Annotated in this window: 95 protein-coding genes, 1 tRNA gene and 1 pseudogene (1 of these 97 only partly in view); 48 read left to right on the plus strand and 49 right to left on the minus strand. The window is 66.7% G+C overall.

The features are described from left to right. The 6 genes from ACT54L_RS15850 to ACT54L_RS15875 all read right to left on the minus strand — a co-directional run. Nucleotides 1-47, minus strand: partial view of a CoA-binding protein gene (locus tag ACT54L_RS15850; RefSeq protein WP_476086596.1) — the beginning only. The gene continues 493 nt to the left of window position 1, outside the view; the window shows 47 of its 540 coding nt (coding positions 1-47); the start codon lies at nt 45-47; its stop codon lies beyond the left edge, outside the window. Nucleotides 48-62: 15 nt separating this feature from the next. Further along, nucleotides 63-842 (minus strand): TatD family hydrolase, encoded by a 780-nt coding sequence (locus tag ACT54L_RS15855; RefSeq protein ID WP_476086597.1) that lies wholly within the window; start codon nt 840-842, stop codon nt 63-65. Between the two features lie 129 nt (nt 843-971). Beyond that, on the minus strand, nt 972-1,850 hold the full coding sequence (locus tag ACT54L_RS15860) for an NAD(P)-dependent oxidoreductase (protein ID WP_476086598.1): 879 nt from the start codon (nt 1,848-1,850) through the stop codon (nt 972-974). 1 nt (nt 1,851) lies between these two features. After that, complete coding sequence (locus tag ACT54L_RS15865; RefSeq protein ID WP_476086599.1) at nt 1,852-2,178, minus strand: putative quinol monooxygenase; 327 nt, start codon at nt 2,176-2,178, stop codon at nt 1,852-1,854. Nucleotides 2,179-2,260: 82 nt separating this feature from the next. Next, a complete protein-coding gene (locus ACT54L_RS15870; RefSeq protein ID WP_476086600.1) occupies nt 2,261-3,622 on the minus strand; it encodes an NAD(P)H-dependent oxidoreductase in 1,362 nt (453 codons plus the stop codon). A 149-nt stretch (nt 3,623-3,771) separates the two neighbouring features. Further along, nucleotides 3,772-4,695 carry a LysR substrate-binding domain-containing protein gene (locus ACT54L_RS15875; RefSeq protein ID WP_476086601.1) on the minus strand — a complete coding sequence of 308 codons (924 nt, stop codon included), beginning with the start codon at nt 4,693-4,695 and terminating at the stop codon, nt 3,772-3,774. A gap of 262 nt (nt 4,696-4,957) precedes the next feature. On the opposite strand from ACT54L_RS15875, the gene ACT54L_RS15880 reads away from it, so the two are divergent. Further along, nucleotides 4,958-6,007, plus strand: a complete 1,050-nt coding sequence (locus ACT54L_RS15880) for a TRAP transporter substrate-binding protein (RefSeq protein WP_476086602.1) — start codon at nt 4,958-4,960, stop codon at nt 6,005-6,007. Then, entirely contained in the window at nt 6,004-7,878 is a 1,875-nt protein-coding gene (locus ACT54L_RS15885; protein ID WP_476086603.1) for a TRAP transporter large permease, read from the plus strand. Before ACT54L_RS15880 ends, ACT54L_RS15885 begins: the two co-directional genes overlap by 4 nt. Before the next feature lie 191 nt (nt 7,879-8,069). Here ACT54L_RS15885 and ACT54L_RS15890 read toward each other — a convergent pair whose 3' ends face one another. Next, nucleotides 8,070-8,828 (minus strand): invasion associated locus B family protein, encoded by a 759-nt coding sequence (locus ACT54L_RS15890; RefSeq protein WP_476086604.1) that lies wholly within the window; start codon nt 8,826-8,828, stop codon nt 8,070-8,072. A 232-nt stretch (nt 8,829-9,060) separates the two neighbouring features. Between ACT54L_RS15890 and ACT54L_RS15895 the strand changes: the two genes are divergently transcribed. Then, the gene (locus ACT54L_RS15895) at nt 9,061-10,887 is read left to right on the plus strand and encodes an extracellular solute-binding protein (RefSeq protein ID WP_476086605.1); all 1,827 of its coding nucleotides are present in this window, start codon (nt 9,061-9,063) and stop codon (nt 10,885-10,887) included. Between the two features lie 6 nt (nt 10,888-10,893). Here the strand turns inward: ACT54L_RS15895 and ACT54L_RS15900 are convergent, their stop codons facing one another. From ACT54L_RS15900 to ACT54L_RS15915, 4 genes are all read right to left on the minus strand, one after another. Then, nucleotides 10,894-12,405 (minus strand): EAL domain-containing protein, encoded by a 1,512-nt coding sequence (locus ACT54L_RS15900; protein WP_476086606.1) that lies wholly within the window; start codon nt 12,403-12,405, stop codon nt 10,894-10,896. Between the two features lie 197 nt (nt 12,406-12,602). Continuing rightward, nucleotides 12,603-16,121 (minus strand): transcription-repair coupling factor, encoded by a 3,519-nt coding sequence (gene mfd / locus ACT54L_RS15905; RefSeq protein ID WP_476086607.1) that lies wholly within the window; start codon nt 16,119-16,121, stop codon nt 12,603-12,605. 90 nt (nt 16,122-16,211) lie between these two features. Beyond that, nucleotides 16,212-16,508 carry an FAD assembly factor SdhE gene (locus ACT54L_RS15910; protein ID WP_274777292.1) on the minus strand — a complete coding sequence of 99 codons (297 nt, stop codon included), beginning with the start codon at nt 16,506-16,508 and terminating at the stop codon, nt 16,212-16,214. A gap of 276 nt (nt 16,509-16,784) precedes the next feature. Beyond that, a complete protein-coding gene (locus ACT54L_RS15915; protein WP_476086608.1) occupies nt 16,785-17,951 on the minus strand; it encodes a M20 aminoacylase family protein in 1,167 nt (388 codons plus the stop codon). 331 nt (nt 17,952-18,282) lie between these two features. Between ACT54L_RS15915 and ACT54L_RS15920 the strand changes: the two genes are divergently transcribed. The 5 genes from ACT54L_RS15920 to ACT54L_RS15940 all read left to right on the plus strand — a co-directional run bounded on the left by ACT54L_RS15920 (nt 18,283) and on the right by ACT54L_RS15940 (nt 23,148). After that, nucleotides 18,283-18,358, plus strand: a tRNA-Lys gene (locus ACT54L_RS15920). Nucleotides 18,359-18,650: 292 nt separating this feature from the next. After that, on the plus strand, nt 18,651-19,580 hold the full coding sequence (locus tag ACT54L_RS15925) for an NAD-dependent epimerase/dehydratase family protein (RefSeq protein WP_476086609.1): 930 nt from the start codon (nt 18,651-18,653) through the stop codon (nt 19,578-19,580). 14 nt (nt 19,581-19,594) lie between these two features. Beyond that, nucleotides 19,595-20,887: an NAD(P)/FAD-dependent oxidoreductase gene (locus tag ACT54L_RS15930; protein WP_476086610.1), complete on the plus strand. Its 1,293-nt coding sequence runs from the start codon at nt 19,595-19,597 to the stop codon at nt 20,885-20,887. Between the two features lie 95 nt (nt 20,888-20,982). Continuing rightward, the gene (locus ACT54L_RS15935; RefSeq protein WP_476086611.1) at nt 20,983-22,524 is read left to right on the plus strand and encodes a hypothetical protein; all 1,542 of its coding nucleotides are present in this window, start codon (nt 20,983-20,985) and stop codon (nt 22,522-22,524) included. A gap of 405 nt (nt 22,525-22,929) precedes the next feature. Beyond that, nucleotides 22,930-23,148 carry a hypothetical protein gene (locus tag ACT54L_RS15940; RefSeq protein WP_209100061.1) on the plus strand — a complete coding sequence of 73 codons (219 nt, stop codon included), beginning with the start codon at nt 22,930-22,932 and terminating at the stop codon, nt 23,146-23,148. Between the two features lie 148 nt (nt 23,149-23,296). Here ACT54L_RS15940 and ACT54L_RS15945 read toward each other — a convergent pair whose 3' ends face one another. Next, the gene (locus ACT54L_RS15945) at nt 23,297-24,562 is read right to left on the minus strand and encodes a D-amino acid dehydrogenase (RefSeq protein ID WP_476086612.1); all 1,266 of its coding nucleotides are present in this window, start codon (nt 24,560-24,562) and stop codon (nt 23,297-23,299) included. Between the two features lie 11 nt (nt 24,563-24,573). After that, nucleotides 24,574-25,728, minus strand: coding sequence for an alanine racemase (alr, locus tag ACT54L_RS15950; RefSeq protein WP_476086613.1), 1,155 nt, complete (start codon nt 25,726-25,728; stop codon nt 24,574-24,576). A gap of 105 nt (nt 25,729-25,833) precedes the next feature. Here alr and ACT54L_RS15955 point away from each other — a divergent pair, with 105 nt between their 5' ends. Next, nucleotides 25,834-26,322 carry an Lrp/AsnC family transcriptional regulator gene (locus tag ACT54L_RS15955; RefSeq protein WP_476086614.1) on the plus strand — a complete coding sequence of 163 codons (489 nt, stop codon included), beginning with the start codon at nt 25,834-25,836 and terminating at the stop codon, nt 26,320-26,322. Between the two features lie 127 nt (nt 26,323-26,449). Here ACT54L_RS15955 and ACT54L_RS15960 read toward each other — a convergent pair whose 3' ends face one another. Then, nucleotides 26,450-26,998 (minus strand): cupin domain-containing protein, encoded by a 549-nt coding sequence (locus ACT54L_RS15960; RefSeq protein ID WP_476086615.1) that lies wholly within the window; start codon nt 26,996-26,998, stop codon nt 26,450-26,452. A gap of 139 nt (nt 26,999-27,137) precedes the next feature. On the opposite strand from ACT54L_RS15960, the gene aptA reads away from it, so the two are divergent. After that, a complete protein-coding gene (gene aptA / locus ACT54L_RS15965) occupies nt 27,138-28,490 on the plus strand; it encodes an omega-aminotransferase AptA (protein ID WP_476086616.1) in 1,353 nt (450 codons plus the stop codon). 15 nt (nt 28,491-28,505) lie between these two features. Here aptA and ACT54L_RS15970 read toward each other — a convergent pair whose 3' ends face one another. Next, nucleotides 28,506-29,657 carry a GGDEF domain-containing protein gene (locus ACT54L_RS15970; protein WP_476086617.1) on the minus strand — a complete coding sequence of 384 codons (1,152 nt, stop codon included), beginning with the start codon at nt 29,655-29,657 and terminating at the stop codon, nt 28,506-28,508. 410 nt (nt 29,658-30,067) lie between these two features. Then, on the minus strand, nt 30,068-30,793 hold the full coding sequence (locus ACT54L_RS15975) for a histidine phosphatase family protein (RefSeq protein WP_476086618.1): 726 nt from the start codon (nt 30,791-30,793) through the stop codon (nt 30,068-30,070). A 236-nt stretch (nt 30,794-31,029) separates the two neighbouring features. On the opposite strand from ACT54L_RS15975, the gene ACT54L_RS15980 reads away from it, so the two are divergent. Further along, on the plus strand, nt 31,030-31,377 hold the full coding sequence (locus ACT54L_RS15980; protein ID WP_476086619.1) for a hypothetical protein: 348 nt from the start codon (nt 31,030-31,032) through the stop codon (nt 31,375-31,377). Between the two features lie 168 nt (nt 31,378-31,545). On the opposite strand, the gene rpsI is transcribed toward ACT54L_RS15980, so the two are convergent. From rpsI to ACT54L_RS16000, 4 genes are all read right to left on the minus strand, one after another. Next, nucleotides 31,546-32,022 (minus strand): 30S ribosomal protein S9, encoded by a 477-nt coding sequence (rpsI, locus tag ACT54L_RS15985; RefSeq protein WP_476086620.1) that lies wholly within the window; start codon nt 32,020-32,022, stop codon nt 31,546-31,548. A gap of 2 nt (nt 32,023-32,024) precedes the next feature. Further along, nucleotides 32,025-32,486, minus strand: coding sequence for a 50S ribosomal protein L13 (gene rplM, locus ACT54L_RS15990; RefSeq protein WP_476086621.1), 462 nt, complete (start codon nt 32,484-32,486; stop codon nt 32,025-32,027). A gap of 202 nt (nt 32,487-32,688) precedes the next feature. After that, nucleotides 32,689-33,273 (minus strand): NAD(P)H-dependent oxidoreductase, encoded by a 585-nt coding sequence (locus ACT54L_RS15995; RefSeq protein ID WP_476086622.1) that lies wholly within the window; start codon nt 33,271-33,273, stop codon nt 32,689-32,691. A 95-nt stretch (nt 33,274-33,368) separates the two neighbouring features. Next, nucleotides 33,369-33,809, minus strand: a complete 441-nt coding sequence (locus tag ACT54L_RS16000; protein WP_476086623.1) for a PaaI family thioesterase — start codon at nt 33,807-33,809, stop codon at nt 33,369-33,371. 86 nt (nt 33,810-33,895) lie between these two features. Here ACT54L_RS16000 and ACT54L_RS16005 point away from each other — a divergent pair, with 86 nt between their 5' ends. Beyond that, on the plus strand, nt 33,896-34,735 hold the full coding sequence (locus ACT54L_RS16005) for an enoyl-CoA hydratase (RefSeq protein WP_476086624.1): 840 nt from the start codon (nt 33,896-33,898) through the stop codon (nt 34,733-34,735). Between the two features lie 103 nt (nt 34,736-34,838). Further along, entirely contained in the window at nt 34,839-36,254 is a 1,416-nt protein-coding gene (locus ACT54L_RS16010) for a hypothetical protein (RefSeq protein ID WP_476086625.1), read from the plus strand. Between the two features lie 44 nt (nt 36,255-36,298). Here the strand turns inward: ACT54L_RS16010 and ACT54L_RS16015 are convergent, their stop codons facing one another. After that, a complete protein-coding gene (locus ACT54L_RS16015; protein WP_476086626.1) occupies nt 36,299-36,511 on the minus strand; it encodes a DUF2842 domain-containing protein in 213 nt (70 codons plus the stop codon). 173 nt (nt 36,512-36,684) lie between these two features. Here ACT54L_RS16015 and ACT54L_RS16020 point away from each other — a divergent pair, with 173 nt between their 5' ends. Beyond that, the gene (locus ACT54L_RS16020) at nt 36,685-37,767 is read left to right on the plus strand and encodes a COX15/CtaA family protein (protein WP_476086627.1); all 1,083 of its coding nucleotides are present in this window, start codon (nt 36,685-36,687) and stop codon (nt 37,765-37,767) included. On the opposite strand, the gene ACT54L_RS16025 is transcribed toward ACT54L_RS16020, so the two are convergent. Both ACT54L_RS16025 and ACT54L_RS16030 read right to left on the minus strand, forming a co-directional pair. Further along, nucleotides 37,748-38,446 carry an LrgB family protein gene (locus tag ACT54L_RS16025; RefSeq protein WP_476086628.1) on the minus strand — a complete coding sequence of 233 codons (699 nt, stop codon included), beginning with the start codon at nt 38,444-38,446 and terminating at the stop codon, nt 37,748-37,750. The two genes, ACT54L_RS16020 and ACT54L_RS16025, sit on opposite strands and share 20 nt — an antisense overlap. Beyond that, nucleotides 38,433-38,834, minus strand: a complete 402-nt coding sequence (locus ACT54L_RS16030; RefSeq protein WP_476086629.1) for a CidA/LrgA family protein — start codon at nt 38,832-38,834, stop codon at nt 38,433-38,435. The genes ACT54L_RS16025 and ACT54L_RS16030 overlap by 14 nt, the downstream gene beginning before the upstream one ends. 115 nt (nt 38,835-38,949) lie before the next feature. On the opposite strand from ACT54L_RS16030, the gene ACT54L_RS16035 reads away from it, so the two are divergent. The 4 genes from ACT54L_RS16035 to ACT54L_RS16050 all read left to right on the plus strand — a co-directional run bounded on the left by ACT54L_RS16035 (nt 38,950) and on the right by ACT54L_RS16050 (nt 43,054). Continuing rightward, nucleotides 38,950-39,837 carry a LysR family transcriptional regulator gene (locus ACT54L_RS16035; protein WP_476086630.1) on the plus strand — a complete coding sequence of 296 codons (888 nt, stop codon included), beginning with the start codon at nt 38,950-38,952 and terminating at the stop codon, nt 39,835-39,837. A 250-nt stretch (nt 39,838-40,087) separates the two neighbouring features. After that, complete coding sequence (locus tag ACT54L_RS16040) at nt 40,088-40,315, plus strand: DUF1127 domain-containing protein (protein ID WP_476086631.1); 228 nt, start codon at nt 40,088-40,090, stop codon at nt 40,313-40,315. Between the two features lie 200 nt (nt 40,316-40,515). Further along, nucleotides 40,516-41,940 carry a methylenetetrahydrofolate--tRNA-(uracil(54)-C(5))-methyltransferase (FADH(2)-oxidizing) TrmFO gene (gene trmFO, locus ACT54L_RS16045; protein ID WP_476086632.1) on the plus strand — a complete coding sequence of 475 codons (1,425 nt, stop codon included), beginning with the start codon at nt 40,516-40,518 and terminating at the stop codon, nt 41,938-41,940. A gap of 10 nt (nt 41,941-41,950) precedes the next feature. Further along, a complete protein-coding gene (locus tag ACT54L_RS16050) occupies nt 41,951-43,054 on the plus strand; it encodes a serine/threonine protein kinase (protein ID WP_476086633.1) in 1,104 nt (367 codons plus the stop codon). Here the strand turns inward: ACT54L_RS16050 and ACT54L_RS16055 are convergent. Genes ACT54L_RS16055 through yajC form a run of 5 tightly spaced genes read right to left on the minus strand, consistent with a single transcriptional unit; the run spans nt 43,035 to nt 47,404 of the window. After that, nucleotides 43,035-43,940, minus strand: coding sequence for a phytoene/squalene synthase family protein (locus tag ACT54L_RS16055; protein ID WP_476086634.1), 906 nt, complete (start codon nt 43,938-43,940; stop codon nt 43,035-43,037). The genes ACT54L_RS16050 and ACT54L_RS16055 overlap by 20 nt on opposite strands. Nucleotides 43,941-43,949: 9 nt before the next feature. Continuing rightward, nucleotides 43,950-44,330, minus strand: coding sequence for an Mth938-like domain-containing protein (locus ACT54L_RS16060; RefSeq protein WP_476086635.1), 381 nt, complete (start codon nt 44,328-44,330; stop codon nt 43,950-43,952). An 11-nt stretch (nt 44,331-44,341) separates the two neighbouring features. After that, on the minus strand, nt 44,342-45,424 hold the full coding sequence (gene secF, locus ACT54L_RS16065) for a protein translocase subunit SecF (RefSeq protein ID WP_476086636.1): 1,083 nt from the start codon (nt 45,422-45,424) through the stop codon (nt 44,342-44,344). A 10-nt stretch (nt 45,425-45,434) separates the two neighbouring features. Further along, the gene (secD, locus tag ACT54L_RS16070) at nt 45,435-47,039 is read right to left on the minus strand and encodes a protein translocase subunit SecD (RefSeq protein WP_476086637.1); all 1,605 of its coding nucleotides are present in this window, start codon (nt 47,037-47,039) and stop codon (nt 45,435-45,437) included. Nucleotides 47,040-47,059: 20 nt separating this feature from the next. Further along, nucleotides 47,060-47,404, minus strand: a complete 345-nt coding sequence (gene yajC, locus ACT54L_RS16075; protein WP_476086638.1) for a preprotein translocase subunit YajC — start codon at nt 47,402-47,404, stop codon at nt 47,060-47,062. Nucleotides 47,405-47,593: 189 nt separating this feature from the next. Here yajC and cobS point away from each other — a divergent pair, with 189 nt between their 5' ends. The 3 genes from cobS (at nt 47,594) to ACT54L_RS16090 (ending at nt 49,041) form a co-directional block, all read left to right on the plus strand. Next, nucleotides 47,594-48,394, plus strand: a complete 801-nt coding sequence (gene cobS / locus ACT54L_RS16080) for an adenosylcobinamide-GDP ribazoletransferase (RefSeq protein WP_476086639.1) — start codon at nt 47,594-47,596, stop codon at nt 48,392-48,394. A 7-nt stretch (nt 48,395-48,401) separates the two neighbouring features. Next, on the plus strand, nt 48,402-48,614 hold the full coding sequence (locus ACT54L_RS16085) for a DUF1289 domain-containing protein (protein ID WP_476086640.1): 213 nt from the start codon (nt 48,402-48,404) through the stop codon (nt 48,612-48,614). Nucleotides 48,615-48,771: 157 nt separating this feature from the next. Further along, on the plus strand, nt 48,772-49,041 hold the full coding sequence (locus tag ACT54L_RS16090) for a hypothetical protein (protein WP_476086641.1): 270 nt from the start codon (nt 48,772-48,774) through the stop codon (nt 49,039-49,041). 7 nt (nt 49,042-49,048) lie between these two features. Here the strand turns inward: ACT54L_RS16090 and ACT54L_RS16095 are convergent, their stop codons facing one another. From ACT54L_RS16095 to ACT54L_RS16115, 5 genes are all read right to left on the minus strand, one after another. Beyond that, a complete protein-coding gene (locus ACT54L_RS16095) occupies nt 49,049-49,882 on the minus strand; it encodes an aldo/keto reductase (protein WP_476086642.1) in 834 nt (277 codons plus the stop codon). Between the two features lie 72 nt (nt 49,883-49,954). After that, nucleotides 49,955-50,668, minus strand: coding sequence for a GntR family transcriptional regulator (locus ACT54L_RS16100; protein ID WP_476086643.1), 714 nt, complete (start codon nt 50,666-50,668; stop codon nt 49,955-49,957). Nucleotides 50,669-50,681: 13 nt separating this feature from the next. Further along, nucleotides 50,682-51,506, minus strand: coding sequence for an ABC transporter permease (locus ACT54L_RS16105; RefSeq protein WP_476086644.1), 825 nt, complete (start codon nt 51,504-51,506; stop codon nt 50,682-50,684). Between the two features lie 8 nt (nt 51,507-51,514). Continuing rightward, a complete protein-coding gene (locus tag ACT54L_RS16110; protein ID WP_476086645.1) occupies nt 51,515-52,375 on the minus strand; it encodes an ABC transporter ATP-binding protein in 861 nt (286 codons plus the stop codon). Between the two features lie 25 nt (nt 52,376-52,400). Then, nucleotides 52,401-53,495 carry an ABC transporter substrate-binding protein gene (locus ACT54L_RS16115; RefSeq protein WP_476086646.1) on the minus strand — a complete coding sequence of 365 codons (1,095 nt, stop codon included), beginning with the start codon at nt 53,493-53,495 and terminating at the stop codon, nt 52,401-52,403. 234 nt (nt 53,496-53,729) lie between these two features. Between ACT54L_RS16115 and ACT54L_RS16120 the strand changes: the two genes are divergently transcribed. The 9 genes from ACT54L_RS16120 (at nt 53,730) to ACT54L_RS16160 (ending at nt 62,337) form a co-directional block, all read left to right on the plus strand. Further along, the gene (locus ACT54L_RS16120) at nt 53,730-54,863 is read left to right on the plus strand and encodes a pyridoxal phosphate-dependent aminotransferase (protein WP_476086647.1); all 1,134 of its coding nucleotides are present in this window, start codon (nt 53,730-53,732) and stop codon (nt 54,861-54,863) included. 38 nt (nt 54,864-54,901) lie between these two features. Then, nucleotides 54,902-55,684 (plus strand): SDR family oxidoreductase, encoded by a 783-nt coding sequence (locus ACT54L_RS16125; protein ID WP_476086648.1) that lies wholly within the window; start codon nt 54,902-54,904, stop codon nt 55,682-55,684. A gap of 11 nt (nt 55,685-55,695) precedes the next feature. Next, complete coding sequence (locus ACT54L_RS16130) at nt 55,696-56,577, plus strand: alpha/beta fold hydrolase (protein ID WP_476086649.1); 882 nt, start codon at nt 55,696-55,698, stop codon at nt 56,575-56,577. 2 nt (nt 56,578-56,579) lie between these two features. Then, nucleotides 56,580-57,824 carry a M20 family metallo-hydrolase gene (locus ACT54L_RS16135; protein WP_476086650.1) on the plus strand — a complete coding sequence of 415 codons (1,245 nt, stop codon included), beginning with the start codon at nt 56,580-56,582 and terminating at the stop codon, nt 57,822-57,824. Between the two features lie 102 nt (nt 57,825-57,926). Further along, the gene (gene nthA, locus ACT54L_RS16140; protein WP_476086651.1) at nt 57,927-58,589 is read left to right on the plus strand and encodes a nitrile hydratase subunit alpha; all 663 of its coding nucleotides are present in this window, start codon (nt 57,927-57,929) and stop codon (nt 58,587-58,589) included. Beyond that, entirely contained in the window at nt 58,586-59,248 is a 663-nt protein-coding gene (gene nthB, locus ACT54L_RS16145) for a nitrile hydratase subunit beta (RefSeq protein WP_476086652.1), read from the plus strand. Before nthA ends, nthB begins: the two co-directional genes overlap by 4 nt. A gap of 1 nt (nt 59,249) precedes the next feature. Then, the gene (locus ACT54L_RS16150; RefSeq protein ID WP_476086695.1) at nt 59,250-59,582 is read left to right on the plus strand and encodes a nitrile hydratase accessory protein; all 333 of its coding nucleotides are present in this window, start codon (nt 59,250-59,252) and stop codon (nt 59,580-59,582) included. 13 nt (nt 59,583-59,595) lie between these two features. After that, nucleotides 59,596-60,600: a GlxA family transcriptional regulator gene (locus ACT54L_RS16155; RefSeq protein WP_476086653.1), complete on the plus strand. Its 1,005-nt coding sequence runs from the start codon at nt 59,596-59,598 to the stop codon at nt 60,598-60,600. A gap of 564 nt (nt 60,601-61,164) precedes the next feature. Continuing rightward, nucleotides 61,165-62,337 carry an MFS transporter gene (locus ACT54L_RS16160; protein WP_476086654.1) on the plus strand — a complete coding sequence of 391 codons (1,173 nt, stop codon included), beginning with the start codon at nt 61,165-61,167 and terminating at the stop codon, nt 62,335-62,337. An 18-nt stretch (nt 62,338-62,355) separates the two neighbouring features. Here the strand turns inward: ACT54L_RS16160 and ACT54L_RS16165 are convergent, their stop codons facing one another. From ACT54L_RS16165 to ACT54L_RS16175, 3 genes are all read right to left on the minus strand, one after another. Continuing rightward, complete coding sequence (locus ACT54L_RS16165) at nt 62,356-63,408, minus strand: GlxA family transcriptional regulator (RefSeq protein WP_476086655.1); 1,053 nt, start codon at nt 63,406-63,408, stop codon at nt 62,356-62,358. A gap of 77 nt (nt 63,409-63,485) precedes the next feature. Beyond that, the gene (locus ACT54L_RS16170) at nt 63,486-64,709 is read right to left on the minus strand and encodes an FAD-dependent oxidoreductase (RefSeq protein WP_476086656.1); all 1,224 of its coding nucleotides are present in this window, start codon (nt 64,707-64,709) and stop codon (nt 63,486-63,488) included. A 9-nt stretch (nt 64,710-64,718) separates the two neighbouring features. Beyond that, a complete protein-coding gene (locus tag ACT54L_RS16175) occupies nt 64,719-65,897 on the minus strand; it encodes an Atu1372/SO_1960 family protein (RefSeq protein WP_476086657.1) in 1,179 nt (392 codons plus the stop codon). A 300-nt stretch (nt 65,898-66,197) separates the two neighbouring features. Between ACT54L_RS16175 and ACT54L_RS16180 the strand changes: the two genes are divergently transcribed. From ACT54L_RS16180 to ACT54L_RS16215, 8 genes are all read left to right on the plus strand, one after another. Continuing rightward, on the plus strand, nt 66,198-67,799 hold the full coding sequence (locus ACT54L_RS16180; protein WP_476086658.1) for an ABC transporter substrate-binding protein: 1,602 nt from the start codon (nt 66,198-66,200) through the stop codon (nt 67,797-67,799). Between the two features lie 81 nt (nt 67,800-67,880). Continuing rightward, the gene (locus tag ACT54L_RS16185; RefSeq protein WP_476086659.1) at nt 67,881-69,359 is read left to right on the plus strand and encodes a M81 family metallopeptidase; all 1,479 of its coding nucleotides are present in this window, start codon (nt 67,881-67,883) and stop codon (nt 69,357-69,359) included. Nucleotides 69,360-69,383: 24 nt separating this feature from the next. Next, nucleotides 69,384-70,325 (plus strand): ABC transporter permease, encoded by a 942-nt coding sequence (locus ACT54L_RS16190; protein WP_476086660.1) that lies wholly within the window; start codon nt 69,384-69,386, stop codon nt 70,323-70,325. A gap of 15 nt (nt 70,326-70,340) precedes the next feature. Then, nucleotides 70,341-71,204, plus strand: coding sequence for an ABC transporter permease (locus ACT54L_RS16195; RefSeq protein WP_476086661.1), 864 nt, complete (start codon nt 70,341-70,343; stop codon nt 71,202-71,204). A gap of 51 nt (nt 71,205-71,255) precedes the next feature. Then, on the plus strand, nt 71,256-73,118 hold the full coding sequence (locus ACT54L_RS16200; protein ID WP_476086662.1) for an ABC transporter ATP-binding protein: 1,863 nt from the start codon (nt 71,256-71,258) through the stop codon (nt 73,116-73,118). A gap of 556 nt (nt 73,119-73,674) precedes the next feature. After that, nucleotides 73,675-74,493: an ABC transporter ATP-binding protein gene (locus ACT54L_RS16205; protein ID WP_476086663.1), complete on the plus strand. Its 819-nt coding sequence runs from the start codon at nt 73,675-73,677 to the stop codon at nt 74,491-74,493. After that, nucleotides 74,493-75,296: an ABC transporter permease gene (locus ACT54L_RS16210; RefSeq protein ID WP_476086664.1), complete on the plus strand. Its 804-nt coding sequence runs from the start codon at nt 74,493-74,495 to the stop codon at nt 75,294-75,296. Before ACT54L_RS16205 ends, ACT54L_RS16210 begins: the two co-directional genes overlap by 1 nt. Before the next feature lie 76 nt (nt 75,297-75,372). Beyond that, the gene (locus ACT54L_RS16215) at nt 75,373-76,416 is read left to right on the plus strand and encodes an ABC transporter substrate-binding protein (protein ID WP_476086665.1); all 1,044 of its coding nucleotides are present in this window, start codon (nt 75,373-75,375) and stop codon (nt 76,414-76,416) included. 170 nt (nt 76,417-76,586) lie between these two features. On the opposite strand, the gene ACT54L_RS16220 is transcribed toward ACT54L_RS16215, so the two are convergent. After that, a complete protein-coding gene (locus ACT54L_RS16220) occupies nt 76,587-77,312 on the minus strand; it encodes a GntR family transcriptional regulator (protein ID WP_476086666.1) in 726 nt (241 codons plus the stop codon). 315 nt (nt 77,313-77,627) lie between these two features. Here ACT54L_RS16220 and ACT54L_RS16225 point away from each other — a divergent pair, with 315 nt between their 5' ends. Continuing rightward, the gene (locus ACT54L_RS16225; RefSeq protein ID WP_476086667.1) at nt 77,628-79,220 is read left to right on the plus strand and encodes a gamma-glutamyltransferase family protein; all 1,593 of its coding nucleotides are present in this window, start codon (nt 77,628-77,630) and stop codon (nt 79,218-79,220) included. 63 nt (nt 79,221-79,283) lie between these two features. Here the strand turns inward: ACT54L_RS16225 and ACT54L_RS16230 are convergent, their stop codons facing one another. Then, complete coding sequence (locus ACT54L_RS16230; protein WP_476086668.1) at nt 79,284-80,690, minus strand: aminotransferase; 1,407 nt, start codon at nt 80,688-80,690, stop codon at nt 79,284-79,286. A gap of 321 nt (nt 80,691-81,011) precedes the next feature. Between ACT54L_RS16230 and ACT54L_RS16235 the strand changes: the two genes are divergently transcribed. After that, a complete protein-coding gene (locus ACT54L_RS16235; RefSeq protein ID WP_476086669.1) occupies nt 81,012-81,731 on the plus strand; it encodes a GntR family transcriptional regulator in 720 nt (239 codons plus the stop codon). A 141-nt stretch (nt 81,732-81,872) separates the two neighbouring features. Here ACT54L_RS16235 and ACT54L_RS16240 read toward each other — a convergent pair whose 3' ends face one another. From ACT54L_RS16240 to ACT54L_RS16255, 4 genes are all read right to left on the minus strand, one after another. Next, complete coding sequence (locus ACT54L_RS16240) at nt 81,873-82,781, minus strand: alpha/beta fold hydrolase (RefSeq protein WP_476086670.1); 909 nt, start codon at nt 82,779-82,781, stop codon at nt 81,873-81,875. Continuing rightward, nucleotides 82,778-83,239 (minus strand): DUF1330 domain-containing protein, encoded by a 462-nt coding sequence (locus ACT54L_RS16245; protein WP_476086671.1) that lies wholly within the window; start codon nt 83,237-83,239, stop codon nt 82,778-82,780. Before ACT54L_RS16245 ends, ACT54L_RS16240 begins: the two co-directional genes overlap by 4 nt. Continuing rightward, the gene (locus tag ACT54L_RS16250; RefSeq protein ID WP_476086672.1) at nt 83,236-83,898 is read right to left on the minus strand and encodes a DUF2239 family protein; all 663 of its coding nucleotides are present in this window, start codon (nt 83,896-83,898) and stop codon (nt 83,236-83,238) included. Before ACT54L_RS16250 ends, ACT54L_RS16245 begins: the two co-directional genes overlap by 4 nt. 190 nt (nt 83,899-84,088) lie before the next feature. Then, a complete protein-coding gene (locus tag ACT54L_RS16255) occupies nt 84,089-84,700 on the minus strand; it encodes a TetR/AcrR family transcriptional regulator (protein ID WP_476086696.1) in 612 nt (203 codons plus the stop codon). A 172-nt stretch (nt 84,701-84,872) separates the two neighbouring features. Between ACT54L_RS16255 and ACT54L_RS16260 the strand changes: the two genes are divergently transcribed. Both ACT54L_RS16260 and ACT54L_RS16265 read left to right on the plus strand, forming a co-directional pair. Next, on the plus strand, nt 84,873-85,271 hold the full coding sequence (locus ACT54L_RS16260; RefSeq protein ID WP_476086673.1) for a RidA family protein: 399 nt from the start codon (nt 84,873-84,875) through the stop codon (nt 85,269-85,271). A gap of 222 nt (nt 85,272-85,493) precedes the next feature. Beyond that, nucleotides 85,494-87,212, plus strand: coding sequence for a dienelactone hydrolase family protein (locus ACT54L_RS16265; protein ID WP_476086674.1), 1,719 nt, complete (start codon nt 85,494-85,496; stop codon nt 87,210-87,212). Nucleotides 87,213-87,295: 83 nt separating this feature from the next. On the opposite strand, the gene ACT54L_RS16270 is transcribed toward ACT54L_RS16265, so the two are convergent. Then, nucleotides 87,296-88,180: a helix-turn-helix domain-containing protein gene (locus tag ACT54L_RS16270; protein WP_476086675.1), complete on the minus strand. Its 885-nt coding sequence runs from the start codon at nt 88,178-88,180 to the stop codon at nt 87,296-87,298. A gap of 282 nt (nt 88,181-88,462) precedes the next feature. Between ACT54L_RS16270 and ACT54L_RS16275 the strand changes: the two genes are divergently transcribed. From ACT54L_RS16275 to ACT54L_RS16300, 6 genes are read left to right on the plus strand one after another with little or no spacing between them, the layout of a single operon-like run. Next, the gene (locus ACT54L_RS16275) at nt 88,463-90,580 is read left to right on the plus strand and encodes a TonB-dependent siderophore receptor (RefSeq protein WP_476086676.1); all 2,118 of its coding nucleotides are present in this window, start codon (nt 88,463-88,465) and stop codon (nt 90,578-90,580) included. After that, complete coding sequence (locus tag ACT54L_RS16280) at nt 90,574-91,371, plus strand: ATP-binding cassette domain-containing protein (RefSeq protein WP_476086677.1); 798 nt, start codon at nt 90,574-90,576, stop codon at nt 91,369-91,371. The genes ACT54L_RS16275 and ACT54L_RS16280 overlap by 7 nt, the downstream gene beginning before the upstream one ends. After that, nucleotides 91,368-92,246, plus strand: coding sequence for an ABC transporter substrate-binding protein (locus tag ACT54L_RS16285; RefSeq protein WP_476086678.1), 879 nt, complete (start codon nt 91,368-91,370; stop codon nt 92,244-92,246). The genes ACT54L_RS16280 and ACT54L_RS16285 overlap by 4 nt, the downstream gene beginning before the upstream one ends. A gap of 1 nt (nt 92,247) precedes the next feature. Then, nucleotides 92,248-94,236 (plus strand): Fe(3+)-hydroxamate ABC transporter permease FhuB, encoded by a 1,989-nt coding sequence (gene fhuB, locus ACT54L_RS16290; RefSeq protein ID WP_476086679.1) that lies wholly within the window; start codon nt 92,248-92,250, stop codon nt 94,234-94,236. Then, nucleotides 94,229-95,302, plus strand: coding sequence for an SIP domain-containing protein (locus ACT54L_RS16295; protein ID WP_476086680.1), 1,074 nt, complete (start codon nt 94,229-94,231; stop codon nt 95,300-95,302). Before fhuB ends, ACT54L_RS16295 begins: the two co-directional genes overlap by 8 nt. A 25-nt stretch (nt 95,303-95,327) precedes the next feature. After that, a complete protein-coding gene (locus ACT54L_RS16300) occupies nt 95,328-97,043 on the plus strand; it encodes an ABC transporter ATP-binding protein (RefSeq protein ID WP_476086697.1) in 1,716 nt (571 codons plus the stop codon). Nucleotides 97,044-97,205: 162 nt separating this feature from the next. On the opposite strand, the gene ACT54L_RS16305 is transcribed toward ACT54L_RS16300, so the two are convergent. The 6 genes and pseudogenes from ACT54L_RS16305 to ACT54L_RS16330 all read right to left on the minus strand — a co-directional run. After that, nucleotides 97,206-98,390 (minus strand): PepSY-associated TM helix domain-containing protein, encoded by a 1,185-nt coding sequence (locus tag ACT54L_RS16305; protein WP_476086681.1) that lies wholly within the window; start codon nt 98,388-98,390, stop codon nt 97,206-97,208. A 17-nt stretch (nt 98,391-98,407) separates the two neighbouring features. Then, nucleotides 98,408-100,855: a TonB-dependent siderophore receptor gene (locus tag ACT54L_RS16310; RefSeq protein ID WP_476086682.1), complete on the minus strand. Its 2,448-nt coding sequence runs from the start codon at nt 100,853-100,855 to the stop codon at nt 98,408-98,410. A gap of 152 nt (nt 100,856-101,007) precedes the next feature. Next, nucleotides 101,008-101,958 carry a FecR family protein gene (locus ACT54L_RS16315; protein WP_476086683.1) on the minus strand — a complete coding sequence of 317 codons (951 nt, stop codon included), beginning with the start codon at nt 101,956-101,958 and terminating at the stop codon, nt 101,008-101,010. A 19-nt stretch (nt 101,959-101,977) separates the two neighbouring features. Continuing rightward, nucleotides 101,978-102,481, minus strand: coding sequence for an RNA polymerase sigma factor (locus tag ACT54L_RS16320; RefSeq protein WP_476086684.1), 504 nt, complete (start codon nt 102,479-102,481; stop codon nt 101,978-101,980). A gap of 285 nt (nt 102,482-102,766) precedes the next feature. After that, nucleotides 102,767-103,033, minus strand: a pseudogene (locus tag ACT54L_RS16325) (IS701 family transposase); the annotation flags it as partial. 30 nt (nt 103,034-103,063) lie between these two features. After that, nucleotides 103,064-103,347: integrase core domain-containing protein (locus ACT54L_RS16330; protein WP_476086685.1), on the minus strand; the 284-nt coding region annotated here is incomplete at its 5' end.

Genomic DNA, 103,347 nt, shown 5'->3' on the forward strand with positions numbered 1-103,347 from the left:
GAGAGGATGTCGCGGATATAGCGGTCGTCATAGCGGTCGTGATTCATGACGCCCTCCTCCTGTCAGGCGCGGCGCGCCTTGCTGAACAAAGTGAAGAAATTGTCCGTGGTGCGGGCCGCCAGCTCTTCCAGGCTCACGCCGCGCGTGGCGGCCAGCACCTTGGCGGTCTCGCGCACGAACGACGGCTCGTTGCGCTTGCCCCGGTGGGGGATGGGCGCAAGGAACGGCGCGTCCGTCTCCACCAGCATGCGATCTTCCGGCACGCTCGCGGCGATCTCCCGCAGGGCGGTGCTGTTCTTGAAGGTCACGACCCCCGAAAAGGAGATGTAGCCGCCGAGCGCCAGCGCCCGCCGGGCCAGATCCGGCCCCGCCGTGAAGCAATGGAGCACGAAGGGAAAGGCGCCCTTGGCGGTTTCCTGTTCCAGAATGTCCGCCACGTCGTCATCCGCCTCGCGGGCATGGATGATGAGCGGCAGGCCGGTATCGCGGGAGGCGGCGATATGGGTGTGGAAGCCGTGGGCCTGCGCCGCGCGGGGGCTGGTGTCGTAGTGATAGTCGAGCCCGACTTCGCCGATGGCCACCACCTTGGGATGGGCGGACAGGGCGATCAGGTCCTGCGCGGTCACATCCGGCTCTTCCGCCGCCTGGTGGGGATGGGTGCCCACGGAGCAGAAGACGTTGTCATAGCGCTCGGCGATGGCGCGGATCTCGTCGAACCGCCGCACGCGGGTGGAAATGGTGAGCAGATGCGAGACCCCCGCCTCCGCGGCCCGCGCGACGATGGCGTCGCGCTCGGCGGCAAAATCGGGGAAGTCCAGATGGCAATGACTGTCGACGAGCATGGGCAACCTTGATGCGGTGGCCCTTCACATAGGCCCTCACGGCGGCGGCGTCGAGGCGGGGACGCCCCTCGCCCCCACCTCCCCCGCAGGTTTCGGTGGCCGGCGCGCGCCAGCCCCCGCGCCGCCCGATCAGGCCGCCACTTGCGCGCCGCTCACGCGGGCCACTTCCCGGATGATGCCGGAATGGTCGAGGTCGCCCTCCCCCTTGTCCACCATGGCGGCGAAGAGGGAATCGGTGAGCTTGAGCATGGGCAGGTCCAGCCCCAACGTCGCCGCATGGGCGAGCGCCGTGGACGTGTCCTTCACCTGGTACTTGGCCGGGCCGCCGGGCACGAAATCGTCGGTGGCCATGCGCAAGGCGTGCTGCTTGAGGATGGTGGAATCGGCAAAGCCGCCCAGCAAGGCCTCGCGCACCTTCAGCGGGTCCGCCCCGCCCTGCCGGGCCAGAACCAGCGCCTCGGCCACCGCCACCAGCGTGGAGGCGACGATGGACTGGTTGATGAGCTTGCACAATTGCCCCGCCCCCGCCGGCCCCACATGCACCGGCCGGCCCATGGCCGCCAGCACCGGGGCCACGCGGGCAAAGGCCTCCGCCGTGCCCCCCGCCATGATGGCAAGGCTCGCGGCCTTCGCGCCCTTCTCGCCGCCGGAGACCGGCGCATCCACATAGAAGATGCCCCGCGCCTCGGCGGCACGGGCCTGGCCCTGGGCGGTTTCCACCGGGATGGAGCTCATGACCACGAGGCTCGATCCCGCCACCATGGAGGCGAGCACGCCCCCTTCGTCCAGCAGCACCGCATCGCAGACCGGGCCGGAGGAGAGCATGACGATGACCATGTCGGCGCCCCGCGCCGCCCCGCCCGCCGTGCCCGCCACCCGCACGCCGGGCAGGCGGGCGGCCTTTTCGGGCGAGCGGTTCCAGGCGGTCACCTCATGGCCGGCAGAGGCGAGGTTGGCGGCCATGGGGCCGCCCATGATGCCGGTGCCGATGAATCCGATGCGCGCCATCTCACGCCCCACCCGCGCCACGGCACGCGCGTTCCAGGAAGCGCACCGGCCGCTCGGCCTCGATCAGCGCGGGAAAGCCGGCGCGGAAGCGGGCGAGATGGGGCGTCTCCAGATGGGCGTCGAAGGCGGCGTGGTTCTCGTAGACCTCATAGAAGAGGACGGTGCCGGGATCGTCCGGCGACACGCACACATCGAAGGTGCTGCATCCCGGCTCGTGCGCGACCGAGCAGGTGGCATCATCCGCCGCCAGCGCCAGGAAGGCGTCGAGATGTTCAAGCTTCACCTTGAATTCGGCGATGACCACGAAGGGGCGTTTCGTTTCGCTCATGATTGCGACCTCTTGACCGGGCCAAAAGAAAAGCCGCCGGCCGCACGAACGGCCGGCGGCAGATATGGAGCGCCGGACGGCCTCAGGCGGCCGAGCGGGACGCCACGGGGCGGGTGGCATCTTCCATGGCGCGGCGCAGGGCCACCACGTCGAGATCGTTCTCGATCTCCACATCGTCGAAGCTGACGATTTGGTCGCGGGCGACCGGGCGTTTCAGCTTCACATTATGGGCAAGGCCGATGGGCAAAGCCCGCAGGCCGAGGCTGCGGCTGGCGGGAATGGCATTGGCCCACACCGCATAGCCGCCCTCGCCGTCCAGCAATTCGCCCGGCTTCAGGTCGCGCTTGGCGGTGGCCACCGCATCGCCCCGGAACTCCTTGGAGCAGCCGGTGGGCTCGTTGCGCAGCACCGCCGACAGCACGGAGATGGAGGTCTCCAGGCCGATCATGTGGAAGGGACGCCACATGGAGCCGTACCAGCCCGAGGGATCGGTGAGCAGGCCATATTGCTTGAAGCAGGCGCGGGTATATTCGCTCGTCGCCTTGAAGGTCACGAACACGCCATAGCGAATGTTGTTGAACACCTCGCGGCCGTCCGGCTCCTGGCTGGCGGCGATGTCCACGAGGCCGGAACGGGCGAGGCGGCCGCCATCGGCCACGGGGCGGAAGACGCGGGCGAGGTCATGCAGGCCCGTGGGCGGGAAGGCGAGGCCGTCATCGGGGCAATCGAGGCCGGTGCCATTGGCCACCGCCGCCATCTCAATGGCCGCCTTGGTGCCGTCGGTGAAGGAATTGTACATCTTGGGGTTGAAATCGCCCTTGGCGACCTCTTCCTCGGTCCAGCCGAAATAGCCCCACACCGTGTCCGGGGTGGAATAGCGATAGCGCGGCTCGAAATTCATGCCCTTGCCGGCGGAGGTGATCTCGAAGCCGCAGGAGCGCGCCCAGTCCACCAGTTCGCAGATGATGGCCGGCTGGTCGCCATAGGCCATGGAATAAACCACGCCGCGCTTGCGGGCCTTCTCGGCCAGAAGGGGGCCGCACAGCACGTCGGCTTCCACGTTCACCATCACCACATGCTTGCCGGCCTCGATGGCGGCGAGCGCATGACGGATGCCCGCGATGGGGTGGCCGGTGGCCTCGATGATGCACTCGACGCCCTCGAAGGCGCACAGCGCGGCGGCATCGTCGAGCACGCAGGTCAGGCCGGTCTTGTAGGCATCGGCCAGGGAGGTGGCGGCATAGCGCTCTTCCGGCCAGCCCACCCGTTCCAGGGAGGCGCGGGCGCGGCTCACATTGAGGTCGGCCACACCCACCACATGCAGGCCCTCAATGCGCTGGGCCTGGGCCAGCACCATGGAGCCGAACTTGCCGGCGCCGATGAGGCCCACGCGCACGGGCTTTCCGCCAGCGGCCCGCTGGGCCAGCAGAGTGTGAAGATTCATGAGGGTCCTCCCAAGACAATCAGCGGGCGTGAAGCGCCTGCGACGTTGCGCGGTCGGTTAGGGCGCCGGGCGCCACCGCGATGACCGCCACGCTAGGAGGGGGCTTTGTGAAGCACCATCTAGAAATCCGACAGGATCGTTTAGCTTCTCTACAAGGATGCAGCCTGGGCGGCGGTCCAGGCCTCCCGCTCGACCCGCCAGGCATCCCGCTCCCGCCGCAGCCAGTCGAAGAAGAGCTTCACCTTGGAATGGCGCAGATGGTCTGGCGGGCAGGTGGCCCATTGGGTGACGAGGGAGACCTCCGGCGGCGAGGCCACCGGGCACACCAGGCGCCCCGTGCTCCATTCCCGCCACATCATGAGATCGCTTTCGAGCGCGATGCCCAACCCACCGGCCGCCGCGTCGATGGCCATGTGGGTGCGGTCGAACAGCAGGCGGCGCGGCCGCTCGGCGGGAAGCACCCCCGCATGGCCGAACCAGCGCGTCCATTGCATCTGCGACTTCACGGAATGGATGAGCCGGTACTGGGTCAGCTCCGTGGGCTTCAGGGAGCTCGCCGCCGCCAGTTCCGGCGCGCAGACCGGATAGAATCGCTCCTCCGCCAGCCCTTCCGCGAACAGGCCCGGCCATTGGCCGGTGCCGTGGCGGATCTCGATGTCCACGTTTTCCTTCTGGAAGGCGGTGGGCTCGTTGGTGCCGTCGAGGCGCAATTCGATGTCCGGATGGGCGTCGATGAAGGAGGCGAGGCGCGGCAGGAGCCATTTGGTGGCAAGGCTCGGGGTTGCCCGCACGGTCAGCGTGGTGATGGAGCGGAAGCCCCGGATGCGCTGGGTGGCCTCCGATATCTGCTCCATCTCGCCCCGGATCATCTCGAAATAGCGCTCGCCCGCTTCGGTCAGCACCACATTGCGCCCGGCCTTGCCGATGAGCGCGGTGCCGAGGCTGATCTCCAGCGCCTGCACCTGCTGGCTGACGGCGGAGGGGGTCACGCCCAATTCCTCGGCGGCGCGGGTGACGCTGCCGGCCCGGGCGACCGCATGGAAGACACCAATGGCACGCAGGGGAAGGTGCATGATTTTTCGTTTAGCTCAGCTAAAGGGACACGCAAGCAATCTGCATTGTCCTACACGAACAAGCTACCTAGTGTCTCCCCATCAAGCAAAGTGACCGGGAAAACCGGCGCGCATGAGGAAACGGAAACAAGGAGAGCGTGCCGCGCCGTCGCGGCCACGACCCCTCCCCTTTTTCACACGACGCGCAGCGCGGGATTCCCGCGCCCGGTCCCAAAGGTATTGTGCCGGCGGCCATGCCCGTGAAGGCACTGGGGAGGACAAGATGAGCATCACCGACAAATCCGCGTCCCTGTCCGGCGTTTCGCGCCGGTCCCTGCTGCTGGGCGCCGCTGCGGCGGCCGCCGCCGTGCCGCTGGTAGCCATCCGCACCCGCCCCGCCCATGCGGCCGAGTTCAGCTTCAAGGTGGCCACCGGCCAGTCGCTGACCCAGCCCATCAATGCGCGCCTGGAACAGGCCTGCGCCCGCATCCAGGAGGCCTCCGGCGGCCGGATGGAGCTGAAATTCTTCCCCGCAAGCCAGTTGGGCTCCGACACCGACCTCATCACCCAGGTGCGCTCGGGCGGCATCGAATTCCTGAACATCGCCGGCTCGGTGATCTCCACCGTGGCGCCCGGCGCGGCCATCACCAATGTGGGCTTCGCCTTCGCCGACTATGACCATGTCTGGCGCGGCGTCGACGGCCCGGTGGGCGACTATGTGAAGGCCCAGGTGGAGAAGGCCGGCCTCGTCATCGCCGCCAAGGCGTCCGACAATTCCTTCCGGCAGATCACCTCCGCCTCCAAGCCCATCCGCACTCCGGCGGACCTGAAGGACTACCGCATCCGCGTGCCGGTCTCGCCCATCTTCACCTCGCTCTTCACCGCGCTGGGCGCCAGCCCCACCTCCATCAATTTCAACGAGCTCTACACCGCCCTCCAGACCAAGCTGGTGGACGGCCAGGAGAACGGCCTCGTCGCCATCGAGGCCGGCAAGCTGTATGAAGTGCAGAAATACGTGGCCGAGACCAACCACATCTGGGACCCCTTCTGGCTGGTGGCCAATCGCCGCGCCATGGCCAAGCTGCCGCCGGACCTCCAGGAGATCGTGCGCCGCGAGTTCGACCGCGCCTCCATGGAGCAGCGGGCCGACGTGCTGCGCCTCACCGGCTCGCTGAAGGACCAGCTCACCGCCCGCGGCCTCGTCTTCGAGGCGGCCGACAAGCCGGCCTTCCGCACGGCCCTCACCCAGGCCGGCTTCTACAAGACCTGGAAGGACAAGTTCGGCCCCGAAGCCTGGAAGGCCCTGGAAGCGGTCACCGGGGAATTGTCATGAGCGCGGTGCTCGACACCCATGCGGTCCCGGCCGCCCCCCATGCGGGGGCGGGTTGGGTGCGGGAGGCCGAGCGCTGGCTCCGGCACCTGGTTGAAATCCCCGCCGCGCTCCTCGTCGCCGCCGAGGTGGTGATCCTGTTCGCGGGCATCTGCGCCCGCACCTTCCATCGTCCCATCATCTGGTCGGACGAACTGGCCTCCATCCTCTTCCTCTGGCTCGGCATGCTCGGCGCGGTGGTGGCGGTGCAGCGGGGCGAGCATATGCGCCTCACCTTCGTGGTGGGCGGCCTGCCCCCGCGTGCCCGCGCCTGGTGCGAGACACTGGCCATCGGCGCCGTCTTCATCCTGTTCGCGCTGCTGCTGCACGCCGCCTTCGATTATCACGAAGACCAGGAATTCGTGGAAATGCCGGCCTTGGGCTGGCCGGGCAGCGTGCGGGCGCTGGCGGTGCCGGTCGCCTTCATCCTGGCGCTCGCCTCCTGCGCCCTGAAGCTCCTGCGGCACAGCTGGCAGGACGTGGCCGGCGTCATCCTGGTGCTGGGCGCCGTCGCCGTGGCCTTCCATCTGGCCGTTCCCATGCTCACCGCCATGGGCAATTGGGCGCTGGTGGTGTTCTTCATCGGCCTGCTCGGCGTGTGCGTGCTGTCCGGCGTGCCCATCGCCTTCTCCTTCGCGCTGGCCACCACCGCCTATCTGCTCACCACCACGTCGACGCCGCTGACCGTCGTCGTGGGCCGCGTGGACGAGGGCATGAGCGGTCTCATCCTGCTGGCCGTGCCGCTCTTCATCCTGCTCGGCCAGTTGGTGGATGTCACCGGCATGGCGAAGGTGATGGTGAGCTTCCTCGCCTCGCTGCTCGGCCATGTGAAGGCGGGCATGTCCTATGTGCTGCTGGGCGCCATGCTGCTGGTGTCCGGCATATCCGGCTCCAAGACGGCGGACATGGCGGCGGTGGCCCCGGTGCTATTCCCGGAAATGCGCAAGCGCGGCATGAAGGATGGCGAACTGCTCTCGCTGCTCGCCGCTTCCGGCGCCATGAGCGAGACCATCCCGCCTTCCATCGTGCTCATCGCCATCGCCTCGGTGACGGGCGTGTCCATCGCGGCCCTGTTCACCGCCGGCATCCTGCCGGCCCTGGTGCTGGCGCTGGTTCTGGCGGTCGTCGCCCGCTATCGGGCCGGCCGCGAGGAAGACCAGGCCCTGCCGCCCCGCGCCTCCCGCGCCGTGGTCCTGAAGACGCTGGCGGTGGCCTTCCCCGCCATCCTCCTGCCCTTCCTCATCCGCACCGCCGTGGTGGAAGGCTTTGCCACCGCCACCGAGGTCTCCACCATCGGCATCGCCTATTCGCTGCTCTTGGGGGTGATCGTCTATCGCGGCGGGCTCTCCTGGCGGGGGCTCATCCCCATGCTGGCGCGCACCGCCTCGCTGTCGGGGGCCATCCTGTTCATCGTCGGCGCGGCCAGCGCCATGGCCTGGGCGCTCACCCAGTCCGGCTTCTCCCATGCCTTGGCGAGCGCCATGGCGGGGGTGCCGGGCGGACAGGCGGGCTTCCTGATCATCTCGCTGATCGCCTTCATGGTGCTGGGCAGCCTGCTGGAAGGCATTCCCGCCATCGTTCTGTTCGGGCCGCTTCTGTTCCCCATCGCCCGGCAGTTCGGCATCCATGAAGTGCACTATTCGATGATCGTGATCCTGGCCATGGGCCTTGGCCTCTTCGCCCCGCCCTTCGGCCTTTGCTATTACGCCGCCTGCATCATCGGGCAGGTGGCGCCGGAAGCGGGCATGCGGCGGATCTGGATCTATCTGGGCGCCCTGTTCGTGGGCCTCCTGGTCCTCACCTTCGTGCCCTGGTTCTCCCTCGTCTTCCTGTGAGGGTCGACCGGACCTGAGGGTCCCCTCCGGGACAAACTGGCGGACGCTGGCGCAAGCCGCGTCCGCCTTTTCTTTTGGTGCAGGCGATGGCCCCAAAACGCAAAAAAGCCGGAGGGGCAAGGCCGCCTCCGGCTTTTCTCGTTCTGTACGCCCGATCCCGCAGGGGACCGGGGCCATTCAGATGCCAGGCCTCACTTGCCGGCGGGCGCGGCGGGAGCAGCGGCGGGCGCGGCGCCCGGCTGGCCGCCCTGGGCAGCGCGCTCTTCCATCTTCTTCTGGGCGAGCTTCTGGAGCTCGTCGGCCAGCTTCTGACGCTCGGCGGCGACCACCTGCGGGTCGGAGGCCGGGCCGTCATAGGCCTTGGCGAAGTCCTTGGCGGGGATCTGGAAGTTCAGCGTACGACCGCCCATCTGCAGCGCCTGGATGGTGATCATCTGGGCCTTCTTGAGCTTGGTCACGAAGTCCGCATTCACGTCCATGCTGGCGAAGCAGCCGTTCGGGAAGCAGATCTCGTACTTCAGCGCGATCGGGGGCTGCTGGTCGATGACCACGCGGGTGCCGGGCTGCACCAGCATGCCGATCGGAACCGAGACGATGAACTTCTTGTTCGGGTCGTCCTGCAGCTCGCGGATGGCGGCGGAGGCGAGCGGCTGCCCGGTCTCGGCGGTGAAGTCCTGCGAGGTCATGCAGATCTGCTTGTTGACCGTCTGCTCGGTGCCGCAGACCTTGGTCCAGGGCGTATTGATGCCGGGAACCACGACGGAGGCGGGGGCCTGCTGCTGCTGGGCCTGCTGGGGAGCGGGCGCGGCGGGCGCGGCCTGGGCGGGGGCGGCGGGCTTGGCCGGCGGCTTGGACTGGTTCTGCGCCTGAGCATGGGCGCCCGTGACGCCGAGCGCGAGCACCACGGCAGCAATGCCGCCCGCGCGGCTCAAGGTAAGGGCTTTTGTCATTCCAGAAACTTTCCCCGTGGTGCATCTCGCCGGAGCAGATACGAGGCGCAACGGCGTGGCTGCACCCTCATAACGCCGGCTGTCTCGGTGTCAAATGAGGCAAGACGGTGGCCCGGCCCCGGACCAGCGCCGCCGCAGGCGCGCCACGTGCTACATTGCGCGCAAATGCGGCCATCGCGGGACAGCGGAGCCGCAATCGTACGGGAAACACATGGGAGGGCCGAGGCAGGGCATGGGTCGGCGCACCGCCTTGGCGGGCATCCTTTTTCTGGCTTTCCTGACGCCCCCGGCCGGGGCCGGCGACGCGCCTCCGATCGCCCCGCCCCAGCTTGAGGAGGCAGGCGAGAGCCATGCCATCGCCATGCATGGCGAACCGGCCTATCCGGCGGGATTTACGCATTTTTCCTATGTAAATCCTGCCGCCCCCAAGGGCGGGCGCCTCACCTTGTCGGCCCCGGGCACCTTCGACAGCCTCAATCCCTTTGTGGTGCGCGGCTCCCCCACCCCGGTGATTCGCACCTATGTGGTGGAGACCTTGATGGCGCGGGGCTATGACGAGCCTTTCACCCTCTATCCCCTCCTCGCCGCCGCGGTAGGTACCGATGCGGCCCGCTCCTTCGTCACTTTCCGCCTCGATCCCCGGGCGCGGTTTTCCGACGGCACGCCCGTCACCACCGCCGACGTGGCCTTTTCCTTCGATCTCCTGAGAAGCAAGGGCCGCCCCAACCACCGCCTCTATTATGGCAAGGTGGCGCGGGTGGAGATGCCGGCGGCCGACCAGATCCGCTTCGTGTTCGAGGCCCCCGACCGGGAATTGCCGCTCATCATGGGCCTCATGCCCGTGCTGCCGCGCCATGCCACCGACCCCGACACATTCGGCGAGGGCGGCCTTTCGCCGCCCCTGGGGTCGGGCCCCTACCGGGTGGAGAGCGTGGCGCCGGGGGCCAGCATCACGCTGGCCCGCAACCCCGCCTATTGGGGAGCGGACCTGCCCGCCAATACGGGGCTCTATAATTTCGACCAGATCCGCATCGACTATTTCCGCGACGCCAATACGGAGTTCGAGGCCTTCCGCCGCCATCTGGTGGATGCCCGCTTCGAGAGCGATCCCACCCGCTGGGAAACGGGATACGATTTTTCCGCCGTCCGTTCCGGCGAGGTGGTCAAGGAGGTCATCCCCACCGGCCTGCCCAAGCCCCATTTCGCGCTGGTCTTCAACACCCGCAGGCCTCTCTTCGCCGATGTGCGGGTGCGCCGGGCGATCCTCGAACTGTTCGATTTTCCCTGGCTCGACCGCACGTTCTATCACGGCCTCTATGTGCGCGCGGTGGGCTATTTCGACGGCTCGGACCTCTCCGCCGTGGGGGTGCCGGCCAATGCCGCCGAGCGCCGGCTGCTCGCCCCCTTCCCCGATGCGGTGCGCCCCGACGTGCTGGACGGCACCTATGCCGGGCCTCCCGCCGACGGATCGGGCCGCGACCGGGCGCGCCTGAAAGCCGCGCTGGCGCTTCTGGAGGACGCCGGCTGGCGGCTGCGGGACGGGCGGCTGGTGGACGGGCAGGACCGGCCCTTCCGGTTCGAGATCATGGTCAATACCCGCGAGCAGGAGCGCCTGTGCATCGCCTTCGCCAGCCAGTTGGCCCGCGCCGGCATGGAGGCGCGGGTGCGGATCGTGGATGCCGTGCAGTTCGACGCCCGCCGCAATGCGTTCGATTTCGACATGGTGCCCTTCAGCTGGGGCCAGTCGCTCTCGCCCGGCAGCGAGCAGGGCTTCTATTTCGGCAGCGCCGCCGCCGACCATGCGGGCAGCCGCAATTACATGGGCATGCGCAGCCCCGCCGCCGACGCGCTGACCGCCGCCTTGGTGGCGGCGGACGACCGGGCGCAACTGGTGGCGGCCGCCCGCGCCCTCGACCGGGTGCTGATCTCCGGCACCTATGACGTGCCGCTGTTTTACGCGCCGGGCCAATGGCTCGCCCGCTGGCGCACCATCCTGCGGCCGGGCACCACCTCGCTTTATGGCACCTTGCCGGAAACCTGGTGGACGAACGCCCGCTGAGCCCCGTCAGGCCGGCTCCAGCGTGTTCTCGCGGCCGAGCTTGTCCAGCACCGTGTCGGCATCCAGCGGGCGGGAGAACAGAAAGCCCTGGGCCTTGTCGATGCCATAGTGCTTGAGACGCTGCACCTGGCGCTCGGTCTCCACCCCCTCGGCGATGACCGACACGCCGAACTCCCGCGCCAGATGCACGATGGAGCCCATGGCGCTGGCCTCGAAGGAGCGGCCCTCGGTCTCCTGGAGGAAGGACTTGTCGACCTTGATATAGTCCACCTTGATGTAATGCAGGCAGGCGAAATTGGAGAAGCCGACGCCGAAATCATCCAGCGCGAACTGGGCGCCGCGACCCCTCAGCTCATTGACCACGCCCTGCACCACGTCGGACGAATAGTCGGTGATTTCCCGTTCGGTCAGTTCGATGATGACGCAGCGCAGGGACTGAGGGGCATCGCCAAAGGCCTCGGTGGCCATGGTCACCATGCGCGGGTCGCCCAGCTGGCTCGGTGGCACATTGATGGACACGTCCAGCGCGCCCTTCACCCGCTGGAACCGGTCCAGATCCTGGGCGGCGCGCGCCATGACCCAGCGCGTGGTCTCGAAAATCAGCGGGCTCTTCTCGATCCAGGGGATGAAGGAGGCCGGTTGGAGCTGGCCATGGGCGGGGTGGTTCCAGCGCAGCAGCGCCTCCACCCCGATCCATTCGCCCGTGGCGATGTCCACGGTGGGCAGATAGACAAGGGAAAAGTCACCCCGCTTCAGGGCCGCCTGGACCTGGCCTTCCACCGACAGACGGTTGCGCAAATGGGCGAGCGGGCCGAACCAGCCCACCGCCCCGAAGGCGGCGAACAGCGCGGCGAAGAGCGCCACCTGACCCGCCCAGGTGCGGGCGATGGCCCATTCCGACACCGCCACCTCCAGCGCCAGCGGCCCCTCGGAGGAGGGCACCGACAGCACCGAACCGGGAAAGAGCGAGGCATGGACGGGGGGCGGGCCGCCCCCCTCCCGGTGGATCACGCGGATGGTTCCCGAGCCCTGCAGGCTCACGATAAGAGGGGTGACAAGGCAGGCGGTGTCGAGGGTGGCATGCGCCCACAGATCACCCGGCCCCTGGGTGGCGATCCGCACCACGCCGGACCGGCCGGCTTCCGCATGGCACGCGCTCAGGGCGGCGTCGGTCTGCACCGGCTTGGAGCTCCAGGCGCACAAGGTCCGGCTGCCGCGCCCGATCTCCACCTGCTCCACCGCCACGGAGCGCAGCATGGCGTCCAGCTGCGGGCCGAGGTCCGCGCCGGCGCAGGTGGCTTCCGATTGCTCCGCGACCACCCGCAGCGCCTGCCGCGAAAAGGCCAGGTTGCGGTCCAGCCAGCGAATGACGCCTTCCGCCTGGCGCTGCACCTCGCCCAGGGCGGTCTCGCGGGCCTCGACATAATGAAGGGCGGCGAAACCCAGATAGAACACCGCGATCAGGATCACATATCCCTGCGCAAGCCGCGTGTCCGAGCGCTTCGCCTGATCTTTCATGGATGTCCCCGCCCCCATACGCCTGCTCAGGGGGCGTGATGGCGCCGCACCCTACCCTGGTCACGTCGAATTGATTTAAGACCGGCTCGCGCCGAGCGCAATCGAACTGTCACAACGTTTCACGCCTGAATGCAAGCAGGAGCTTCAGGGCACGCAAGGTACGACGCTGGGTAAAATTCCGGCGATCCGCCCGTGCCCTACGCCACCTTTTTCTTGTCCACCAGGGCCGCCAGCTTGCGCAGAATGGTGAGCGTGCCCTTGAGGCGCGCCTCGGCGCTCGGCCATTCGCGCAGGAAAACCACCTTGAAGTCGGGCCGCACCTTGGCCTGCGGACCCTCCGCATGGATCATGGCGACGAGGCCCGACGGATCGGCGAACTGGTTCTCGCGGAAGGTCAGCACCACGCCCTTGGGGCCGGCATCCACCTTCTCCACATTGGCGCGGCGGGCAAAGGCCTTGATCTGGGCGAGGCGCAACAGGTGTCCCACCTCCTCGGGCGCGGGACCGAAGCGGTCCACCAGCTCGGCGCCGAAGGCGTCCAGCTCGCTTTCCTGGTCGATGTCCGCGAGGCGGCGATAGAGGGCGAGGCGCACATGCAGGTCCGCCACATAATCCTCGGGAATGAGGACAGGCGTGCCGATGGTGATGTTGGGCGACCACTTGTCGTCGGCAATGTCGGTGATGCCGGCTTTCAGGTGCGCGATCGCCTCCTCCAGCATCTCCTGGTAAAGCTCGTAGCCCACTTCCTTGATATGGCCGGACTGCTCGTCGCCGAGCAGGTTGCCGGCGCCGCGAATGTCCAAATCGTGGCTGGCCAATTGGAAGCCGGCGCCCAGCGTCTCCAGGGATTGCAGCACCTTGAGGCGGCGCTCCGCCTGGGCGGTGATGGGCTTGGCGGCGGGAATGGTGAAGATGGCATAGGCGCGCGCCTTGGCGCGCCCCACCCGGCCCCGCAATTGGTACATCTGGGCGAGGCCGAACATGTCGGCCCGATGGACGATCAGCGTATTGGCATTGGGCACGTCGAGCCCGCTTTCCACGATGGTGGTGGAGAGCAGCACGTCATACTGGCCGTCATAGAAGGCCGACATGATGTCTTCCAGCGCGGTGGCGGACAATTGGCCATGGGCCACCGCCACCTTCACCTCGGGAACCTGCTTCTCAAGGAACTCGCGCACCTCGGCGAGGTCCTCGATGCGCGGCACCACATAGAAGCTCTGGCCGCCGCGATAGCGCTCGCGCAGGAGGGCCTCGCGCACGATCAAAGGATCGAACGGCGTCACGAAGGAGCGCACGGCGAGGCGGTCCACCGGCGGGGTGGCGATGATGGAGAGTTCCCGCACCCCGGTCATGGCCAGTTGCAGGGTGCGCGGGATGGGCGTGGCGGTGAGGGTCAGGACGTGCACCTCGGCCCGCAGCGCCTTCAGACGCTCCTTGTGGGCGACGCCGAAATGCTGCTCCTCGTCCACGATGACGAGGCCGAGATCGCGGAAATGGATGCCCTTGCCCAAGAGCGCATGGGTGCCCACCACGATGTCGATGGTGCCGTCGGAAATGCCGGCCTTGACCGCCGACATCTCCTTGGTGGTGACCATGCGCGAGGCCTGGGCCACGTTCACCGGCAGGCCCTTGAAGCGCTCGGAGAAGGTGCGGAAATGCTGGCGGGCCAGCAAGGTGGTGGGCACCACCACCGCCACCTGCTTGCCGGAAAGGGCCACCGCGAAGGCGGCGCGCAGCGCCACTTCCGTCTTGCCGAAGCCCACGTCGCCGCACACCAGCCGATCCATGGGCCGGCCGGAGGCGAGGTCGTCCAGCACCGATTCGATGGCGGCTTCCTGGTCGTCCGTCTCCTCATAGGGGAAGCGGGCGCGGAATTCGTCGTAGAGGCCCGTGGTGGGCACGAGGCGCGGCGCCTCGGAGAGCTGGCGGGCGGCGGCGATCTTGATGAGCTCACCCGCCATTTCGCGGATGCGCTTCTTCATGCGCGCCTTGCGCGTCTGCCAGCCGGTGCCGCCCAGCTTGTCCAGCTGCGCCTCGGTCTCCTCCGAACCGTAGCGGCTCAGGAGTTCCAGATTCTCCACCGGCAGGAACAGCTTGTCGCCGCCGGAATAATGGATCTCCAGGCAGTCATGGGGCGCGCCCATGGCCTCGATGGCTTTCAGCCCCACGAACCGGCCGATGCCGTGGTCGACATGCACCACGAGGTCGCCGGCGGTGAGCGCGGTCAGCTCCGAGAGCACATCCTGCGGCCGGCGCGCCTTGCGCTTGGGGCGCACCAGGCGATCGCCGAGGATGTCCTGCTCGCCGATAATGGCGAAGTCGTCGGTCTCGAAGCCCGTCTCCAGCCCATAGACCGCCAGCGCCGCCTTGTTCTTCGGCAAGGCCGCCAGGAGATCGAAGCGGGAAATGGGGGTGGTGTCCTTCAGGCCGTGGTCGGCCAGCACGGTCGCGAGGCGGTCGCGCGAGCCTTCCGACCAGGCGGCCAGCACCACCTTCTTGGCCTTCTGCAGCTCGCGCACATAGGCGATGGCGGCATCGAACACATTGGCGTCGGGATCGGCCCGCTCGGCGGCAAAGGAGCGCCCCTGCACGCCGCCAAGATCGATGGTGCGCCCGGCGGGGGGCAGCGCGAAGGGCGAGACGCGCACCAACGGCGCCGCTTTCAGACGGCCCGTCCATTCCGAGCCGGTGAGATAGAGCCGGTCCGGCGGCAGGGGCTTGTAGAGCCCGCCGGAGCCTGGCTGGTTGCCACCCATGGCGAGTTGGTCGCGGCGGGCGGCGTAATAATCGGTGATCTGGGCGATGCGCTCGCCGGCCGCTTCCTCGGTCAGCGGGTCCACCACCAAGGGCGTGTCGTCGAGATAATCGAAGAGGGTGTCGAGGCCCTCATGGAACAGCGGCAGCCAATGCTCCATGCCCGCATGGCGCCGGCCTTCGCTCACCGCCTCATAGAGGGTGTCGCCCTTGGTGTTGGCGCCGAACTCGGCGAGATAGGCCATGCGGAAGCGCCGCATGGTGTCGGTGGTGAGCTGGAATTCGGCCATGGGCACGAACTCCAGCGCCCGCAACTGGCCGGAGGTGCGCTGGGTTTCCGGGTCGAAGGAGCGGATGCTTTCCAGCGTGTCGCCGAAGAAATCGAGGCGAATGGGCTGGGGTACGCCGGGCGGGAACAGGTCGATGAGGCCGCCGCGCACCGCATATTCGCCGGTGTCGCGCACGGTGGGTGTGCGCAGATAGCCGTTGCGCTCGGCCCATTCCACCACGCCTTCCAGCGCGATGGCATTGCCCGGCGCGGCGGAGAGCGACTGGCGCGAGACGAGATCGCGGGAGGGCACGCGCTGCACCGTGGCATTCACCGTGGTGAGCAGCACCGCGGGCGGCCCACCCTTGACGCGGGCAAGGCGCGCCAGCGTGGTCATGCGCCGGGCGACGATGGCACCATTGGGCGAGGCCCGGTCATAGGGCAGGCAATCCCAGGACGGGAAGGAGAGGATTTCCAGCTCCGGCGCGAAGAAGGCCAGGCCCCGCTCCAGCGCCGCCATGCGCTGCCCGTCACGGCACACCACGGTGAGCGCAGGCCAGGGCGCATCCTTGAGCGCCGCCATCTGCCGGGCGAGATCCGCCACCACCAGCCCCTCCATGCCATCGGGCACGCGGGAAAGGGTCAAGGTGGTGCCTTGGGCGATGTCGGCGGCAAGGAGACGGGGACGCTTCACGGAGGGGTCCTGTTCGATCTTTGTTCAGTCTCAGGCGGGCCGGCCTTCAGGCCGGCGGCAAGGGGCGCGCATCCAAGGCGCGCCCGCGCCTCACTCGAAGACGCCGCCATTGGCCAGATGGAAGGCCTTGAGCTTGTTGAAGATGGGCGTATCGAAGTCTGCCGGGGTGGGGCTGGAGCCGCTGATCCAGGAGAAGAGATCGGGGTCCTGCACCTCGATGAGCTCCTCGAACGCTTCCACTTCTTCTTCGGTCAGGCCCTCGATCTCGGCGTCCGCAAAGCGGCCCATGAGGAGGTCCATTTCCCGCGTGCCGCGATGCCAGGCGCGAAAGAGGATACGCCGGCGGCGCACGTCGAGCCCTGCGCTGGATTTCACCGTTCCCGTCATGTGAAGCCTCATGCTGGCGCGGGTTGCCCCGGCAAATGCCGGACCGGCGAGCCCACGGCCCGCCCGGTTCGGCGCTTATAGGAGCAAGTACGCGGCCTTGGCCAGCCTGGACCATGCAGGCGGAGGCGGGGTTCCATGCCGCCCATGCGGGGCGGGCGCCCCGGCCGGCGCGCAGCGCCCTCAGATGAGCGGGCCCCTTGGGCGAGCCGCCCTTAGATGAGCGGGGGCCTCACGTCATCCGCTCTCAGGTGAGCGGGACCTCTCGGCACACCGCTCTCAGGTGAGCGGCATGGCCTTTTCCACCAGCCGCACCCAATAGGAGGCGCCGTGGGGCAGCGCCTCGTCGGCGAAATTATAGCCGGGATGGTGCAGGCCCGCGCTCGGCCCATTGCCGATGAAAATATAGGCGCCGGGGCGCTTCTCCAGCATATAGGCGAAGTCCTCCGCCGCCATGAGCGGGGGGGCGGCCGGGTCCACCTGCATCTCGCCGGCCACGTCGGTGGCGACGTCCTGGGCGAACACCGTCTGGGCGGGATGGTTCATGGTGGTGGGGTAGCCCTCTTTGATCCGCACCGTCACCTTGGCGCCGAAGGCGGTGCCGACGGCCGTGGCGACCTCGGTGACGCGCTCCCGCAGCATCTGGCGGGTGTCGGCGCCGAGGCTGCGCAGCGTCCCGGCGAGCTCCGCGGCGGGCGGCAGCACATTGTCCGCCTCGCCCGCATGGAACTTGGTGATGGACACCACGCCCGAGGCGAGCGGATCGAGATTGCGCGCCACCACCTGCTGCACGGCATTCACGATGGCCGATCCCGTGAGCACCACGTCCACGCCCTCATTGGGCTTGGCCGCATGGGCGCCGCGCCCGTCCACGGTGATGTAGAGATAATCCGCCGAGGCCATGATGGGGCCGGGGCGCATGGCGAAGCGGCCCACGGGGAGGCCCGGCAGATTGTGCATGCCATAGACCTCCTGGATGCCGAAGCGCTCCATGAGGCCGTCCTCGATCATGGCCTTGCCGCCGCCGCCGCCCTCTTCCGCCGGCTGGAACACCAGGATGGCGGTGCCGGAAAAGGCGCGGGTCTCGGCCAGATGCCGCGCCGCGCCCAAGAGCATGGTGGTGTGCCCGTCATGGCCGCAGGCATGCATGCGGCCGGGGGTTAGGGAGGCATAGGGAAGGCCCGTCACCTCGGTCACCGGCAGCGCGTCCATGTCGGCACGCAGGCCGATGACGCGATCCCCCTCGCCCTGCCCGCGAATGACCGCCACGATTCCCGAACGGCCGATGCCCTCCACCACCTCGTCGCAGCCGAATTCCCGGAGCTTCTCGGCGACGAAGGCCGTGGTCTGCGGCAGATCGTAGAGCAGTTCGGGATGGGCGTGCAGGTAGCGGCGCCAGGTGGCCAATTCCTCCGCGGTGTCGGCGAGGCGATTGATGACGGGCATTCAACAACTCCTTAGGCCATTCCCGCGCGACGTGGACACCGGCTCGCGCGACGACACCGCGCGCCGGGGGGGCATCGGTGGCGATCCGACCCGTCCGGGCGGCGGTGCCGGCGCCCCCCGCCCTGCCCGTGTCGCGACCGCCCCCGCCGCAGCCCCCGCCCCGGCCCGCAGGCCGGCGCACGCTCACGGCACCATGGTGCGCGCCCCGGCCCATGCGGGTCAATGCCCTCCGGGCGGTCCTGCCGCAGCGCACACAGGATTGCCCATCCCCACTTCTCCCCGCGCCCCCTCTTGACCCTGGCGCACCGTCCACGTACCACGCGCCCTGAGTGAGCCCGTAGCTCAGCCGGTAGAGCACGTGACTTTTAATCATGGGGTCTCGGGTTCGAATCCCGACGGGCTCACCATTCCGCCCTTCTGCGAAGCCAGTGCCCAGGTTGCAACGCGGGCCAACCCGTGCCGTTTCGGCGCGCAAATTCCCCTTTGCCCGCCGTACGCGAGTGTGGAATACACGGACGTCTTACCAATGGGCAGGATGCAAGGAAGGGAATGTCGCCTAGGGACGCTTCCGGTGGCCAAGCCATCTTGCACGCGGCCGCAGGTGGCCCCTTCCCTTGGGCGCCCTGCTCGCTTGATCTTTCGCCTCACTTGGCCCCCTGGCTCGCTTGGTCGGCCATTGTCAACATGTTGAAAGTCTGAATGCGCAAGATTGTCGTGACCGGCGCCGCCGGCCTGGTGGGACTGAACCTGGTGGCGCGGCTGAAAGACCGCGCGGACCTGACGCTCGTCGGCATCGACAAGCACGCCGCCAATGCGGCGCTGTTCCGCCAGATCTTCCCGGACGTGCCCCTCATCGAGGCGGACCTTGCCCGGCCCGGCGATTGGGAGGCGGCCTTCGCCGGGGCGGATGCGGTGGTCATCAACCAGGCGCAGATCGGCGGCCTCGTGGAGCAGGACTTCATCGCGAACAATGTGGTCGCCACCCGCCACATCCTTGCGGCGATGGCGGCCCATGGGGTGGGTTATTTCGTCGGCATCTCCTCCTCGGTGGTGAATTCCCGGGCCGATGATTTCTACACCCGCTCCAAGACCGCCCAGGAAGAGATCTATCGCACCAGCGGCATCGACCATGTGGTGCTGCGCCCCACCTTGATGTTCGGCTGGTTCGACCGCAAGCATCTGGGCTGGCTGCGCCGCTTCATGGACCGGACGCCGGTCTTTCCCATCCCCGGAGACGGGCGCTATCTGCGCCAGCCGCTCTATGTGGGGGATTTCGTTTCCATCATCGATGCCAGCCTGCGCACCCGCGCCAGCGGCGTGCACGACATATCCGGGCACGAAAAGATCACCTATGGCGACCTCATTGCCCTCATCCACCAGACGGTGAAGCCGCGCGCGCGCCTGGTGCACATCCCCTACGCCCTGTTCTGGGGCCTGCTCTGGCTTTATGCCCGCTTCGACCGGAACCCGCCCTTTACCACCAGCCAGTTGGAGGCCCTGGTCATTCCCGAGGAATTTCCCGTCACCGATTGGCCGGGCACCTTTGGTGTCACGCGAACCCCGTTGCGCCGCGCGCTGGCTGAAACCTATCTGGACCCGGTCTATGGCCGGGTCGCGCTTGCCTTTTGAGGGGGCGCGGCGCCATGGCACAGGTGGTTGTGATCGGGGCCGGCGCCATGGGATTGGCGGCGGCTTGGCAGGCGGTGCGGCTCGGGCATGCGGTGGACGTGATCGAGGCGGACGCCGTGGCCGGAGGGATGGCGGCCCATTTCGACTTTGGCGGCCTGTCCATCGAGCGCTTCTATCATTTCGTCTGCAAGACCGATGATCCCACCTTTGCGCTGATGGCGGAGCTGGGCATCGCCGACGCCATGCGCTGGCGGGACACCACCATGGCCTATCGCATGGGAGGCGCGCTGCACAAATGGGGCGCGCCTCTCGCGCTGCTGGGCTTTCCCCATCTTAGTTTGGTTGAGAAGATCCGCACGGGGTTGCAGATGTTTAGCGCCACCCGGGCGCAGGATTTTGCCGCCATCGAGCATCTCACGTCGCGGCAATGGATCGAGCGAGGGTCCGGCAGGAGTGTCTATGCCAAGCTCTGGCAGCGCCTGCAGGAACTAAAATTCTATGAATATGCCGATCGGGTGTCGGCCTCCTGGATCGCCACGCGCGTGCGGCGCATCGGCCGATCCCGGCGCAACCTCTTTCAGGAACAGCTCGGCTATATCGAGGGGGGATCCCAAACCCTGGTGGACGCGCTGGTGCGTGACTTCACCGCCCGCGGAGGGCGCCTCCACCTGTCGACCCCGGCCGAGCAGGTGCTGGTACAGGAGGGCAAGGTGACCGGCGTTCGAGCAGGCGGGCGGGAGTTTGCAGCGGATGCGGTCATCTCAACGGTGCCGACGCCGCTGGTGAGCAAGCTGGTGCCGGACCTGCCGGACGCCGACAAGGCGAAATACGACGCCATCCCGAACATCGGCGTGGTGTGCCTGCTGTTCAAGCTGAAGCGGTCCGTGACGCCGCATTTCTGGGTCAACATCGTCGAGCCCAACATCGAGATTCCGGGCATCATAGAATTCTCCAACCTGCGTCCACTCCCGCAGACGGTGGTGTATGTGCCCTATTACATGCCGGTGACGCAGCCGAAATGGGCGCTGCCGGACGCAGCGCTCATCGCAGAGGCCTTCGGTTACATCAAGCAGATCAACCCGTCGCTCACCGACGACGACCTACTGGACGCGCGCGCCGGCCGGCTGCGCCACGCCCAGCCGGTGTGCGAGCCGCATTTCGAGCAGATGATCCCCCCTGTCCAGACGGCTATTTCCGGACTGCAGGTGGCGGACACCTGCTATTACTATCCCGAGGATCGCGGCATTGCGGAGAGCATCCGGCTCGGACGGAAAATGGCGCGGGACATCATGCCGTGCGGCACGTGACGCGGCTCTTGAAGGGATAGCACAGACGACTGGACACCCAAACCCTGCCTGTACATGACGACACACTCCCAATCCCCAGTCAGGTGACGGATCAGATGACACTGCCCTCCCCTTCACATCGCTCCCCGACATGGGCAACATACCTTCTGGCCTGTCTTTTACTGCTAGGGTTAGCGTTCTCTTTTGCCGTGCTGGTGATTGGCCTCCAAAATCCGATTTTGGACAATCTGTATTTCCGTCAGACCCAGACAGCCATCTCAGCGTATTGGATCGCTCGGGGCGGCCCTTGGTTTGCCTATCAGACGCCGGTGCTTGGGGCGCCATGGGCCATTCCCTTTGAGTTCCCGCTCTATCAGTTGATTGTCGCAGCCCTTTCCAAGGCATCCATCCAGCTCGATGTGGCCGGGCGGGTGGTAAACTATGCTTTCTTTGTTCTGACCCTTTGGCCTCTTCGGTCTCTGACTCGGACGCTTAAATTAAAAACGTCGACTTTCCTCATTATTGCGACGTTGTTTTTATTCTCCCCTTTGTATGTTTACTGGAGCCGGACGTTTCTCATTGAAAATTGCGCACTGTTCTTCGGCGTATCATGGCTTGCACTTATGGCCAGCTACCTGAAACATCCGCGCTTGCTCCAACTGCTTTTGGCGATCGGCGCGGGCAGCCTCGCTGTTCTCTCGAAATCGACGACATTTCCGGCCTTCCTGATGCTTGGGGGCCTTGGAACCGTCGGGATCCTGATCCGAGGTCTGCGTGCAGGCGACGGGCTGCGCCCCCTGGCCCTCGTCGCAGGCGGCGCCCTTGGCGCGGCGGTTATTCCCTTGGTTGTGGGCTTGGCCTGGGTGGCGTATTCGGACGCCGTCAAATCTGCCAACGAGTTCGGCAAGCTGATCACCTCCCCCGCGCTCGCCGAATGGAACTTTGGCACGCTTGATCAGAAGCTTAGCCTGCAGTTGTGGAAGGATGTGATCCTCGGCCGTGCGATTCCGGACATCCTGGGCTCGCTTTATTTCATGGCACTGATCCCCCTGCTGTTCGCGGTGAGGTCCCGCCGGACGCTGATGTTTGCGGCACTGGCCATGCTGGCCTTTCTGTTCCCGTTCGTGGTCTTCACCAATATTCATATGGTCCACGGCTACTATCAGGTGGCTAATGGCCTGTTCATCCTGATTGCCGTAGGGCTTTGCCTGGGGGCCACTTTCGAGAGGGGACACCCCCGCGCGGCCTTAGCGCTCCTCCTCATATTGGTCGGAGGCCAAGCTTACTTCTTCAACCAGAATTACAAATCACTCGTTACGATGGACCAAAGCAATGGTGCGTTTTACCGCATCGCGATGCTAGCCAAACAAAACACAAGGCCAGACCAGAGCATTATGGTGTTCGGAGATGACTGGTCATCGGCGATCAATTACTACGCTGAACGTAAAGGAATTGCGGTTCCATTCTGGACCCCTACACAACTTTTCAAGCGGATCGAGGCCAACCCCAACGCATTTCTAGGGGATTTCCCACTGGGGGCGATCGTGGCCTGCCGGCTTTCGCCGGTTGAATATTCGCTTCAGCAGGAATTCCTCGCCGATCGTCGCCTGATTGCGGAGGAGGGCGTCTGCCGCATTTATGCGGCGGACCGGAGCTGAGCCGGGCTGAGGCGACACGCGCCACGTGTGCGGCATATATGAGCTCTTCACGTGCGATCTGATCCAGAAGGCCACTTTGATCGTTTAACCCGGCACCGGGATCAAACGCAATGTCGCCGCTGGCCTATATTACCTTGGCGTGTCTCGCCTTCCTGCTCACCGCCGTGGCGGCGTGGTTCATCCTGTCCGTGTGAGGAAGAGGAGGGGTCCGGCGGAGTTTGGAATGCAGGCGCCGGGAGCACAGCCCCGCGCAGGGTCGCCTTGATACATGCGAGATGTCCGACCATCCAAGGTCAGGGGACATGTCGTGATGGATCAGATCGCGCCTCGGGCGGCGGTCCGCCCGCATGGGACCGCAGGAAAGGCCCGGCGCCGCGCCGGCGCCGCGTGCCAAGGGCCACGGCCATGAGCGTGCGCCCCGACTTCCAGACCACCGATCTCCAGATCGTAGACACCGCCTTGTCGGCCCGCCTGCTGCGCGGCATCGCCGAACCGCCGACGCGGCTGGTGATGGACCGGGAGGCCCTGTTCCTGGACCGCAGCCGCCGCTCCCGCCGCCGCAGCCTGGTGCCCGCCCAATGGGAGGCGCCGCACACGCCCTATGTGGGGCGGCTGGAGGAATGAGCGTCACCACCCCAACAGGCTTTTAATGGCGTCAAGTCAATCGGTTGAACGCCAATTCTCACGTCCGCCCTGAACTTGCCGGCCAGATCCCGCCCCGCAGAAAACGGGGCGCCGGGCGCCCCGCCGTCTCGTTCCTCAGGCCCAGTCTTCAGGCGGCCGCCGCGTAGCGGTCCACGGAGAGGTCGGCGGTGTCGATTTCCGCCTGACGGCCGCTCACCAGATCCGCCAGCACGCGGCCGGAGCCGCAAGCCATGGTCCAGCCCAGGGTTCCGTGGCCGGTATTGGTGAAGAGGTTGGCATAGCGGGTGGCGCCGATAATGGGCGTGCCATCGGGCGTCATGGGCCGCAGGCCGGTCCAGAAGGTGGCGCGGGAAATGTCGCCGCCTTCGGGGAACAGGTCGCCCACGGAATAAGCGAGGGTCTGCCGCCGGGCTTCGCGCAGGTTCAGGTCGAAGCCCGCCAGTTCCGCCGTGCCCCCCACCCGGATGCGATCGCCGAGGCGCGTGATGGCCACCTTGTAGGTCTCGTCCATGACGGTGGAGACGGGGGCGGCCTCCGCATGGGTGAGCGGAACGGTGATGGAATAGCCCTTCACCGGATAGATGGGCAGGTCGATGCCCAGCGGAGACAGCAAGGCCGGAGTGTAGCTGCCCATGGCCGCCACATAGGCATCGCCAGTCACCACCTCGCCGGTGGCGAGACGCACGCCGGTGATGCGGCCGCCCTGCGTCTCCAGCCCCGCCACGGTGACGCCATGGCGGAAGGTGACGCCGCGCCCGGCGCAGATGGCGGCGAGGCGCTGGGTGAAGAGGAAGGCATCGCCGGTCTCATCCCCCGGCAGGCGCAGGCCGCCCACGAACTTGTCCCTGACGCGGGCCAGCGCCGGCTCGGCCGCAATGCAGCCCGCGCCGTCCAGCACCTCATAGGGCACCCCATAGGCATCCAACACCGAGGTGTCCTCGCCCACATGGTCCAGCTGCTTCTGAGTGCGGAAGAGCTGCAGCGTGCCCATCTCCCGCTCGTCATAATGGATGCCGGTTTCCTGCCGCAGGGCTTTGAGGGCATCGCGGCTGAACTCGGCCACCCGCACCATGCGCGCCTTGTTGCGCTGGTAGGCCTCGTGGGTGCAATTGGCCAGCATCTTGGCCAGCCACACATAGAGCTTGGGATCGAGGCCCGGCCGCACCACCAGCGGAGAGTGCTGCATCATCAGCCACTTGATGGCCTTGACCGGAATGCCCGGGCCGGCCCAGGGGGCGGAATAGCCGGGCGAGACCTGGCCGGCATTGGCGAACGAGGTTTCGAGCCCCGCGCCCTCCTGGCGGTCCAGCACCACCACCTCATGGCCGGACTTGGCCAGATAGAAAGCGGAGGTCACACCGACGACTCCGCTGCCGAGAACGACGACACGCATGGGAGCCTCCTTCAGGCGGGCAGGTAGCGACGGCAGAAGCGGGAGCCGAGGCCAGTCAGAAGTTCATAACCAATGGTGCCGGCGGCACGGGCGGCGGCGTCCACGTCCTGGTGGGGGCCGATGAGGTCCACCAGCGTGCCGGCGGCGATGGCGCCTTCCGGCAGGGCGCTGGCATCGAGCACGATGCTGTCCATGGACACCCGGCCCACCAGCGGCAGGCGGACATCGCCGAGCCACGCGGCCCCCTGGTTGGAGGCGCTACGCAAGAGGCCGTCGGCATAGCCCACTGCCACGGTGGCCAAGCGGGCCGGGCCGGGCACGCGGGCGGTGTGGCCATAGCCCACCGGGGTGGCGGCGGGCACATGGCGCACCTGCACCACACGGCCCTGGAGGCGCACCACGGGGCGCATGGGGTTTACCGCGCCCGCCTGGGGCGCGATGCCATAGAGCGCCGCGCCGGGGCGCACGAGGTCGAAATGATAGTCGGCGCCGAGGAAGATGCCCGAGGAGGCCGCAAGGCTCGCCCGCACGCCGGGAAAGCGCGCCCGCGCCGCCTCGAAGGCCACGCGCTGGGCGGCATTGGCGGGGTGGGCGGGATCATCGGCACAGGCCAGATGACTCATGACGAGGCGCAGATCGAGGCCGGCAAGGCCCTCGGGGTCCACCAGCAGCGCGTCCAGCTCCTCCGCCGCAAGGCCGAAGCGGGCCATGCCCGTATCCACCTGCAGGATCGCGGGCAGGCGCCGGCCGGCGGCGCGCGCTACTTTCTGCCAGCCCTCGATCTGCTCCAGGCTGTTGAGCACCGGCAGAAGGTCATGGGCCAGGAAGTCGCCCTCCACCCCTTCGGGGCTGCCGTTCAGGACCGCGATGGTGGCTTCGGCCGGCACATGGCGGCGCAGGTCCATGCCCTCTTCCAGATGGGCCACGAAGAAGTGGCGGCATCCGGCATCCGCAAGGACCGGCGCGACGGCGGCAGCGCCCAGCCCATAGGCATCCGCCTTCACCACGCCGGCGCAGAGCGCGCCCGAGGCGGTGGCGGCGAGGCGCCGGTAATTGGCGGCAAGGGCCGCCAGATCGATGGTGAGAAGTGCCCCGGCCCGTCCGGCGCCCATTTCGGCGCCCAATGCCTGCGGGATGGAGCGGGAATCCATTGCGATGAAAGCCATGGGGACCGCCAGAAGCTGGGAGGTTTGTTATGGCTTTACTATAGGCGCAACATCGTGCGAATTTCTCGCCAATCAGGCGCAGGATGTTGCGTGGAGAAGCGGATCATGGATGAGAATTTCGAGGTTCCGCATAATCCACCACGGCCCGTCCTGGACGACATCGATCTGAAGATGATCCAGGTGTTGCGGGTGGACGGGCGCATCCCCAATGCGGACCTCGCCACCGCCGTCGGCCTCTCCCCCTCCGCCTGCCTGCGGCGGCTGCGGCTTCTGGAAAAGCGGGGGGTCATCCGGGGCTATACGGCCCTCATCCAATCCACGGCGGTCGACGAGGGGCTGGTGGTGCTGACCCAGATCACCCTCGACCGGCAGACGGAGGACTATCTCAACCGCTTCGAGGCCGCCGTGCGCCGCTGCCCGGAAATCACCGACTGCTACCTGATGACCGGCCTTGCGGACTATCTGCTGAAGATCGAGGTCAAGAATGCCGCCGACTATGAGCGGCTTCATAAGGAGGTGCTCTCCCGCCTACCGGGCGTGTCGCGCATCCAGTCCTCCTTCGCGATCCGCACCGTGGTGAGCGGCGGCGCGTAGGGTATTTTAATACCTCCATCCTTCTCTCGCACGTGTCGCGCCACCCACGGGCCGGAGGAGGGCGTCCGCTAAGCCGAGAACCGGCCTTCCTCCGCCCTCCTCCGCCCGCGCCAAGCGCGTTTCTCGCTCAAAACGTGGGCGGCGTGCAGGCGCTGATGACCTCACACGCCACCGGCCCCACGCACCGGAATCGGTGGGGCCGCCGGCTCTCGAAATAATAGGCATCCCCCGGGCCCAGGATGCGCCGCTCCTCGTCCACGGTCACCTCCAGCCGGCCCGAAAGCACGATGCCCCCCTCCTCCCCCTCGTGAACCAGCGGCACACGGCCGGTATCGGCTCCCGGCTCGTAGCGTTCTTTGAGGATTTGCAAGGACTTGCCGAACATGCTCTCGCCCACCTGGCGGAACGAGATGGGGCCCTTGCCGATCTCCACCAGTTCCTCCGCGGCGAAGAAGACCTTGCGGGGTGCGTCCGGCTCCAAAGCGAAAAACTCTGATAATCCAATGGGTATGCCGTCCAGGATGCGTTTGAGGGCCCCCACCGACGGGTTCACCGTGTTGGACTCGATCAGCGACACAGAAGAGTTGGTCACCCCCGCCCGCTTGGCCAGAGCCCTCTGGGAGAGCCCGTGCTTCATCCGCACGAAGCGCAGGCGGGCACCGATGTCGAGGCTCATGAGGGGCCGTTCCAGGTGTTTCAGATCCGCACCACTATGCGCCACATCTCCTGTTTTTCAATGGGTTATGCTTCAGAAGAAAAGGACTTGTTGCGCCTCGCGAACAGGGCTTCCCTTGGCCGAGAAGGAGCCCCACCCCATGAACATCGCCACCCCCGCCGCCCTACGCGGCCACAATGCCCCGCTTGATGCCTATTGGATGCCGTTCACCGCGAACCGCCAGTTCAAGGCTGCTCCGCGCCTCCTCAGCGGCGCTCAGGGCATGTACTATACCTCCGTGGACGGACGTCAGATCCTGGACGGCTGCGCGGGTCTGTGGTGCGTGAATGCCGGCCATGGCCGCAAGACCATCGCCGACGCGGTCCAGGCCCAGCTCCTGGAAATGGACTATGCTCCTTCCTTCCAGATGGGCCATCCGCTGGCTTTCGAGTTCGCCCACCGCCTCGCCGCCATCGCCCCGGGCGGGGAAGCCGGCGGCCTCGACCGCGTGTTCTTCACCGGCTCCGGCTCGGAAAGTGTTGATACGGCGCTGAAAATCGCCCTCGCCTATCAGCGCGCCATCGGCCAGTCCACCCGCACCCGGCTCATCGGCCGGGAGCGCGGCTATCATGGGGTGGGCTTTGGCGGCATCTCGGTGGGCGGCATCGTCAACAACCGCCGCGCCTTCGCCCCCCAGCTTCCCGGCGTGGACCATCTGCGCCACACCCATGACCTTGCCCGCAATGCCTTTTCCAAGGGCCAGCCGGAGCATGGCGCGGAACTGGCAGAGGACCTGGAGCGCCTCGTCGCCCTCCATGGCGCCGAAACCATCGCCGCCGTCATCGTCGAGCCCATGGCCGGCTCCACGGGCGTTCTCATTCCGCCGAAGGGCTATCTGGAGAAGCTGCGCGAGATCTGCACTCGCCACGGCATTCTGCTGATTTTCGATGAGGTTATCACTGGTTTCGGTCGCCTCGGCGCGCCGTTTGCCACCGACTATTTCGGCGTGGTGCCGGACCTCGTGACCACCGCCAAGGGCATCACCAACGGCTCCATTCCCATGGGCGCGGTGTTCGCCAGCCGCAAGGTCCACGATGCCATGATGCAGGGCCCGGAGAATGCCATAGAGCTGTTCCACGGCTACACCTATTCCGGCCACCCCGCCGCCTGCGCCGCCGGCCTTGCCACCCTCGACATCTATGAGAGCGAGGGCCTGCTCACCCGCGGGGCGGAGCTGGCAACCCTTTGGGCGGACACGCTTCACGGCCTGCGCGACACCGGCAAGGTGATCGACGTCCGCACCATCGGGCTCGTCGCCGGCGTGGAGCTGGAGGCCCGTCCCGGCGCAGTGGGCAGCCGCGGCTATGACGTGTTCGTGGAATGCTTCAACAAGGGCCTGATGGCCCGGGTCACCGGCGACGTGATCGCCCTCTCCCCGCCGCTGATCGTCAGCGCCGAGCAGATCGGCCAGATCGCCCAGACCCTTTCCGACGCCATCCGCGCAACCGCATGACAGAAGGCGGCCGGGTCAGGTGGCGCTTTTCAGCGCCCCCCTGTCTCGGCCGCCTTGCTTTGCCCGGTAAAGGGCCTGATCCACATCGGCCCGCAGTTCCTCGACGCTCTGAGGATGCGCCGGGTCCCATTGCACGATGCCGATGCTGGCCGTGAACGGCAGAGCGACCCCGTCAAAGACCATCACGTCCTGCCGCAGCGACTGCAGCAACGCATCCACCACCCTCATGCCCTCGCCGATGGTGGTATCGGGGAGGATCAGGCAGAATTCGTCGCCGCCAGTGCGCGCCAGCAGATCCGTCCGCCGGATCCGCTCGGACGCCACCCGGGCGAAATGGCGCAGGCACTGATCTCCCGCTGCATGGCCATAGGCGTCATTGATCTCCTTGAACCGGTCGAGATCAACCATGAGCAGACAGAAGACGCCACCCATCCGTTTGGCATGAAAAACGTCCGCCTGAAGGCGTTCGAGGAAGTAGCGCCGGCTCCCGACCCCGGTGAGGTCATCCGCATCCACGAGGGCGGAAAGGTCGGAGCGCACCTTCTCCATGGTTGCGAGGATGAAGCCGAAGCAGGCGGAAACGCAGCCGAACACCGTGAGCAGCACGCTGACGATGGCGACGGGATGCGACACCTGCTCCGGCAAAATCCGAACCGCGAACGCCACGACGGTCAAGAATGTCATCACATCGCCAAACGCCCCGACCCCCAACGCGATGGCGCACAGGCGAGAGGCGGGTGTGGCCGCCGGGTCCCGTGTCAGGTCCCGCACCATAAGGAGAAAAGGCACCGTTCCTGACAGCGTGTGGAAAAAACGCAGCGCCACCGGGTTGTCGGGAAACAGCGCAAGGCCCAGGGCGATGGCGGCCACCCCTGCGCCAATGCCCCACCAGGGCACGGTGCGATTGTAGAACTGGCGCAAGCCGACCCACAGCAAAGCTGCCCCAACCGCGATCAAAATGTGGGCAGCCGTGGCAATGGCAAAACTGGGGTGGGCGTAATTGTAGGCGATGCCTGCGGCCCCAACGCCTCCGCTCAGGCTGGCGGCAAGCCACGTTCCGGGACCGCGGACCGTGGCGTAGGAGCGCCACACCACCAACCAGGCGACGGAAAACGCGCCGCCTAGGAAGACGATAAAAATATAGACCGTAAACAGATCGAGTTTCATCGTGCCTGGTCGTTCAGCGGCCCAGCTGGGTGGCGCACCACCCCCTTCCCGACCGCCGGGTTATTGCCTTCAAGACACGACCTTGACGCGCCCCAGCTTCAGCCGAAGGCCGCGCTCATCGTTCCTGCCTCCGCACAGACTGGAACTCCGTCCGAACAGCACCCTGATGGGACCCGTGGCCCCGCGTTCTCGGACGTCGCCCCCGCCCGTCACAGAACCCTAGAGTGAACCGACGACGTGGAGAGGAACAAGGGGGGAATTGGTCTTACTCAGGCTCCGGTGCGCAGTTTGGCCCCGCCGTGGCGTCCTATGCCGGCGCCTTGCGTCTCCTAAGGCGGGCACGTATCATGCAAAAGTTGCGCGGATGATTCCATCATCGCAAAGATTGCAGACGCCCGCCCGGGTCCAGATCAGGGCTGACAGCCCGTTTTCGCAGGGTCGAGGCCGTCCGGCGTGTCCCAGTCATTGGCAGGAAGATTGGCATAGCGCCCCTTGAATTCCTGCTTCTTGGTGGTGAGCTTCACCGGCGTGCCGTCGGGCGCCAGGTCGATCAGCCAGAAATAATCGTACGTGTTTTCCGGCCAGGTGCGCGGCACATCCGGCAGGCGGTCGAGGTGCAAGGTCTGGCGCAAAGTCATCCGCCGGCCAGGATTGGCCTTTTCCATCGCCTCATCGGCGATCGCCTGGTGCTCCCAGAAGACGATCACGGTCTTGCCGGTCCAGCGGGGGTCTTCCATGAGGGAGCGTGTCAGCCACACATTGCGATCGGCAATGGCGGTGGGAAAGCCGGCGTGCCAATTGGTGAACCCCTTCACCTCCTCCGGCAGCACGGCGTACAGCACCACCGGTTGCTGCCAGGACACGGCTGTCGGCGCCGCCGTTTCCAGCACGTGCAAGGTCACCGCGAACACCGCCGCCGGCGTTTCTCCCGGTGCCAGCAACGGCTCCGTGGCGTTCGCGCCAAGATATTGATGGGCAATGGCACGGGCCCGCTCCAGTCCGGTCTCGCAGAGCTGATAATCATTCTTCTTCTCGGCGTGCCGCAGCAGGATGATGCGTGACGGGGCCGCCTCGCCAAGAGCCGGCACGAGGGCGGAACACACAAAAGCAAGGCACGCGAGACCAAGACGAAACACGTGGGACGCTCCTTTGCCCCGCCGGCGTTCTCAGGCATCGGGGAATCGCCCAGGCGCCCCCGACGTCAGGCAGGGGCCGACGCTCCCCCCATGCCGAGCGAGCATAAGTCCTGCCCTGGCCGAGGTGAAGGTCCGCACATCGCGCTTTCGGGCCCGCGTTCGCCGGCTCGCTTGCCAAGCCCCGCAGCCTCGCCTATGCGAAGAGGGGCGACGTTCCGGGGGATCGGATGGTGAAGATGAAGTTCTTGCTCGGAAGCACGGCGTTTTGGGCCTTCGGCCTCGCCCTCGCCGCATCCGCGCCCGAGGTCGCCTTGGCCCAGAGTTCGAGCGGCTCGAACATTCCGAAGGTGGATATCCACCCTCACAATCCCAACGTGATCCAGCTGCCGGTGATTCCCCAGGGCAATTATCTGGATCCCGGCCCCGGTGCGCCCATCCGGCCCGACGTGAAGGATGGCGACGACCGGAACGAAGATTATGTCTTCCCGCCCAATCTCGACGGCTTCATGGGCGGCTCGCCGCCCGGCGATCCCACGGCCGATGGCCAGTGGAGCCCCCTGCCGGGCGACACGCCGAGCTTCTGAACAAAAAGGCCCCGGCCGCCTCTGGCGCCGGGGCTTTTTTTGGGGGGGACCTCCGGGCGCCTGGCCGCCATTCGCGGGCTGGCTGTGTCCCCTCGCCGCATGCGCCCCCCAAAAGAAAACGGCGGAGCCCAAGGCCCCGCCGTTCGCAAACCGGATGAACCGGAAAGATCAGCGCTTCGAGAACTGGAAGCTGCGGCGAGCCTTGGCGCGGCCGTACTTCTTGCGCTCGACCACGCGGCTATCGCGGGTCAGGAAGCCGCCCTTCTTGAGCGGGGAGCGCAGCTCAGGCTCATAGAAGGTCAGGGCGCGGGAGATGCCGTGGCGCAGCGCGCCGGCCTGGCCGGAGAGGCCGCCGCCGGAGACCGTGCACACCACGTCATACTGGCCTTCGCGGCCGGCGACCTGGAACGGCTGGTTGATCATCAGGCGCAGCACCGGACGGGCGAAGTACACTTCGACCTCACGGTCATTGACCGTGATCTTGCCCGTGCCGGGACGCACCCACACGCGGGCCACGGCGTCCTTGCGCTTGCCGGTGGCATAGGCGCGGCCGAACTTGTCCAGCTTCTGCACATGGACGGGGGCGTCCTGCACTTCAACCTGGCGGGTGTTCAGGGAATCGAGGGACTGAAGAACCTCGGCCATGTTCAGTTCCTCACATTCTTGCGGTTGAGGCTCGCCACATCGAGCGCCACCGGCTGCTGAGCCTCGTGGGGGTGGCTCGCGCCCTTATAAACGCGCAGGTTGCCCATGATCTTGCGACCCAGCGGGCCACGGGCGAGCATGCGCTCCACGGCCTTCTCGATCACGCGCTCGGGGAAGCGCCCCTCGAGAATGAACTTGGCGCTGCGGTCCTTGATGCCGCCCGGGAAGCCGGTGTGGTGGTGATAGACCTTCTGGTCGCGCTTGCGACCGGTGAAGACCACCTTCTCGGCATTCACCACGACGACATTGTCGCCGCAGTCCACGTGGGGGGTGTAGATGGGCAAGTGCTTGCCCTTGAGGCGCATGGCGATGATGGTGGCGAGGCGTCCGACGACGAGCCCCGTCGCATCGATCACCACCCACTTCTTTTCGATTTCGGCGGGCTTGGCCGAATACGTCTTCATGGATCGGTTTCCGAATGAGGAAGCCGCCGTGCCGGCCAGGAGCAGGCAACAGCGGCAATGGGCGAGGCTTCTAACCCAGGCCCGCCACACCGTCAACCAAACGTCACCGACTTTTATATCGAAAAAACAATAGCTTATAAAAATGGTGCAATAACACCATCAAATAAGACCTACTTTTCCGGTCCAAAGGCGACCTTCGGCCTCACTTCCCCCGCTGCCCCAGGCTGCGCATGGCGTCCAGCCACTTCTGACGCTGCGCGGGAGGAGTGGCATCCACCATTCCGAACAGGGTGTGTCGCACCGGACTCATGCCGACAAAGCCGAGAATGTTGCGCTCCAGCCCCAGAATACCGTGGGCGAAATAATACCAGCGATAGATGGTGGCGGGCATGCCCATGGTCACCACCACCCGCGCCGACCGCCCCTGCATCAGGGTCTGCGGAAAGCCGGGGCCGGAGTAGACGAAGGCAAAGCCTGGCCGCATCAATTGCTCAAGAAAGGCTTTCACAAGCGCCGGCATGGTGCCGAGCCACAAGGGAAACAGCAGGACCACGTGGTTGGCCTCCAGCAGCGCATCGCGCGCCGGAAACAGGGCGGGCGGCATGCCGCCGGTTTCAAAATCCGCCTGTGTCCGCATCAAGGGAAAATCCAGGCTCGCCACCTCCACCCGCGTGACACGATGGCCCGCCTCCACAGCCCCTTGCGCATAGGCATCCGCAAGGGCGTGACACAGGTGGCGGCCATTGGGGTCCGGGTGACCCTGGATGATGAGGATGGATTTACCCATGGAGAGCCTCCGCCTCGAACCCTCCCCCAGCCGCTCGGCAGGAGCATTGATCGAAGTCAGAACACCCGCCCGAACGGATCACCCTCACCCGCCTCTCACCGATCGGGAATGGAATAGGTGGCCACGCAATGGGCCACCAGATCCTCGCTCCCCTCACCGCGGATGCCCACGTCCCCCACCGCCAGGCGCTTGCCAAGCTTGATGAGGCGGGCATCGGCAAAGAGCGCGCCCGGCGGGGGCTTGCGCAGGAAATTGATGGACAGGTTGGTGGTAACGGCCAGCGGGACGAGGCCGATCTGCCCCAGCAGCGCCACGTAAACCGCCACATCCGCCAGCGCCATCATGGCCGGGCCAGAAATGGTGCCGCCGGGCCGTAAATGCTCCTCGCCCGCGTCCAGCCGCACCGTCGCGGTGCGACGTCCCAGCGCCACGGCCGTGAAGGGCCGGCCGGCGCCAAAGGCCTGGGGAAACTCCACCGCCAGGAAGCCTGAGAGGTCTTCCATGCTGACCACTGTTTCCAGTCCGTGCCTGCCCATGACGCTGTCCACCCATCTCGCTTCTCGTTGAAGCCTTGCTTAAAATAGACGTGCCTTTGCGCAAAGCGTCGAACGACGAGGCCGTCATGTCCCCTGCGTCCACCACTGCCACCGTCCCGGCCCACCAGGAGACCGCACAGCCGCCGCTTCTGCGCTCCGATTCCGGCGGCATCGCCACCTTGACGCTGGCCCGTCCCTCCAGCCGCAACTCCCTGTCCGAGGCGATGCTGGAAGCCCTGGCGGAGACCTTGACGGACATCGCCGTCGACGAAAGCGTCCGCGTGGTGGTGCTGAGCGCGCAGGGGCCGGTCTTCTCGGCCGGTCATGACCTTAAGGAAATCCAGGCCCACCGCGCTGACCCGGACAAGGGCCGGGCCTATTACGAGCAGGTGCTGAAGCGCTGCTCGGCGGTGATGACGGCCATTGTCCGCCTACCCCAGCCCGTGATCGCCGCCGTGGAAGGCATGGCCACCGCCGCCGGTTGCCAGCTTGTGGCGAGCTGCGACCTCGCGGTCGCCGGCCAGGCCGCACGCTTCTGCACGCCGGGGGTGAACATCGGCCTGTTCTGCCACACGCCCATGGTGGCCCTGTCGCGGGCCGTCTCGCGCAAGCACGCCATGGAGATGCTGATTCTCGGCGACTGGGTGGAAGCGGACGATGCGTATCGCATGGGGCTCGTGAACCGGGTGGTGGCCGAAGGCGAAGCGGTTGCCGCCGCCACCACGCTGGCGGAGCGGATTGCCTCCAAGTCCAAGGTGCCGGTGAAGCTGGGCAAGGCGGCGTTCTACGCCCAGGCCGAAATGACCCTCGACGATGCCTATGTGTTCGCAGCGGATGTCATGACCACCAATCTCCTGGCTCGGGATGCCGATGAAGGGATCGGAGCCGTGATCGGCAAGCGCCATCCGATCTGGGAGGACCGCTGAGCATCCCGCGGGACGATACCGGCCGTTTACCGAACATAAACCATGACGCGTGCCTTCTGGTGTCTGCTCGGGACGTGTTGCCGAGCAGTGGAGGCGCCGATCCATGGATCAGCAAGCTGCCGTCGAGACCAACCAGGAAGGCACCGCCGCGGACCGCGGCGGCGTGGGACGTGTGTCGCTGGCGTTCGCGTGGCTGGCGTTCGGCCTCCTGGTGCTGGCGCTGCTTCTGCCGCCCCGCTTTAGTGCCTCTGCCCGATTTGGATTCGATGTGGCCGCCCAGCCGCCGGCGGCGAGCGTGAGCGGCGTCATTCAGCTGCTGCAATCTCGGGAACTGGCGGGCGAGGCACTCGGGCTCCTGTCCGAGCGGGACGTGGCCACTTTTGCCCATGCAAGTCTTCCCAAGTGGGTGTCACGGCTCATGGGCAGTGCATCGGACTGGACGCAGAAGGATCGGGCGGCCGCCATTCTATCCTCCAGCGTTCGCGCCATGCCCGTGAATGGCGGGCGCGCCATTGAGTTGACGGTCACGGCCGAGCGCCCCGCCTTGGCGGCGCGGGCCGCCAGCGCCTATGCAGCGGCCTATGCCAGTCTTGACGCCGCGGTGCGCGCGCGGGCCGGCAACCCCGCCGCCATCGAAGCGGCGCCGGCCTTGCGGCTTGAGCGGTCGCCCACCGCGTCCAACGTTCCTGTGCCCCCCTCCCCCGCACAGATGGCTGCCCTGGCCGTCCTCTCCCTGGCCATGGGTCTCTTCACCCTCTGCCTCGGCCGCCGCCCGGTGCCCCGCGGCCCCGTGCCGCCCCGGTCCCTGCCGCGGGAAAGCACGGCGCTGCCCCGCGTGTCCTGGATCGAAGCCGGCTCGGCGGGAGGTCTTGGCACCGTCGAGGCCGCCAACCTGCTCGCACGCCGCCTCACCGACGGAACAGGGACAGCCCGCGCTCGACTGGTGGTGGTCACCTCCGAGCAGCCGGAGGATCGCTCTGCCCCCGTTGCCGTGGCCCTTGCCCGTCGCCTGGCGGAGGGCGACAGCCGCGTTGCCTTGGTGGCGCTGGATGGTGATTCGGGGGAGTTGGCCGCCCTGGTGTCGGACCCCTGGGCGCCCGGGATGAGCGAGATGCTGTTCGGCGTCGCCGGTTTCGGCGAGACCATCCATCGCGACACCAAGTCTCGCGCCCATGTGATCCCCCCGGGCCGCCATGCCCGGGGCGGCGCCGGCGTGGTGAAGGCCGAGCGGCTGAGCCTCATCCTGAACGCCTTGTCGCAGACCTACGATTTCGTGGTGGTGGCAGCGCCGGCCTTTGCCGGGGCCGGGGGCGCGGTGCAATTGTCCACGCTCGATCCGCTCATTGTGTGCATCGAGGAGGACTGCGCCCGGGGCGGTGGCATTGATACGTTCGAGGCGCTGGCTGGCCGGGGCTTCCGCAATGTGGTGATGCTGCGCCTCTCGGCGCCCCCTGCGGACGCGGCCATTCCCGCGCAGGACAGCCTGCCCGTGCCGAGCCTCTCAGCCAGCGCAGCGTGAGGGAATGCCGCAGGTATTCAAAACCTTGGGCGGCAACGCGAATGTCAGGCCTTGCGGTCGGGCCGCTCCATCCAGCGAATCAGGAACGCGGCGGGGATGACCCAGGCCACACCGAGAATGATGTAGCTGACCGTCTGGAGCGCCCAGTGCAGCTCTGTCACCCGCCCTTGGGCGAGGGCCATGGCGACCAGCGCCCAGATCACCATCAGCGCCAGAAGCAGCACCGTTCCAATGAGCTTGCGCAGTCGCTGCGGCATTCTTCACCTTTCCCGCACCACCGCTGAACCGCGCGGCCGACGTCACCGTAGGCGGAACACAGGTCCCCGGCATTGCCCGAAGCGGACGAGGGCCGGTGTTGCGCGGCCCCTCTCCGCTCTATAACGGATCCCGGGGGAGGGCCACACCCGGCGCGGAAAAGGACACGAGACCCATGGCAGCAGGCACGCTCGAACCGATGGACGCCTCCATGCGGCAGGTGCGCATCTGGCTCTATGTGGTGGCGGCCATGATCGTCGCCATGGTGGTGGTGGGCGGCGCCACGCGCCTCACCGAATCCGGCCTGTCCATCACCGAGTGGAAGCCGGTGACCGGCGTCCTGCCGCCCCTCAGCGAAGCCCAGTGGCAGGCCGAGTTCGACAAGTACAAGACCATTCCCCAGTATGAGATCCTCAACAAGGGCATGGGGCTTGAGAGCTTCAAGACCATCTTCTGGTGGGAGTGGGCCCACCGGCTGCTGGGGCGGGTGATCGGCTTCGTCTTCCTTCTGCCTTTCCTTTATTTCGCGATGCGTGGCCTCATCCGGGGCGCCCTGCTCGGCAAGTGCCTCGTCCTGTTCCTGCTCGGCGGCATGCAGGGAGCCATTGGCTGGTGGATGGTGGCCTCCGGGCTGACCGAGCGCACCTCGGTGAGCCAATATCGGCTGGCAGTGCACCTGACCATGGCCTGCATCATCCTCGCTGCGGTGGTCTATGTGGGCCGCAGCCTCACCGCCGCCCGCCTCCAGGCCCTGCCACCCGCCCTGCGGGCGGGGGCCTTCGCTCTCGTCGGCCTGGTGGTGGTGCAGATCTTCGCGGGCGGCGTGGTGGCGGGGCTGGATGCCGGCATGAGCTTCAACACATGGCCGCTGATGGACGGCGCTCTCATTCCCGCCGCCGACAAGCTCGCCTTGCTCTCCCCGGGCTGGCGCAACCTGTTCGAAAACGTGCTCACCGTTCAATTTACCCACCGCATGATCGCCTATGCGCTTTGGCTGAGCGCGCTGCTGCATGCGCTCCATGCCATGCGCACCGGCGGATGGGCGGCGCGGCAGGCGTGGGGACTCTTTGCCCTGGTCAGCGCCCAGGCTCTGCTCGGCATCCTGACGCTGCTGTTCGTGGTGCCGCTCGACCTGGCCTTGGCCCATCAGTTCGGGGCGACAATCGTCCTGATTGCCGCCACTGTGCATGCCTGCGACCTGTCCCGGTCCGCGGTGCCGCAGGCCGGGACGGTGCGGCTCAGTTCAGCGCGAGCATGACCAGCGGGGCGGCGAGCAGATTCACCAGCCCCGCAAGGACCATCACCAAGCCGGCGATGGAACCTTCCTCGCGGCCGAGCTGATTGGCCTTGGCAACGCCCGCCCCATGGGCGCCCATGCCGAACAGGGCGCCCCGCGCCAGCGCGGAGCGCAGCGGAAGCCATTTCAGCATCACCTCGCCCATGGCGGCCCCGCAGACGCCGGTGAGGATCACGAAGACGGCGGTGAGGTCCGGCAGGCCGCCGATCTCGCCCGATACGGCCATGGCGAAGGGCGTCGTCGTGGACCGGGGCATGAGGCTACGCCCCAGTTCATCTGGCACGCCGAGCACATGGGCAAGCGCCCAGGCCGACCCCATGGCAATGGTGCTGCCCGCCAGCACCCCCACGATGAGGATGGGCCAGTGGCGCCGGATGACCGCGCGCTGCTCATAGATGGGCAGGGCGAAGGCAACCGTCGCGGGTCCCATCATGAGAAGCAGCCAATGGGCGCCGCTCATATAGGCGTGGTAGTCCGTCTTCAGGGTCAGCGTCAGCGCCGCCACCATCACGGGCGTGAGGAGCAGCGGCCCAGTCCACCAGCGCGGCCAGCGCTTGTTGATGGCGCGCGCCAGACGATAGAGCGCGATGGTGGCCAGCGGCCAGAAGATGAGCTGGAGCGTCGCGTCATCCCACCGCATGGCGCACCCGCCAGCGATAGAGAAGCTCGACGGTGGCCGCGGTCCCCGCCATGACCATCATGGTGCCGACGAAAATCACCAGGGCGATCTTCAGGCCAAGGGCGCTCAGAAACTCGCCATGGTCGATGACGGCAATGGCAGCGGGGACGAAGAACAAGAGCATCTCGGCCAGAAGCCAATATGCGCCGAGACGGACGGAGGCCGGCTTCACCCAGCCGAATGCGAGCAGCATCAGGAGAAGCGCCATGCCCACCACGCCACCCGGAAGGGGCAGGCCGGTGAGGCGCACGAGCGTATCGGCGGAAAGCCACACGGCGGCGAGAACGACAATCTGGAGCGAGCGCGTGCGGCGAAGCACGGCCCGAGCATGCAAGGCGACGGGGATCATGGCTGAAATCCGGGGAGCGGACCCAGCCGCTCCTTACTTGCCGTCAAATCTACGCTGCATTGCGATATGCGTAAAATGAATTGACAGAATTCACTTCAGTCGCAATTGGAATAGAATGGAACTCAGGACCTTGCGCGCCTTCGTGGAAGTGGTCCGCCAGGGGGGATTCTCCCAGGCGGCCAAGGTGGTGTTCGCCACCCAGTCCACCATCTCCAAAGCGGTCAAGCACCTGGAGGACGAGCTGGGCGTCACGCTGCTGGATCGCGTCGGCCATCGCAGCACGCTCACCGCCGCCGGTGAAATCGTCTATCGCCGGGCCTTGTCCATGCTGGCCGAGCGCGACGACCTGGTGGCGGAGCTGGATGAATTGCGCGGCCTGAAGCGCGGCGTGCTGCGGCTGGGCTTGCCGCCGCTCGGCTCAAGCACGCTGTTTGCGCCTCTGTTCGCCACCTACCGCAGCCGCTATCCGGGCATAGAGATCCGGCTGGCCGAGCATGGCTCCAAGCGGCTGGAAGAAGTGCTGCTGGCCGGCGAGATGGACTTCGCCGCGTCCCTCCTGCCGGTGTCCGACGTCTTTGAGGCGGAGCCGGTGCGCAGCGAACCCCTGGTTGCCCTGCTGCCGCCCGGCCACCCCAACCGCAATGCCCATAGCGTGCGCCTGAACGAGTTGGCGGCCTCCCCCTTCATCCTGTTCGAGAGCGGCTTCGCGCTCAATGCCATCATCCTGGATGCCTGCGACCGCCAGGGCGTGGTGCCAGACATCATCGCACGCAGCGCACAGATCGACTTCATCGTCGCCCTGGTCGCGGCGGGGCTGGGGGTGGGCTTTCTGCCACGGATGATTGCCGAGCAACGTGCGCATGCCGCGGTCGCCCGCGTCCTGCTGGATGAGCCGGGCACGGACTGGAGCATGGCCGTGATCTGGCGGCGCGGTGCCTATCTTTCCGACGCCGCCCGCGCCTGGCTCCAGCTGACCCGCGAAATCTACAGCCCAAAGGGCTGACGCGATCCGCCCTCGCTTTGCCACTGGTTTCAGCAGCGCCCGGCAATTCACCGTTTATCAAGCCTATCGCATAGGCAGGACAATATAATGGGCCGCTCTTTTCGAGGGCAGGCCCGCAGTTTCGGCAGCACAGTGCGGGACCCATTGAAGTTGTTCCGTCCACCCCGGTTGCGACGACATGCCGGTGACTGACTGCATGCGCGCGGCGCATTGCTGCACTGCAAGCTTACCTATTTGTCATGTTGTCGGGATGGCCTATCTCCTTGTCGAAGAAACGCGGCGCTTCAGGAGCGCCCTCGAAAGGAGAATCATCATGTTGCTCTGGGGCTTTCTGGCTCGCCAGATTCGCCGCTGGCACGCTTACAATCGGACTGTGGCTGAGCTGTCTCAGCTGGACGATCGTACACTCGGCGACATCAACGTCATGCGTAGTGAGATCCGCGCTGTTGCCCGGCGCGCCACCCTGCATGTCGTCTGACAACTATCGTTGCGCTTGACGGATCATGGCCCCTGCGGGGGCCATTTTCGTTTGCACTGCAAGAATATCGGTTCTTGAACTGTGAGCGCGCTTGGGGCACACCCCCCGAACGCAGGCGCGTGCCGTCCGATCCATTCTGCAGAGGCTGATCGGGCTCCATTGGCCCCGCACGGCCCGCCGTTTCGGAAGTGAGGACGGGAATGACACAGCCCACGGTGGCCCACGCCCAGCCGGTCCACGTCATTGGTGGCGGCCTGGCAGGCTCGGAGGCTTGCTGGCAAATTGCGAGCCGTGGCGTGCCCGTGGTGCTCCATGAGATGCGCCCCGTGCGGTCCACGGATGCCCATCACACCGACGGCTTGGCGGAATTGGTCTGCTCCAATTCCTTCCGCTCCGATGATCCCGAGGGCAATGCCGTGGGCGTGCTCCATGCGGAGATGCGGCGCGCCGGCTCGCTGATCCTGCGCTGCGCCGACGCCAACCAGGTACCCGCCGGTGGCGCGCTGGCGGTGGATCGGGACGGCTTTTCCCAGGCCGTGACCCATGCCCTTGCCACCCATCCCCTGGTGGAGGTGCGCCGCGAGGAGATGGCCGGGCTGCCGCCGGAAGACTGGGACAATGTCATCATTGCCACCGGCCCCCTCACCTCCGCGCCGCTGGCCGAGGCGATCCTAGCCCTGACCGGGGAAGAGTCGCTGGCCTTCTTCGATGCCATCGCGCCCATCATCCATTTCGATAGCATCGACATGAGCCGGGCCTGGTTTCAGTCCCGCTATGACAAGGCTGGCCCTGGCGGCACAGGGGCGGACTACATTAACTGCCCGCTGGACCAGGACCAGTACAACGCCTTCATTGATGCCCTGCAGGCGGGCGACAAGGCGCCGCTGCGAGACTTCGAGGCCAAGACTCCTTACTTCGACGGCTGCCTGCCCATTGAGGTGATGGCCGAGCGCGGACGCGAGACGCTGCGGTTCGGCCCCATGAAGCCGGTGGGCCTCACCAATCCCCATGCACCGGACGTGCGGCCTTATGCCGTCATCCAGCTGCGCCAGGACAACAAGCTGGGCACGCTCTACAATATGGTGGGCTTCCAGACGAAGCTGCGCCACGGCGAGCAGGTGCGCATCTTCCGTACCATTCCCGGCCTGGAAGGCGCCGAATTTGCGCGGCTGGGCGGCCTGCACCGCAACACCTATCTGAACTCCCCGCGGCTGCTGGACGAAACCTTGCGCCTGAAAGCGGCCCCGCGCCTGCGCTTCGCCGGGCAGATCACCGGTTGCGAGGGCTATGTGGAAAGCGCCGCCGTGGGCCTGCTAGCGGGACGCCTTGCCGCCCAACAGCGCCTTGGCGAAACGCCCACCTTGCCGCCCAACACCACGGCCCACGGCGCCCTGCTCGCCCACATCACCGGCGGCCATATCGAGACCATCGATGCAGGCCCCCGCTCCTTCCAGCCCATGAATGTCAATTTCGGCCTCTTCCCTCCCTTGGAGCAGGCCCCCAAGGGCGAAGGCGGCAAGCGCCTGCGCGGATCGGAGAAGACGCTCGCCAAGAAAAAGGCGCTGGCGGCTCGGGCGCTGGCCCATTGGAGTGCATGGCTCGACATGCACGCGGCGGCAGCTTAAGAGGCGCGTCATGTCCCGTCAGTCCCGTCCCGTTCCGCCACTCGAGCGCCACGCCGATCCGTCCCGCTTCACCGTGGACACGGTGTTGAAGCGCGACGTCTTTTCGACGGTGGAGCGTGGCACCTGGATCGACGCGTCCGGCACCCCCCACGAAGCCGTGCGCCGGCGCTGGGATACCGTGTCGCCGTGGTTTATCCTCATCGCCCGTCGTCTTGCCTCCGGTGAGATCAAGGCGCTGGAGCGCGTGACGCGCACGGGGGTCACCACGCCACTCCTGGCGGTGGGCGAGCGCTTCCTGGTTCGAGGCTGGATCGAGGGCGTGCCGCTCCAGATCGCCCGCCCGCACGGCGACCTGCACTATTTCCGGTCCGCCAAGGCGGCGCTGCGGACCCTGCATCGCGCCGGCTTCGCCCATAACGACCTTGCCAAGCAGCAGAACTGGTTGCGGGGTGCGGATGGCGAAGCCTGGCTCATGGACTTCCAGCTTGCCTTGGGCATCAGCCGCCGCTGGCGTCTGGGGCGGGTGCTGGCCTATGAGGATGTGCGTCATCTCCTCAAGCACAAGCGCACCTACTGCCCCGATGCGCTCACGCCGCGCGAGCGCAAAGTGCTGGCGCACAAGAGCATTTTTGCCCGCATCTGGATGGCCACCGGCAAGAAGGTCTATCGCTTCGTCACCCGGCGCCTGATGTCCTATTCGGATACGGAAGGGCGCGGCCCCCGCGTGACACAGGTCGGACCGCGCATCGCGGCGGCACTGGCCACCTATCCCGGCGTCTCCGAGGTCCATATGTCCGACTTCCAGACCCTGGGCGGGAAGGTCGGCCTCTATGCTTTCGTGGAAGCGGACGGCCCGGTGAGCGGGGAGGCGCTGCGCGCCCATCTGGCCCAAGCCTTGCCGGACCGGCCGCATCTCGACCATCTCCAGGTGGTCAAGCGCCTGCCGCGTGCCGTCGACGGCACAGTGCGCGACGACCTTCTCCTGCTGGTGGCCCGCAACCAGATCGAAATGCTGGATGCTTTGGCGGGAAGTCCGGCCGTTCAGGAAATGGTGGCCGACATCGCCCGCGGACGCCTGAACCTGACTGACCGCATCACGCGGCCGGCGGCCTGACCAGAGGGCGACCAGCTCGGGCGCGCCGTGCTGCGCGCCAAATGGTCCACAGGCGCATCAGCGGCGCGGCTCCCGCCACGGTCTTGAAGGGGTCGCGCACCCGGCCAAGAGCCTTCAGGTCCCCCGGAACCAGGGCGAGCGGCAGAAACACCGGAAGCGCATCACGCGGCACGGAGCCGAGGCACTCAGCTGCGGACCTCACATGACGAGCCGCGACCGCGCGCAGCTCCGTCAACACCTCGTCCAACGCTGCCGAGGGCGCTCCGCCAACAGCCTCGTCCCGGCCGATGCCGTGCGCACGCAGCATGTCCGACGGCAGGTAGCACTGGCCGCGCGCTGCATGGAAGGGGAACGCCCGCATCAGCCCGGTGAGCGCAATGGCCACCCCCGCATGCCCGGCCGCCTCCGCCACGGCCGGCTGCGCGCTGCCGGTGAGAATCTGAGCGCCCAGCTGGATGAGAATTGATGCGGTCTCTCCCGCATAACCCTCCAGGTCGTTCAGGGTCGGCATGGGATCGTCGTAAAGATCGAAGGTCCGCGCATCGATCAGATTGAGCAGAGCCCCGCGCGGCAGGGATTTGGCCTCCAGCGTCGCGCTGATGGCGAGCGCCACCGGATGGCCGGACACATCGCCCCGGCCCAGCCCTTCGATGACCTCGCGCCACCATTGCAGCCGCATTTCGCCCGGCAGCGCTTCGCGCACCACCTCGCGCACGCGGGCGATCTCGAGGCTGAAAGCATAAAGCGCCCAGATGTGAGAGCGCTCGCCCTCGGGCACGAACAGGCTGGCCAGGAATCGATCCCGGTCCTGGGCGCGCAGCAATTCGCCGCAATGGGCGTAGGCTGCGTCCAGGGTCAGAGGCGCTGCGGCATCGGGCTCGGCCATGGCTGGCCGCTACACCGCGATCAAGGCCGCGCCCACGCGCCGGCCTTCATCGAGCAGAACATTATAAGTGGAGGCCGCGGCCGGCGTGGGCATCAGCTCGAAGCGCACGCCCGCGTCCCGCAACACCTGCTTCAGTGGCTCCTTCAGATGGGCCGGGTCCCGTCCCGTGCCGATCAGAAGCAGCTCAACGGCGGCGCCTTCCGCAACCACCACGGCCAGGTCGTCCACCCCGACGTCCGCGAACCGCTCCGGGCGCCAGGCCCTCACGCCCGACGGCAGCGCGGTGATGGATCCCGCATGCGACATGCCAGCGAAGTGGAAGAAGCGGTTTGCATAGCCGTCGATCGTCACCTGCCGGGGCAGAAATGGCGTGTCCGGCCGCTCGACCATGGAACCTCTCCTCAGCCCTTGGGGCGCGGACGCTGGCGTCCCTTGCTGGAACGCCGGGGCGTGGGGGCGGGGTTCCCGGGCGCTGCAGGCGTGCCCTCGGCGGGCGCTTCCGGCGGGACGATTTCCGCTTCCTCCACACCGGTGGCAGCGTCCGCGGCCGGTGCAGGAGCCGCCGCCTTATCCGCATCGGGCACCACCGTCGAGGAGCGCAGGCCCAGATGGATGAGCATGGGCGCGGCCACGAAAATGGTGGAATAGGTGCCGATCACCACACCCACCGTCATGGCCAGCGAGAAGCCGCGCAGCACTTCGCCACCGAAGCAATAGAGCGCAAGGCAGGCGAAGAAGGTGGTCAGCGAGACGATGATGGTACGCGAGAAGGTGGCGTTCACCGCGATGTCGAGCATCTCCGGCAGCGGCATCTTCTTGTAGCGCCGCAGCATTTCGCGGATGCGGTCATACACCACCACGGTGTCATTGAGCGAATAGCCCATGATCGTGAGGATGGCCGCGATGGACGTCAGGTCAAAATCGATCCCCAGGAACGAATAGACCATCAGCGTCACGAACACGTCGTGCGCGGTGGTGGCGATGGCGCCCACCGCAAACTGCCATTCGAAGCGGAACCACAGATAGATCAGAACGGCCACCGCGCCGAGGAGCAGCGCGATAACGGACTGGCGCACCAGCTCACCGGACACGCTCGGTCCCACCGTCTCCACGCGGCGGATGGTGTAGTCGGAGCCGAGGGCGCCGGAAATCTTCGCCACGATGGCTTGCTGGGCGGCATCGTCCGCCCCGGTCTGGCCGACGCGGATCAGCACGTCACGGGGAGAGCCGAATTCCTGGATCTGGACATCGCCGAAATCCAGGTCGCCCAGATATTCGCGCAGGCTGCCAAGGTCGGCCGCCTGCTGCCGGGTCTGCGCTTCCACCAGCGTGCCGCCGCGGAAGTCGATGCCGAGGTTGAAGCCGAAGACAGCAAAGCACAAGACGGCCAGCACCATGATTCCCGCCGAGAACGGGAACGTCATGTGGCGCAGGCGCATGAAGTGGATGTTGGTCTGCGCCGGGATATAGTCGATCAAGGGCATGGGCGGCGCCTCAGATGGGCAGCTTGGCCGGGCGCTGCCACCTCACCCACCACGCGATCATCAGGCGCGTCAGGGTATAGGCGGTGAACACGGTGGTCAGGAGGCCGAGAATATAGGTGACGGCGAAGCCGCGCACGGGACCCGATCCGCCCAGAAGGAACAGGATCGCGCCGGTGGCGAGCGACGTGATGTTGGCATCGAGGATGGTGCCCAAGGCGTGCACAAAGCCCTTGTCGATGGCGGCGATGGCGGAGCGGCCTTCGCGCGCCTCGTCGCGGATGCGCTCGAAGATCACGACGTTTGAGTCCACGGCCATGCCGATGGTCAGCACCACGCCGGCAATACCGGGCAAGGTCAGCGTCGCCCCAAGGATGGATTGCAGGGCGAACATCAAGGTGATGTGCACAGCCAGGGCCACCAGGGCGAACAGACCGAACAGGCCGTACACCGCCAGCATGAAGACGGTGACAAGCCCAGCGGCGACGAAGGCGGCCACCTTGCCGGACTGAATGGAGTCCGCGCCGAGGCTCGGGCCAACGGTGCGCTCTTCAACCACCTTCAGCGGCGCAGGCAGCGCGCCGGCCCGCAGCAGAATGGCGAGGTCATTGGCCTGCTGGACCGTGAAGTTGCCGGAAATCTGGCCCGATCCGCCCAGGATGGGTTCGCGGATCACCGGAGCAGAAATCACCTGATTGTCGAGCACAATGGCGAACGGCCTACCCACCGCGTCCTGGGTGGTGGCGGCAAAGCGCCGGGCGCCGTTGGAATTGAAGCGGAAGGTGACGATGGGCTGGTGCGAATTCTGGTCAAAGCCCGGCTGGGCATCCACCAGGTCCTCACCGGACACGCGCACCTGCTTCTCGATCAGATAAGGCGTCCCATCCGGGCCGCGCAGCACTTCCGAATCCGGCGGCGGGCGGCCTTCCAGAGCCATCTGCGCCGGCATGGACTGATCCACCATGCGGAACGAGAGCTTGGCGGTCTGGCCGAGCAGCGCCTTCAGGCGCTGGGGATCCTGCAGGCCGGGCACCTGCACCAGGATGCGATCTGCGCCCTGGCGCTGGATGTTGGGCTCCACCGTTCCGAGCTGGTCGATACGACGGCGGATGATCTCGATGGACTGGTCGACCGCCGAGCGGATGCGGGCATTGATGCCCGCATCGGTCAGCGACACGATGATGGCGTCGGCGGAGCTGGAGACCGTGAGGTCCATCTCGCCGGTATTGCCACCCATGAGGGCGTTGCTCACCGGGGCGGCGAGCTTGCGCAGCTCGGCCACCGCCTTGTCCGAATCCGCCGGATCGCGCAGCCGCAGCTGCACGATGTTGTCGCGGATCACGAGGCCGGTGTAGCCGATCTTCTGCTCGCGCAGGACTTTGCGGACTTCATCCCGCACCTGCTCGGCCCGCTCCTTGCGAAGCGCCGCCCCATCCACCTCCAGGAGGATGTGCGAGCCGCCCTGAAGGTCGAGGCCGAGCGTGACACGGCTCGACGCCAGCCAATGGGGCAGCACCGCCAGAACGGAGGGGGGGAGGACGTTCGGCAGGGCGAACAGGATGCCAAGGGCCGTGACCGCGAGGATCAGAACCGTCTTGAGCCGGGAAAAGTGCAGCATCGTCTTGCGATCTCAACGCCTCAGGCGGGCGTCTCTTCCTTGGCGGGTTCGGCCTTCGAGCGGACCAGGGAAATCTGCGAGCGAAGCTGGCGGACCTTCACATTCTCAGCGATCTGCAGCTCGACCTCGGCCTCGTCCACGACGCGGGCCACCTTGCCGACGAGACCACCGGTGGTCACGACCACATCGCCCCGACGGAGCGAATTGACCATCTCCTGGTGCGCCTTGGCACGCTTCTGCTGCGGGCGCAGAATCAGGAAGTACATGACCACGAAGATCAGCAGGAAGGGGGCGAGCTGAATGAGCATGTCGGTCCCGCCGCCGGCGGCCGCAGCGCCCTGGGCATAAGCGGGCGTAATGAACATGTGCATCCTCGTTCGTCTTGGAGTAAGGCGCCTCCCCGCAGGTCAGCCGGGGGCACCGAGGCGGCCGGACTATACTGGCGCAGCCGGGGAATGCAAACAAAGGCTGTGCCCTCTCCCCACCCGCTTGACCTTCGGCGCAAATGAGGGTCCCAAGGCATCACGCGGGCGGCTGAACCGGGAACGAGGCGCATGACGAAGCACGGCATCCTCCAGGACCTTCTGGTCGCCCTTCGCTTCTATACGCGCCTTCCCCTGCCTGTGCTGGCGCGGGAAGTGGACCCCCATGCCGCGCCCTCGCTCAAACGCATGGCCTATGCGGTGCCTCTTGCCGGGGCGGTGATCGGTGGTCTTGGCGGCATCGTCCTCGCGCTGGGCCTCCTCCTGAAGCTGCCGGCGCTTCCCGCCGCCGTCCTTGCGGTCACCGCCATGGTGCTGATGACCGGCGCGTTTCACGAGGATGGCCTGGCCGACACGGCCGATGGATTCGGCGGCGGGCGGGACCGCGCCCACCGCCTGGAGATCATGCGGGACAGCCGAATCGGTACCTTCGGGGGTGCTGCGCTCGTCCTGTCGCTCCTCCTGAGGGTCAGCGCCATTGATGCGCTGATTCCGCTCGCCGGCCCGTGGCGGACCATCGCGATCCTGGCCGCCGCAGGCGCCGCGTCCCGTGCGGCGGGCATCGCGCTCCTGGCGATCCTGGAGCCTGCCCGGCCGGATGGGGCTTCGGCCGCGGCTGGGCGCCCGGGGCCCGAGGGACTTTTGGCAGCCGTCCTGTCAGGCGCCCTCCTGGTGGCGCTCCTGCTGGTGCCGACGCTTGGGATTCGCGCAACCTTTGTGGGGCTGTTCGCGCCCATTGCTGCCGTATTCGTGATGTCGCGCCTGTCCCAGTCCAAGATCGGCGGCCAGACCGGCGACGTGGCGGGGGCCACGCAGCAAGTGGCGGAAATCGCCATCCTGCTGGGCCTCATCATGTTCGCTTCGTTCCGCTGAGGGGCCCATGGCTGAGCCGGACATGCCGATCGATACGCCCTGCATCCGGGTCTGCGTGGTGGACCCATTGAGCGGCCTTTGCATCGGGTGCGGGCGCACCTTGCAGGAAATCGGCGCCTGGACCGGAATGTCCCCTCAAAGGCGCAGCGCAGTGATGGCGATCCTCCCCGGCCGCCTGGAGCGCCTGCGCCGGGAACGCCCGGACGCCTTCGAGCATTGACGGGCGTGCGCCCAAGCCGCGGCTTGCCGCCGCGTTTCCGCTTGGAAGGCTTTCAGCGTTTCATGGAAACACTCGAGCACTTCATCTCATTCCCTTTGCGCATTTCCCTTGCGCGAACCGGGTCCCACTTCGCTTGGAAATGCCCTGGGAGATTGACGTGAGCCGGTCCCGCCTTCTTCAAGCGATCTTGATCGGACTGGCCGTCGGCCTTGTCGCGCTGATGCTGCGGCACGACGAAGGCACCATTGCCGGCATGCGACTGGAGTCGTTTGCAAGTCTCCTGTCGCTTGGGGCCCTGGCGGTGGTGATCGGGTCCGGCGTCCTGCGCATGGCCCGCGGGCGCGGCCGGGAGACGCTGACCTCCATTGCCTTCTGGCTGGTGATCGCCCTCTTCCTGGCCCTGGCCTACATGCTATTCAAGACCTGAACCGCCGTCACAGCATCTCCAGCGCCCGCTTGCGGGTAGGCGGGGGAAACTCCGCGTCGATCTCGGCCAGATCCTGTTCCTCCAGAACCAGCTCCGCCGCGGCGACATTGGCCCGGACATGGGCGGCGCGGCTCGCCTTGGGAATGGCAATCACATCCGGCCGCCGCATGACCCAGGCAAGAGCCACCTGGAACGGGTCCACCCCATGGCGGGCTGCCACACGCCCCAAAGCCCCCGATCGCGGCAGGCGCGCCTGCTCGATGGGGCTATAGGCCATGATGGGAATCTGATGGCGGGCCAAGAGGAGGAACAGGTCGAACTCCGGGCCGCGCCGGCCGGGATTATAAAGGACCTGATTGACCGCGCACGCCGCCCCGCCGGCCGCCAGCAATTCATCCATATCGTCCGGGTCGAGATTGCTGACACCCCAGTGCCGGATCTTGCCGGCCGCCTGCAGGGCCTCGAAGCCGGCGATGGTCTCCTCGAAGGGATGGCTGCCGCGCCAATGCAGGAGATAGAGGTCGAGCCGGTCCGTCTTCAGGCGGCGCAGGGAACGCTCGCAGGCCGCAACCACGCCTTTGCGGCTGGCATTGTGGGGATACACCTTGCTCACCAGGAAGGCGCGATCGCGATAGCCGTCCAGCGCCTCGCCCACCAGATCCTCGGTCAGCCCCTCGCCATACATTTCGGCGGTGTCGACGAGGGTGGCGCCCAGTTCTATGCCGAGCCGCAGGGCCTCGATCTCCTCGCGCCGGCGGGCCGCCGTCTCGCCCATGAACCAGGTCCCCTGCCCCAGCGCCGGCACCTTCTCGCCGCCGGGCAGCGTGACGGTTTTGACCATGCGGTTCCTCCTCGAATGCAGGCTCAAAGAAGGCCCTTCGGCCGGAGGCACGTCAAGGCGGAACGCCGTCTCCTACCCCATGTCCTTGATGAGGGAGCCACTTCCCGACGTGCGCAGGAAATGCAGGAGGTCCGAGAGCCCCTCGCCCAGCAGCGTCACATGCGCCCGCATCAATTGCCCCGCCGCAGCACCGTCGCCGCGCATGATGGCGTTCATGACGTTCTCGTGCTCGGGAATGGAGGCGTGCATGCGCCCTGGCTGGTAGGTGGTCGTGCGGCGATAGGGCGAGACCTTCAGCGTCAGGCGGCGCAGCTCCTCCTGGAGAATGGAATTGTGGCTGGCCAGCGCGATGGCCTCGTGAAAGACGAGGTTCGCGGCATAAAAGGCTTCCACATCCTCCGCCGCGGCAGCCTTGGCGCAAGCGTCCTGCGCCGCCTGCATGCGGGCGCGCTGCTCGGGCTGCATCCGCCGGGCTGCCTGCTGGCAGGCGAGCGCCTCCAGCTCGGCGACCACGGAAAAGGCATCCAGCAGGTCGGCCAGCGACAGCTGGGAGACCTGGAGCCCCTGCCGTCCGCGGGACACCACCAGCCCGCTGGCCGCAAGGCGCTGCAGCGCTTCGCGCACCGGCGTGCGGGAGATGTTGAACTGCTCGGCCAATTGCCGCTCGTCCAGGCGATCCCCCGGCTTTCTGATGCCGTTGAGGATCTCCTGCTCCAGCCGGGCGACCACGCCCACCGCAAGCGATCCGGTTTCTTCCTTCGGCGGGGCTCCGTTCAAACGCTCCATGCTGATCAGCGCCTCACCGGCTTTCCACCGAATACAACCTGCTGGTGATCATCTCCGCCAGCGCCACAAGCCCATACAGGAGCAGGCCGCAGATGCAAAGAACCACGATGGCGGCCATGGACACCTCCGTGTCGGCCCGTGCGGTTGCGAAGATGATAAGATAGCCGAGGCCCGCCTGGGCGGTGATGAACTCGCCGATGATGACGCCGATGATGGCCAGCGTGATGGCGATCTTCATGCCGCTGAAGATGTGTGGCAGCGCCATGGGAAAGCGCACCGAGGTGAAGATCTGCCACTCGGTGGCGGTCAGCGAGCGGCACAGGCGCACGATGCCCCGATCCACGCTCTGAAAGCCGGCCGTGGTGGCGATCACAACGGGGAAGAAGGCGATGAAGACCGAAAAGGCGATGCGAGACTGCGTGCCGACCCCGAGCCAGATGATGAAGAGCGGGGCAAGCGCGATCTTCGGGATCAACTGGAAGAAGATGAGGTTGGGATAAAGCGCCTGGTGGGCGGTCGGCGAATAGGTGAGCAGGATGGCGATGGCGACGCCAAGGATCAGGGCGAGCAGAAAGCCGGCCGCCGATTCCAGCGTGGTCGGGATCGCATGCATCAACAGCAGATCATAGCGCTCATAGATATAGTGCGCGATGGAGATGGGCGAAGGCAGGATCACCGCCGGCACCTGCCAGATGGTGACATAGGCCTGCCAGAGCGCCAGGACGAAAAAGGCGAGACCCAGCGGCAGGACGATGCTGCCGAGCCCGCTGGCCGCCGCCGAGCGGCTGGACGCCGCGGGAAGGGCGACGCCGGTCTCCGTTCCGATTGCCTTTGCCATGTTCGCTCTCACTCAATCACGCTTGCGCCGGACGAACCGGCGGGGACGGCCGACGGGGCGGGACCATGGCCGTGGGCGGCCTCGATGGTCAGGCGCAGGTGCCGGCAGACCTGGGAGAATTCCGCCGTCTCCTCGATGTCGAAGCGGCGGGGCCGCGGGAACGGCATCTTCATGTCGAGAATGATGGTGGAGGGCCGCCCGCCCATCACCACCACCCTGTCCGAGAGGAAGGCCGTCTCGCGGATGGAGTGGGTCACGAAGACAACGGTCTTGCGATAGGTCTCCAGGATCTCGGAGAGCGCCACGTTCATCTGGTCGCGGGTGATGGCATCGAGCGCGCTGAAGGGCTCGTCCATCAGGAGGATTTCCGGGTCATGGATCAGCGCCCGGCAGATGGCCACGCGCTGGCGCATGCCGCCGGAGAGCTCGCCCGGCTTCTTATGCTCGAACCCGCTCAAGCCGACCATTTTCAGGAGGCCGTGGGCGCGCTCGCGATACTGCACCATGGGCAGCTTGAGGATGCGGATGGGGAAGAGGACATTGTCCAGCACGCTCTTCCAGGGCAGCAAGGTGGCGTCCTGGAAGATGATGCCGATGTCCCGTCGCGGGGCGGAGATGGGCGCGCCCGCCAGCATGATGGAGCCGCCGGTGGGGCGTTCGAGGCCGGCAATCATCATCAGCAAGGTGGACTTGCCGCAGCCCGAAGGGCCGAGCAGCGAAACGAACTCGCCCCGCGCCACCTCCAGCGAGGCCGAGGCCACCGCATGGATGGGCGTATGTCGGGCGAAATAGGTCTTCTGGACGTCGACGGCCGAGACAATGGGCGGCTCCAGAGCCGCCCCCTGCTCCCGTGTTCCCGAATTCAGCATCGATGGGTGGCCTCGTGCGGGCGCCTCAGGCGCCGATATACTTGCGATAGGGGGCTGCGCTCTTCTCGGCTGCGGCCAGATCCGCGGCCGAGAGCTTCAGCTTGCCAACGAAGTCGTTGGTGAACAGCGTCGCCACATCCGGCTTCTCGGCGCCTGCCCCTGCGGCATACTTCACCACCAGATCGGCCATGGTGGAGACCTTCGCCGGATCGGCCCAGCCAAAGCCATTGTCCTTCACCTCTGGCACCAGGTTGGTGAGATTGGTGAGGCCGAGGCCGATGCGGGCATATTCCTTGCCCGTGGAGGACATGGCCACTTCCGAATTGGCCTTGAGGAAGATGTCCACGGCTTCGTCGAAATTGGTCATGGAGAAGCGGATCGCCTCCATGGCGCCTTGAACGAACGCCTCAACAAGGCCCTTGTCCTGCTGAAGGCGCGCGGGCTGGGTGGTCAGCGACTGGCCATAGAACTGGATGCCCACCTGCGAGAACAGCATGAAGCGCACGTCGGTCCCGAGGGACGCCAGCGACGGCACCGTGCTGGTGGCGAAGGCGGCGATGGCGTCCACCTGCTTTTCCACCAAAGTGCGCTCGCGCACCTTGCTGTCCACCTGCACGATCTGGACCTTGGACAAGTCGAAGCCGGCCTTTTCCGCATAAAGCGGCAGGAAGGGATATTCACCCGAGGACACGCTGGCGCCGAGCTTCTTGCCCTCCAGCTCCTTCGGGGTCTTGATGGGCGAACCCGCGAGCACGCCGATGCCCATCAGGGCGTCGTAATTGATCTGGCCGATGCAAGTGATGGGCAGCTTCTTGGCCGCCTGGACGATGACGGTGGGGGTCGCCGCCATGCCGAAATCGAACGTTCCGGCGCTGACAGCCTGGGCGGCCGAGCCCGAGCCCGATCCACGCGCCACGCTCACATCGAGCCCCAGCTTCTTCCAGAAGCCCTTGTCGCGGGCCACGTAGGCAAACAGGTTCGGTCCTTCCGGAATCCAGGACGTGGTGAAGGAAACCGCCCGCGTGCCCTGCGCAATGGCGGGCATGGCCAGACTGCCGGTCGCACCGGCCGCGAGGGCCGCCCCCAGCCCTTTCAGGGCGCTTCGACGTGAAATCTGCATCCGATGTCCCCTTCTTATGGTGGCCTTCTGGTTGGCCTTTCGCCGAGTGGGGTCAGCATTCCCGCGTTCGATGCCAGGCGCAAGCGCCAGTATGCCAATTTCTCAAATTTGAATTCAATTTGACCAGATTGCCATTTTTTCCGTCCTGCCAGGGCGAATTTTTATGCACAATTCCCGCTTGGAAAGCCAAAAAACACGCTTCATTATGCCAAGCGTCCTTTGGGGTGTACAAATATGCAATCTTTCGAGGTCCGGAACGCCCATTTCGACCGTCTGGTGAACACGCCAGGCCTGCGCTGGATGGGGCAGAACACCAATCACGGCACGCCGCATCCCGCCGTCATTGCGGCGATGGAAAAGTGCATCCGGGATGAGGAATTCCACATCTATGCGCCGCCGGCTGGCCTCGAGGCGCTGCGCCAGGGCGTGGTGGATGATCTCGGCCTTGCCGGCCAGTGCGCCCTGATTTCGGACGGCGCCGTCGCCTCGCTCTACCACATCTGCCACACCCTGCTTTCGCCGGGCGACGAGTTCATCACCACCGACCCCACCTGGAACTGGCCCATGGCTTTTGCCCGCTCCGTGGGCGCCAGCGTCAAGCAGATCCCCATTTATGGCGAGGAATACGGCTACCGCCTCGCGCCCGAGCGCCTGAAGGCGGCCATCACCCCGAAGACCAAGGTCATCTATGTGGTGGATCCCAACAACCCGCTCGGCACGGCCTGCACCGCGCAGGAGATCGCCGAGATTGCGGCCGTGGCACGGGAGGCTGGCGCCCACCTCATCCACGACTGCACCTACCGCCACTTTGCCTATGAGCACCATCTGGCAGCGGCGGTTTATCCCGAGCGCACGCTGACCATCTACAGCTTCTCCAAGTGGCTGGGCCTTGCCGGCATGCGGGTGGGCGCGGTGGTCTCCACACCTGAAATCATCGCGCGTCTCGCCGATGCCCCGCCCAACAATCTCGGCTCCAGCATCCTGTCCCAGCGCGCCGCGCTCGCGGGCCTCGGCATCAAGGCGGAGTGGTTCCCCGGCATCCTCGCCAACCAGCGGGCCAACCAGAAGCTCATCAAGGACGCGGTGGACCGCATCCCCGGCCTCTCCATGCCCGTCTTCCCCTCCAACGGGAATTTCGTGGTGGTGGAATGCGGCGCGGCGGGCATCCGCCCCGATGCGCTCGTGGCCGCCTTCCAGAAGCACGACATCATGATCCGCCAGGGCGCCTACCACACCCCCACCTTCGGCGACCGCTTCATCAAGATCAGCACCACCGTACCCGCCGCCTGGGTGGAAGAATTCGTGGATCTGCTCCCCTCTCTCGTCGAGCAGGTGCGGGGCCAGAACGAAGCCGTGAAACTGTTCTGACCGGCGCATCGGTCACACCTTCAGGAAAGACGTCCAACATGGATCTGAAGCTCAAGGGCAAGACGGTGCTCATCACCGGCGCCTCCCAGGGGATTGGCGAGGGTCTGGCCCGGGCCTTCGCGGAAGAAGGCTGCAATTTGCATGTGGTGGCCCGCTCCGGCGACCGCCTGACGGCGCTGGCGCAGGAGCTCACCGCCGCCCATGGCGTCTCCGTCACCCCGCACGCCCTCGACCTGACTCAGGCCGGCGCCATCGATGGCCTGGTGGAGGCCGTGGGCGACATCGACATCCTCGTGAACAATGCGGGCGTCATCCCCAGCGGCTCGCTGTGGGACGTGGACGAGGCCAAGTGGCGCGCGGGCTGGGAGCTGAAGGTCTTCGGCTATATCAACCTGACCCGGGCCATCTATCCCCGCATGAAGGCGCGGGGCGGCGGCGTCATCATCAACAATATCGGCAATGGCGGCGAGGTGTTCGACCCCGCTTATGTGGCCGGCACCACCGGCAATGCCAGCCTGATGGCCTTCACCCGCGCCATGGGCGGCCATTCGCTCGACGACAATATCCGCGTGGTGGGCGTCAATCCGGGCCCGGTGGATACGGACCGCATCTACAACATGCTCAAGAAGCGCGCCGCCGACTGGCTGGGCGATGCGGACCGCTACAAGGAATTGCAGACCCGCTATCCGCTGGGTCGCCCTGCCCATGTGCATGAGGTCACGGACCTCATCGTGTTCCTGGCCTCCTACCGCTCCGGCTACACGTCGGGCACCATTTTCACCGTCGATGGCGGCATCGCGTCCCGCCGCTCGGTCATCTGAAGGCACACGCCATGGCATTCGCATCCACCAGCGACGGCTACAAGCTGTTCTACGAGGAAACCGGCTCGGGCACGCCCATCATCTTCGTGCACGAGTTCGGCGGCAGTCATTGGAGCTGGGAGCCGCAGCTCAACTTCTTCGCGCGGCGCCACCGTTGCATCACCTTTGCGGCGCGTGGCTATGCGCCCTCGGACATTCCCGCGGATGTGGAGGCCTATTCGCAGGCGCGCGCAGCCGATGACATCATCGACGTGCTGAATGCGGCGGGCATCGAGAAGGCCCATGTGATGGGCCTCTCCATGGGGGGCTTTGCTACCCTCCATGCCGGCCTGCGGCATCCCGGCCGCGTTCTGTCGCTGGTGGCGGCCGGCACGGGCTATGGCGCCGAAAAAGCCCATGAGGACTATTTCAAGGGCATCTCGGAGCAGGTCGCCCATAACTTCGAGACCCGCGGCGCTCCGGACTTCGCCCCCACCTATGCCGAGGGCGCCTCCCGCGTCCAATTCCAGGACAAGGACCCGCGCGGCTGGGCGCTGTTCGCCGAGCGGCTCGGCCGTCACGACGCAAAGGGTGCTGCCAACACCATGCGCGGCGTCCAGATGCGGCGGCCCTCGCTCTATGACCTGGAAGCCGATTTCCGCGCCATGCAGGCGCCGCTCCTGGTCATGACGGGTGACGAAGACGACCACTGCATCCAGCCAGGCGTTTTCCTCAAGAAGGTGGTGCCCCGCTGCGGCCTGGCCGTGCTGCCCAAGTCCGGCCACACGCTCAATCTGGAAGAGCCGGCTTTGTTCAATCACCTGGTGGGCGAGTTCATCGCCCAGGTGGAAGCGGGCCGCTGGGGGCCGCGCGATCCCCGCGCCAACCCCGCCCAGATCATGCGGACCGAATGAGCATGGCGCCCCGCCTTTCTGACCTTGTGGACGGCGATCGCCTCTGGGCACGGCTGATGGCGCTCGCCGCCTTCGGCGCGCGCCCCGACGGCGGCGTGGACCGGCCAGCCCTCTCCGCCACCGAGGCGCAGGCGCGGGCGCAGATCATCGCCTGGGGCCGCGCGATCGGCCTCAAGCCCTATACGGACCAGGCGGCGAACCTGTTCCTGCGCCTTGAGGGGCGCGACGCCAGTCTGCCCCCCGTCCTCGCCGGCTCCCACATCGATTCCCAGCCCACGGGCGGCAAGTTCGACGGCGTCTACGGCGTCCTCGCGGCGCTGGAGGTGGCGGAGGCGGTGGTGAAGCAGGGTGAGGTTCCGCAGCGGCCCATCGAGGTGGTGGCCTGGACCAATGAGGAGGGCTCCCGTTTTGCGCCGGGCATGACCGGATCGGACCTCTTCACCGGCACCAAGGCGCTGGACCACGTGCGCGCCATCCAGGATGCCGACGGCGTGAACGTTGGGAAGGCCATCGACGCCATCCTGGCCGCCGATGATGACGTTCCCGTTCGCCCCTTCGGGCTGCCCCTTGCGGCCTATGTGGAACCCCATATCGAACAGGCTTCAAAGCTGGAGCAGGCCGGCATCCCGGTCGGCATCGTCAGCGGCATCCAGGGCACGCGGCGCTATCGCGTCACCGTCAAGGGCGAAGCCGCCCATGCCGGCACGGCCCTGCGCCGGGATCGCCGCGACGCCCTGATGGCCGCTGTGCGCATGATCGCCGCCATGGACGATGCGGCCCTTGACCCCGACGACACGCTGCTGACCGTGGGCCTGATGCAGGTGACGCCCAACGCGCCTTCCGTCGTACCCGAGGCGGTGCTCTTTTCCATCGACCTGCGCCACCCGGACAATGCCGTGGTGGACCGCATGGACGCGGCCATCCGCCAGATCGTGGAGGAACATAAGGGCCCCTGCACGGCGCAGCTGCGCCAGATCCAGCATTCGCCATCCCTGACCTTCCCACCGGCCATGCGCAGCGTCCTGACGGAAGCAGCCCAGACCTTGGGCATCCCCTGCATGGACGTCTATTCGGCTGCTGGGCATGATGCCCGCCAGCTGCATTATGTCTGCCCGACGGGCATGATTTTCGTGCCCTGCCGGGACGGCATTTCGCACAATCCCGCGGAATGGGCGGAGCCGGACCATCTCACCGCCGGGACGAAGGTGCTGGCGGACACGGTGTGGACATTGGCCACGCAGGGCTGACGCACGCGCCTTTCCATTGCGGAAGTGCCGGCGGCGGGCGATGGTGGCGTCCTGGCGCGGATCGCCGCCGCGATGCCCGACGGGGCCATTGGAGAAGGACGCATGCATCAAGATCCCCACGCGGATCATGCGCATCACGGTCACGACCACGATCATCATCACGATCACGACCATGGCAGCGCGCTGTCCCCCAATGAGCTTCGGGTGCGTGCCCTCGAATCGATCCTGGTGGGTAAGGGTTATGTGGACCCCGCCGCCCTCGACGTCATCATCGAGACCTACGAGACCAAGGTCGGGCCGCGCAACGGCGCGCGGGTGGTGGCACGGGCCTGGGCGGACCCGGACTTTCGTGCGCGGCTGTTGAAGGATGCTACCTCGGCCATTGCCGAGTTCGGCTTCACTGGCCGGCAGGGCGAGCACATGGTGGCGGTGGAGAATACACCCACCGTCCATAATGTCGTCGTCTGCACCCTGTGCTCCTGCTACCCCTGGCCGGTGCTTGGCCTGCCGCCCACCTGGTACAAGAGCCCGGCCTATCGTTCCCGCGTCGTAATCAAGCCCCGCGAGGTCCTGGCGGAATTCGGCGTCACGCTGCCGCCCGAAGTCGAGGTGCGGGTGTGGGATTCCACCGCGGAGACGCGCTATCTGGTGGTGCCCCTGCGGCCGGAAGGAACGGAGGGCCTCAGCGAGGCGGCGCTGGCGAACCTGGTGACGCGCAATTCCATGATCGGGACGGGACTGGCGATCAGCCCGGTGCAGCCATGAACGGGGCGGCGGATCTGGGCGGCATGATGGGTTTCGGCCCGGTGGTGCAGGAGGAAAACGAACCCCTGTTTCACGCCCCCTGGGAACGGCGCCTGTTCGGCCTCACCCTTGCGGCGGGCGCAACCGGGGCCTGGACCATCGATGCCATGCGCTATCTGCGCGAAAGCCTACCGCCGGTGGAGTATCTTAGCTCCTCCTATTACGAGATCTGGATGAAGGGCCTTTCCGCCATGCTGGTGGCGAAGGGCCTTGCCACGCCGACCGAACTGGCAACGGGCGAGATCGCCACTCCGCCCCGTCCTGTTCCCCGTGTCCCGGATGGCGCCGCCATCGCACGCGGGCTGGCCGCCGGCACCAATTATTCTCGCCCCACCGAGGCCGCCCTGCCCTTCAAGGTCGGCGAACGTGTGCGCACCCGGGTGTTCCACCCCGCCGGCCACACCCGCTTGCCCCGCTATGCGCGCGGCAAGACCGGCGTGGTGGAGATGGTGCACGGCGTCTTCGTGTTTCCCGACACCAGCGCCCATGGCCTGGGCGAGGAGCCCCAATGGCTGTTCACCGTTCGCTTTTCCGGCGCGGAGCTTTGGGGGCCGGATGCGGAGCCCGGCACCTCGGTGTCCGTCGATGCGTGGGAGAGCTATCTTGAACCCGTCACCTGACATGCCCGCCCCTTTGTGCTCGGACGGACCGGAGGTGGCGCCTGTCTTCTCCGCGCCCTGGGAGGCGCAGGTGTTTGCCATGGTGGTCTCCCTCCATGCCGCCGGCCTCTTCACCTGGCCGGAATGGGCCGAGCGGCTGGGGGCAGAGGCAGCACGCCGCGATGGCGCCACGGACTATGACGCCTGGCTCGCCGCCCTTGAGGGCTTGGTGGTGGAACGGGCCGTCACCACACCAGAGGCGCTCGTGTCCTGGCAAGCCGCCTGGGATCAGGCTGCCCGCGCAACGCCCCACGGCAAGCCCATTGTGGTGGAGCAGGCGCCGCATCTGGATTGACCGGGGACAGGACATGAGATCCGTCGCATTCATCATGGAAGACGGCTTCCAGGTGATGGGCCTCGCCGCCCTGTCGGCCTTCGAGGTCGCGAACCTTCAGCTGGGCACCCCCGCCTATGCGCTCACAGTCATGTCGGAGCGGGGTGGCGGCATTCTCTCCACCCTCGGCGTGACCATCGACACCGTTCCGCTCGGGGCTTTTCCCGATACCCTGATGGTGCTGGGCGAATTGCAGCCGCGCCCCATCTCCCCCGCCCTCCGGGCCTATGTGGCGGCGGCGGGCGATAAAGCGCGCCGGGTGGCCGGCGTGTGCACCGGCGCCTTTGTCCTGGCGGAAGCGGGCCTGTTGAACGGGCGCTCCGCGACAACCCATTGGGCCCATGCCCGCGCGCTACAAAGCCGCTTTCCAGAGGTGCGGGTGGATGCCGACCGCATCTTCATTCGCGACGGGAACATCTGGACATCCGCCGGCATGTCCTCGGCCATCGATCTTGCGTTGGCGCTGGTGGAAGACGACCATGGTGCGGGCCTTGCCCGCGAGGTGGCGCGGCGCCTTGTCGTCTATCACCGCCGTCCCGGCGGCCAATCGCAATTCTCCGCCCTGCTGGACCTCGAGCCCCGCTCCGACCGCATCAAGCGTGCCCTCGTTCATGCTCGGGAGCATTTGCGCAATCCGCTCACCGTGGAGGAGCTGGCCGGGGCTGCCAGCCTCAGCCCGCGCCAGTTCACTCGCGTGTTCCGGGAGGAAACCGGGCAATCGCCCGCCAAGGCGGTGGAGCGGCTGCGCCTTGAGGCCGCCAAAGCGATGCTGGAGGACGGGCGGCATTCCATGGACATCGTCGCCCGCGACACCGGCTTTGCCGACCGCGACCGCATGCGACGCTCATTCCTGCGGGTTTTCGGCCAACCGCCCCAGACCGTGCGGCGCAGCTTGCGGCTTGCCGAGATGGACCGTGATGAGGATGAGGCGAACGCAAGGCCGCCCGCCCTCGCGCCTGTCGCCGCGTCCGCCGGTTAATTACGGGCCGTTCGCCGCAATCGAGTCGAGCGGCACTCACGGCGCGGGGGATCGGCGCATGAGGCAAAGGCCTGCCATCCGACCGTTTGATTTGCCGGCACATCACTCGCCTTGCCCACGGCGTGGCGGGTTTTGCAGGCCGTCACCTCTCATCTTGTGATGACGCGGTCCGGGCGGAAGCGGGGCGTTCCTTCCGGGGGCGCCTGGCTCCGAAAGCGGCGAACGGAATGGCCGGAATCGCCGTTTCTTTGTCGTTCAGGACATCGGCATTTCGGAGGACACTCCCTCTGAACCGATCAGGTCCTACGGCCTGGTCACACATCGCCTCTCGCCCCGCAACCCTGCTGGCGGCCCTCCGCCTGGCGCGCGCCGGTTGCCCTGCAGGCCCGGTGTCGGCTCCTCCCTGGCGCAGCCGGTCGCGCGGCGCAGGAGACCGGCGCCGCGCGTGAGAGACCGCTCGGAGTTGAAAACATGTCCACCATCCAAAACTGCCTGCCCTCCAGACCGCGGAAGGCGGTGGCTTACGGCCGCCCTACCGGCGCGCCTCCGGCATCCGGTTCGCTGATGCCGCCAGCCTTTCTCGCCCTCGGCACATTCGCCATCGGCACCGAGGGTTTCATGATCGCGCCGCTCTTACCGACCATCGCGGCGGACCTGCAGATGAGCATCTCGGCGACCGCGACCCTCATTGTCGTCTTCACCTTGCTGTTGGCGATCAGTTCACCGGTGTCGACGGTGCTCACCGCGCGCATGCGCCGCCGGGACACCCTCCTGCTGGCCATGGCTCTGTTCGCGGTCGGCAACCTGGTTGCCGCCTGCTCCGCCTCGTTCGCCACGCTGATGATCGGACGTGTCCTGATGGCTGTCGCTGCCGGCCTTTATGTGCCCGGCGCCAATGCGCTGGCCGGGGTCATTGTGCCCGCGAACAAGCGGGGACGGGCGCTCGCCATTGTCAGCGGCGGGATGACCATTGCCATCGCTTTCGGCCTGCCCCTCGGGGCAGTGACCGGACACGCGTTCGGCTGGCGGGCAACCTTCCTGGCCGTGGCGGTCATGGGGGGCATTGCCATGGTCGGCATCGCCTCGGGGGTCAGGTCGGATGCCGGGTCGGGGATTGCTGTCCCGAGCTTGTCCGAGCGCCTCCAGGTGGCGCGGCTAGGCACCGTCGTTCGGCTCCTGGGAATCAGCCTGTTCTGGGCGATCGGGGCTTTCACGGCCTATCCCTCCATTGCCCCTTATCTCATTGCCGTGCTGGACCTCGGGCCCGGCGGAATCAGCGCCACGGTCTCCATGTGGGGAATGGCGGCCGCCCTTGGCGTGTCCGTCGGCGGAACGCTGAATGACCGCCTCGGATCGGACCGCGTGGTTCGGGGCTCGCTTCTGGCCCTTGCAGCCTCCTTCCTTCTGTTGGCGCTCGCAGCCCTCCTCCCCCCGGCGCAGGCCCTCATTCCGGTCTTCGGCGCCATCGGGGTCTGGGGCTTCAGCGTCTGGTCCTTCTTCCCGGCCCAGATGGCGCGCCTGATCTCGGCAGGGCCCGCATCGGCGGCGCCCGTGGCCCTCGCACTCAACACATCCACCATGTATCTCGGCTTTTCCCTGGGTTCGGCCATGGGCGCCGGCATTGTGGGCCTGGGGGTCGTCTGGCCCATCGGCGCTCTCGCCGCCCTAGCGGAAGTCGCGGCCATCGCCCTCGATCGGCGCCGGGCTGCCCAACTGGAGAGGTCGACGTCGGCCTGATCTGGCGACCGGAGGCGCTCAGCCGCCCCGGTGCCGCCAGAGGCTCGGCGACATGCCGTACTTCTTGCGGAAAGACGTCGCCAGGTGAGCGGAGTCGGAAAAGCCGGTCTCGAAAGCGATGGACGTGATCGGCATCGCGCTGTTTTCCAGCAGAAAGCGCACGTAGCGCAGCCGCGTTTCCAGGATGAAGTGCTTCGGGGTCATGCCCAGATGATCCTGAAACAACCGCGCGAACTGGCGGCTCGACAGCCCCACGGACGTGGCCACCAGTTCGGGCGACACGTCGCGGCCCTTGCGGCTCTCGATGAAGACGATCGCCCGCTGCACCCGCGTGTCGCCCACATGGCGGAAGGAGGATGCGCGCTCGCGGTCAAAGGTGTTGAGAGACTTCCGGTCGGTCAGGGAGAGCTGGTGCACCGCCTTGGCGGCGCGATCCGGTCCGCAATGGGTGCGGATGAGCTCGGTCATCAGGGAGAGCACCGAAATGCCGCCCGGCACGGTGGCGCGCCCGTTGTCGATGAGGAAGTCATCCCGCGTCGAGAAGGGGTGCCGCGGGAAGGCGGATTGGAAATCGTCCCCGTGATAGGGATGAATGGCCGCCTTGCGGCCCACCAGAAGCCCCTCCTCCGCCAGGATGAAGGCCCCGGTGCAGATGCCTACCACCGTCACGCCGGCGGAGGCGGCCACCCTGAGATAGTCCCGATGCGTGGACGGCGCGGCGCGCAGATGCGGCAAGAGCCCCCCAATGACCACCACATAGTCAAAGTCGGTGGGATTGATATAGGGAGCGTCCACCTGGACCCTTATGCCGCAACTGGCGATGGCCGCATCGCCCGGCTTGCCCATGATCGACCACCGGCAATGCAACGGGCGGGAATTGTCGCCGAAGTCCGCCGCGTGCCGCAGCGGCTCGACCACACCCGTAAGCGACATCAGCGGGAATGTGGGCCAAAGCAGGATGCCCACGGAAAGATCAGGCTTGCGGTCCCGGGCCGGCAGCAGGCGCTGTTCCCACAGGCTGTCGAGCCAGCGGACATATTCCGTGGCCGCATTCGCCCCATCTTCCACCATACCAATGGGCTCCTGATCGACGCTCCGCTGCGGTCTTCCCACATTTTGCGGGAAACCGGCGCCGAGCGGTACCTCGCCTAGGGGGCGCCTGAGATGAGCCCCGCCAGGCGCCGGGCTGAGCCGAGACACAGCGTCCAGCCCAGCGTGCCATGGCCCAGATTGAGGTAAAGCCCTTTCAGGCTTGAAGGGCCAAGGACGGGGCGGGAGGACGGGGTGCAGGGACGGGCATCGGACCAGGGGTGGTCGTCGATCCCCTCGCCATGGGCGAACGCCCGCCCGAAGGCCTGCACCGCCTCGCCCTGAAAGCTCTTGAAACGGGCCGCGTCAAAGCGGACGTCCTTCGCCCCGATGTCGGCGAGCCCCGCCGCCCGCACCCTGCCGCCGAGGCGCGCGAAGACGATCTTGCGCTTCAGATCGGTGATGGACACGCGCATGGCGCGTTCCGTGGCGGGGGCGGTGAAGGAATAGCCTTGGACCGGCCAGACCATCCCCGGCCGGCGATCGCGCCGGGGCAGGAGGTCGGTCGCATATCCGGTGGCAATCACCGCCAAGTCGCATTCGAGCGGTTCTCGTGCCTCGAAATCCAGCCCCGTCAACTGCCCCGCATGGCTACGAAGTCCCCTCACCCGCTCCCCGAACCGGGTCGTCAAAGCGTAGTGCCGCCGGAGCCTCTCGATCAGGTCGGCGCAGAAGGCGTCGGGGGCGCCGGCCGCATCGCCCTCGCTATAGATGACGCGGGCGATCGGGTCCTCATAAAGATCCAGAGCCGGTTCCAGGCGGGTGGCCTCTGCCCGATCCAGAACCTCCTGCCGCACACCCAAGGACTGCTTCAGGCGCCGGGCCGGGGCCGTGGCGGCGCAGGCGGCCTCGGTGGGATAGAGGATCATCTTGCCGGACGGGGCATAATCGAAGGCGAGGTCGAATTCGCGCAGGAGTTCGGCGAGCACCTGCCGCGTGTCGAGCGCCATCTGGAGCAAATAGCGGGTATTGGCCTCGAAGCGCGCCGGCAGGCTGTTCACCAGGAAGCGCAGCCCCCAGATCAGGAATTCCGGATCGCTCTGCAGCCGCACCCGATAGGCAGGATCCCGCCCCAGGAGGATGTCGGGCATGTGAGCCACGAAAGAGGGCGAGGCCAGGGCATCGCTATAGGCGTAGGACAATTGCGCGCCATTGGCCCGGCTGGCCCCTTGCCCCGGTCCCCCATGGCTGTCGATGAGGGTGACGGCGTGGCCCTGCTTGCACAACATGTAGGCGGTGGCCGTACCGACCACCCCGGCGCCAATGACGGCAATTTTCGCCATGAATGCCTCTCACCCCAGAATCGCGGACAGCTCAATTTCCACGGGCACCCCACGTGGCAAGGAGGATACGCCCACGGCCACCCGGGCATGGGTGCCATTATGGGGGAAAAGCGCCCGCAGGAGATCCGACGCCCCATCAATCACGGCGCCGTGCCGGGTGAAATCCGGCGTGGCCGCCACATAGCCGGCAAGGCGCACGAAGCCGACCACCCGATCGAGCCCCCCGGCGACCTCGCCGAGCTGTGCCAGGGCATTGAGGAGGGCCACGCGGGCGCATTCCTGCCCCTCCTCGATGGACACCGTCTCCCCGAGCCGGCCGGTTTTCAGGACCACCCCCTCCTTCAGTGGTACCTGGCCCGAGACGGTGACCGCGTTGGCGTGGCGGATCGCCCCGACGAAGCCGCCGGGGGGAACCGGCGCCTCGGGTAGGGTCAACCCGAGCGCGGCGAACCGCGCCGCAACGTCGCCTTCCACCCGCGCTCCCCGCCTGGCGGCGCAGGCCGCGATGAAGCCGGCCAACAGATGATGGTCGAGCTCCGTCAGCCCATATTCGGGATGCCATTGCACACCCAGGCAGAAGCTTGGCCCCTCCCCCTCGATCGCCTCCACAACCCCGTCCGGGGCCCACGCCGTCACGCGGAAGCGCCCGCCCTCCGTCAGCAGATGGCGGTGCAGGCTATTGACGCGCCCCCGTGTCGCCCCACTCCAGCGGGCGAGGTGACTGTCCGGCGCGATGGTAATCTCATGCGCGAGCCGGTCGGCAACTGCGCCGGGCATATGGGCGGTCACCTCCGCCAGCAGCGCGGGATCGTCTCGCAAGACGGTCCCCCCCAGCGCCTCGCCGATCAATTGCATGCCGTGGCAAATGCCAAGGAGCGGGAGGTCCCGCGCCAAGGCGGCCGCCACCAGCGCCCGCTCGAAATCCAGCCTGCGGGCGGAGACATCCGCGCCGGGGATCGCCCCTGCAATCACGACGCCGTCGGCCCGCTCAAGCGCCGCCTCGAGCCGCGCGGCCTCAAAGGGAAGAATGAGCGCCATGCCACCGGCCCGCGCGATGGCCTCCGCATAATTGGCCCGCACCAGATAGGTCGGTTCTCCCGTCTCGGCGAGGTCGGGCGTCAGCAGGATGACGGGGGCGTCGGGCGCGAGCGGCCGCGTGAATTTGCCTGACGGCAAGGAACACGACATGGGGAGGACTTTCCGGGGTATCACAGGCAGAAGCGGCGGCGCCATTGCCTGCGCGCAGCGAAGAGGCGCAACCTTGGCAGGCCCGGTCGGCCCCTGGATTGTAAAAATCGGCCATTCTCTTTCACGCGCTGCCCCATTGAGGGCGAACGGCTGAGCCAATGCGTGGCCGGCGCAAAAATGTCGAAAAGTAAAATAAAGTGGCTGGAATTTGAAATTCGAGCGATAGCGGTGCTGTCATCCTTTTCCCAATAGCCGCGGCATACATCGACCGTGGACCGGACCAACTCCAGAGGGAAAAAGATGCAACCGACCCGCCGCGCGCTCCTGCAGGGCGCCGCCGTCTCCGGCCTGATGGTGGCGTTTCCCCGCCTCACCTTGGCCGCCGCCCCCTCCCGTGCAGCGACCATGCGCTGCGTGATGCATGCGGATCTGGCCTCGCTTGATCCCATCGCAACCACCGTGAGCATGACCAGCTATCATGGTGCCCTGATCTACGACACGCTCTTCGGCAACGACGAGGAGTCCGTTCCCCGCCCGCAAATGGTCTCCGCCTATACCGTCTCCGACGACGGGTTGGTCTATACGTTCACGCTGCGGGACGGCCTGAAGTTCCATGACGGCCAGACGGTGCGGGCACGGGATGCGGTGGCTTCCGTCAAGCGCTGGGGGGCCCGCGACGGCGCCGGCCAGCATCTCTTCAAGCGCGTGGCCGAAGTGGCAGCGAAGGATGACAAGACCCTCACCATCACGCTGAAGGAGCCCTATCCGCTGCTTCTGGACTGGCTGGGCAAGTCCTCGCCCTCCATCTGCTTCATCATGCGCGAGAGCGATGCCCTGACAGACCCGGCAAAGCCCATCACGGACGCGATTGGCTCGGGACCCTTCATGTTCAATCGCGCTGAGACCCGCACGGGTTCGCAATATGTCTATGATCGCAACCCGGACTATGTGCCCCGCACGGAGCCCCCGTCCGGCTTTGCGGGCGGCAAGGTCGCCAAGTTCCAGCGCATCATCCTCCAGAACATGCCGGACGAGCAGACGGCGGTCTCGGCCCTCTTGGCCGGCGAGATCGACTTCATCGAGCGGGTGTCTCCCGAACTTCTGGACCAGTTGGAAGGCAACACGTCCATCAAGCTGGAGATCTTGAACACCACGGGCACCATGGGATGGCTGCGCATGAATACGCTGCAGCCGCCGTTCAACAACGTCAAAGCGCGCCAGGCGATGCTTTATCTCGTCGACCAGGCCGCGATCATGCAGGCGACCTTCGGCGACCGCAAAACCTATACGGGCTGCGCTTCGCTGTTCGCCTGCGGCACCACCATGGAGAACGACGCCAACACGGACTGGTACAAGGGCAAGCAGGACATCGCGAAGGCCGCCGCCCTATTCAAGGAGGCCGGCTATGACGGCACGCCGGTGGTGATCCTGCAGCAGACCAGTTCAACGGTGCTCAGTAACGCCGCCTTGCTGGTGGCGCAATGGCTGCGCCAGGCGGGCGTGAAGGCCGAGCTGGTGCCGCTCGACTGGGCCGGCATCGTCGCCCGGCGGGCCAGCAAGGGCAAACCGACGGACGCCGGTTGGAGCATCTTCTTCACCACCGCCTCCGGCAGCGCCTATGACAATCCCATCAGCCTCGCCGGCCATGCGGCCAATGGCGAGAAGGGTTGGTTCGGCTGGCCGCAGGATGACACGCACGAAAAGCTGCGCGACGCCTGGGCTGCCGCCTCGACCATGGCCGAGCGCCAGAAGATCGCCCGCCAGATGCAGGACAATGCCTGGACCTTCGTGCCCCATGTCTATCTCGGCCAATGGTTCGACACGAGCGCCATGCGCTCGGATATTACGGGCATGATTAAGCTGCCCAATCTGGTGCCGTTCTGGAATGTCAGGCGCACCTAGGCCGCAACATCCGTTCGCGGGGCGCGCGATCGCCCCGCCCTTCCCGCTTTGCTTTGCGCGTTACAGCCAGGGTTCGTCACCATGCGCATCTTTGCCGCCTGCCTTTCCCTCGAAGCCAACACGTTTTCGCCCATGGTGACCAGTTACCAGACATTCCTGGACCAGCACCCGTGGCGTCCGGGGAATCCCGGCCCCGAGCCGAGCATGCAGACGGCCGCCTTTTGCGTGGCGCAGCGCCGCGCCGCCTCTGAAGGCTTCACCTTCATCCCCGGCTCCTGCTACTGGTCGACCCCCAACGGCACCGCCACGCGCGACGCCTATGAGCGCATCCGCGCTGAAATCCTCGGCCAATTGGAGGCCGCCTTGCCGGTAGACGGGGTCATCCTGACCCTGCACGGCGCCATGGTGGCCGACGGCTACGACGATTGCGAAGGCGATCTCATCGCCCGCGTGCGCCAGATGGCCGGCCCCGACGCCGTGATCGGCGTGGAGCTGGACCCCCACTGCCACCTGACGGTGAAGCGCTGCGAAAACGCCGACATCATCGTGCTGTTCAAGGAATATCCTCACACCGACTTCATGGCGCGCGCGGAGGAAGTGGTCAGCCTGGTCCTCGCCACCATCCGCAAGGAGATCCGTCCGGTAAAGTCGCTCTGGGACACGCGGGTGATCGCGTCCTATCCCACCACCACCCAGCCCATGCGGGGCATCGTGGACAGGGCGATGGCGCTTGAGGGCATGGACGGGGTGCTTTCCATTTCCCTCGGCCATGGCTTCCCGTCCGGCGACGTGCCGGACAATGGCGCGCGGGTGCTGGTCATCACCGACGACAATAAGCCGCTGGGCGACCGCTTGGCCCGCGCCTTCGGCGACGAGATGGCCGCCCTCAAAGAGACCTCTGCCCAGCGCTTTCTCGAGCCGCAGCCCGCCCTTGCCCGCGCGCTGGAGATCGCGGCCGGAGCCTCCCGGCCGGTGACCATTGCCGACACCGCCGACAATGCCGGCGGCGGCGCCCCTTCCGACAATACGGTCTTCCTGCGCCTGCTCCAGGAAGGCGGCGTCTCCGGCGCCTCGGTGGGACCCATCTGGGATCCTGTCGCGGTCCGGCTCGCCTTCGATGCCGGACCCGGCGCCCGCATGCGGCTGCGCTTCGGCGGCAAGGCATGCTGGGCCTCGGGCCAGCCAATCGATGCGGAAGTGGAGGTGCTCGCCTGCGTGCCCGGGGCGCTGCAGACATTTGCCGGTTCGCCGGTGGACCTGGGCGACGCCGTCGGCATCCGCACGGCGGAAGGTGTCGGTGCGGTTCTGGTGTCCCGGCGGTGCCAGGCCATGGGCATCGACCTCTTCTCCAATCTCGGCATCGATCCCCACGGCGAACGCCTGCTGGTGGTGAAGTCCAACCAGCATTTCTACGCCGCTTTCGCTCCCATCTCGGAAGAGGTGATCTACGCGACTGGCACCGGGCTCTTGCCGAGCGATTATCGCCGCCATCCCTGGAAGAAAGTCATCCGGCCGATCTGGCCGCTGGATGCCGCGGTGGCAGGGCGTCAGCTCCTGTGACCAAGACGGAAAAGGCATGACGTCGTGATTACCTATATCCTGCGCAGGCTCGGCGCGACCTTGATCGTCATGGCGCTGGTGGGCGTCATCGTCTTCATGCTGCTGCATCTGGCGCCCGGCGATCCCGCCTCCGTCATTGCCGGCGACCACGCCTCGCCGGAACAGATCGCGCAGCTGCGTCAGATGCTGGGGCTGGATGCCCCCTTGCCGGTGCAATTCCTGCGCTGGGCGGGGCACATCCTTCAAGGAGACCTCGGCGTCTCCATTTATTCCGCGGAACCTGTGGCGCATCTGATCGGACAGCGCCTGGAAGCGACCTTCTCCCTGGCCTTTGCCACCCTTCTGGTCGCTATCCCCGTCGCCGTTACCTTGGGCGTTCTGGCCGCGTACCGGGCCGGCACCGTCATCGATCGCCTGCTGATGCTGTTCTCGGTGATGGGCTTTTCGCTGCCGGCCTTCGTGATCGGCTATGTGCTCATCTGGCTCTTCGCCATCCAGTGGAAGCTCCTTCCGGTGCAAGGCTTTACCCCGCTCAGCGAAGGGCTTCTTCCCTGGGCGCGGTCCCTCGTCCTGCCGGCCATAACATTGGGCATGACCTATACGGCTCTGATCGCGCGCATCACCCGCACGGCCATGCTGGACGTGCTGTCCGAGGATTTCATCCGCACCGCCCGCGCCAAGGGCGTGCCCATGCCGCGCATCCTCATCCGCCACGCGCTGCGCAATGCCGGCGTGCCCATCGCCACCGTCATCGGCATCGGCATCGCCCTTCTGATCGGCGGCGTGGTGGTGACCGAAACCGTGTTCAACATTCCCGGCGTCGGGCGTCTTGTGGTGGATGCCATTGCCCGCCGGGACTATCCGGTCATCCAAGGGGTCATCCTGGTCTTCTCCGGCATCTATGTGCTCGTGAACCTCGTCACCGATCTGTCCTACACGCTGATCGATCCCCGCATCCGATACTGACCCGAGGAACAGCACATGACGAATGCTGCGCCATCCGCGCCTTTCCTCCGGCAGGATCTTCCCCGCTTCCTGCGCCGCCACCCCACCATGGTGATCGGTGGCGCGCTCCTGGCCTTCATGATCCTGGCGGGCGCCTTCGCCCCGCTCTTCGCCCCTGACCCGACCACCATGACCCCTTCGGCCCGGCTGCTGCCGCCCTCGGAGCGCCATTGGCTCGGCACCGATCAGTTGGGGCGGGATGTGTTCGCGCGGGTGGTGTATGGCGCACGGGTATCGCTCACCGTGGGCCTCGTGGTGGCCCTGGCTTCCCTGCTCCTCGGCACGGTGCTGGGCATGATCGCTGGCTATTTTCACAAGGCTGACGCGCTCATCATGCGCGTGATGGACGCGCTGATGTCCATCCCCGCCATCCTCCTGGCCATCGCCCTGGTGGCCGTGATGCGTGCCTCCATCGGTGTTGTCATCCTCGCCATCATTATCCCGGAAATCCCGCGCGTGGTGCGGCTGGTGCGCGCCGTCGTTCTGTCCGTGCGCAACGCGCCTTATGTGGAAGCCGCGCGGATCGGCGGCACCCGGCTGCATGTCATCCTTCTGCGCCACATCCTGCCGTCCACCCTGGCGCCTTTGATCGTGCAGGCGACCTATATCTGCGCCTCCGCCATCATCCTGGAATCAGCCCTGTCCTTCCTCGGCGCCGGCGTGCCGCCGGAGACCCCCACCTGGGGCAGCATGATCGCCCAATCGCGCATGTATCTGCCGCGGGCGCCCTGGACGGTGTTTGCGCCCGGCTTCGCGCTCGGCCTCGTGGTGCTCAGTGTCAATATGCTGGGCGATGGGCTGCGCGATCTTCTCGATCCCCGCATGGCGCGCGGCATGTAGCTGGCCGCCACGCGCGCTTGGCCCCCACCGATTGCCGTTCAGGACATCCCCATGACGACGCCCGTTCTCTCCGTTCGCGACCTGACCACGGCCTTCCGGCCCGAGGCCCACGCGCCGTGGTCGGCGGTCATTCGCAATGTGGGGTTTGACATTTCGGAAGGGGAAACGCTGGCCATTGTGGGGGAAAGCGGCTCGGGCAAGAGCGTGACTTCCTTGTCCATCATGCGCCTGCTCCCGACCCGTGGCAGCCGGATCACCGGCACGGTCCGCCTGGAGGGCCGCGATCTTCTGTCCCTGCCCGAGCGCGAGATGCGCCGCGTGCGGGGCGGCGGCATCTCCATGATTTTCCAGGAGCCCATGACGTCCCTGAATCCCATGATGACGGTGGGCGACCAGATCGCGGAGGCGATGCGGTGCCACCTGGCCATCCAGGGCCGGGAGGCGCGACGCGAGACCATCCGCCTTCTGGAAAAGGTTCATCTGCCCAATGCCAAGGACAGGTTCGACGCCTATCCGCACAAACTTTCGGGCGGCCAGCGCCAGCGCGTGATGATCGCCATGGCGCTCGCCACGCGCCCCAAGCTCTTGATCGCAGACGAGCCCACCACCGCGCTCGATGTCACCATTCAGCGGCAGATCCTCGATCTCATAAAGGAGTTGCAGGAAGACAGCGGCATGGCCGTCCTGTTCATCACCCACGACATGGGGGTGGTGGCGGAAATCGCGGACAGGACGCTGGTGATGCTGCGCGGCGACGTGGTGGAAGAAGGCCCCACCGCCGACATCTTCAGCCGCGGACGCCATGCCTATACGCGGGCGCTGCTGTCAGCGGTGCCGAAGCTGGGCTCCATGGCGGCTTATGGACGCCCCGCGACTTTCGGGCTGATCGACAGCGCCACCGGCATCGTCGGCGCGGAGCGGGAGACCGCGCCGGTGCCGGCGGCCGCCCGGCCGGTGCTGGAGGTGAAAGAGCTCACCACCCGCTTTGCTGTGCGTGGCGGCGGCTTCTCCCGCCTCAAGGGTTCCATCCACGCCGTGGAGAAGGTCTCCTTTGCCCTGAAGCCGGGAGAGACGCTGTCTCTGGTGGGCGAATCCGGCTGCGGGAAATCCACCACCGGCCGCTCCATTCTCGGCCTGGCGGTGCCGTCCGGCGGCAGCGTGATCGTCGATGGCCAGGAAGTCTCCCCCCGGGACGAGGCAGGGCTGAAGCGCGCGCGGCGGTCGGTGCAGATGGTGTTCCAGGACCCGTTTGCCAGCCTCAATCCCCGGGTGCCCATCGGCCTGTCCATAGCCGAGCCGTTCCTGGAGCAGAAGATGGGCACCAAGGCGCAGGCCCGGGACAAGGCGGAGGCGCTCATGCGGCGCGTGGGCCTCTCGCCCGACATGATGAAGCGCCTGCCCCACGAATTCTCCGGCGGACAACGGCAACGGATCTGCATCGCCCGCGCCTTGATGCTTGACCCCAAGGTCATCATCGCCGACGAGGCCGTGTCCGCGCTTGACGTCTCCATCAAGGCCCAGGTCTGCAACCTGTTGATGGAGTTGCAGGAGACCCTTGGTCTGGCCTATCTCTTCATCAGCCACGACATGGCGGTCGTGGAACGGGTCAGCCACCGGGTGGCGGTGATGTATCTCGGCGAGATCGTTGAGATCGGACCGCGCCGCGCCGTGTTCGAGGCCCCGCAACACCCCTATACCCGTCGACTGATGGCTGCGGTGCCTGTCCCCGATCCGGCCAGGCGCCGCCTGCGCGGCAGCACCGAGGGGGACGACATCAAGAGCGCCTTCCGCCCCAACGGCTACATCGCTCCCCCGCGCAGCTATCGCCGCGTGAGCGAGGACCATTTCGTGCTGGTCTCGCCCGAGAGCACTGAGAAGCCGACCGAGCCGATGGCGGTCTTCGAGATGAATTGAGGGGACCATCTGGCCGGACAGTGCCAATCCCCGGTTCCTTGCGGGTGAGGCCACGCCGCCCGCAGCCCCGCGCCCGCATGTCTCGCCGCCCGCCCATACGCGGATGTCGGCTGGCCGGCGGTTTCATCGAAAGCTCCCCCCGCTCACCGGCCGTCGACTTGGCGCGGACCACGCGTTGCCGTTTCCACAGGGGCGATCCCGCCCCACCCGCTCGGCGCATTGAGCGGGACGATTGAGACGGACGGCCAGCGACCCGCACTGCAGACGTCGCGGGAATGCGCCCGACGGTCGTCGCAGACCTGCACAATTTTGGTGCTGTTCCCGAGGCCCGCGTTGGCGCGGGAACACTGATCTCGCCCCCATGCGGCATGACAGCCCAAACCGCAGCCATTTTCCCGGGCGGGATGCCCAGCGGACGCGCTTGACACGCCATACATTCGAGTGAACTATTACGTATACAGAATGGCATTCAATCATATGTGATTGATCTGCAAAAATAATTTAGCTTCCAGAGTTCGGGGTCACATGAAATGCATAAGCGTTTGGAGGCATTAAAATGCCTCTAGCTCTCGCGTTGCCCGCCTCTTCCGGCGTCCGCGCCCAAGGTGAAGCCGCCATCTCGGTCGAGGGGCTCACGAAACGCTTCAGGACAGGGTCGGGCGTCATCACGGCCCTCGACGGCGTGTCCCTCGATGTCCGGCAGGGCGAATTCGTCGCCATTGTCGGGCCGTCGGGATGCGGCAAGTCGACCATGCTCAAGATGCTGACGGGATTGCTGCGTCCCACCGCTGGCGCGGTGAAGATCGGCGGCACGCCGGTCTCCGGCCCCCGTCGCGACATCGGCGTCGTCTTTCAAGCCCCGCTTCTGTTTCCCTGGCGCACCGTCCTGAGCAACGTGATGCTTCCCGCCGACGTGCAGAAGCTCAACCGCCGGGAACATGAGGCGCGCGCGAAGGCCTTGCTCTCCCTGGTGGGGCTGGACGCCTTCCAGGACCGCTACCCCAACGAATTGTCGGGCGGCATGCAGCAGCGCGTGGCCATCGCCCGGGCGCTGCTGCACGAGCCTGCGATCCTGCTCATGGACGAGCCGTTCGGCGCCCTCGACGCCATGACACGCGAACACATGAATGTTGAGCTGCAAAAGCTCTGGAGCCGGCACCACAAGAGCGTTCTCTTCATCACCCACTCGATCCCGGAAGCGGTGTTCCTGGCCGACCGGGTCGTCGTCATGACGCCGCGCCCGGGCCGGGTGGCGGAGGTGATGGACATCGACCTGCCGCGCCCACGCCCCCTTGAAATGATGAGCTCGCCCGCCTTCGGCGCCTATGTGGCCCGGATTCGCTCCCATTTCGGCTCCGTCGGAGTGATCGACTGATGAGCAGCGCCCCGCCCATTCGCTCCACGCCGAAGACCATCGCCCTAAGCCTCCTGCTGCTCGCCTGCTTGCTCGGCGCCTGGGAGCTGGCCGTCCGCCTGATGCAGGTCCCCGCCTTCATCGTGCCAGCGCCCAGCGCCATGTTCGCCGCCCTCTATCGGGGCGTCGCGAGCGGACTTTATGTCGAGCATATCGGGATCACCCTTCTGGAGATCCTCGCTGGATTTGCCATCGGCGCCTCGGCCGGCTTGCTGATCGGCATCGGGATCGCCACCAATCGGTACTTGGCCTTCTTCCTGTATCCCTATGTCATCGTTCTCCAGTCTATGCCGAAGGTCGCCATCGCCCCGCTCATCGTGCTGTGGTTCGGCCTTGGCATCACGTCGAAGATCGTCGCGGGCGCGCTGATCTGCTTCTTCGCGGTCATGGTGAACACCGCCGCCGGCCTGCGGGCAGTGGAGCAGGACCGTGTGGATCTGATCCGCTCCCTGGGCGGCACCGACATGCAGGTCTTCTGGATGCTGCGCCTGCCGTCGGCCCTCACCTACATCATGGCCGGACTTGAGATCGCGCTCACCTTCGCCGTCATCGGCGTGATCGTGGCGGAATTCCTGGGGGCCGAGCGGGGCCTTGGGATGCTGATGCAGAGCATGAACTCGTCCATGGACGTGGCAGGCTCCTTCTCCGTCCTGATTATCCTCGTGGTCCTCGGCCTGATCTTGAACCGCCTCATCGTCTATGCGCGCCACCGGCTGATCTACTGGGAAAAGCGCCCGACGCAGGACCTTGCGGTCGACGAGTGACACTGCCGCCGGTGCGGCGCACCGGCGACGGCCTTGACCGGCCCATCCGTCTCAAATCTCCAACCAGAGGTGCCCCATGCTCCATCGTGTCGTTACCGCGCTCGGCGCCACTGCCCTGGCGCTCTGCGCCGCCCTTCCGGCCACGGCCGAAACAAAGATCCGCGTCGGCTGGTGCGCGAAGACCTACAATGCCGCCGTCGCCCCCTTCGCCATTGCCCAGAAGAAGGGGTGGTTCAAGGACAATGGCGTCGAGATGGAGATGGTCACCTTCCCCGGCTCCATCGACTGCATGCGCAGCCTCGCCACCGGCGATGTCGCCATCACCCTGGCTGCACCTGAGCCGCTGGCCATCCTCTCCCTCCAGGGCGTCAAGGCGCGGGTCTTCTTTGAAGCGTACCGGCGCAACATTTTCGGCCTCGCCGTGAAGGCCGACAGTGGAATCGAAAGCTACAAGGATCTGAAGGGCCAGACGATCGGAGTGCTCTCCATGGGCTCCGTCGGCGTGCCGATCGCCAAGTCGCTCGCCAAGGCGGCCGGCCTCAATCCAGATACCGACATCCGCCTCGTGGTCACCGGCGAACCGGCGCAGACCGCTGCCCTCGTACGCCGCGGCGAGGTGAAGGTGCTAAGCCAGTATGACACCTATTACACCCTGATCGAGCGCGCCGGCGTGAAGCTGAAGCGGCTGGACGACCCGGCGATCGAGCGTTTCCCGAGCAATTCCTGGGTGGCGCTCGACGAGACCATTGAAAAGCGCCGGGCTGATCTGGTGGGCTTCAGCCGCGCCTATGCCATGGGCACCGCCTATGCCATCGCTCATCCGCGCGAAGCGATCAAGATCACCTATGAGCTCTATCCGCAGACGCGGCCCTCCAACATGGATGGCGAGGAAGCGGTGACCTATGACCTCGCCATCCTGAACGATCGCATTCTCACCTGGAAGCTGTCCGAGGGGCAGACCCTGTGGGGCGAGGTGAACGTTGGCGCCTATCAGGCCTATATGGACTGGCTGCGCGAGGCCGGCATCCTCTCCGGCCAGGTGGACGCCAAGACCATCACCACCAACGCCCTGATCGAGGACATCAACAAGTTCGATCGCAAGCTCATCGAAGCCCCTTGAGAGCCAAGGGCGCGCCGCAGTGCGCGCCCGACGTCGCGGGGGCAACCGGGACACCGGACCTTCCGTTCGGCCCGACTGCCCGACATCGGCCAGATCAGCGGCGGCAGAACCGCAGGCCGCATCCCGGGGGGAGCGGGGAATGGAATGTCGTCGCGGCGGGACCCCACGTCTCAGCGCAGAGACCTCAGGTTGGGCGCGATGTGGCGTTCCTGGAAGATCTCACGCACCCGCGTCATGCTCTCCAGCCGCGCCATGACATGGGCACGGGCCGCCTTGCTTGCGGCCTCCGCATTGCGCGCGGTGATGGCGTCCGCGATGGCGATGTGCTGTTCCAGCCCGCTGCGCTCGGCATCTTGGAACAACACTTCCAGCCACAAGGCCATCTGCAACTGCTGGTAGACCTGCTCGGTCATGCGGATCAGGGCGTCGTTCCGGGTCGCAGCCGCGATCACCTTGTGAATCTTGAGGCCGAGATCGAGATTATGGGCGACATTGGCCGTATTCGACCGCTTCTTATCCTCGAACGAAATCATCTCATCGATGATCGCGCGGATGGCCACCAGATCCTCTTCCGTGGCCACGGCGCACGCCAGTTCCGCGGCGCAGGCATCCAGCGCCGCGCGCACATGCAGCAGGTCGCAGGCGGTCTTGATGTCGAAGTCAGCGACCACATAGCCAAGGTTGCGCCGGCCGACGACCAGCCCTTCCTCCTCCAGTTTCATCAGCGCTTCGCGCAACGGTGTACGGCTGACACCGAGCCGCTCGGCAAGTCGTGTCTCCGACAGGCGCTCTCCGGGGCGCAGCCGTCCCGTCAGGACCAGGTCCTTCAGTTCTGCGTAGGCCTGCTCGCGCAGGGAATGGCGCTTGTTCTTCCCATCCGCCGCTGCCTCACTCATTCACACTGCCTCGCCAACACCAGGGGCCACGCCGACCGGATGCGGACGCGTCACGCGGCGCCAGTCGGTGCAGAAAAGTATGCAATTATGTATCTCATTGGCAACGCGAGCGCGCCTGCTTTTTCACCGCATCTCCCGCCCCTTAGCTGGCGCTCCCCCTTCGGCGCAACAATGGGGCGCCACCTCGCCACCGCCGGACGATTGACGTATACAATTATAAATACAATCCTGTTCACACATTCGCGGTGCGCCTGATGCGCCCCCGCCTCACGTCCCTTTGGCTTCACGCTGAGATGGCAACACAAGGCAGATGAGATGAGAAACTTCGAGACCACCGGGCGCTCCCTGGCTGTCGGGCGCGCGGGGATGGCCGCCACGTCCCACCCCGCGGCGACCCTCGCGGCGGTGGAGATTTTGAAGACCGGCGGCAATGCCATGGACGCCGCCATTGGTGCCTGCGCCGTGCAGTGCGTGGTGGAGCCCGGCTCCACGGGCATCGGTGGCGACTGCTTTGCGCTTTACGCACCCGAGGGCTCGACCGACGTCGTGGCCTATAATGGTTCCGGCCGCCTGCCCGCCGCCGCCACATGGGATGCGCTTGCAACAGGCAATGCCACAGCCATGGAGCGGCACTCCCCCCATGCGGTAAGCGTGCCAGGAGCAGTGGAGGCCTGGGCGCGCCTGAATGCCGACCATGGCCGCATGCCGCTTTGCGAGGTCCTCGCCCCGGCCATTGCCATGGCGCGGGACGGTTATGCCGTGACCCCGCGTGTCGCCTTCGACATGGGCCGGGAACTGGAACTGCTGCGGCGCGACCCCACCGTCCGGGACACATTCCTGGTGGCAGGAGAGGTCCCCGCCGTGGGCGCTCTGCTGCGTCAGCCGCTTCTGGCCGACACGCTGGAGTGCATCGCGCAGGACGGCGCGGCTGGCTTCTATCAAGGCGCCGTCGCCGCCGACATGGTGGACTATCTGCGCGGAAGGGGCGGCCTCCATACCCTGGAGGATTTCGCCGAGGCGCGGGGGGAATATGTCTCCCCGATCACGACCACCTATCGCGGCCGCACCATCTATGAATGCCCGCCCAACGGGCAGGGTGTGGTGGTGCTGCTGATCCTGAACATCCTGAAGCGGTTCGAGGTGAAGGGTGACGCTCTTCACCCCGACACCCTGTTCCTGAAGGCGGAGGCCAGTCGCCTGGCTTATGCCGAGCGGGACGCACTGCTCGCCGATCCCGCCCAGGTGCCGGTGCCGGTGGACGACCTCCTGTCCGACGCGCTGGCCGACAGGCTCGCCGCGCGGATCAAGATGCACCGCGCCAGCGACATCCACCTCCCGGCACCCGCAGTGGAGCACGCCGACACCGTGTATATTTCGGTGGTCGACAAGGCACGCAACACCGTGTCCTTCATCAATTCCGTCTTTAACGCCTTTGGCTCCGGCCTGATGGCCCCCAAGAGTGGCGTATTGTTCCACAACCGGGCGCAGAGCTTCTCCCTGAAAAAGGGGCATCCCAATTGCGTCGCTCCGCGCAAGCGGCCCCTGCACACCATCATCCCCGGCATGGCGGCCGAGAACGGTCGGATCTGCCTGACCTTCGGCGTCATGGGCGGCCATTACCAGGCCATGGGCCACGCCTATTTCCTCTCGGCGGTGTTCGATCACGGGCTCGACCTGCAGGAGGCGGCGGAGCTGCCGCGTCTCTTCCCGCGGCCGGATAATGGCCATGTGGAGATGGAGGGGCGCCTGCGCGCCACGCTCGCGGCCGATTTTGAACGCCGTGGCCTCAAGGTAATCGCCCCGTCCGGCCCCATCGGCGGGGCGCAGGCCATCGCCATCGACTGGCAGAAGGGTGCGCTGTTCGGCGGTTCTGATCCGCGCAAGGACGGCTGCGCCCTCGGCTACTGACCGCCAAAAAAGGTGGCCGGCGCACGCTGCGCCGGCCACCTTCCTTAGCCCAAAGGCGCAGGCTCAGCCCAAGAGCGCGTGCAAGGCGGGCATGGCCGCCGACAGGCCCTTGGCATAGCGTTCCACCGCCTCGTCAATGTCAGCGGCCGTGATGGTGAGCGGCGGCGAGAAGGAATTCACCGCCGCAAAGGGCAGCGCCCGGGTCAGCACGCCCGCCGCGGTGGCGTGCTTGGCCACCAGGCGCTGAGGGGCCGAGCCCGCCGGAAACGCCCGCCGACTGCCCTTCTCCGCCACAAATTCCACCGCTGCCATGAGACCGACGCCGCGCACGTCGCCCACGAACGGGTTCTCGCCCACCGCGTGGCGCAAGTGCTCGACCAGATAGGGTCCAAGCCGTGCCGCATTCTCCACCAGCCCCTCCCCTTCGAGCAGATCGAGATTGGCGAGGGCGATGGCACTGCCCACCGGGTGGCCGGAATAAGTGAAGCCGTGCATGAAGGCGCCCATCTCGGCCGATGTGGCTTCCAGGGTCGACCAGATGCGCTCCGAGACGATGGAGGCGGACATGGGGAAATAGGCGCTCGTGAGCCCCTTGGCCAAGGACACGATGTCCGGGCGCAGACCATAGAGCCCGCTGGCGAAGCAGCAGCCGGTGCGGCCGAAGCCCGTGATCACTTCGTCGGCGATCAGCAGGATGTCGTGGCGGTCCAGCACCGCCTGCACCTTCTCGAAATAGCCCGCCGGCGGCAGGAACACCCCGCCCGTGCCCATGACCGGCTCTGCGATGAAGGCGGCGATGGTGTCCGCCCCTTCCCGCGCGATCAGCGCCTCCAGATCGCCCACCAGGCGATCGGTGAAGGCGTCCTCGCTCTCCCCCGGCTCGGCAAAGCCAAAATAATGCGGGCACGAGGTGTGCAGCACCCCCTCCAGCGGCAGGTCGAAGGCCTTGTGATAGGAGGCGATGCCCGTAAGGCTGCCCGAGGCCAGGGTCACCCCATGATAGGCGCCGATGCGCGAGATGATCTTCTTCTTCAGCGGCTTGCCGCGCAGGTTGTTGTAGTAGCGCACCAGCTTGAAGGCGGTGTCGTTGGCGTCCGACCCCGAGGTGCCAAAGAACACGCGGGCCATGTGCGGCGCCTTCGCCTGCTCCCGGAACAGGGTGAGGAGGCGATCTGCCAGCCGGATCGTGTCCGCGCAGGAGGCGCCCCCGAACAGATGCTGATAGCTCAGGTTGCGCATCGCCTTGGCGCCGGCCTCGGCCAGTTCCTCCCGGCCAAAGCCCACATTCACGCACCACAGGCCGGCGCCCATGTCGATGCGCTCGTCACCGCCATGCGTGGTCACGCGCACCCCTTTCGCCGTGTCGTTGATGGACGGGCCGTCACGCAACAGGTCGGCGATGGATGTGGCGGGGTGAAACAGAGCGGCCTTGTCCAGGTCTTCGAGCGACAGATTGGGAAGGTGGGTCATCGGGTTGGTCCTTGCGGCAAAGGCGTCCGCCGCAGCGCGCGGCGGCCGGTCGCAATCGGTGCGGGAGGGCTGGCGCGGACGGCGAGGCTGCGGAGCCCGCAGCCTCGCCGTGCGCCCATGGCAGCCTGTCACGCATGCCGATTTTGCGATCTGCGATCGCATTAAAGCAGACGCTCGTTCCGGTGCAACGGAAAACCAGAATCGGCGACAAAGTTGTATACGAAAGGGATCGGACCCTTGCCGGCCGGCGCTACAGGATCCATCCTCCCCAAATTGCTCCGCGCGGCGCTTTGGTGAACCATGGCGATCGGGAGGACCGTCATGGCGCGCAAAGGGACGTCGCAGGACGCGGCGAAGACAGGGGTGCAGCCTATTGGCCTGGAGGCGGTGGAGACGGTGCCCTTGCACGAGATCGTCTTCCTGCGCCTGACGCGCGCCCTCATGGCCGGCCAGATCCAGCCGGGCCGCAAGTTGACCTCCCGCAAGCTCGCCCAGGAGCTGGGCACCAGTGACATGCCGGTGCGCGCCGCCTTGGCGCGGCTTCAGGCGCTCAAGGCCCTTGTGGCCCTTCCCAGCGGGTCGCTGACGCTGCCGCCCATGACCCGCGACCGGTTCGCCGATCTCATGAGCACGCGGCTGATCTGCGAGGGGGCAGCCACGGAGATTGCCGCCGACCTCATCACCAAGCCGCAGTTGCGCGCATTGCAGGCGCAACAGGACGCCTTGGTGGTGGCCGCCCGGAACCAGGACATCGCGGTGTTTCTGGCCTGCAATTATGAGTTCAAGTTTCAGGTCTATCGCGCCAGCCGCTCCGCCTCGCTCCTTTTCCTGATCGAAACCCTCTGGCTCCAGGTGGGGCCGTTCCTGCGGCAATTCTCCGGGCGGTTCGACGGCGGCCTCGTGGGCGTGCTCGACCTGGATTTCCACGACGAGGTGCTGCGCGCGCTCTCGCGCGGCGACGGGCCGGCCGCCGCAGCGGCCATGCGCAAGGACATCTCCTCCGGCGGCCAATTCCTCATGCAGCAGGCGGAGTTCGCCTGAAGCGGGAGGCCCGCCCGAAGCGCGGCGCGCCCGGAAGGGACGGCAGCACGTCGGATGACCAAGACATGGTGCCGCCCGAAAATCGGACGGGCGGGTGGCGGCCATGGCGCGAAACATGGAACGCCGCGGGCAATCAAAGCTTCACAGACTTGGAAGAGGCGACCCTGTACGAAAGCCCTCGCAAATGGCGCGGATGACCACGGCGTCGAGTTCAGGCGGCAGATCGTGGCCCATACCTTCGATCAGCCGGTAGACGGCATGGGGGATTGAAATTGCCGTATCGTGCCCGCAGGCGGCCGGTATCAGCGGGTCATCCGCCCCATGAATGACGAGCGCAGGCATGGCAATCGTCGCCAGACGCGCGCGCCGATCTCCGCTCACCGCCATCGCCGCAATCTGACGCGCAGTCCCGGCCGGATCATGACTGTGTCGGGCCTCTTCCAGCAGAAGGGCCCGACAGGCGGCTTCGTCGAGGGGATAGGCCGTCCCCGCGATGCGGCGCGCGAAGGCCAGGCGCACGCTCAAATAGCCGTCGGGATCGACAGCGGGATCGGGGGCAGGACGCATCATCATGGCCATCACGTCCGGCGTGGCCTGCGGCAGACTGGGATTGCCCGTGCTCGACATGATCGAGGTGAGAGACAGCACCCGGTCACCATGTTCACTCGCCAGAATCTGGGCGATCATGCCGCCCATCGACCTCCCGACCACATGAACCCGCCCGATGCCGATCGCATCGAGGAGGCCGATCGCGTCGCCCGCCATATCGGAAAGCGTATAGGGCACGTCGGGCTTACGTCCGGCCATCAGAGCCGACGCCAAGGCGCCAAAATCCGGCTGAGTCGATCCGCTCATATGGGTGGAGCGGCCGGCATCCCGATTGTCGAACCGGACGACCCGATATCCCTGCGCGGCGAGGGCCTCGCAAAAGGATAGGCTCCAGCGGATCATCTGCGCGCCGAGCCCGGAAATCAGCAGGATCGGTTCAGCCGCGGGATCTCCGAAGCTCTCCCAGGCAAGCTCGACCCCATTTGCGGTCACGATATTCATGGCCGCACACCTTCCGTGCTCATGGGAATTGGCATGTCCGAAAGCGGCAGCAAACGGGAGTCGGTCACTGCCGCCACGCGATGACCGAGCCCTGCCAGATATGCTTCGTGGCTGGCGAAGGAGAGGAAGGACGCGACACTGGCCTGGCGGATGAGCATCGCCCGGTCCCACTCTTCGTCGGCGGGGCCGATCAGAAAGGGCCCGCCCTTGCCGAGGAACAGGACATCGCCCCCGCTCTCCCGCAGAAAGGGAAGGGCATGCCGCACGTAGCGATCAAAGGCTTCGGCACCGCTGATCGGGATGTCCGGCGCCAGCTCGGGATGGTCCGAGTAATCGGCAACATCCCTGAACTTCAGCAGATTCAGCATAACGATCGGCCCGGAAAGGCCGCGCTGCACGAACCGCCGCCCCGCTTCCTGCGTGGGCGCCATATATGCCATCGGGTTCGACCTGTTCATCGATCTCCCCCCTCGATCCGCTGAGCCTGGTCGAGGGGCGTGGAAGGCCCAAAGGCAAGGCGTATGGCATAGGCCCGAATGTCCTCCGGCCAAGGGTCCATCTGCTTTTCCAGCCCGACACGGTCGTCCGAGAAAAGGGCGCGCGTGGCCTCCTCGTAGCCGGGCAGGTCGCCGGCGATCGCCTGCATGAAGCGGTACGCGGCCTCCTGGGCCGCTCGTCTTTGCTGGCGAGGATGTTCCACCTTACGGGCCGCGTCCACGAGCCGCCTCAGTGTCACGGATGCACCGCCGGGCTGAACCGACAGCCACTCCCATTGCCGGGGCAGCAACGTCACTTCACGGGCCACCACTCCAAGCTTCGGCCGCCCGCGGCCCCGTTCCGCGGTCTCTGTGGACTCCCCCTCTGGGCTGGCATCTGCTTGTGGGCGATAGCGACCTACAGATGGCATGGCAGGGGCGGAGAGCCGCTGAAGAATCTCCGCATCGCTGCCTCGAAGGTCGAGATCGACCACTTGGCCGGTGGCATCGTCGAACACCAGAACCGCATCCGCGGACCCCGTGGACCGCGCAACCGCAACGGCAACTTGCCCCAGCGGGCCGGACATCAGCACACGCTGTCCTGTGAAAGCCGTGCAAGGTTTGGTGGAGGGATCAGACATGTCGCGTTCATTCCGTGGAATGCGCGATTAATACCCGGATAAAATTATCCCGTCAATTATACCCGGGTAAAATAACTCCCCCGTTCGCCCCGCATCTCATGAGCCAATTCCCCAGGATTGGAGCGCACGCACGGCCGGGACGGATAAGAGATGTTCCCTACGGGCCGCTCTTAGGCGGCCAGGAGCCCGGTTATGCTTTTGCCTCGCCGCCGGCCGGCTTGGACGAACCGCGCTTGCCCGGATCTGCCAGGAAACCTTCGGCCATGACGCGAAACGCCTGTATCGCCTTGGGCAGCGCAACCTGTGGCTCCTGGCTTGCCGCCACCCATAGGGCAGCATTGAAGGCCGCCCCGCTCAGCAGGCGGGCGGCGGCTTCCATATCGACCGGCTTCATCACGCCGTCCTCGATCAGGTCCGCGATCGTCTGCTTGGTCACGGTGAGGCAGGCATTCTGACTGGGCCATTGTGACGGATCTCCAAGGAAAGCCGGCCCGTCGAGCAGCACGATTCTGCGAATTTCGGGATCAAGTGCCATCTCGATATAGGCGGCGCCTTCTGCGAGCAGCCCCTCCCAGGCCGATGCGCTCCCGGCTGCGGCTTGTCGCGCGCGGGCCGCCATCTCGCCGTCCACCTGGGTGACCACGGCGCTCAGCAGGCCCATCTTGTCGCCAAAGCCATGATAGAGCGCGCCCCGGGTGAGCCCGGCCTCCGCGGTGAGCTCGTCCATGGAGGCGGCCGCAAAACCGTGCGCGGCAAAGGCCTTGCGCGCGCATGCGAGCAATCGGGAACGGTTTGCTTCCATCGTTTCCGCACGCCGGGTCCTCGCCACCACTCCCTCCATTCACATACGTCGCGTATCTGATTTTGACACCGAGCCCGCGCCGCACTATCACATACGCAATGTATGCGAATGCACAAACCGCGTCGGATTGTCCATCACGTCATACCGCTCTCCAATTGAAAGGGACCACCCGATGACTCAGCGCCAAGCGATCTTCCCGCCCGGTCGCCACGCCCTTTACCAGGCACACGGCTATTCGGCGGCCGTGAAGGCTGACCGACTTCTCTTCGTGTCCGGTCAGGTGGGCAGTCGCGCCGACGGGTCTGCCGAGCCGGATTTTGAGGCCCAGGTCCGTCAGGCATTCGCCAATCTCGAAGCCACACTGAAGGCGGGCGGATGTGGTTTCGATGATGTCATCGACGTGACGACCTTTCACACCGATCCCGAACATCAGTTCGACACGATCATGGCCGTCAAGAATGACATCTTTCCGGCAGCGCCCTTTCCCACCTGGACGGCGGTCGGCGTCCACTGGCTCGCCGGGTTCGACTTCGAGATCAAGGTGATCGCCCGGATTCCCGACGCCGCCTAGCCGTGCGGTCGCCCGCTCTGCGCCTTAGGAATGGCATGGCAAGCCGCCCTCCCCTTGCGCATCTCAGCGCTGCGGGATGCGCGGCGGCCACCATCGCCGATGCCCTTGTCACGGGTGGCCACCGCCCCTTCATCGGGCGCTGGCCGGGATGCTGTCCGCTCTTCTCAAACACGCTCTGATTGCTAAGCTTGGGCCGCGCGCAACCAACACTTCGGAGAAGCCATGAGCATCGCGGCGGCCGTCGGCTTCGGGCGTGGCATGGTCGCCCTCTGCTCGTTCGCGCTGGCCTTCGGCTTCGCAGCGGCTGCATTTGGGCAGGGTCCCCCCGCCCTTCCTTATGAGGTGACGCCCGGCATTGAACTGGTTGGCCGGGTGCCGTGGGACCACGGGCAAGTGCGCCGCGACCGAGTGACGGCGGAATTGTTTCTGCCGCGCGGCCTCCTCCCCGGGACGCGGGCGCCAGGCCTCGTCATCACGCCATCCAGCGGCGGCATTGCTCCGCATGTCGAGGTATTCTGGGCCGACCGCATGGCGCGTGAAGGTGTTGTGGTTCTAATTGTCGATAGTTTCACCCCGCGCGGCATTCGCAATACCATCGAGGACCAGTCGCAACTGCCCATCAGCCTTTCGGTCGGCGACGCCATTGCCGGTTTGCGATGGCTGAAGGCAGATCCTCGCGTCGATCCGGAGCGAATAGCCATACTCGGCATGTCGAAGGGCGGCATCGTTGCAATGCGAACAGCCTATGTGGAGGAACTGCGCCGCCAAGACGCGGGCCATGATCGTTTCGCAGTCCATCTGGCGATCACTCCTGGATGCGCCACTCAATATGAAGACCCTGCAACGACCGGAGCACCGCTGGTATTCTTGCTGGCCGAGCAAGACGACTACACACCGGTCGCACCTTGCCTTGAGCTGGCCGAGCGAACCCGGATGGCTGGGGGACATGTGCGCCTCGCCGTATACCCTGGGGTCTTCCACAGCATGGAAGGGGTCGGCGGCACCTATCGAGTGAACGCAGAAGGTTGGCGCTGCAGCTTTTTCCAGCGGGATGCGGCGACCTGGGTCGACCGTGAAACCGGACGCGTGCTTCACTTCCCGGAGATCGACGCCTTCGCCAGGGAAAAGTGTCGGATGCCAGGAACATCTGTGACGGTGGGCGGCGATGCGCGGGTCAAGGAGCAACTCACCGCCGATGTCATTCAAATCCTGCGCGAGCAGGGCTTCCTCTTGGACCGCGAAGCCCTATTGGCTGTGGGCTCCTGTGACGGAATGGATAACGAGGCAGTCCGCATCTGCCTTCGCGCTCGCGCTGGATGGGTCGGCGACATGGTGGGCCTTGCCCGCGTGTTGCGGGACGGACGCGGTGCGGAGCGCGATCTCGCCCGCGCCGAGCGCTTGCTGAACCTCGCGGCAGCCCGCGACAATCCGGTAGCCAAATGGGAACTCGCCGCATCCATCCGGCGCGGCCTGACGACCTCCAGCGACAGGTCCTCTGCGGTGCGGCTGGCGCGGGAGGCCGCGATCGCGGGGGAGGCAGCCAGCATGAACCTGCTGGGGGAAATGCTGGCCGATGGCTACGCTGGCGCACCGGACGACCGCGAGGCCCTGCTGTGGTTCGAGCGTGCCGCAGCCCTTCGCAACGCATTTGCCATGGCCAATCTCGGCACATTTCATCGCGATGGGCGGGCAGGACTTTCGGTAGACCCGACGGCTGCCATCGCGTTGTTCGAGCGGTCGGTCTTCCTGCGTAATCCCTGGGGCGCCTTCAACCTCGCGCTTGCCTTGGAAACGGGACGAGGCGTGACGCCCGATCGCAGCCGCGCGATCGCATTCTATCGCATGGCGGCAGATGGGGGCGGAGACACCCGCTATGCCCGTCAAGCAAGGGAGGCGATCACGCGGCTCAGCCAAAGCCCCCAGGGCGATCGAAGCAAGTAACCGGGCCACCGGTCCGGCATGAGAGTGGGGGGTGAGCCGTGGGGGCTGGAGCGTGCCCTCTTCGGCACGACCGAGACGAAACCTCAGCCGCGCCGGGTCCGCCGCCAGGCGGCCGGCGTCACACCGGCGAAGCGGCGGAACACGCGGGTGAAATGGGCCTGGTCGGCAAACCCTGCCGCCACCGCGATCTCCGGCAGCGTCAGGTCGGCATCCGCCAGCATGGCTTCGACCCTCCGCATCCGCGCCCGCATGTGCCACTGATAGGGCGGCACCCCCGTCGCCGCCTTGAAGGCATGGCTGAAATAGGATTGGGACAGGTCGGTCAAGGCGGCCAGTTCCTGGAGGCGGATGTTGCGCAGGCAATTTTCCTCGATGTAGGCGGTGACCCGCCGGATTTGCCGGGCAGAGAGCGCCGAGCGACGCGCGGGCGCCTCGGTTCGGGCGAGTTTCATCAGGTCGATGAACAGCGCCACCACGAGCCCGTCGCCATAGAGGTCATGATGGGCCTCAGGCGCGAGGCACTCCTCGGCGATGAGGCGCGCGATGGCATAGAGCCGCTCGTCCATGAAGGCGAGGCGGGGGGTCGCCAGCCGCTCTCCATCCAGCCGGGTGCCCAGTCGCTCGGAGAGGGCGTCGATGTTGAAATGCAGGTCCAGATGGCGCAGCTCTCCATCGGCCTCGATCCGCGACCACAGCGGCATTTCCGCCGGGACATAGCTCATGTGGAGCGGCGCCCGCGCGCCCTCCACCGCGCCCGACCGGGTGGAGAGCTGGACGCCGGCATGTCGCTTGCCACCCTCCAGCACGACGAAGAGGCGGGCATCCTGCGAAATATAATAGCCGCCGCCGCCGCGGGCGCAGTCCACGTGCCAGACATCCGCCACCACGCCGTTCCACTGGCGCCAGCGCAGGTCTTCGAGCACCCGGATGCCCTCGGTCGCCGATACCATGCGGGGGTGAAAGGTCATGGTCTGGGCCGTCTCTCCTCGCTCCGGTGCCGTAAATGGCCAGCGGCAATTTTTGAATCATTTTGAAGTGTAGCCAAAACACTGATTGGCGAATGCACTTCTGCTATGAGGAGCATTATCGCAACAAAATCCGTCAAACCGCAACAGGAAGGGACAATCCGAGCGTAGATCCCGTTGCTATGAGACGCCGAAGCGCGAGTTTCCAGCGGTGAAACTCAGTTTTGAATTGTTCTTAATTACCGTATTCGGCATTGGGGTTCAGGAATGACTGGGACATCTGGCATGCGACTTCGCACTTTGCTATTGGGCGGTGTGGCGGCTGGAACGGTCCTCTCCACAGGCGGGGCCTATGCCCAGCAGGCGAACCAAATCAATCTCGAGCCGATCAACGTGGAAACCACGCGCGAATCCCCTACCGGGCCCGTGGATGGCTATGTGGCGCACCAGACGCTGACCGGCACCAAGACCGACACGCCCATCATCGAGGTGCCCCAATCCATGTCCGTGGTAACGCGCGACCAGATGGATACCCGCGGGGTGCAGAATGTGGGACAGGCGCTGGAATACACACCCGGCGTGCTCGGCCAGCCGTTCGGCGTCGATCCGCGCTTCGACGCACCCATCATCCGCGGCTTCTCGACCGCCAACAGCCAGTATCTCAACGGCCTGAAGCTCACCCGCGACCAGGGCTCAGTTTCCATCGAACAATATGGCCTGGAGCGCATCGACGTGCTGCGCGGACCGGCATCGGTGCTCTACGGGCAGGGCAATCCGGGCGGCCTCATCGACATGATCAGCAAGCGGCCGACCTTCACCACCTTCGGCGAAGTCCAGGGCGAGATTGGCACCTTCGACCGCTACAGCGGCGCCTTCGATGTGGGCGGCGTATGGGGCCAGGATTTCGCCTACCGCTTCACCGGCCTCGCGCGCCAGTCGGGCACGCAGACCGATTATGTGGACGACAACCGACTGTTCTTCGCGCCGGCCATCACCTGGAAGCCCACCAACGACACCTCCTTCACCGTGCTTGCCAATATTCAGTACGACCGGTCGGGAACGCCTGTCGGCCTGCCGGTGCAATACACCGTGACACCCATCAAGAACCTGCTGTCGACCAGCCTGTTCCTGGGCGATCCCTCCTATGACAGCTCCAACCGCACCATGGCCAGTGTCGGCTACGAGTTCGAGCACAAGCTCAACAGCAACTGGCAGGTGCGCCAGAACGCCCGGTATCTCTGGCTCGATTGGGACTATAACAGCCTCTATTACAGCGGCCTCGACGCTTCCAACCCGGCAGTCGCCCTGCGGGGCTCCTCGCTCAACGAGGAGAACCAGAACACCATCACCATCGACACCCAGGTCCAGGGCGACTTCCAGACCGGTCCGCTCACCCACAAGGTTCTGTTCGGCCTCGACTACCGGCGCTACCACGAGAACGACTTCACGCAGTTCGGCCTCGCGCCCTCCATCAACCTGCTCTATCCCGTCCACAATCAATATGTCTCGGCCACGCCCTGGTACCTGTCTCAGGTCAACGGCACCGTGAGCCAGACCGGGCTCTATGCGCAGGATCAGGTCAGCCTCGGCAACTGGCGCCTGACCGCCGGCATCCGGCACGACTGGGCGACAACCGTCTCCACGACCATCACCAATTTCGGCAACACGGAACAGGATCAGGACGATTCCGCCACCACCGGGCGCATCGGCCTGACCTATCTGTTTGACAATGGCATCGCGCCCTATGTCAGCTACTCGACCTCGTTCGAGCCGGTCATCGGCAACCTGCCGACCACCCTTGGGGGCGGTGCCTTCCAGCCCTCCACGGGCGAGCAGGTTGAGCTTGGCGTGAAGTACCAGCCGGTGGGCTGGAACGGCTTCTTCACGGCTGCCATCTACGATCTCAAGCAGAAGAACGTGTTGTCGTCCGAGCTGATCGACGGCATCAGCTACGAGACGCAGTTGGGCCAGGTGGAGGTCAAGGGCCTCGAACTCTCCGCCACCGCCACGCTGGCTGAAGGCCTCAGCCTGATCGCCAGCTATACCTACATGAACGCCGAAATCACGCAGGGCGAATATGCCGGCAACCGGCCCGCCAACGTGCCGGAGAACATGGCCAACCTCTGGCTGGACTACACCTACAGGACCGGCGCGTGGAGCGGCTTCGGCTTTGGCGGCGGCGTGCGCTATGTGGGCTCGCGCTTCGCGATGGACGACAATTCCATCGCGCTGGATGCCAACACCCTCTTCGATGCCGCCATCCACTACCAGAAGGGGCCGTTCAAGGCCCAGATCAACATCAACAACATCGCCAATGAAACCTATGTGGCGAGCTGCGGGTTCTTCGGCTGCTTTTATGGCGACGGCCGGACCGTGGTGGCGCAGATCAACTACAAATGGTAACCGCACCATCCCCTCCCCCTCTCTGGGAAGCCGCCGGGCTCGCCTTCCGGGCGGGCGGACGGGACATCCTCCACCCGCTGGATCTCAGCCTGGCAGCGGGGCAGGTGCACGGGCTGCTCGGCTCCAACGGCTCGGGCAAGAGCACGCTCATGAAGCTCTTGGCCCGCCAGCAGGTGCCAAGCGCCGGCGAGGTACGGTTCGAGGGGCGCCCGCTCTCCGCGTGGGGCGGGCGGGCCTTTGCCCGCAAGGTCGCCTACATGCCGCAATTCACCCCCGCGGCGGAGGGGATGACCGTGCGCGAACTGGTGGCGCTGGGGCGTTATCCCTGGCACGGCGTGCTCGGCCGGTTCGGGGCTGAGGATGCGGCGGCGGTGGAGGCGGCGCTGCGACGCACCGATCTTCTCGCTTTCTCCAATCGCCTGGTGGACAGCCTTTCCGGCGGCGAGCGGCAACGGGCCTGGCTCGCCCTCATGCTGGCGCAGGGCACGCGCTGCCTGCTGCTCGACGAGCCGACCTCCGCGCTCGACATCGCCCACCAGATCGAGGTGCTCGCCATCGTGCGCGATCTCGCGCGGTCGGGCACCGACATGTCGGTGGTCGTGGTCTTGCATGACATCAACCTTGCGGTGCGCACCTGCGACACGCTGGTGGCCCTGAAGGGCGGACGGCTGATCGCCAAGGGCTCGCCACGGGACATCATGGAGCCGGCGACGCTGCGCGACATTTATGGCTTGCCGATCGGCGTCATGCCGCATCCGGTCACCGGCGCTCCCCTGGGATACGTGCTGTGACCGCCCTGACCCGCCGCGCGCTGCTCGCCGGCGCCCTCGTGGCGGCGGCCGGGCCCGCACGCGCCAGCGCGCCGCGCGTCGCCACCCTGGACTGGGCGCTGCTGGAGACCCTGCTGGCCATGGGCATCGTGCCGGTGGCGGCGGCGGAGCTGGTCCTGTTCCGCGCCGTGGCGGTGGAGCCGCCGGTGCCGGACAGCGTGCGGGACATTGGCCTGCGAGGGCTGCCGAGCTTCGAGGCGCTGCGGCTTGCCGCTCCCGATCTCATCTTCAGCTCCGCCTTCTATGCCCTGTCGGAACCGCATTTGCGCCTGATCGCGCGGGTGGAGACCATCACCATCTACGAGCGGGGCGGCGCGCCGCTGGCACGGGCACGGCAGGCGGCGCTCCGCCTCGCCGAAGCCTGCGGACGGCCCGCGGCGGGGCCGGGCCTTGTGGCGCGCACCGAACAGGGGCTGGACGCGTGCCGACGCGCGGTGGCGCCCCATGCCGGGCGCCCCTTACTGGTCATCAACCTGGGTGATGCCCGCCATTTCCGCGTCTTCGGCCGCGACAGCATCTTCGGCGAGGTGCTGGACCGCCTCGGCCTTGCCAATGCCTGGACCGGCAACACCTCCTATTCCGCCTCCGCCCCCGTGGGGCTGGAGGCGCTGGCGGCCTATCCGGATGCGGGTCTTGTCATCCTGCCCCCGGTGCCGCCCGACGCGCAGCGCGTGCTGCCCCAGAGCGCCCTGTGGCGGGCCTTGCCCAGCGTCCGGGACCGGCAGGTGCGGGTGCTGGCGCCAGTCAATCCGTTCGGCGGCCTGCCGACGGCGGAGCGCTTCGCCCGCCTGCTAGTGGCGAGCCTCGCCGCGCCGGAGGGATCGGGCCTTGGCTGACATGAGCCTTCCAAGCGCGCGCTCGCCCCGTCATGGGGCGCCTGTCTGGGCGGGCTTGTGCGCGCTCGCGACGGGCCTCTTCCTCGCCACCCTCCTGCGCCGTCCCGACCTGCCGGGGGACACCGAGACGGCGCGCCGTCTCGCGGATGTTCTCATCTGGCACAGCCTCCTGCCCCGTGCCGCGACCGCGCTGCTGGCGGGCGCGGCGCTGGGCCTGTCCGGCGCGCTGCTCCAACGGGTGCTGCGCAATCCCATCGCCGACCCCTCCACCCTCGGCATCGCCTCCGGCGCGCAGCTTGCCCTCACTTTGTCCCTCGGCTTCGCGCCCGGGCTGCTCGGCTGGTCCCGGGAGGGCGTGGCCTTCGCCGGCGGGGCCGTCGCCGTCTCGCTGGTGCTCGCCATGAGCCTGAGGCGGCGGCTCGATCCCGTCACCGTGGTCATTTCCGGCATGACGGTCTCGCTGATGGCGGCGGCGGCCGCCTCGGCCATCGTCCTGGCGCGCGGGGAATATGTGCTCTCGGTCTTCATCTGGGGGGCGGGGTCGCTCCATCAGCAGAACTGGTCGGGCGCGCTCTCCATCGGCGCCAGCCTCCTGGCGGGCGGTGCCCTCGCCGCCCTGCTCACGCGGCCGCTGGCGGTCCTCAGCCTTGACGATGCAGGCGCGCGCAGCCTCGGCGTCGCGCTGCTGGCGGTGCGGATGGCGGTGATCGGGATTGCCGTTGCGCTGGCCGCAACCGTGATTTCCCAGGTGGGCGTCATCGGCTTCGTGGGCCTCGCCGCCCCCGCCTTCGCGCGCATCTCGGGCGCGCGCACCCCCGCACATATGCTGCTGCGCGCGCCGCTGATCGGCGCCCTGCTGCTGTCCATCGCGGACGGGCTGGTGCAGGTGCTGGGCGGTGCGACGGGCGACGCCATGCCCACCGGCGCGGTGGTGGGGCTCATCGGCGGTCCCGTCCTGCTCCGGCTGCTGCCGCGCGTGACGGCCACCACGCCGCCCGCACCGGCGTCCGGCGCGGACCAGCGCCGCCTGGCCCGGCCGGGTCGCGCGCTGCTCCTCCTGGGCGCGTGTACCGTGGGACTGGGCGCTCTCTCCCTTGTCTTCGGCAGCGACGGGCATGGCTGGTTTCTCGCCACCGGCCCCCTGATCGACGACCTCCTTCCCTTCCGCGCGCCGCGCATCGTGGCCGCCGCCATGGCGGGCGGGCTGCTGGGCGCGGCCGGCGCCCTGCTTCAGCGCCTCACCGGCAATCCGCTGGCCGGTCCGGAAGTGCTGGGCGTGAGCGCGGGCGGCGGCGCGGGCATGGCGCTTGCGCTGGTGCTGCTGGATGCCCCCGGCATCGGCGTGCTCATGGCGGCGAGCGCGGCCGGAGCGCTGGCCGCGCTCCTGTTCATCCTCGCCATCGGCGCCTGGACCGGATTTGGGCCGGAGCGGATGCTGCTCGCCGGGGTGGCGCTCGGCTGCATGTGCCTCGCCATTCTTTCCGCGGTATTTGCCACCGGCGGTTGGAGCACATTCCTGCTGCTGGCCTGGCTCGCCGGCAGCACCGACCGGGTGGGCATGAGCGAGGCGGCCATTCTCGCTGGTGGCGGCATCGTGCTGCTCGCGCCGCTGCCGCTGCTTGCCCGCTGGCTGGAGATTCTCCCGCTGGGCGGGCCGACCGGCCGCGCCTTGGGCCTGCCGCTCACCGCGAGCCGGCTCGTCCTGTCGCTGCTGGCGGCGCTGATGACCGCGCTTGCCAGCTTCTTCGTTGGCCCGCTCAGCCTGGCGGGGCTGCTGGCGCCGCATCTGGCGCGGCTTTTAGGGTTCATGCGGCCGCTCCCCTTCCTGGCGGCCTCGGTGCTGCTCGGCGCGGTCCTGCTCATCCTCGCCGACTGGCTGGGGCGCAACGTCGCCTTCCCCTATCAGATCCCCGTGGGCTTCTTCGCCGCCTTGATCGGCGGCCCCTATCTCATCTTCCTGCTCCAGCGTGGAGGCGCACGCCATGGCTGACACCCTCACGGCCCGCGCGCAGGTGCGCCTCCCCGACCCGCTCGCCACCATCCGCGCCCTGGAGCTCCATTTCGCAGGCCATGCGGCGGTGCGTTCAACCGGAGAGGGGGCGGTGGTGGAGGCGCCGCAGTTCGGCCGCCTTACGCTGCATGCGCAGGGCGACACTTTCATCGCCGCGTGCGAGAGCCCAAACACCGCCGCGCTCGGGTTTCTCAAAATGGTCACGGCCGAGGGCTTCATCCGGACCGCACCGCGCGGCTGCGAGGCCCTGGTTTGGACCGGCGACGGCACCGATGGGGGCCTGCCCTTCTTCCGCGCCATGGAGGTGGTGGCGAGCCACTTTGTGACGCCGCGCCTGCGCCGCGTGATCCTGCGCGGCGACGCGGCGCACTTTTCCGGGCCCGGCCTGCATGTGCGCGTGCTGATCCCGCCGCGCGGGCGCAGGCCGGTCTGGCCGCATGCGGGGGCGGACGGTCGCATCGTCTTTCCGGAGGGCGCAGACGCGCTGGTGCCGCGCGTCTATACGGTCCGGGCGGTGGACACGGTGGCCGGCACCATCGCCATCGACGCCGTGCTCCACGAGGGCGAAAGCCCCGGCGCCACCTGGGCGCGGGAGGCGGAACCGGGCGATGCGGTAGGCCTGCTCGGCCCCGGCGGTGCCCGGCCCGAGCCGGCGGACTGGAACCTGTTTGCAGGCGACGAGACCGCGCTGCCGGCGATCGCCCGCCTGCTGGAAGACCTGCCGGCGCAGAGCCTGGCGGTGGTGCGCATTGAGGTTGCGGATGCGGCCGAGCAACAGGTTCTCGCCACACCTGCCCGGCTGGACCTGCGCTATCTTACCCGCGACGGCCGCCCGGCGGGGGGCGCGGGCCTGCTGCCGGCGACAATCCGTGGGCTCACTTTTCCGGCGGACCTGACAACCGCCCGCGCCTTTGTCGGCTGCGAGCAGGCCGAGGCCCGGGAAATCCGCCGCTTCCTCACAAAGGAGGCCGGCTTCGACAAGGCGCACCGCATGGTCGCCGCCTACTGGCGCCTCGGCCATGCTGGCGTGGACATCGGGGACTGAGACAGCGTAGCAAGCAGCCATGACCATCCTGAAGCAGTTCGCCGCCTATTACGCGCCGTACCGGGGCCTGTTCCTGCTGGATTTCTCCTGCGCGATCCTCTCAGGCCTGCTGGAGCTGGGCTTTCCCATGGCGGTGGCCCTGTTCGTGGACCACCTTCTGCCCACGCAGGACTGGGGGCTCATCGTCGCCGCCGCCATCGGCCTGCTGGCGATCTATCTCATCAATACCGGGTTGATGGCCATCGTGACCTATTGGGGGCACATGCTCGGCATCAACATTGAGACCGAGATGCGCCGGCGCGCCTTCGACCATGTGCAGAAGCTGTCCTTCTCGTTCTTCGACAACCACAAGACCGGCCATCTGGTCGCCAAGCTGACGAAGAATCTCGAGGAGGTCGGCGAGGTCGCCCATCACGGGCCGGAGGACGTGTTCCTGGCGGTCATGACCTTCATCGGCGCCTTCGTGCTGATGCTGACGGTCAATGTGCATCTGGCGCTGGTCACCGGCGCCATCGTGCCGGTCGTGGCGTGGGCGACCACCCATTACGGGCGGGAGATGACGGAGAATTTCCGCACCCTGTTCGGCCGGGTCGGCGCCTTCAATGCGCGGATCGAGGAGAATGTGGGCGGCATCCGCGTGGTGCAGGCATTTGCGAACGAGGACCATGAGCGCCAATTGTTCGCCGCCGACAACGGCCTCTACCGCACCACCAAGCTTGCCGCCTACAAGCTGATGGCCGGCAATCTGGCGCTGAGCTATCTGGGCATGCGCCTGACGCAGGTGGTTGTGATGCTGGCGGGCACCTGGTTCGTTATCCGGGGTGATCTCAGCAATGGCGGCTTCGTCAGCTTCCTGCTGCTGGTGGGCGTGTTCTTCCGGCCCCTGGAGAAGATCGCCGCCGTGGTGGAAATCTATCCCAAGGGGATTGCCGGCTTCCGCTCCTATCTGGACTTCCTCGCCACCCGGCCGGACGTGGCTGACCGCCCCGGCGCACGACCGCTCGGCGCCGTGCGGGGCGACATCCGCTATGAGGATGTGAGCTTCGGCTACACCTCCGGCAAGACGGTGCTGAACCATCTCACCGTCCACATCCGGGCGGGCGAGACGGTGGCCTTCGTCGGCCCCTCGGGTGCCGGCAAGACCACGCTGTGCTCGCTGCTGCCGCGCTTCTACGAGCCCACCGCCGGGCGCATCACCATCGATGGCATCGACGTGCGCGACGTGACCCTCGCCTCGCTCCGCCGCAGCATCGGCATCGTGCAGCAGGACGTGTTCCTGTTCGCCGGCACCATCCGCGAGAACATCGCCTATGGCCGGCTCGACGCCGATGAGACAGCCATCCGCGAGGCCGCGCGCAAGGCCCGGCTGGACGAAATGATCGCCGGCCTACCGGCGGGGCTCGACACCCTCATCGGCGAACGCGGCGTGAAGCTGTCCGGCGGCCAGAAGCAGCGGCTCGCCATCGCCCGCATGTTTCTGAAGGACCCGCCCATCCTGATCCTGGACGAGGCCACCTCGGCGCTCGATAGCGAGACGGAATTCGAGATCCAGAAGGCGCTGGCCGCGCTCTCCCAAGGGCGCACCACGCTGGTGATCGCCCATCGCCTCTCCACCGTGCGAAATGCCGACCGCATCATTGTCGTGACGCGGGAAGGCGTCGCAGAACAGGGGGCCCATCGCGACCTGATGGCCGCGGGCGGCCTCTATTCACGGCTGGTGCAGACGCAGTTCGCGGTCTGAACGCCGGCCCTCCGGTGCTGCCGGGGGGGGGCCGACCGAGCGGACCCAACCCAGGCGGGAGTGCGAACCGTCGCCTCCTCCACATTCTTGGCGGGGCGACATCTGTCCTCGGAACGGAACTCGTGCTCACGCTCTGGCACCGCCAGGCCGCGTCCGGAACGGTCAGCTTCGCCGCTTCCGCCGCGCCGCGCGCTTGAGCCACCATATGCCGACGCCGGTGATCGACAGGCCGGCCACCACGAGCCCCATGACAGCGATGAGGATGCGCCCCGGCAGGCCGGCGATCCGGCCGCTATGGACGGGAAACTGAAGCTGGAGGAAGGTGTCTCCCGCCGTGCCCGCACCGGGGACCACCTCTCCCATGGGCGCGGCGGTGCGGCCGTCGAGATAGAGCCAGGGGCTCGTCATCATATCCTCGCCGCTGCCGAACCGGACGCCGAACAGGCCGAAGGCTGGCGAATAGAAGACATAGGTTGGCGGCATGTCCCAGCCGCGTGCGCGCCCCTCCACCTGTGCCCGGGCCATCACCACGTCATAGGACAGGCTCCGCGGCAGCGGCTGAGGCAACAGGGGGCCAGCGAAGGGCGTCGGCGTGAGCGGCGAGAAAAGCTGGACCACCGGCTCGAATACCTGCGTGCGCAGGTTCATGGCGATGGAGGACACGGCCAGCACCATGAGCACCGCGAACAGCCACAGGCCGGCGGCGCGGTGCCAGTCGAGATTCAGGCGGAAGGCACTGCCGCCCTTGATGGTGAAGGCGGTGCGCCACTTGCGGAAGAAGGGACGGCCAAGGGGGAATGTCAGCGCCGCGCCGATGAAGCCATCGACCAGCCAGAACAGCGCCACGATGCCCATGACCAGCACGCCCAGGGCACCCGGCAGGCTGAGGCTGTGGTGGAAGTTGTAGAGGAAGGGGATGAGATGCGCCCGTGAGAAGCAGCAGGCGCCCCAGACGCGCGCGCCAAGGATCTCCCCGCTCACGGGATCAAGGCTGAACCAATCCGCCGACGGCTCCCCCTCCCGCGCCATGGCGCGAAGTTCCACCGCTCCGCCCGCCATGGGCTCAAGGCTGACGGACCACACCGACAGGAGCGGGTCGCGTGCCTCGACCTTGGCCGCCAATGCCTCGGGCGACAGAGCGGGGCCTTTCGCCGTCGCGGCGTAGAAGGCGGGATTGAGCAGCGCGTCCAATTCGCGGTTGAACGCGATCACGCTGCCCGTCAGCCCCGCGAGCGTGAGGAACAGGGCCGTGGTGAGACCGATGCACCGATGCACCAGCACCAGCACGGGCCGCACCTTGAAGGTGCGGCCGGCCGGCGGGGACGCGGCGCTGTTCTTCGCAGGCACGCGCCGAGAGCCCGGCATCACCAGCGATAGGCCAGCGTGCCGTAGACGGTGCGGCGCGTGCCGTAGATGACCGAATTCCAGTAGAAGCCGGGGGTGTAATAGTCGGTGTCGAACAGGTTGGTGGCGGCGATGGAGAGCGAGGCGCCCTTCAGCCGGCGGTCCAGTTCGCCAAGGTCATATTTCAGCGCCGCATCAACCAGCGTGTAGCCGGGCACTTTCACCTGCGCGCCGGAGACGGTCTCCATCACCGCATAGGAACTGCCCACATAGCGCACGCCGGCGCCCAGGCCGAGACCGTTCAGCGGGCCGTCGCGGAAGGTGTAGTAGCCCCAGAGCGAGGCGGCATTCTGCGGCACGCCGGCCGGCACGGTGCCCACCTTCGAGGCGCCGTATTCGTTGGGATTGTCCTTGGTCACCTCGGCATCGAGATAGGTGTAGGAGGCGACCACGTCCAGATTGGCCGTGAGCTGCGCCTTGGCCTCCAGTTCCAGGCCCCGCACCCGCACCTCGCCATCCTGGATGGAATAGCCGTAATTGACCGGGTCGTTGGTCAGCACATTCTGCTGTGTGATCTGGAACACCGAGGCCGTGAACAGCCCCCGGAAGCCTGTCGGCTCGAACTTGATGCCGGCTTCATACTGCTCGCCCGTGGTGGGCTGGAAGGAATTGCCCTCGAAATCCGTGCCCGCCTGCGGAAGGAAGGAGGTGGAATAGCTGGCATAGGGCATCAGGCCATTGTCGAACTTGTAGCCGAGCCCCGCCCGCCAGGTGAAGGCGGAGTCGTTGGCGATGGCCTCTTGATCGGTGAAGCCATAGTCCGCCAGCAGGGTGCGGGAATTGAAATTGTATTCCTCGTTGCGCACCCAGTCCTGCCGCCCGCTCAGCGTGAGCAGCCAGTTGCCCAGCTTCATCTGGTCCTGCGCATAGACGCCCACCTGCAGCACCTTGCTCTGCGTGTCCGACCAGGGCAGGCCGAACGTATAGGGGAAGTCGTAATTGGGGGCAAAAATGCTGATGGCGTTGTAATTGGTGGAATTGGTGCGGGTCTCGGTGGAGTTGTAGTATCCGCCATCCACGCCGAAGAGCAGCTCATGGGCGACAGGGCCGGTATCGAAATTCCCGGTCAGCCTGTTGTCGATGAGGACGCTGTCTGCCGTCTTCGGGCGCAATTGGACGCCCACATTGATGTATTGGCCGTCGACCACCGCCAACGTCGCATCCCAGCCCCAGGCGGAATTGTAGTCCACCTCCGAATGGGAATAGCGGGCGTTCTGCTGGAAGCGCCAGCCGCTGTCGAATTCGTGCTTGAACTCATAGCCGACGGAGGAGGTCTCCACGTTCCAGTCAGTAAAACCGGGCGCGCCGAGATAGAGGCTCGGCGAGATCTTCGGACCGAGGTTGAAGATGGTGTTGGCCATGGGCAGGCTCTGCTCGGAGCCGCCCTTTTCCGTCTTCTGGTAGGAGGCCAGCACGGTGAGGCTGGTCTGGGCATTGGGCTGCCAGGTGACGGCGGGCGCGAAATAGATGCGGTTGTCCGGCGAAAAATCGATCTGGGTGCCGCTGTCGCGGAACAGGCCGGTGAAGCGGTAGAGCCAGGTGCCATCAGCCGTCGCCGGACCGCCGATGTCGAAGGCGCCCTGCAGGCGGTCGAAGCTGCCGCCGAGCAGTTCGATCTCGCGCATGGGAAGGGCGGTTGGCCGCTTGGTGATGGCATCCACGAAGCCGCCCGGCACGCCCGCGCCATAGAGCGCCGAGGACGGTCCCTTCACCACATCGATCCGTTCAAGGCCATATGTCTCGATGTCGGAATCATAGGCGTTGAAGCCGGCGCGCAGGCCGTCGCGATAATAGGCGGCCTGGTTGATGGCGCGGAAGCCGCGCATATAGATGTCCGGCATGCCCTGACCGCCGGGATAGTCCACAACCCGCACGCCGGGGGTGTAGGCGACGGCGGAATTGAAGTCCTGGACGCCGCGTTGAACCATCTCCGCCTGCGTCACCACGCTCACCGACTGGGGAATGTCGATGAGGGGCGTGTTCGTCTTGGTGCCGGCACTGGTGGCGAGCGCCACGATCTGCTGGTCGTCGGCAGCGCCGGTGACATCGATGGTCCCAAGCGCGATGGCGCCGTCCACGTCCGCACTGCCCAGATTGGGGGCGCTGATGGTCACCGTGTTGCTGCGCGTGAAGCGATAAAGCAGGCCGGTGCCCTGGAGCAGGCGCGCGATGGCCGCGTCCGGCGTATAGGCGCCGCTCAGGCCGGGGCTCCTGCGCCCGGCCACGAGGTCAGACGGGAACAGCAAGCGCAGCCCGGCCTTGTCGGCGAAAGCGGTGAGCGCCGTCCCGAGATCCTGGGGCGGGATGTTGAACGATATGGCGGCCGATGGCGTGCCCTGCGCGTGGGCCGGCGCCGGCAGCAGGGCACCCAAGGCAAGGGTCATCGCCACCGATGCCAGCCAGTTCATTCGTCCCGCCGCCCGTGCGCGTCCCCCACCCATCTGCAAAGCTCCCTTCCGCGGCGCGCGGCAGGCAGCCGTCATGCGCTTCAGAAGCAAGGACGAAACGAGCGCGGGGAACTTGCAGCGTCGGGCACGAATTTTCTCCCGCGCGGCGCGAGTCAGAGGATGACGTTCAGCAGCGGCAAGCGCAGCACGCGCACCGGCAGGGTCTGCTCGATGGTCTCCAGCACCGATTGCGGGTCGTTGAGATCGAACACGCCGGTCACCTCCAGAGCCTTCAGTCTGCGGCCCGCGATCACGATTTGGGTGTGCGTGTGCCGCCGAAGCTCACTGACCACGTCTTCCAGGGGGCGCCGATTGAAGATGAGCTTCCCGCGCCGCCAGGCGGTCGCCATGCCCGCATCGATGCCTTGGGGGGCGGTGATGCCGCCCAGGTCGTATCGCACGGTCTGGTCGGCCCGCATGGTCGTGCCGTCCGGTGGTCCTCCGTCGATGCCCACCGCCACGACGCCTTCCACCACGGTCACCGCGACGCTTTCCGCGCGCATGTCCACGTCGAACACGGTACCCACGGCCCGCGTCCAGCCATTGGCGGCCGCGACGACAAAGGGCCGGGCGGGGTCGGGCATCACCGTGAACAGCGCCTGGCCTTCCAGCAGCCTGATGCCGCGGCGCGGGCCGGAATAGTCCAGCGCCAAGCCGGTGCTGGAGTTCAGCCAGGCCCGCGAGCCGTCGGGCAGCACCACTTCGCGCGCTTCGCCCACCCCGGTGGAATAGTCGGCCATCATGCGCCGGCGCAGCGGACCGGACGCCGTGGCGGCGAGCCCAAAAGCGGCGATGACGCCGCCGGCCATAAAGGCGCGGCGGGTTGTCCGGCCGTGTCCCGCCCTCCCCTCCGCGCGTACACGCCCGCCAGCGGTGCCCAGCCCATCCCACAAGGCTTCGGCTTCCTGCGCCGCCGCCTCGTGCGCCGGGCTCAGCGCGCGCCAGGCCCGGAAGCCGTCGCGCTCGGTCGTTCCGGCCACGCCGGAATGCAGGCGCACCACCCAGTCGATGGCCTGGTCGCTCAGGGCGATGTCCGCTCGGGGTGGGTGGCGCGAAACGCTCATTGGGCACGAGCTTGATGGTTCAGAGCGCCCGCAGGCTGTCGCGGCAATGACGCAGGGCCTGGGCCAAATACTTCGCCACCATACTCTGGGACACGCAAAGGCGCGACGCGATTTCCGAATGGGAGAGGCCGTCGCATCGGTTGAGCAGCAGCGCGGTGCGCGGCTTTGCGGGCAGCGCCATGAGCGCATGCACCAGCGCGCGCAACTCGTCGCGGTGAAGGGCATAGGCTTCCGGGGATGGGGTCTGGTCGGCGATCTCGCGCAGCACGCTCTCATCGCTGAGGCACCGGGAGGCGTGGCGCTGCTCCCGCCGCAGGAGGTCGATGGCGATGTTGCCGGCGAGGCGGAGCAGGTAGGCGTGCTTGTCCTGTATGGTCGCCGGCTGCTCGGCCATGGTGGCAAGGCGCAGCCAGGTTTCCTGAAGGGCCTCTTCCGCCAGGTCCCGTGATCCGGTGCGACGGCTGAGATGCCCGCGCAGGGTCCTCCACTGGTGCATGTAAGCCAGCATCAGATCAGAGGACATTGAAGGTGCCAGCGTCATTGAAATCTGGTCAATTCAGATCATTCCGGATCCCACGATACTTAGGGAAACGAACACCCACCCGCAATCGCTATGATTTAGAGTAATAATAGATGTAAGAAACCTTGGCCTGCCGCGAGGGGAGGCGGAGGCAGCCCTCTCGAGCTGTGGCCTGGAATGCGGACCTTGATGGCGTGCTCGCCGAGGCTCCCCGGGGGTACGGGACACGCTCCCCCCCTCCCGCGCGGCGTCCGGCAATGCCCCCCTTAGCACTACTTTGGCATATTTTTAGATCGGATCGGTCTGAGGCAGTGTGGGCATCGTATTTTCGGCGACTGTTCGAGCCTGGCGATGATGGCCGCGCGGATCGCCGGCAGGGTGGGCTGGGGTGGCGGACCCTGGTTTCTTTTTTTCCCGCTTCGCCTGAGTGAGGCGGCGGGATTGGAGGAAGGCATAGGCGATCATGGTCATGAGTGCATGCCGGTGAAGCCCCTTCCATGATCGTCCCTCGAAGTGATCGAGGCCGAGTTCCTCCTTCAGTTGCTGATGCGCCTGTGGCCTGCTGCCGGTTCTGTGGACACGAGGTTAAGCTAATTTAGCTCGTTCCTCGAACTCGACGGGGCTGAGATAGCCCAGTGTCGAGTGCCTGCGTCGGCGATTATAGAAGCGTTCGATGTAGTCGAACACGTCCGCTCTCGCGTCATCCCTCGTCCTGTAGACCTTGCGGGCTGTCCGCTCGGTTTTCAGCGACGAGAAGAAGCTCTCCATCGCAGCATTGTCCCAGACGTTGCCCGACCGGCTCATCGAACAGGTGATGCCATGGTCGGCCATCAGTCGCTGGAACTGCTCGCTCGTATATTGACTGCCCT

It is taken from the genome of Aquabacter sp. DMC10 (genome assembly GCF_056314145.1).

Coding starts and splice junctions, on each gene's coding strand:
- ACT54L_RS16175 (WP_476086657.1), bottom strand. CDS start 65,897: ATGTCGTGTTCCTTGCCGTCAGGCAAATTCACGCGGCCGCTCGCGCCC.
- ACT54L_RS16155 (WP_476086653.1), top strand. CDS start 59,596: ATGAGATCCGTCGCATTCATCATGGAAGACGGCTTCCAGGTGATGGGC.
- alr (WP_476086613.1), bottom strand. CDS start 25,728: ATGGCTTTCATCGCAATGGATTCCCGCTCCATCCCGCAGGCATTGGGC.
- secD (WP_476086637.1), bottom strand. CDS start 47,039: ATGCTGCACTTTTCCCGGCTCAAGACGGTTCTGATCCTCGCGGTCACG.
- yajC (WP_476086638.1), bottom strand. CDS start 47,404: ATGTTCATTACGCCCGCTTATGCCCAGGGCGCTGCGGCCGCCGGCGGC.
- ACT54L_RS16220 (WP_476086666.1), bottom strand. CDS start 77,312: ATGAGTGAGGCAGCGGCGGATGGGAAGAACAAGCGCCATTCCCTGCGC.
- ACT54L_RS16025 (WP_476086628.1), bottom strand. CDS start 38,446: ATGCGGTGGGATGACGCGACGCTCCAGCTCATCTTCTGGCCGCTGGCC.
- ACT54L_RS16160 (WP_476086654.1), top strand. CDS start 61,165: ATGCCGCCAGCCTTTCTCGCCCTCGGCACATTCGCCATCGGCACCGAG.
- ACT54L_RS16245 (WP_476086671.1), bottom strand. CDS start 83,239: ATGAACAGGTCGAACCCGATGGCATATATGGCGCCCACGCAGGAAGCG.
- ACT54L_RS16170 (WP_476086656.1), bottom strand. CDS start 64,709: ATGGCGAAAATTGCCGTCATTGGCGCCGGGGTGGTCGGTACGGCCACC.
- ACT54L_RS15915 (WP_476086608.1), bottom strand. CDS start 17,951: ATGCCCGTCATCAATCGCCTCGCCGACACCGCGGAGGAATTGGCCACC.
- ACT54L_RS15935 (WP_476086611.1), top strand. CDS start 20,983: ATGACACTGCCCTCCCCTTCACATCGCTCCCCGACATGGGCAACATAC.
- ACT54L_RS16210 (WP_476086664.1), top strand. CDS start 74,493: ATGAGCAGCGCCCCGCCCATTCGCTCCACGCCGAAGACCATCGCCCTA.
- ACT54L_RS16105 (WP_476086644.1), bottom strand. CDS start 51,506: ATGGCAAAGGCAATCGGAACGGAGACCGGCGTCGCCCTTCCCGCGGCG.
- ACT54L_RS15895 (WP_476086605.1), top strand. CDS start 9,061: ATGGGTCGGCGCACCGCCTTGGCGGGCATCCTTTTTCTGGCTTTCCTG.
- ACT54L_RS16215 (WP_476086665.1), top strand. CDS start 75,373: ATGCTCCATCGTGTCGTTACCGCGCTCGGCGCCACTGCCCTGGCGCTC.
- ACT54L_RS16085 (WP_476086640.1), top strand. CDS start 48,402: ATGGCTGAGCCGGACATGCCGATCGATACGCCCTGCATCCGGGTCTGC.
- secF (WP_476086636.1), bottom strand. CDS start 45,424: ATGCCCTTGATCGACTATATCCCGGCGCAGACCAACATCCACTTCATG.
- rpsI (WP_476086620.1), bottom strand. CDS start 32,022: ATGGCCGAGGTTCTTCAGTCCCTCGATTCCCTGAACACCCGCCAGGTT.
- fhuB (WP_476086679.1), top strand. CDS start 92,248: ATGAGCCTTCCAAGCGCGCGCTCGCCCCGTCATGGGGCGCCTGTCTGG.
- ACT54L_RS16250 (WP_476086672.1), bottom strand. CDS start 83,898: ATGTCTGATCCCTCCACCAAACCTTGCACGGCTTTCACAGGACAGCGT.
- ACT54L_RS16000 (WP_476086623.1), bottom strand. CDS start 33,809: ATGGGCAGGCACGGACTGGAAACAGTGGTCAGCATGGAAGACCTCTCA.
- ACT54L_RS16270 (WP_476086675.1), bottom strand. CDS start 88,180: ATGACCTTTCACCCCCGCATGGTATCGGCGACCGAGGGCATCCGGGTG.
- ACT54L_RS16275 (WP_476086676.1), top strand. CDS start 88,463: ATGCGACTTCGCACTTTGCTATTGGGCGGTGTGGCGGCTGGAACGGTC.
- ACT54L_RS15880 (WP_476086602.1), top strand. CDS start 4,958: ATGAGCATCACCGACAAATCCGCGTCCCTGTCCGGCGTTTCGCGCCGG.
- ACT54L_RS15900 (WP_476086606.1), bottom strand. CDS start 12,405: ATGAAAGATCAGGCGAAGCGCTCGGACACGCGGCTTGCGCAGGGATAT.
- ACT54L_RS16165 (WP_476086655.1), bottom strand. CDS start 63,408: ATGGTGGAAGATGGGGCGAATGCGGCCACGGAATATGTCCGCTGGCTC.
- ACT54L_RS16035 (WP_476086630.1), top strand. CDS start 38,950: ATGGAACTCAGGACCTTGCGCGCCTTCGTGGAAGTGGTCCGCCAGGGG.
- ACT54L_RS16265 (WP_476086674.1), top strand. CDS start 85,494: ATGAGCATCGCGGCGGCCGTCGGCTTCGGGCGTGGCATGGTCGCCCTC.
- ACT54L_RS16095 (WP_476086642.1), bottom strand. CDS start 49,882: ATGGTCAAAACCGTCACGCTGCCCGGCGGCGAGAAGGTGCCGGCGCTG.
- ACT54L_RS16260 (WP_476086673.1), top strand. CDS start 84,873: ATGACTCAGCGCCAAGCGATCTTCCCGCCCGGTCGCCACGCCCTTTAC.
- ACT54L_RS16030 (WP_476086629.1), bottom strand. CDS start 38,834: ATGATCCCCGTCGCCTTGCATGCTCGGGCCGTGCTTCGCCGCACGCGC.
- ACT54L_RS16135 (WP_476086650.1), top strand. CDS start 56,580: ATGGCGCCCCGCCTTTCTGACCTTGTGGACGGCGATCGCCTCTGGGCA.
- ACT54L_RS16230 (WP_476086668.1), bottom strand. CDS start 80,690: ATGACCCACCTTCCCAATCTGTCGCTCGAAGACCTGGACAAGGCCGCT.
- ACT54L_RS16005 (WP_476086624.1), top strand. CDS start 33,896: ATGTCCCCTGCGTCCACCACTGCCACCGTCCCGGCCCACCAGGAGACC.
- ACT54L_RS16020 (WP_476086627.1), top strand. CDS start 36,685: ATGGCAGCAGGCACGCTCGAACCGATGGACGCCTCCATGCGGCAGGTG.
- ACT54L_RS16240 (WP_476086670.1), bottom strand. CDS start 82,781: ATGAATATCGTGACCGCAAATGGGGTCGAGCTTGCCTGGGAGAGCTTC.
- ACT54L_RS16295 (WP_476086680.1), top strand. CDS start 94,229: ATGGCTGACACCCTCACGGCCCGCGCGCAGGTGCGCCTCCCCGACCCG.
- ACT54L_RS15960 (WP_476086615.1), bottom strand. CDS start 26,998: ATGAGCCTCGACATCGGTGCCCGCCTGCGCTTCGTGCGGATGAAGCAC.
- ACT54L_RS16205 (WP_476086663.1), top strand. CDS start 73,675: ATGCCTCTAGCTCTCGCGTTGCCCGCCTCTTCCGGCGTCCGCGCCCAA.
- ACT54L_RS15865 (WP_476086599.1), bottom strand. CDS start 2,178: ATGAGCGAAACGAAACGCCCCTTCGTGGTCATCGCCGAATTCAAGGTG.
- ACT54L_RS16115 (WP_476086646.1), bottom strand. CDS start 53,495: ATGCAGATTTCACGTCGAAGCGCCCTGAAAGGGCTGGGGGCGGCCCTC.
- ACT54L_RS16125 (WP_476086648.1), top strand. CDS start 54,902: ATGGATCTGAAGCTCAAGGGCAAGACGGTGCTCATCACCGGCGCCTCC.
- ACT54L_RS15870 (WP_476086600.1), bottom strand. CDS start 3,622: ATGAATCTTCACACTCTGCTGGCCCAGCGGGCCGCTGGCGGAAAGCCC.
- ACT54L_RS15860 (WP_476086598.1), bottom strand. CDS start 1,850: ATGGCGCGCATCGGATTCATCGGCACCGGCATCATGGGCGGCCCCATG.
- ACT54L_RS16120 (WP_476086647.1), top strand. CDS start 53,730: ATGCAATCTTTCGAGGTCCGGAACGCCCATTTCGACCGTCTGGTGAAC.
- ACT54L_RS16315 (WP_476086683.1), bottom strand. CDS start 101,958: ATGAGCGTTTCGCGCCACCCACCCCGAGCGGACATCGCCCTGAGCGAC.
- ACT54L_RS16320 (WP_476086684.1), bottom strand. CDS start 102,481: ATGTCCTCTGATCTGATGCTGGCTTACATGCACCAGTGGAGGACCCTG.
- ACT54L_RS16255 (WP_476086696.1), bottom strand. CDS start 84,700: ATGGAAGCAAACCGTTCCCGATTGCTCGCATGCGCGCGCAAGGCCTTT.
- ACT54L_RS16195 (WP_476086661.1), top strand. CDS start 70,341: ATGACGAATGCTGCGCCATCCGCGCCTTTCCTCCGGCAGGATCTTCCC.
- ACT54L_RS15910 (WP_274777292.1), bottom strand. CDS start 16,508: ATGACGGGAACGGTGAAATCCAGCGCAGGGCTCGACGTGCGCCGCCGG.
- ACT54L_RS16055 (WP_476086634.1), bottom strand. CDS start 43,940: ATGGCCGAGCCCGATGCCGCAGCGCCTCTGACCCTGGACGCAGCCTAC.
- ACT54L_RS16060 (WP_476086635.1), bottom strand. CDS start 44,330: ATGGTCGAGCGGCCGGACACGCCATTTCTGCCCCGGCAGGTGACGATC.
- ACT54L_RS16130 (WP_476086649.1), top strand. CDS start 55,696: ATGGCATTCGCATCCACCAGCGACGGCTACAAGCTGTTCTACGAGGAA.
- ACT54L_RS16015 (WP_476086626.1), bottom strand. CDS start 36,511: ATGCCGCAGCGACTGCGCAAGCTCATTGGAACGGTGCTGCTTCTGGCG.
- ACT54L_RS15955 (WP_476086614.1), top strand. CDS start 25,834: ATGGATGAGAATTTCGAGGTTCCGCATAATCCACCACGGCCCGTCCTG.
- ACT54L_RS15970 (WP_476086617.1), bottom strand. CDS start 29,657: ATGAAACTCGATCTGTTTACGGTCTATATTTTTATCGTCTTCCTAGGC.
- ACT54L_RS16235 (WP_476086669.1), top strand. CDS start 81,012: ATGGCGCGCAAAGGGACGTCGCAGGACGCGGCGAAGACAGGGGTGCAG.
- ACT54L_RS15995 (WP_476086622.1), bottom strand. CDS start 33,273: ATGGGTAAATCCATCCTCATCATCCAGGGTCACCCGGACCCCAATGGC.
- ACT54L_RS16280 (WP_476086677.1), top strand. CDS start 90,574: ATGGTAACCGCACCATCCCCTCCCCCTCTCTGGGAAGCCGCCGGGCTC.
- ACT54L_RS16225 (WP_476086667.1), top strand. CDS start 77,628: ATGAGAAACTTCGAGACCACCGGGCGCTCCCTGGCTGTCGGGCGCGCG.
- ACT54L_RS16010 (WP_476086625.1), top strand. CDS start 34,839: ATGGATCAGCAAGCTGCCGTCGAGACCAACCAGGAAGGCACCGCCGCG.
- ACT54L_RS15885 (WP_476086603.1), top strand. CDS start 6,004: ATGAGCGCGGTGCTCGACACCCATGCGGTCCCGGCCGCCCCCCATGCG.
- ACT54L_RS16050 (WP_476086633.1), top strand. CDS start 41,951: ATGTCCCGTCAGTCCCGTCCCGTTCCGCCACTCGAGCGCCACGCCGAT.
- ACT54L_RS15925 (WP_476086609.1), top strand. CDS start 18,651: ATGCGCAAGATTGTCGTGACCGGCGCCGCCGGCCTGGTGGGACTGAAC.
- ACT54L_RS16100 (WP_476086643.1), bottom strand. CDS start 50,668: ATGGAGCGTTTGAACGGAGCCCCGCCGAAGGAAGAAACCGGATCGCTT.
- ACT54L_RS15875 (WP_476086601.1), bottom strand. CDS start 4,695: ATGCACCTTCCCCTGCGTGCCATTGGTGTCTTCCATGCGGTCGCCCGG.
- ACT54L_RS16200 (WP_476086662.1), top strand. CDS start 71,256: ATGACGACGCCCGTTCTCTCCGTTCGCGACCTGACCACGGCCTTCCGG.
- ACT54L_RS15930 (WP_476086610.1), top strand. CDS start 19,595: ATGGCACAGGTGGTTGTGATCGGGGCCGGCGCCATGGGATTGGCGGCG.
- trmFO (WP_476086632.1), top strand. CDS start 40,516: ATGACACAGCCCACGGTGGCCCACGCCCAGCCGGTCCACGTCATTGGT.
- ACT54L_RS16180 (WP_476086658.1), top strand. CDS start 66,198: ATGCAACCGACCCGCCGCGCGCTCCTGCAGGGCGCCGCCGTCTCCGGC.
- aptA (WP_476086616.1), top strand. CDS start 27,138: ATGAACATCGCCACCCCCGCCGCCCTACGCGGCCACAATGCCCCGCTT.
- ACT54L_RS15855 (WP_476086597.1), bottom strand. CDS start 842: ATGCTCGTCGACAGTCATTGCCATCTGGACTTCCCCGATTTTGCCGCC.
- ACT54L_RS15945 (WP_476086612.1), bottom strand. CDS start 24,562: ATGCGTGTCGTCGTTCTCGGCAGCGGAGTCGTCGGTGTGACCTCCGCT.
- nthB (WP_476086652.1), top strand. CDS start 58,586: ATGAACGGGGCGGCGGATCTGGGCGGCATGATGGGTTTCGGCCCGGTG.
- ACT54L_RS16110 (WP_476086645.1), bottom strand. CDS start 52,375: ATGCTGAATTCGGGAACACGGGAGCAGGGGGCGGCTCTGGAGCCGCCC.
- nthA (WP_476086651.1), top strand. CDS start 57,927: ATGCATCAAGATCCCCACGCGGATCATGCGCATCACGGTCACGACCAC.
- ACT54L_RS16040 (WP_476086631.1), top strand. CDS start 40,088: ATGGCCTATCTCCTTGTCGAAGAAACGCGGCGCTTCAGGAGCGCCCTC.
- ACT54L_RS15940 (WP_209100061.1), top strand. CDS start 22,930: ATGAGCGTGCGCCCCGACTTCCAGACCACCGATCTCCAGATCGTAGAC.
- rplM (WP_476086621.1), bottom strand. CDS start 32,486: ATGAAGACGTATTCGGCCAAGCCCGCCGAAATCGAAAAGAAGTGGGTG.
- ACT54L_RS16185 (WP_476086659.1), top strand. CDS start 67,881: ATGCGCATCTTTGCCGCCTGCCTTTCCCTCGAAGCCAACACGTTTTCG.
- cobS (WP_476086639.1), top strand. CDS start 47,594: ATGACGAAGCACGGCATCCTCCAGGACCTTCTGGTCGCCCTTCGCTTC.
- ACT54L_RS16150 (WP_476086695.1), top strand. CDS start 59,250: ATGCCCGCCCCTTTGTGCTCGGACGGACCGGAGGTGGCGCCTGTCTTC.
- ACT54L_RS16310 (WP_476086682.1), bottom strand. CDS start 100,855: ATGAACTGGCTGGCATCGGTGGCGATGACCCTTGCCTTGGGTGCCCTG.
- ACT54L_RS15890 (WP_476086604.1), bottom strand. CDS start 8,828: ATGACAAAAGCCCTTACCTTGAGCCGCGCGGGCGGCATTGCTGCCGTG.
- ACT54L_RS15980 (WP_476086619.1), top strand. CDS start 31,030: ATGAAGTTCTTGCTCGGAAGCACGGCGTTTTGGGCCTTCGGCCTCGCC.